The organism is Kaistella palustris DSM 21579 (genome assembly GCF_000422265.1).
Lineage (GTDB): Bacteria > Bacteroidota > Bacteroidia > Flavobacteriales > Weeksellaceae > Kaistella > Kaistella palustris.
Genome location: NZ_AULL01000017.1, coordinates 115,343 through 230,685 on the forward strand (window position 1 = coordinate 115,343; position 115,343 = coordinate 230,685).

At 42.7% G+C, this 115,343-nt stretch carries 112 protein-coding genes, 3 tRNA genes and 1 pseudogene (2 of these 116 running past the window's edge); 63 read left to right on the forward strand and 53 right to left on the reverse strand.

The window, feature by feature from the left end; translation table 11 throughout:
• Positions 1-23, forward strand: partial view of an AsmA family protein gene (locus H562_RS0107385; RefSeq protein WP_027376918.1) — the end only. It extends 2,647 nt beyond the left edge of the window; 23 of the gene's 2,670 nt are visible here — the last part of the coding sequence; the start codon falls outside the window, past its left edge; its stop codon occupies positions 21-23.
• Positions 24-45: 22 nt separating this feature from the next.
• Here H562_RS0107385 and H562_RS0107390 read toward each other — a convergent pair whose 3' ends face one another.
• The 6 genes from H562_RS0107390 to H562_RS0107415 all read right to left on the reverse strand — a co-directional run bounded on the left by H562_RS0107390 (position 46) and on the right by H562_RS0107415 (position 2,328).
• Positions 46-387: a hypothetical protein gene (locus H562_RS0107390; protein ID WP_027376919.1), complete on the reverse strand. Its 342-nt coding sequence runs from the start codon at positions 385-387 to the stop codon at positions 46-48.
• A 68-nt stretch (positions 388-455) separates the two neighbouring features.
• On the reverse strand, positions 456-1,052 hold the full coding sequence (locus H562_RS0107395; protein ID WP_027376920.1) for a DUF1989 domain-containing protein: 597 nt from the start codon (positions 1,050-1,052) through the stop codon (positions 456-458).
• A 3-nt stretch (positions 1,053-1,055) separates the two neighbouring features.
• Positions 1,056-1,727: a guanitoxin biosynthesis heme-dependent pre-guanitoxin N-hydroxylase GntA gene (gntA, locus tag H562_RS0107400; RefSeq protein ID WP_027376921.1), complete on the reverse strand. Its 672-nt coding sequence runs from the start codon at positions 1,725-1,727 to the stop codon at positions 1,056-1,058.
• Positions 1,728-2,035: 308 nt separating this feature from the next.
• Positions 2,036-2,119 (reverse strand) — tRNA-Leu (locus H562_RS0107405).
• A gap of 5 nt (positions 2,120-2,124) precedes the next feature.
• Positions 2,125-2,197: transfer RNA gene (locus H562_RS0107410), tRNA-Gly, on the reverse strand.
• 49 nt (positions 2,198-2,246) lie between these two features.
• Positions 2,247-2,328, reverse strand: a tRNA-Leu gene (locus tag H562_RS0107415).
• 156 nt (positions 2,329-2,484) lie between these two features.
• On the opposite strand from H562_RS0107415, the gene H562_RS0107420 reads away from it, so the two are divergent.
• The 8 genes from H562_RS0107420 to H562_RS14835 all read left to right on the forward strand — a co-directional run bounded on the left by H562_RS0107420 (position 2,485) and on the right by H562_RS14835 (position 8,751).
• Complete coding sequence (locus tag H562_RS0107420; protein WP_027376922.1) at positions 2,485-2,862, forward strand: DUF3127 domain-containing protein; 378 nt, start codon at positions 2,485-2,487, stop codon at positions 2,860-2,862.
• A 71-nt stretch (positions 2,863-2,933) separates the two neighbouring features.
• On the forward strand, positions 2,934-3,584 hold the full coding sequence (aat, locus tag H562_RS0107425) for a leucyl/phenylalanyl-tRNA--protein transferase (RefSeq protein WP_027376923.1): 651 nt from the start codon (positions 2,934-2,936) through the stop codon (positions 3,582-3,584).
• Entirely contained in the window at positions 3,574-4,482 is a 909-nt protein-coding gene (locus tag H562_RS0107430) for a DMT family transporter (protein ID WP_027376924.1), read from the forward strand. Before aat ends, H562_RS0107430 begins: the two co-directional genes overlap by 11 nt.
• A 97-nt stretch (positions 4,483-4,579) precedes the next feature.
• On the forward strand, positions 4,580-5,233 hold the full coding sequence (locus H562_RS0107435; protein WP_027376925.1) for a CBS domain-containing protein: 654 nt from the start codon (positions 4,580-4,582) through the stop codon (positions 5,231-5,233).
• Position 5,234: 1 nt separating this feature from the next.
• Positions 5,235-6,101 (forward strand): NAD kinase, encoded by an 867-nt coding sequence (locus H562_RS0107440; RefSeq protein WP_027376926.1) that lies wholly within the window; start codon positions 5,235-5,237, stop codon positions 6,099-6,101.
• Positions 6,102-6,169: 68 nt separating this feature from the next.
• Positions 6,170-7,240 (forward strand): class II fructose-bisphosphate aldolase, encoded by a 1,071-nt coding sequence (fbaA, locus tag H562_RS0107445; protein ID WP_027376927.1) that lies wholly within the window; start codon positions 6,170-6,172, stop codon positions 7,238-7,240.
• Between the two features lie 53 nt (positions 7,241-7,293).
• Complete coding sequence (gene accD / locus H562_RS0107450) at positions 7,294-8,142, forward strand: acetyl-CoA carboxylase, carboxyltransferase subunit beta (RefSeq protein ID WP_027376928.1); 849 nt, start codon at positions 7,294-7,296, stop codon at positions 8,140-8,142.
• Positions 8,143-8,193: 51 nt separating this feature from the next.
• Positions 8,194-8,751, forward strand: a complete 558-nt coding sequence (locus H562_RS14835; protein ID WP_051190440.1) for a DUF6973 domain-containing protein — start codon at positions 8,194-8,196, stop codon at positions 8,749-8,751.
• 6 nt (positions 8,752-8,757) lie between these two features.
• On the opposite strand, the gene H562_RS0107460 is transcribed toward H562_RS14835, so the two are convergent.
• Positions 8,758-9,999 carry a PQQ-dependent sugar dehydrogenase gene (locus tag H562_RS0107460; protein ID WP_027376929.1) on the reverse strand — a complete coding sequence of 414 codons (1,242 nt, stop codon included), beginning with the start codon at positions 9,997-9,999 and terminating at the stop codon, positions 8,758-8,760.
• Between the two features lie 128 nt (positions 10,000-10,127).
• Between H562_RS0107460 and H562_RS0107465 the strand changes: the two genes are divergently transcribed.
• From H562_RS0107465 to uvrB, 5 genes are all read left to right on the forward strand, one after another.
• Positions 10,128-10,496 (forward strand): BlaI/MecI/CopY family transcriptional regulator, encoded by a 369-nt coding sequence (locus H562_RS0107465; RefSeq protein WP_027376930.1) that lies wholly within the window; start codon positions 10,128-10,130, stop codon positions 10,494-10,496.
• A gap of 1 nt (position 10,497) precedes the next feature.
• Entirely contained in the window at positions 10,498-11,856 is a 1,359-nt protein-coding gene (locus H562_RS0107470; protein WP_027376931.1) for a M56 family metallopeptidase, read from the forward strand.
• Between the two features lie 16 nt (positions 11,857-11,872).
• On the forward strand, positions 11,873-12,694 hold the full coding sequence (locus tag H562_RS14840; protein WP_156831976.1) for a GLPGLI family protein: 822 nt from the start codon (positions 11,873-11,875) through the stop codon (positions 12,692-12,694).
• 223 nt (positions 12,695-12,917) lie between these two features.
• Positions 12,918-13,103: a hypothetical protein gene (locus H562_RS0107480; RefSeq protein WP_156831977.1), complete on the forward strand. Its 186-nt coding sequence runs from the start codon at positions 12,918-12,920 to the stop codon at positions 13,101-13,103.
• Positions 13,104-13,135: 32 nt separating this feature from the next.
• Positions 13,136-15,127 (forward strand): excinuclease ABC subunit UvrB, encoded by a 1,992-nt coding sequence (gene uvrB, locus H562_RS0107485; protein ID WP_027376933.1) that lies wholly within the window; start codon positions 13,136-13,138, stop codon positions 15,125-15,127.
• On the opposite strand, the gene H562_RS0107490 is transcribed toward uvrB, so the two are convergent.
• From H562_RS0107490 to H562_RS0107505, 4 genes are all read right to left on the reverse strand, one after another.
• On the reverse strand, positions 15,124-15,387 hold the full coding sequence (locus tag H562_RS0107490) for a DUF3820 family protein (RefSeq protein ID WP_034690929.1): 264 nt from the start codon (positions 15,385-15,387) through the stop codon (positions 15,124-15,126). The genes uvrB and H562_RS0107490 overlap by 4 nt on opposite strands.
• Before the next feature lie 5 nt (positions 15,388-15,392).
• On the reverse strand, positions 15,393-16,475 hold the full coding sequence (locus H562_RS0107495; protein WP_027376935.1) for an AI-2E family transporter: 1,083 nt from the start codon (positions 16,473-16,475) through the stop codon (positions 15,393-15,395).
• Between the two features lie 75 nt (positions 16,476-16,550).
• Positions 16,551-17,285: a hypothetical protein gene (locus H562_RS0107500; protein WP_027376936.1), complete on the reverse strand. Its 735-nt coding sequence runs from the start codon at positions 17,283-17,285 to the stop codon at positions 16,551-16,553.
• A 62-nt stretch (positions 17,286-17,347) separates the two neighbouring features.
• Positions 17,348-18,058, reverse strand: coding sequence for a hypothetical protein (locus tag H562_RS0107505; protein ID WP_027376937.1), 711 nt, complete (start codon positions 18,056-18,058; stop codon positions 17,348-17,350).
• Between the two features lie 95 nt (positions 18,059-18,153).
• Here H562_RS0107505 and H562_RS0107510 point away from each other — a divergent pair, with 95 nt between their 5' ends.
• The 3 genes from H562_RS0107510 to H562_RS0107520 all read left to right on the forward strand — a co-directional run bounded on the left by H562_RS0107510 (position 18,154) and on the right by H562_RS0107520 (position 22,363).
• On the forward strand, positions 18,154-19,128 hold the full coding sequence (locus H562_RS0107510; protein WP_394330171.1) for an aminodeoxychorismate synthase component I: 975 nt from the start codon (positions 18,154-18,156) through the stop codon (positions 19,126-19,128).
• Positions 19,112-19,738: an aminotransferase class IV gene (locus H562_RS0107515; protein WP_027376939.1), complete on the forward strand. Its 627-nt coding sequence runs from the start codon at positions 19,112-19,114 to the stop codon at positions 19,736-19,738. Before H562_RS0107510 ends, H562_RS0107515 begins: the two co-directional genes overlap by 17 nt.
• A 75-nt stretch (positions 19,739-19,813) precedes the next feature.
• Positions 19,814-22,363, forward strand: a complete 2,550-nt coding sequence (locus H562_RS0107520) for a DUF5686 family protein (protein ID WP_051190450.1) — start codon at positions 19,814-19,816, stop codon at positions 22,361-22,363.
• Here the strand turns inward: H562_RS0107520 and menD are convergent, their stop codons facing one another.
• Positions 22,364-24,025 carry a 2-succinyl-5-enolpyruvyl-6-hydroxy-3-cyclohexene-1-carboxylic-acid synthase gene (menD, locus tag H562_RS0107525; protein ID WP_027376941.1) on the reverse strand — a complete coding sequence of 554 codons (1,662 nt, stop codon included), beginning with the start codon at positions 24,023-24,025 and terminating at the stop codon, positions 22,364-22,366.
• A 270-nt stretch (positions 24,026-24,295) separates the two neighbouring features.
• On the opposite strand from menD, the gene H562_RS0107530 reads away from it, so the two are divergent.
• Positions 24,296-26,419, forward strand: a complete 2,124-nt coding sequence (locus tag H562_RS0107530) for an elongation factor G (protein WP_027376942.1) — start codon at positions 24,296-24,298, stop codon at positions 26,417-26,419.
• 223 nt (positions 26,420-26,642) lie between these two features.
• Here H562_RS0107530 and H562_RS0107535 read toward each other — a convergent pair whose 3' ends face one another.
• The 3 genes from H562_RS0107535 to miaE form a co-directional block, all read right to left on the reverse strand.
• Positions 26,643-28,019, reverse strand: a complete 1,377-nt coding sequence (locus H562_RS0107535) for a tryptophanase (RefSeq protein ID WP_027376943.1) — start codon at positions 28,017-28,019, stop codon at positions 26,643-26,645.
• Positions 28,020-28,104: 85 nt separating this feature from the next.
• Entirely contained in the window at positions 28,105-28,725 is a 621-nt protein-coding gene (locus H562_RS0107540; RefSeq protein WP_027376944.1) for a DUF502 domain-containing protein, read from the reverse strand.
• Between the two features lie 61 nt (positions 28,726-28,786).
• Positions 28,787-29,365 (reverse strand): tRNA-(ms[2]io[6]A)-hydroxylase, encoded by a 579-nt coding sequence (gene miaE / locus H562_RS0107545; protein ID WP_027376945.1) that lies wholly within the window; start codon positions 29,363-29,365, stop codon positions 28,787-28,789.
• 146 nt (positions 29,366-29,511) lie between these two features.
• On the opposite strand from miaE, the gene H562_RS0107550 reads away from it, so the two are divergent.
• Positions 29,512-29,757 (forward strand): hypothetical protein, encoded by a 246-nt coding sequence (locus H562_RS0107550; RefSeq protein ID WP_027376946.1) that lies wholly within the window; start codon positions 29,512-29,514, stop codon positions 29,755-29,757.
• Between the two features lie 15 nt (positions 29,758-29,772).
• Here the strand turns inward: H562_RS0107550 and H562_RS0107555 are convergent, their stop codons facing one another.
• Positions 29,773-30,915 (reverse strand): acyltransferase family protein, encoded by a 1,143-nt coding sequence (locus H562_RS0107555; RefSeq protein WP_027376947.1) that lies wholly within the window; start codon positions 30,913-30,915, stop codon positions 29,773-29,775.
• Between the two features lie 174 nt (positions 30,916-31,089).
• Here H562_RS0107555 and H562_RS0107560 point away from each other — a divergent pair, with 174 nt between their 5' ends.
• The 4 genes and pseudogenes from H562_RS0107560 (at position 31,090) to H562_RS0107575 (ending at position 34,134) form a co-directional block, all read left to right on the forward strand.
• Positions 31,090-31,566 (forward strand): DUF421 domain-containing protein, encoded by a 477-nt coding sequence (locus H562_RS0107560; protein ID WP_394330172.1) that lies wholly within the window; start codon positions 31,090-31,092, stop codon positions 31,564-31,566.
• 114 nt (positions 31,567-31,680) lie between these two features.
• A pseudogene (gene rplU, locus H562_RS0107565) lies at positions 31,681-32,028 on the forward strand (50S ribosomal protein L21); the annotation flags it as partial.
• An 86-nt stretch (positions 32,029-32,114) separates the two neighbouring features.
• A complete protein-coding gene (gene rpmA / locus H562_RS0107570) occupies positions 32,115-32,372 on the forward strand; it encodes a 50S ribosomal protein L27 (protein ID WP_027376950.1) in 258 nt (85 codons plus the stop codon).
• Positions 32,373-32,562: 190 nt separating this feature from the next.
• Positions 32,563-34,134: a M20/M25/M40 family metallo-hydrolase gene (locus tag H562_RS0107575; protein ID WP_027376951.1), complete on the forward strand. Its 1,572-nt coding sequence runs from the start codon at positions 32,563-32,565 to the stop codon at positions 34,132-34,134.
• Positions 34,135-34,363: 229 nt separating this feature from the next.
• Here the strand turns inward: H562_RS0107575 and thiL are convergent, their stop codons facing one another.
• Both thiL and H562_RS0107585 read right to left on the reverse strand, forming a co-directional pair.
• Positions 34,364-35,425 (reverse strand): thiamine-phosphate kinase, encoded by a 1,062-nt coding sequence (gene thiL, locus H562_RS0107580; protein ID WP_027376952.1) that lies wholly within the window; start codon positions 35,423-35,425, stop codon positions 34,364-34,366.
• Between the two features lie 59 nt (positions 35,426-35,484).
• The gene (locus tag H562_RS0107585) at positions 35,485-36,024 is read right to left on the reverse strand and encodes an acyl-CoA thioesterase (RefSeq protein WP_027376953.1); all 540 of its coding nucleotides are present in this window, start codon (positions 36,022-36,024) and stop codon (positions 35,485-35,487) included.
• Positions 36,025-36,137: 113 nt separating this feature from the next.
• On the opposite strand from H562_RS0107585, the gene H562_RS0107590 reads away from it, so the two are divergent.
• Both H562_RS0107590 and H562_RS0107595 read left to right on the forward strand, forming a co-directional pair.
• Entirely contained in the window at positions 36,138-37,355 is a 1,218-nt protein-coding gene (locus tag H562_RS0107590; protein ID WP_027376954.1) for a BaiN/RdsA family NAD(P)/FAD-dependent oxidoreductase, read from the forward strand.
• 56 nt (positions 37,356-37,411) lie between these two features.
• Positions 37,412-37,735, forward strand: coding sequence for a bacteriophage spanin2 family protein (locus tag H562_RS0107595; protein ID WP_027376955.1), 324 nt, complete (start codon positions 37,412-37,414; stop codon positions 37,733-37,735).
• 70 nt (positions 37,736-37,805) lie between these two features.
• On the opposite strand, the gene H562_RS0107600 is transcribed toward H562_RS0107595, so the two are convergent.
• The 7 genes from H562_RS0107600 to rsfS all read right to left on the reverse strand — a co-directional run bounded on the left by H562_RS0107600 (position 37,806) and on the right by rsfS (position 45,264).
• On the reverse strand, positions 37,806-39,935 hold the full coding sequence (locus H562_RS0107600; protein ID WP_233701982.1) for a cation:proton antiporter: 2,130 nt from the start codon (positions 39,933-39,935) through the stop codon (positions 37,806-37,808).
• A gap of 2 nt (positions 39,936-39,937) precedes the next feature.
• Positions 39,938-40,486, reverse strand: coding sequence for a hypothetical protein (locus H562_RS0107605; protein ID WP_027376957.1), 549 nt, complete (start codon positions 40,484-40,486; stop codon positions 39,938-39,940).
• 85 nt (positions 40,487-40,571) lie between these two features.
• Positions 40,572-41,225, reverse strand: coding sequence for a phosphatidylserine decarboxylase family protein (locus tag H562_RS0107610; protein ID WP_027376958.1), 654 nt, complete (start codon positions 41,223-41,225; stop codon positions 40,572-40,574).
• Positions 41,226-41,231: 6 nt separating this feature from the next.
• Positions 41,232-42,107 carry a phosphatidate cytidylyltransferase gene (locus H562_RS0107615; RefSeq protein WP_027376959.1) on the reverse strand — a complete coding sequence of 292 codons (876 nt, stop codon included), beginning with the start codon at positions 42,105-42,107 and terminating at the stop codon, positions 41,232-41,234.
• A 46-nt stretch (positions 42,108-42,153) separates the two neighbouring features.
• Positions 42,154-42,735 carry an LUD domain-containing protein gene (locus H562_RS0107620; protein WP_027376960.1) on the reverse strand — a complete coding sequence of 194 codons (582 nt, stop codon included), beginning with the start codon at positions 42,733-42,735 and terminating at the stop codon, positions 42,154-42,156.
• Between the two features lie 114 nt (positions 42,736-42,849).
• Positions 42,850-44,844, reverse strand: a complete 1,995-nt coding sequence (gene ftsH, locus H562_RS0107625) for an ATP-dependent zinc metalloprotease FtsH (RefSeq protein WP_027376961.1) — start codon at positions 44,842-44,844, stop codon at positions 42,850-42,852.
• Positions 44,845-44,895: 51 nt separating this feature from the next.
• Positions 44,896-45,264 carry a ribosome silencing factor gene (rsfS, locus tag H562_RS0107630; RefSeq protein WP_027376962.1) on the reverse strand — a complete coding sequence of 123 codons (369 nt, stop codon included), beginning with the start codon at positions 45,262-45,264 and terminating at the stop codon, positions 44,896-44,898.
• An 88-nt stretch (positions 45,265-45,352) separates the two neighbouring features.
• Between rsfS and H562_RS0107635 the strand changes: the two genes are divergently transcribed.
• Positions 45,353-46,069 (forward strand): biotin--[acetyl-CoA-carboxylase] ligase, encoded by a 717-nt coding sequence (locus H562_RS0107635; protein WP_027376963.1) that lies wholly within the window; start codon positions 45,353-45,355, stop codon positions 46,067-46,069.
• On the opposite strand, the gene H562_RS0107640 is transcribed toward H562_RS0107635, so the two are convergent.
• Genes H562_RS0107640 through H562_RS0107655 form a run of 4 tightly spaced genes read right to left on the reverse strand, consistent with a single transcriptional unit; the run spans position 46,063 to position 49,389 of the window.
• Positions 46,063-47,157, reverse strand: a complete 1,095-nt coding sequence (locus H562_RS0107640) for an LptF/LptG family permease (RefSeq protein WP_027376964.1) — start codon at positions 47,155-47,157, stop codon at positions 46,063-46,065. The two genes, H562_RS0107635 and H562_RS0107640, sit on opposite strands and share 7 nt — an antisense overlap.
• A gap of 15 nt (positions 47,158-47,172) precedes the next feature.
• A complete protein-coding gene (gene tgt, locus H562_RS0107645) occupies positions 47,173-48,306 on the reverse strand; it encodes a tRNA guanosine(34) transglycosylase Tgt (protein ID WP_027376965.1) in 1,134 nt (377 codons plus the stop codon).
• A gap of 4 nt (positions 48,307-48,310) precedes the next feature.
• The gene (locus H562_RS0107650) at positions 48,311-48,676 is read right to left on the reverse strand and encodes a DUF4296 domain-containing protein (RefSeq protein WP_027376966.1); all 366 of its coding nucleotides are present in this window, start codon (positions 48,674-48,676) and stop codon (positions 48,311-48,313) included.
• Complete coding sequence (locus H562_RS0107655; RefSeq protein ID WP_027376967.1) at positions 48,673-49,389, reverse strand: polyprenol monophosphomannose synthase; 717 nt, start codon at positions 49,387-49,389, stop codon at positions 48,673-48,675. Before H562_RS0107655 ends, H562_RS0107650 begins: the two co-directional genes overlap by 4 nt.
• A gap of 142 nt (positions 49,390-49,531) precedes the next feature.
• Between H562_RS0107655 and H562_RS0107660 the strand changes: the two genes are divergently transcribed.
• The 4 genes from H562_RS0107660 (at position 49,532) to H562_RS0107675 (ending at position 53,455) form a co-directional block, all read left to right on the forward strand.
• Complete coding sequence (locus H562_RS0107660) at positions 49,532-50,173, forward strand: DUF4271 domain-containing protein (RefSeq protein ID WP_233701983.1); 642 nt, start codon at positions 49,532-49,534, stop codon at positions 50,171-50,173.
• 14 nt (positions 50,174-50,187) lie between these two features.
• The gene (locus tag H562_RS0107665; protein ID WP_027376969.1) at positions 50,188-50,928 is read left to right on the forward strand and encodes a uroporphyrinogen-III synthase; all 741 of its coding nucleotides are present in this window, start codon (positions 50,188-50,190) and stop codon (positions 50,926-50,928) included.
• 129 nt (positions 50,929-51,057) lie between these two features.
• A complete protein-coding gene (locus tag H562_RS0107670) occupies positions 51,058-53,112 on the forward strand; it encodes a S9 family peptidase (protein WP_027376970.1) in 2,055 nt (684 codons plus the stop codon).
• Positions 53,102-53,455 (forward strand): hypothetical protein, encoded by a 354-nt coding sequence (locus H562_RS0107675; RefSeq protein ID WP_027376971.1) that lies wholly within the window; start codon positions 53,102-53,104, stop codon positions 53,453-53,455. The genes H562_RS0107670 and H562_RS0107675 overlap by 11 nt, the downstream gene beginning before the upstream one ends.
• Here H562_RS0107675 and H562_RS0107680 read toward each other — a convergent pair.
• A complete protein-coding gene (locus H562_RS0107680) occupies positions 53,452-53,958 on the reverse strand; it encodes an SRPBCC family protein (protein ID WP_027376972.1) in 507 nt (168 codons plus the stop codon). The genes H562_RS0107675 and H562_RS0107680 overlap by 4 nt on opposite strands.
• A gap of 189 nt (positions 53,959-54,147) precedes the next feature.
• Between H562_RS0107680 and H562_RS0107685 the strand changes: the two genes are divergently transcribed.
• Positions 54,148-55,689 carry a sensor histidine kinase gene (locus H562_RS0107685; protein ID WP_027376973.1) on the forward strand — a complete coding sequence of 514 codons (1,542 nt, stop codon included), beginning with the start codon at positions 54,148-54,150 and terminating at the stop codon, positions 55,687-55,689.
• A 98-nt stretch (positions 55,690-55,787) separates the two neighbouring features.
• Positions 55,788-56,474: a response regulator transcription factor gene (locus H562_RS0107690; protein WP_027376974.1), complete on the forward strand. Its 687-nt coding sequence runs from the start codon at positions 55,788-55,790 to the stop codon at positions 56,472-56,474.
• Positions 56,475-56,605: 131 nt separating this feature from the next.
• On the opposite strand, the gene H562_RS0107695 is transcribed toward H562_RS0107690, so the two are convergent.
• Positions 56,606-57,151 carry a hypothetical protein gene (locus H562_RS0107695; protein WP_027376975.1) on the reverse strand — a complete coding sequence of 182 codons (546 nt, stop codon included), beginning with the start codon at positions 57,149-57,151 and terminating at the stop codon, positions 56,606-56,608.
• Positions 57,152-57,336: 185 nt separating this feature from the next.
• On the opposite strand from H562_RS0107695, the gene H562_RS0107700 reads away from it, so the two are divergent.
• The 12 genes from H562_RS0107700 (at position 57,337) to ypfJ (ending at position 71,969) form a co-directional block, all read left to right on the forward strand.
• Positions 57,337-58,707, forward strand: coding sequence for a c-type cytochrome (locus H562_RS0107700; protein WP_027376976.1), 1,371 nt, complete (start codon positions 57,337-57,339; stop codon positions 58,705-58,707).
• A 21-nt stretch (positions 58,708-58,728) separates the two neighbouring features.
• Positions 58,729-61,800 carry a TAT-variant-translocated molybdopterin oxidoreductase gene (locus H562_RS0107705; RefSeq protein WP_027376977.1) on the forward strand — a complete coding sequence of 1,024 codons (3,072 nt, stop codon included), beginning with the start codon at positions 58,729-58,731 and terminating at the stop codon, positions 61,798-61,800.
• A gap of 18 nt (positions 61,801-61,818) precedes the next feature.
• The gene (nrfD, locus tag H562_RS0107710) at positions 61,819-63,216 is read left to right on the forward strand and encodes an NrfD/PsrC family molybdoenzyme membrane anchor subunit (protein ID WP_027376978.1); all 1,398 of its coding nucleotides are present in this window, start codon (positions 61,819-61,821) and stop codon (positions 63,214-63,216) included.
• Positions 63,203-63,724, forward strand: coding sequence for a DUF3341 domain-containing protein (locus H562_RS0107715; RefSeq protein WP_027376979.1), 522 nt, complete (start codon positions 63,203-63,205; stop codon positions 63,722-63,724). The genes nrfD and H562_RS0107715 overlap by 14 nt, the downstream gene beginning before the upstream one ends.
• The gene (locus tag H562_RS0107720) at positions 63,717-64,439 is read left to right on the forward strand and encodes a c-type cytochrome (protein ID WP_027376980.1); all 723 of its coding nucleotides are present in this window, start codon (positions 63,717-63,719) and stop codon (positions 64,437-64,439) included. Before H562_RS0107715 ends, H562_RS0107720 begins: the two co-directional genes overlap by 8 nt.
• Positions 64,440-64,452: 13 nt before the next feature.
• Positions 64,453-65,784 (forward strand): quinol:cytochrome C oxidoreductase, encoded by a 1,332-nt coding sequence (locus H562_RS0107725; protein ID WP_027376981.1) that lies wholly within the window; start codon positions 64,453-64,455, stop codon positions 65,782-65,784.
• Between the two features lie 76 nt (positions 65,785-65,860).
• Complete coding sequence (locus H562_RS0107730) at positions 65,861-67,024, forward strand: NTF2-like transpeptidase (protein ID WP_027376982.1); 1,164 nt, start codon at positions 65,861-65,863, stop codon at positions 67,022-67,024.
• 5 nt (positions 67,025-67,029) lie between these two features.
• On the forward strand, positions 67,030-67,566 hold the full coding sequence (locus H562_RS0107735) for an adenine phosphoribosyltransferase (protein WP_027376983.1): 537 nt from the start codon (positions 67,030-67,032) through the stop codon (positions 67,564-67,566).
• 136 nt (positions 67,567-67,702) lie between these two features.
• Positions 67,703-68,413, forward strand: a complete 711-nt coding sequence (locus H562_RS0107740; RefSeq protein WP_027376984.1) for a YfgM family protein — start codon at positions 67,703-67,705, stop codon at positions 68,411-68,413.
• A gap of 15 nt (positions 68,414-68,428) precedes the next feature.
• Entirely contained in the window at positions 68,429-68,911 is a 483-nt protein-coding gene (ribH, locus tag H562_RS0107745) for a 6,7-dimethyl-8-ribityllumazine synthase (protein ID WP_027376985.1), read from the forward strand.
• A gap of 90 nt (positions 68,912-69,001) precedes the next feature.
• Positions 69,002-71,080 (forward strand): LTA synthase family protein, encoded by a 2,079-nt coding sequence (locus H562_RS0107750; protein ID WP_027376986.1) that lies wholly within the window; start codon positions 69,002-69,004, stop codon positions 71,078-71,080.
• Between the two features lie 34 nt (positions 71,081-71,114).
• On the forward strand, positions 71,115-71,969 hold the full coding sequence (gene ypfJ, locus H562_RS0107755; protein ID WP_027376987.1) for a KPN_02809 family neutral zinc metallopeptidase: 855 nt from the start codon (positions 71,115-71,117) through the stop codon (positions 71,967-71,969).
• Positions 71,970-72,042: 73 nt separating this feature from the next.
• Here ypfJ and H562_RS14845 read toward each other — a convergent pair whose 3' ends face one another.
• From H562_RS14845 to H562_RS0107770, 3 genes are all read right to left on the reverse strand, one after another.
• Positions 72,043-72,285: a hypothetical protein gene (locus tag H562_RS14845; protein WP_027376988.1), complete on the reverse strand. Its 243-nt coding sequence runs from the start codon at positions 72,283-72,285 to the stop codon at positions 72,043-72,045.
• Between the two features lie 164 nt (positions 72,286-72,449).
• The gene (gene pruA, locus H562_RS0107765; protein WP_027376989.1) at positions 72,450-74,075 is read right to left on the reverse strand and encodes an L-glutamate gamma-semialdehyde dehydrogenase; all 1,626 of its coding nucleotides are present in this window, start codon (positions 74,073-74,075) and stop codon (positions 72,450-72,452) included.
• Between the two features lie 86 nt (positions 74,076-74,161).
• Positions 74,162-74,809 carry a metal-dependent transcriptional regulator gene (locus H562_RS0107770; RefSeq protein ID WP_027376990.1) on the reverse strand — a complete coding sequence of 216 codons (648 nt, stop codon included), beginning with the start codon at positions 74,807-74,809 and terminating at the stop codon, positions 74,162-74,164.
• Between the two features lie 227 nt (positions 74,810-75,036).
• Here H562_RS0107770 and H562_RS0107780 point away from each other — a divergent pair, with 227 nt between their 5' ends.
• Positions 75,037-76,068 (forward strand): threonine aldolase family protein, encoded by a 1,032-nt coding sequence (locus H562_RS0107780; RefSeq protein WP_027376991.1) that lies wholly within the window; start codon positions 75,037-75,039, stop codon positions 76,066-76,068.
• Between the two features lie 60 nt (positions 76,069-76,128).
• Here the strand turns inward: H562_RS0107780 and H562_RS0107785 are convergent, their stop codons facing one another.
• Both H562_RS0107785 and H562_RS0107790 read right to left on the reverse strand, forming a co-directional pair.
• Positions 76,129-76,935 (reverse strand): enoyl-ACP reductase FabI, encoded by an 807-nt coding sequence (locus tag H562_RS0107785; RefSeq protein ID WP_027376992.1) that lies wholly within the window; start codon positions 76,933-76,935, stop codon positions 76,129-76,131.
• Between the two features lie 104 nt (positions 76,936-77,039).
• A complete protein-coding gene (locus tag H562_RS0107790) occupies positions 77,040-77,306 on the reverse strand; it encodes a hypothetical protein (protein ID WP_027376993.1) in 267 nt (88 codons plus the stop codon).
• Between the two features lie 194 nt (positions 77,307-77,500).
• Between H562_RS0107790 and H562_RS0107795 the strand changes: the two genes are divergently transcribed.
• Entirely contained in the window at positions 77,501-78,070 is a 570-nt protein-coding gene (locus tag H562_RS0107795) for a DNA-3-methyladenine glycosylase I (RefSeq protein WP_027376994.1), read from the forward strand.
• Positions 78,071-78,119: 49 nt separating this feature from the next.
• On the opposite strand, the gene H562_RS0107800 is transcribed toward H562_RS0107795, so the two are convergent.
• A complete protein-coding gene (locus tag H562_RS0107800) occupies positions 78,120-78,974 on the reverse strand; it encodes a nucleoside phosphorylase (protein ID WP_027376995.1) in 855 nt (284 codons plus the stop codon).
• 90 nt (positions 78,975-79,064) lie between these two features.
• Positions 79,065-79,388 carry a translation initiation factor gene (locus H562_RS0107805; RefSeq protein ID WP_027376996.1) on the reverse strand — a complete coding sequence of 108 codons (324 nt, stop codon included), beginning with the start codon at positions 79,386-79,388 and terminating at the stop codon, positions 79,065-79,067.
• Positions 79,389-79,536: 148 nt separating this feature from the next.
• Between H562_RS0107805 and H562_RS0107810 the strand changes: the two genes are divergently transcribed.
• The 4 genes from H562_RS0107810 to H562_RS0107825 are packed head-to-tail and all read left to right on the forward strand — an operon-like array spanning position 79,537 to position 85,862.
• Entirely contained in the window at positions 79,537-79,980 is a 444-nt protein-coding gene (locus tag H562_RS0107810) for a hypothetical protein (RefSeq protein ID WP_027376997.1), read from the forward strand.
• A gap of 52 nt (positions 79,981-80,032) precedes the next feature.
• Positions 80,033-81,262 (forward strand): efflux RND transporter periplasmic adaptor subunit, encoded by a 1,230-nt coding sequence (locus tag H562_RS0107815; RefSeq protein WP_027376998.1) that lies wholly within the window; start codon positions 80,033-80,035, stop codon positions 81,260-81,262.
• 7 nt (positions 81,263-81,269) lie between these two features.
• Complete coding sequence (locus H562_RS0107820; protein ID WP_027376999.1) at positions 81,270-84,419, forward strand: efflux RND transporter permease subunit; 3,150 nt, start codon at positions 81,270-81,272, stop codon at positions 84,417-84,419.
• Positions 84,420-84,452: 33 nt separating this feature from the next.
• The gene (locus H562_RS0107825; RefSeq protein WP_027377000.1) at positions 84,453-85,862 is read left to right on the forward strand and encodes an efflux transporter outer membrane subunit; all 1,410 of its coding nucleotides are present in this window, start codon (positions 84,453-84,455) and stop codon (positions 85,860-85,862) included.
• A gap of 84 nt (positions 85,863-85,946) precedes the next feature.
• Here H562_RS0107825 and H562_RS0107830 read toward each other — a convergent pair whose 3' ends face one another.
• Complete coding sequence (locus H562_RS0107830; RefSeq protein ID WP_034690933.1) at positions 85,947-86,480, reverse strand: RNA methyltransferase; 534 nt, start codon at positions 86,478-86,480, stop codon at positions 85,947-85,949.
• 191 nt (positions 86,481-86,671) lie between these two features.
• On the opposite strand from H562_RS0107830, the gene H562_RS15555 reads away from it, so the two are divergent.
• Together H562_RS15555 and mutS are read left to right on the forward strand one after the other, a co-directional pair.
• Positions 86,672-88,228 carry a T9SS type A sorting domain-containing protein gene (locus tag H562_RS15555; protein WP_084466346.1) on the forward strand — a complete coding sequence of 519 codons (1,557 nt, stop codon included), beginning with the start codon at positions 86,672-86,674 and terminating at the stop codon, positions 88,226-88,228.
• 154 nt (positions 88,229-88,382) lie between these two features.
• On the forward strand, positions 88,383-90,962 hold the full coding sequence (gene mutS / locus H562_RS0107840) for a DNA mismatch repair protein MutS (protein WP_027377002.1): 2,580 nt from the start codon (positions 88,383-88,385) through the stop codon (positions 90,960-90,962).
• 18 nt (positions 90,963-90,980) lie between these two features.
• On the opposite strand, the gene H562_RS0107845 is transcribed toward mutS, so the two are convergent.
• The 3 genes from H562_RS0107845 to H562_RS0107855 all read right to left on the reverse strand — a co-directional run bounded on the left by H562_RS0107845 (position 90,981) and on the right by H562_RS0107855 (position 93,794).
• Positions 90,981-91,418 carry an energy transducer TonB gene (locus tag H562_RS0107845; RefSeq protein ID WP_027377003.1) on the reverse strand — a complete coding sequence of 146 codons (438 nt, stop codon included), beginning with the start codon at positions 91,416-91,418 and terminating at the stop codon, positions 90,981-90,983.
• A gap of 18 nt (positions 91,419-91,436) precedes the next feature.
• On the reverse strand, positions 91,437-93,275 hold the full coding sequence (locus H562_RS0107850; RefSeq protein ID WP_027377004.1) for an ABC transporter ATP-binding protein: 1,839 nt from the start codon (positions 93,273-93,275) through the stop codon (positions 91,437-91,439).
• A gap of 129 nt (positions 93,276-93,404) precedes the next feature.
• On the reverse strand, positions 93,405-93,794 hold the full coding sequence (locus tag H562_RS0107855; protein WP_027377005.1) for a DUF4293 family protein: 390 nt from the start codon (positions 93,792-93,794) through the stop codon (positions 93,405-93,407).
• Between the two features lie 154 nt (positions 93,795-93,948).
• On the opposite strand from H562_RS0107855, the gene rho reads away from it, so the two are divergent.
• Together rho and H562_RS0107865 are read left to right on the forward strand one after the other, a co-directional pair.
• The gene (rho, locus tag H562_RS0107860) at positions 93,949-95,859 is read left to right on the forward strand and encodes a transcription termination factor Rho (RefSeq protein WP_027377006.1); all 1,911 of its coding nucleotides are present in this window, start codon (positions 93,949-93,951) and stop codon (positions 95,857-95,859) included.
• A gap of 151 nt (positions 95,860-96,010) precedes the next feature.
• The gene (locus H562_RS0107865) at positions 96,011-96,607 is read left to right on the forward strand and encodes a superoxide dismutase (RefSeq protein WP_027377007.1); all 597 of its coding nucleotides are present in this window, start codon (positions 96,011-96,013) and stop codon (positions 96,605-96,607) included.
• A 52-nt stretch (positions 96,608-96,659) separates the two neighbouring features.
• Here H562_RS0107865 and H562_RS0107870 read toward each other — a convergent pair whose 3' ends face one another.
• Both H562_RS0107870 and H562_RS0107875 read right to left on the reverse strand, forming a co-directional pair.
• Positions 96,660-97,076 (reverse strand): DUF6146 family protein, encoded by a 417-nt coding sequence (locus tag H562_RS0107870; protein ID WP_027377008.1) that lies wholly within the window; start codon positions 97,074-97,076, stop codon positions 96,660-96,662.
• A gap of 75 nt (positions 97,077-97,151) precedes the next feature.
• Entirely contained in the window at positions 97,152-98,345 is a 1,194-nt protein-coding gene (locus H562_RS0107875) for an endonuclease/exonuclease/phosphatase family protein (protein WP_027377009.1), read from the reverse strand.
• 204 nt (positions 98,346-98,549) lie between these two features.
• On the opposite strand from H562_RS0107875, the gene H562_RS0107880 reads away from it, so the two are divergent.
• The 7 genes from H562_RS0107880 (at position 98,550) to H562_RS0107910 (ending at position 107,310) form a co-directional block, all read left to right on the forward strand.
• Positions 98,550-101,414 (forward strand): carboxypeptidase-like regulatory domain-containing protein, encoded by a 2,865-nt coding sequence (locus H562_RS0107880; protein ID WP_027377010.1) that lies wholly within the window; start codon positions 98,550-98,552, stop codon positions 101,412-101,414.
• 31 nt (positions 101,415-101,445) lie between these two features.
• Positions 101,446-102,867 carry a DUF5689 domain-containing protein gene (locus H562_RS0107885; RefSeq protein WP_027377011.1) on the forward strand — a complete coding sequence of 474 codons (1,422 nt, stop codon included), beginning with the start codon at positions 101,446-101,448 and terminating at the stop codon, positions 102,865-102,867.
• 172 nt (positions 102,868-103,039) lie between these two features.
• Complete coding sequence (locus H562_RS0107890) at positions 103,040-103,471, forward strand: RrF2 family transcriptional regulator (protein ID WP_027377012.1); 432 nt, start codon at positions 103,040-103,042, stop codon at positions 103,469-103,471.
• A gap of 57 nt (positions 103,472-103,528) precedes the next feature.
• Positions 103,529-104,737, forward strand: coding sequence for a DUF542 domain-containing protein (locus tag H562_RS0107895; protein ID WP_084466347.1), 1,209 nt, complete (start codon positions 103,529-103,531; stop codon positions 104,735-104,737).
• A gap of 150 nt (positions 104,738-104,887) precedes the next feature.
• Positions 104,888-105,721 carry a DUF2249 domain-containing protein gene (locus H562_RS0107900; RefSeq protein WP_027377014.1) on the forward strand — a complete coding sequence of 278 codons (834 nt, stop codon included), beginning with the start codon at positions 104,888-104,890 and terminating at the stop codon, positions 105,719-105,721.
• Positions 105,722-106,984 carry a hypothetical protein gene (locus H562_RS0107905; protein WP_027377015.1) on the forward strand — a complete coding sequence of 421 codons (1,263 nt, stop codon included), beginning with the start codon at positions 105,722-105,724 and terminating at the stop codon, positions 106,982-106,984.
• Positions 106,981-107,310: a metal-sulfur cluster assembly factor gene (locus H562_RS0107910; RefSeq protein ID WP_027377016.1), complete on the forward strand. Its 330-nt coding sequence runs from the start codon at positions 106,981-106,983 to the stop codon at positions 107,308-107,310. Before H562_RS0107905 ends, H562_RS0107910 begins: the two co-directional genes overlap by 4 nt.
• A 61-nt stretch (positions 107,311-107,371) precedes the next feature.
• Here H562_RS0107910 and H562_RS0107915 read toward each other — a convergent pair whose 3' ends face one another.
• The 5 genes from H562_RS0107915 to H562_RS0107935 all read right to left on the reverse strand — a co-directional run bounded on the left by H562_RS0107915 (position 107,372) and on the right by H562_RS0107935 (position 110,897).
• Entirely contained in the window at positions 107,372-107,842 is a 471-nt protein-coding gene (locus H562_RS0107915; protein ID WP_027377017.1) for a DUF6702 family protein, read from the reverse strand.
• Positions 107,843-107,883: 41 nt separating this feature from the next.
• Positions 107,884-108,642: an LOG family protein gene (locus tag H562_RS0107920; protein ID WP_084466349.1), complete on the reverse strand. Its 759-nt coding sequence runs from the start codon at positions 108,640-108,642 to the stop codon at positions 107,884-107,886.
• Position 108,643: 1 nt separating this feature from the next.
• Positions 108,644-109,357, reverse strand: coding sequence for a nucleotidyltransferase family protein (locus H562_RS0107925; RefSeq protein ID WP_027377019.1), 714 nt, complete (start codon positions 109,355-109,357; stop codon positions 108,644-108,646).
• 69 nt (positions 109,358-109,426) lie between these two features.
• A complete protein-coding gene (locus tag H562_RS0107930) occupies positions 109,427-109,837 on the reverse strand; it encodes a RapZ C-terminal domain-containing protein (protein ID WP_027377020.1) in 411 nt (136 codons plus the stop codon).
• A gap of 40 nt (positions 109,838-109,877) precedes the next feature.
• The gene (locus tag H562_RS0107935; RefSeq protein ID WP_027377021.1) at positions 109,878-110,897 is read right to left on the reverse strand and encodes an aminoglycoside phosphotransferase family protein; all 1,020 of its coding nucleotides are present in this window, start codon (positions 110,895-110,897) and stop codon (positions 109,878-109,880) included.
• Between the two features lie 29 nt (positions 110,898-110,926).
• On the opposite strand from H562_RS0107935, the gene xrtF reads away from it, so the two are divergent.
• Both xrtF and H562_RS0107945 read left to right on the forward strand, forming a co-directional pair.
• A complete protein-coding gene (gene xrtF / locus H562_RS0107940; protein ID WP_316928510.1) occupies positions 110,927-111,484 on the forward strand; it encodes an exosortase family protein XrtF in 558 nt (185 codons plus the stop codon).
• Positions 111,481-111,915: an exosortase F system-associated membrane protein gene (locus H562_RS0107945; RefSeq protein WP_027377023.1), complete on the forward strand. Its 435-nt coding sequence runs from the start codon at positions 111,481-111,483 to the stop codon at positions 111,913-111,915. The genes xrtF and H562_RS0107945 overlap by 4 nt, the downstream gene beginning before the upstream one ends.
• On the opposite strand, the gene H562_RS0107950 is transcribed toward H562_RS0107945, so the two are convergent.
• The 4 genes from H562_RS0107950 to H562_RS0107965 all read right to left on the reverse strand — a co-directional run.
• Positions 111,912-112,913: a cation diffusion facilitator family transporter gene (locus H562_RS0107950; protein ID WP_027377024.1), complete on the reverse strand. Its 1,002-nt coding sequence runs from the start codon at positions 112,911-112,913 to the stop codon at positions 111,912-111,914. The two genes, H562_RS0107945 and H562_RS0107950, sit on opposite strands and share 4 nt — an antisense overlap.
• Before the next feature lie 77 nt (positions 112,914-112,990).
• Complete coding sequence (locus tag H562_RS0107955) at positions 112,991-114,013, reverse strand: aspartate-semialdehyde dehydrogenase (protein ID WP_027377025.1); 1,023 nt, start codon at positions 114,011-114,013, stop codon at positions 112,991-112,993.
• A 34-nt stretch (positions 114,014-114,047) separates the two neighbouring features.
• Positions 114,048-114,485, reverse strand: coding sequence for a hypothetical protein (locus tag H562_RS0107960; protein WP_027377026.1), 438 nt, complete (start codon positions 114,483-114,485; stop codon positions 114,048-114,050).
• A 142-nt stretch (positions 114,486-114,627) separates the two neighbouring features.
• Positions 114,628-115,343, reverse strand: partial view of a TonB-dependent receptor gene (locus tag H562_RS0107965; RefSeq protein WP_027377027.1) — the 3' end only. The gene runs 2,596 nt beyond the window's last position; the window shows 716 of its 3,312 coding nt (coding positions 2,597-3,312); its start codon lies off the right edge, out of view; it ends in the stop codon at positions 114,628-114,630.

Consider the following 115,343-nt stretch of genomic DNA (forward strand, 5'->3'; position numbering starts at 1 on the left):
TCAAGAAAAAATCCGATTCGTAGCCAGAACCGGATTTATTTTTTCTTAATCAAAATTGAACTCATCCCTTTCAGCAATTGGGATTTTGCGCAGAAAATTATCGAATTCCTCACCGCTGTAGTTACTGTCGGCACCATAGGAATCCAGCAATGTCGAAAGTTCGCCGTCCTTGTCTTCCAACAGATAAAGTACGCTGTTGTCGTCGGGATTACTGTCACCTTCAAATCTGTAGGATTTTACGATGACAAGATCCTCGGGTTGGTAGGTTTTTTCGTCCTTCCCGAGCACCATTTTGTTATCCTCGTTCATGCAGATTTCTTTGGTAATTCCCCTTTTTGCCAAGGTATTGTAGACGAGTGAAAGCGGTTTTAAATTGTGACCTTCCATAATTTATTATTTTTGTGATAGTTAAATGTATTGTTTTTTAATTGAAAGCTGCTGACAATCAGTAATTATTAATGAAAACCATTGCCAATTTTATACTGAATGGGTTTGAAAGTGCCGCCGTTGCTGTCTTCTGCAGAACATGCGGTGAGGCAGACCACCAAATCCATTTGTGCTTCGAACTGAATATAATCGCCCGCTTTCGAAGTGGGCGGCAGCACAGATAATTTTCCCTGTTCATTAAACTGTACATTCATAAATATATTGAAGGCAGTCGGAATGTCATCAGTTTCAATACCAAAAGGCTGCAGATTTTTCGAAAGATTATCCAGGCAGCTCGGGTGGTAGCCCTCATAATTATACATGATCTCGAAAGTTTCTTTACTGCACGGTGCGAGCAGAAAATCGTTTCTGCCATTGGTGTCTTCCACTATTTTTGCCATCTTTCGGGAACGGTTACTCCAGAGGTAGTTTCCTTTTGTAAGTAAAATAGATTCCTCGAAATCCAGCGATTTACCCGAAGAAATTTTCTCGCCGAAATCATGCTCATTAAAAAGAACCATGTCACTTACCTGTCCGCCTTGTGGATCGCTGACGGTTAAAATCTCACCTTTTTTTAAAACGAAAGCTTTTCCTGTTTGTTTTTCGATAGTAATTGTATCGTTCATTTATTAACTGTTTTTGTGATGGAAAGGACATTTCCAGGAATTTTCCACTTCTCTGCCGCTGTATTGTTTGGTCTCCGAGTCCGTGCCGAAATCGCGCAGAACCGGGTTTATTTCGCCTTGTAAATCTTTATCGTTGGCGCGGATCGTGTCGCGAACTTTTTCGTAGGTGCCCATTTCGCGGAGTTTCTCGAACTGGGAATGCAGATTGAAAACCAGCGTCGGGAAGGGTGCCTGCCTGGCAATTCTGGAGCTTTTCGGATGGAGACCTACGACGTAGAAAGCACGTCCTTTTAAGCTGAAACTGAAGTTGGGATTTTCCGGATCGCGACTCACATTAGGGTCCCACTCGCAGTCGTCGATTTCGTGAAGCGTCTGCAGAGCCTGCCACAGATCTTCCTCAAAACTGAGTTCATCTTCATAATGATTGTTTGGGAACGCAGCGATGAATGACTGAAAACCTTTGGTTTCGAAATCATATTGTGCCACATATTCTCCCAGGTCAGTCATCAGCCGTTGCAGACTTTTCTCACGGTTAATGTCTTTGTATGCCTTCAGCGTGTATTTTTCTGTTTTGAAGAGGGCTTTTGCCATAATACACGGGTGGGTTTGGTTTAGAATAAAATCTTTATAGGCATTTTCGATTATTTCCGGTTTCCAGAGTGTAGCAGTATTCATAAATTTTTAATTTGTGTTATTGTTTAAAGTTTTATCACGTGTGCGACAGGTTTAAAATCCAGCTGAATCTTTAATTCGAACAGCGCAGAATGCCAATCAAAAACCTTGTTCAATTAATAAGTACTCTCAAAACCTTACAATTATGATACCATGAATCCAGCATTTTTGCCCGAAAACAATCAGAAAATGCCTGTAAAAGAAAATTAAAATTGAAAATTATCGAAGAAAAATGTCTGAAGAAAACAGACAGGGAAACCAAGTTAAAAACAAAAAACGCTGACAATCAAAAAGATTATCAGCGTTTAGAGTACCTCGGACGGGACTTGAACCCGTACATTCTTACGAATACAGGATTTTAAGTCCTGCGTGTCTACCAGTTCCACCACCAAGGCTTATGAGCGAAAAACGGGATTCGAACCCGCGACCCCGACCTTGGCAAGGTCGTGCTCTACCAGCTGAGCTATTTTCGCAATTATATTTTATAACAAAAAAATTAAAAAATATTTCTAAAAAGAAATGTGCGGATGGAGGGACTCGAACCCACACGCCTCACAGCACCAGATCCTAAGTCTGGCATGGCTACCAATTACATCACATCCGCTAATGAACACTGTTCTTTTTTGGTGAGTGCAAATATAAATACTTTTTCGTCACCACACCAATAAAATTTCAAATTTTTTAATATTTCTAAAAAATTAAATCGCGCACTTCTTTTTCTCTGTGTAATTTCTTACTTTTACACCATAACAAACGAATTATGGAATTACAGGGAACAATCAAAAAGATATCTGATATTCAGACTTTTGCAAGTGGTTTTCAAAAAAGAGAAATGGTACTTCTTACCGAAGAACAGTACCCACAACCTATTAATATCGAATTTTTGCAGGAGAAAGGCGACCTGCTCAATAATCTGAAAGAAGGCGATAAAGTGAAAGTAGCGATCAACATCCGTGGCCGCGAATGGACTTCACCCCAGGGTGAGGTTAAATATTTCAACTCGATCACCGGCTGGAGAATCGAAAGTATCGACAGTTCACCTAATTTTAATGAGCCTACGCAGGCAGCGCCTTCAGCCTCACAACCTGCTTCAGGTGGAAATGTTTTCGAAGAAGAAGATGATGACCTGCCTTTCTAAAAAATAAAATTTAGAAAACCTTTAAACCAAAAAATCCTGCTGACTGAAAAGCAGGATTTCCTTTTTATAAAATGGTTTTCCTAAATCCTGAAGAGTTATCCTTTCCCGACCCCGAATTCTGCCATTCGCCAGATGGACTCCTGGCGGCGGGTGGTGATCTGTCTGCCGACAGGCTGCAGTTTGCCTACGAATTGGGACTTTTTCCCTGGTACAATCCGGGCGAAGAAATTCTGTGGTGGTCGCCGGATCCGCGGTTCGTCCTTAATCCCGCAGATTTACGGGTTTCGAAATCCATGAAAAAGGTTTTGAGAGATGAGGTCTTTACCTTTACAGAAAACACCTGTTTCCGCAAAGTTATGGAAGCCTGTAAAGAAGTGTATCGAAAAGACCAGGACGGAACCTGGATCTCCGATGAGCTGATTGATTCGTTTGTGGAACTTCACCAGCGGTGCCTTGCGAAAAGTGTTGAAGTTTGGCAGAATGGGGAATTGGTCGGCGGTTTTTATGGCGTGCAGGTCGGCAGGGTATTTTGTGGCGAAAGTATGTTTGCCAAAGTAAGCAATGCCTCCAAGGCCGGTTTTATTTATTTTGTTAATGCCCATCGCGAAGATTTATCACTCATTGACTGCCAGATCTTTTCTGAACACCTGCAAAGCCTTGGTGCGACAATGATTTCTAAAAGCCTTTATTTAAAAATTTTAAAATCAAGAAATGAATCCTGAAAAAGAAAGATGGGTTTTACTGGTGGTGCTTTCCGTAATTTGGGGTTCCTCATTTATCCTTATAAAAAAGTCGCTGGAACATTTTAATCCTTATGAAGTGGGCGCGTTGCGCGTGCTGATTGCAGGCATTCTTCTTCTGCCGCTGGCGATTGTGAACATCAGGAAGTTCCCGAAACGCCATTTGAAATGGCTCATCATTGCAGCGGTGACCGGAAATTTTATCCCAATGTTCCTTTTTCCCATCGCAGAAACCAAAGTCAGCAGCAGTATTGCGGGTATCGTAAACTCCATGATGCCGATCTTTGTAATCATCTTCGGAGCGCTTTTCTGGAAATTTTCTACAAGCAAAAGGCAACTTACCGGCGTGGCGATCAGCTTTACCGGTGCGTGTATTCTGGCATTCTCGGGCGGGCCCGGCGGCGACCTGAAATTAATTCCTGTACTTCTGCTGCTGCTCGCGACGTTATGCTATGCTGTTTCTACCACCACGGTAAAAGCAAAACTGCATGAAATCCCGGCAAAGATCTTATCCGCCTTTGTATTTTCTTTTGTGTTGATTCTGCCCTCGCTGCTGGCGCTCGTTTTCTCGGGTTTCTTTACAAAGCTTGAGCCCAATCGTGATCTGTTCATAGGTTTGGGTTTTGTAAGTTTACTTTCGATATTCGGAACCGGTCTGGCGATGATGCTGAATTACAGGCTTCTGAATATTTCTACCCCGCTGTTTGCCTCCACGGTTACTTTATTAATGCCGGTTGTGGCAGTGATCTGGGGGATTTTAGATGGTGAAAAACTTACATTCATGCAGGGTGTGGGTGGGTGCATCATTCTGGCGGGACTTATCTTTCTGCGCGCGAAACCATTAGCAATAAAAGAGATACCGCAAAACACTGAGCTTTAGCATGGTCTGAAAAATAATTTTATACGAACTGGAGTTTACGGATTTATAACGGGATTAATTTGCTTTCTCTTTTTTAATAATTTCCTAAATTAGCCTCATGTTTATTAAAGATTACATCTCCAAAGACTTTCCCGCGTTTAATTCCGGTGACCTTATTGAAGAGGCCAATGACCTGGCAAAGGAATTCGGCTATTCGCATGTTTTTGTGAAGAAGAAAGGTATTTACCAGGGCGCACTGAGCCAGCCTTTTTTAGAGGAAAGTCCTGAAGGTACGCTTGCGAGCCTGGAGATGCATTACGAAAGATTTGCACTTTATGAAGACGGGAATATTCTGGATTCCATCAATCTGTTTAATACGTTCAGCGCCAATGTAATCCCTGTCATCACGAAAGCCGAAAAATATGTGGGCTACCTTTCCTGCGACGATATTTTCAGCGAGTTTTCAAAATATCCGCTCTTCTCTGAAGCCGGTGCCATTATGATTGTTCAGGTGACCGGTCATCACTATTCCTTTACAGAAATAGCGAAAATCGTAGAAACCAACAACGGCAGAATTTTTGGCTGTTATGTAAGTCTGATGACGGAGGATTATGTGCAGATCACGGTGAAAATGACCAGTGATAATTTAAGTTCGGTCGATGAAACTTTCCGCAGATATGGCTATACCGTAATTCATAAATATTACGACGACGAGAAAGATGAACTGTTGAAAGACCGTTTCGGTTTTTTTCAGAAATATATGGAAATTTAGCATGAAGGCAGCGATCTATTCCCAAAAAAGCGATCTGGATACATTTATGTACCTGAGCAAATTCGTTACAGAGCTCGAAAAACGAGGTGTGGAAGCGGTACTGCACGCGGAAATGGCCGAAGCGATGCAGTTTTCAAAACACTTTGACACTTTTGCCGGCAAGCAGGATCTGAAAGCGAAAAAGATTGATTTGTTTTTTACCTTTGGTGGCGACGGAACTATTGTTAACTCACTTCTTTTTGTGCAGGACCTTGAAATTCCGGTCGTGGGAGTTAATACGGGCCGGCTCGGTTTTCTGGCCAGTTTTACCAAAGACGAAATTTTTCTGGAACTCGACGATATCATTAAAGGAGAATTTAAGATCAGCCGCCGCTCTGTTATAGAAATCACCTCGCCCAGCAAATCGATGTTTTTTCCGTATGCACTGAATGATATCACCATTTCCCGCAAGGAGACCACGGCGATGATCACCGTAGATTCTTATATCGACGGCGAATTCCTGAATATTTTCTGGGGCGATGGCGTAATAATTTCTACACCCACGGGATCTACTGCGTATTCACTGAGTTGTGGCGGCCCCATCATTACACCTACCAACGCCAACTTTGTGATTACACCGATCGCACCGCATAACTTGAATGTGCGGCCGCTGATCGTGGATGATGATGTGGAGATTCGCCTGAAAGTGGAAAGCCGCGTGCCTCAATATTCACTCTCACTTGACTCACGGCTCATTCACATGGAAACCGACGTGGAAATTGTTCTGAGAAAAGCGCACTTTCAAATTCTTCTAGTGCATCCCAATAACCTCAGTTTTTACGAAACCATACGGCAAAAACTCCTTTGGGGCAAAGACAAAAGAAACTGATAAATTGGCATAAAATCCTTAACTTTACATTTCTAAAAAGAAACTAGAAATCCTTTAAATTTTACACTATGAGCAGACGTTTCCCGGCAGGTGTTGCCACAGGTCAAATGGTTACAGACATTTTTAATTTTGCGAAAGAAAACAATTTTGCTTTGCCTGCAGCCAACGTTATAGGTTCCAGCAACGTAAATGCAGTTTTGGAAACCGCTGCGAAACTAAATTCACCCGTCATCATTCAGTTTTCCAACGGCGGAGCCGCATTTAATGCGGGTAAAGGATTGGGTAACGAGGGTCAGCAGGCTTCCATTTTAGGAGCTGTCGCAGGTGCCAAACATATTCATACTTTAGCAGAAGCCTACGGCGCGACCGTAATTCTGCATACCGACCACTGTGCGAAAAAACTATTGCCCTGGATGGATGGTTTGATGGAGGCAAATGAAAAATTCTTTGCCGAAACCGGGAAATCGCTTTATTCCTCGCATATGCTTGATCTGTCCGAAGAGCCTATTGAAGAGAATCTTGATATTTCCTGCAAGTATTTTGAGAGAATGGCAAAAATGGGAATGACGCTGGAAATAGAACTTGGTGTCACCGGTGGTGAAGAAGATGGTGTGGATAATTCCGGAGTTGACTCTTCAAAACTTTATACCCAACCTGATGAAGTGGCTTACGCATACGAAAGATTAAATGCGATCTCGCCAAACTTTACAATTGCTGCAGCTTTCGGGAATGTACACGGCGTGTACAAACCGGGAAATGTAAAACTGACGCCTTCTATTCTTGATAATTCCCAGAAATACGTTCAGGAAAAGTTCGGCACTGCTGAAAAACCGGTGAACTTCGTCTTCCACGGTGGTTCCGGTTCTACGGTCGAAGAAATTCGCGAAGCGATCAGTTACGGTGCCATCAAAATGAATATCGATACGGATCTTCAGTTTGCCTATACCGAAGGAATCCGCGATTATATGGTGAATAAGCTCGACTATCTGAAAGGTCAGATCGGAAACCCAGATGGCGACGATAAACCAAACAAGAAATATTACGATCCGAGAGTTTGGGTAAGAAAAGGCGAAGAAACATTTTCTAGCAGACTTGTTCAGGCTTTCGAAGATCTAAACAATGTTAATACACTAAAATAATTCAAGACTTTAATCTAAAGTCAACAGGAATTTAAATCTGAAAATCTTAATCAATGGCATTTGACTGGTTCAAAAGAAAAACGCAGAATATCACCACTTCAACAGAGGATAAAAAAGACGTACCCAAAGGGCTTTGGCATCAGACGCCTACAGGTAAGATCATAGAGCATGAGGAACTTAAAGCCAATAACTATGTTTCGCCCGAAGACGGCTTCCACGTAAGGATCGGCAGCAAAGAGTTTTTCTCAATACTTTTCGATAATAATGAGTATACAGAACTCGATGCAAATGTAGAGAGTGTGGATATGCTGAATTTTAAAGACACCAAAAGCTACACCGACCGCTTAAAAGAGGTTTCTGCCAAAACAAAACTGAAAGATTCCATTCGCAATGCCGTGGGAAAAGTAAACGGTACAGACCTGTACGTTTCATGTATGGATTTCGCCTTCATTGGCGGATCGTTGGGTTCTGTGATGGGCGAGAAGATCCGTCGTGCTGTCGACTACTGTATTGAGCACAAACTCCCGTACATGATCATCTGCCAGTCGGGTGGCGCTCGAATGCAGGAAGCGACTTATTCGCTGATGCAGCTCGCCAAAGTACAGTCGAAGCTTGCACAGCTTTCAGACGCCGGCCTTTTATATATGGCCTATTTATGTGATCCTACTTTTGGTGGGATTACCGCGTCGTTTGCAATGACCGCTGATATTATTATGGCGGAACCCGGAGCGCTGATCGGATTTGCGGGTCCGCGTGTGATCCGCGAAACCATTGGTAAAGATTTGCCGGAAGGTTTTCAGACCTCGGAGTTTTTGCAGGAAAAAGGTTTTGTAGATTTCATCGTGAAAAGAACAGAAATGAAAGATAAAGTATCTAAAGCCGTGAACCTGCTGGTACACTAAAAAATACAGTTCGACTTTAAAAATCTCTCCTGCACAGGGGAGATTTTGCTTATGAAAAAAACCATTCTCATATTAATAAATACGCTGCGTACACTCACTTTTCCTAAGATTGTGCGCCTTCTGAAACTTATACTTCCGCACCCGCTTTTTGCGTTGATGGGCTTTTATGCAACGGTGAAGAGTTTTATGCTGGCCAAGAAACATTTTCCCAAAACAAATTCTACAGATGGCGTAGGCAATGCTTTCCGCCATGCATTGTGGACGTGCCTGATTACGATGTACTGTTCCAAAATCTCGTCACCGCAGAAATCGCTTCACTTTGCAAAACGCATGACTGATCTGCATGAGGAGCTTTTCCCAAACGAACCTTTGCAGACAAAAATGGATCTTCATAACAATGCAGTTGGACTTCAGCTTTACAAGGAAATGCTTCCGGGCACGCACCGCCAGTTTTTTGAAACCGGATTTTTCCTGGAAAAGCTTTTGGTAAAAGTGGAAACTGCGAAAATTCTTACTGATCCAAAGGGAGATTATAAAAATGACCTCATTTATTTGAAAGGTGAAGAAACTCCGCACTTCGGCAAGGCGGACACTCCACGGAAAAATTGATTATTCTTATTTTTTTGAGATTCGGTAGAGTTTGCCGCTGTCCGTAATACCATAGAGGTTACCGTCGCTGCCGTCGAGCACATCGCGGAAGCGTTCCTTTTGATCGGTTAGCAGCCATTCTTCACCAACCACTTTATTATCTTTAATGACAAGGCGGATGATCTTTTCGCCGCTTAAGCAACCCAGGAATAAGTTATTTTTCCACTCTTCCATATTTCCGGTATAAAACGTAATGCCACTCATTGATATCGAGGGGTCCCAATAATAAACAGGCTGCTCAGTTCCGGCTTTTTGCTGAATGCCGGCACCCACTTTTTTACCGCTGTATTCTAAACCGTATGTCACATCGCCCCAGCCATAATTTTTTCCGGGTTTGATAAGATTTACTTCGTCGCCGCCCATTGGTCCCATTTCGGCTTCCCATAACTGTCCTTTTTCATCCATTGCAAGGCCTTGCGGATTGCGGTGTCCGTAAGAATAAATTTCCGGTTTGTATTTTACATTATCCAGAAATGGATTTCCTGCGGCCGCTTTCCCCTCTTTGGTTATTTTAAGAACTTTCCCAAGGTAGGCCATCGTGTTTTGTGCTAAAGGTCTGGTCGCCAGGTCCGACCTTTCGCCGGTGCTTACAAAAAGATTTCCATCTTTATCGAAAACGAGGCGGCTGCCAAAATGTTTATCGCCGTCATAGGTTGGAGTTGCGCGGAAAATAACCTGCGGATTTTCAACTCGTTTTTCATCCTGTGAAAGTTTTCCTTTGCCAACTGCGGTGTGGTTTCCCCCTTCAACCGGTTCCGAAAAAGTCCAGTAGATCATGCGGTTATTACTGAAATCGGGATCCAGGGCAACATCCAGCAAGCCACCCTGCGCTTTGGTATCTACTTCCGGGAAGCCTTCAATTTTTTTCACGTCTTTACCATCTGCAGACAAAATGCTCATATAGCCGGCTTTCGCGGTAATCAGGAAACGTCCGTCGGGTAGATTGATGATTCCCCATGGTTTTTCTAATTTTTCATTAATGACATCGACCTGATACGCTGTTTTAGTGCGGGCGCCTTCTATCCGAGTTTGTCCTTCAAATGCCGGCTGATAGTCGGGGGAATGTTTTTTATTCATTTCTGGATTAGGAAGCTGGCCGCTCTGTGGAGCGGGAGTATTGTTTACAGTAGTTGTTTTGGTAGTGCCGTTGCATGAGGCAAGAATTGAAAGGACAGCTGCCGAAGTAATTGTGAGTATTGTTGATTTCATACCTGAACGTTTAAAATTTAACAATGAATAACAAAAAACGTTCCCCACAGTTTTAAAATAAATTATAAAATCGCTTGCACAGTTATAAATTAATTCTACATTTGTAGAACAGATTTATTATTTGTAGAATGAAAAAGAAACTTACGGAAGCGGAAAAAGCCATTATGGATATTTTGTGGGAAAACGAAACCGCTTTCATGAAAGATATCCTGCAGATTTTACCGGAACCGAAACCTGCGCCTACTACGGTGGCCACCTTGTTGAAACGTATGCAATCCAAAAACCTGGTGGGTTATAAAACCTTTGGCAATTCGCGCCAATATTTCGCAAAAGTAAATAAAGAGCGATATTTTAAGGATGAAATGAACAGTATGATCGACCGTTTCTTTAACAGCTCGGTAACGCAGTTCGCCTCGTTTTTTGCCAACAGTAAATCACTTTCGCAGCAACAACTGAAGGAGTTGCGCGAGATTATTGATAATCAGATAAAAGAATGATATGGGACTGATACTTTTAAAAATCATTATTTGCTCGGGACTCTTACTGGCTTTTTATTACGCCATTTTACAGCACGAGAAAAGCTTCAGGTTTAACCGCGCTTTTCTTTTGGGTGCACTCGTATTTTCGAACGCGGTACCGTTCCTGAGCATTCCGGTGCCCGCAAAATCGGCGGTGAAACCGCTGCTGGTCGTAGGCCAACCCATTTTATCTGCTGAAAAAGTCGCTGGGAGCCAAGAGGCAGCAGTTAACTGGGCGATGATTGTCCTGTTGGTGTATTTATGCATCTCTGCTTTTCTTTTAATGCGTTTTCTGCTTTCCTTACTTAAGATCCGTCTAATTAAAGGAAAACGACTCACTTTTCAGGGTGTAGAGGTGATTGTAACGGAGAAAGAATACATCCCGTTTTCTTTCTGTAACACTATGTTCATCAGCTCTAAATACTTGCATGATGAAACCGTCGATGAGGGAATATTTCTGCACGAGAAAGCACATATCCTGCAAAAGCACACCATTGATCTTCTCTTTATAGAGTTTCTGATCATTTTTTCATGGTTTAATCCTTTCCTGTTCTTATATAAAAAAGCGGTCGTTGCTAACCACGAATTTCTGGCGGATGACTTTGTGCTGCGAACTCATTTTGATATTCACCGATATCAGCAACTCATTTTAAGTGAACTGGAAAATTTACGGGCGCTAAAGCTGACGCATACTTTCTATTTTAATAACACTAAAAAACGATTTCTTATGATGACAACAAACAATTCCAGGTTTATTGGACTGAAAAAAGCGGGCTCGATTCCACTTGCCGTATTATTGTTACTGGCCTTTGCAAAACCACTGTCGGCACAAACCGAAATAAAAACGAAAAAGCCGGACGCGCCCGTAAAACAGGCCCTCGAAACCACACCTACCAACGCCCCGGTATTACAATCGGTTTCTTCGGAAAAACTACCAACTGACAGAAAGACTGTCAAAACCGATACGATCCGTAAACCTTCATTGCAAAAGGCAGTGGAGCCAGCGATCGCATCACCACCACCGCCACCATCGCGGTTTACCGGAATCTTACCTCAGTTTCCGGGCGGTATCAACGAATTTCGGACATTGATCGCGACCAATTTTAACACGACAGTGCTAACCGGTTTTAAAGGTTTACTAAGAACAACCGTTTTTGTAGATATTGACAGTGAAGGAAGAATGAGCAACATTCGCTCTGAAGGCGATAACGAAATTTTTAACCGTGAGGCTGAGCGCAGTTTAAATTCCATTAAAGATCAGCTCTGGACACCGGCGCAGGAAAAAGGTCGGGCAGTACCCTATGTGTTTAAACTGCCGCTGACCATGCAGTTTGAATAATCCCAAAAATCAGATCATGGAAAGAAGTTCACTACTTTTTTTGTTGCTCCTTACTATGTGCTTTTGCGCGGGCCAAAACCGAACTTTTGTGTATCAGCTCACGTACAAACCAGGTGTAAGCAAAGACAGTATTGCAAAAACCCTTTTTGTACTTGATATTGCCGGTCAGAAATCCCTCTTCAGGACTTTAGAAGAAAAACAATCGGATTCCAGCTTTATCGCAAACAAAAGTACCGCCTTTATGACGACCTCATTCGATGACAATTTGACGGTTGAAAAGGATCTGACGACGAAAACGAGCCGCAAATACATTACCAGTTTCAGCAAAATGTTTGGAATAAAGATCGACGAACCCCTGAAATGGAGGATTACAGACGAGACGAAAACAGTTATGGGAATGAAGATGCAGAAGGCCACTACCTCTTATGGCGGCAGAAAATGGGACGCGTGGTTCACACCCGAAATCCCGCTGCAGGACGGACCTTACGTGTTTAATGGTTTGCCCGGGCTTATTGCTGAAATTCGTGATGCAGAAGATGATTATCATTTCCTGCTGGTACAGATCAAAAATTCGGATGGTAAGCTGTATCTCCGCGAGAACGTTTTGCCGATTTCCTGGAAACAGTATGAAAAACTGGCCATGGATTATTACGCAGATCCAACCCGTGAGATCAACGGTAAAAATGCAGGAACCAATCCAATGTTTATGATCAAATGGTTTGATGACAGCGGCGTGGAATACGCGCCCAATTTTAAGGAAATGAACGATAACCGCCGACGGGTAATCCGCGAAAACAACAATCCCATCGAACTAAATCGCCGCTTAGATTACAAATGAAATTGATTTCAGGACTTATTTTGTATGTGCAATCTCCTGCACAACCTTTTCAGAGCATGCAAAATATACTACCCAGGAAAACTGCTACGATGCATATGTGTGCTTGGTCAACGACAGTCTGCAGTTAAGGTACCAATCCTACGGCGGTTTTAAATTTGCCACTGACCGCCGCGGTTTCAGGGGTATGCACCTAAGGAAAAAGCCGCATTTTAAAAATGTAATTGTGTTCGCTAAATCGAACGTATTAGGCGGCAATTATTACCTGCTGATAGGTAATGAAATTCGTGATCCGAATTATAATTTCAAAGACACTGTTGTCGCAAACCGAAAAATCACAATTGCTGTAAGCAAGGATATTAGCTATAAACCCAACATTGATTTTCTTCTGAATTTGAAACTGGACAAATAATTGCTGTGCTTAAATTTCCGTAAATTTGCAGCATGCAGTTCCAACTTCAATCAGAATATCAACCAACTGGCGATCAGCCACAAGCCATCGAAAAACTAAGCAAAGGTTTGGAGATCGGTGAGAAATATCAGACCCTGCTCGGTGTTACCGGCTCGGGAAAAACATTCACTATTGCGAATGTCGTTAATAAGGTGCAGAAACCTACATTGGTCCTGGCGCACAATAAAACTTTGGCCGCACAACTTTTCATGGAGTTCAAAGAATTTTTTCCTGATAATGCCGTGGAATATTTTGTGTCCTATTACGATTATTACCAGCCCGAAGCTTTCATCGCTTCCACAAACACTTATATCGAAAAGGATCTTTCAATTAATGAGGAAGTGGAAAAACTTCGGCTTTCGGCCACAGCAGCTTTACTTTCGGGCCGGCGCGACGTATTGATCGTAGCTTCCGTTTCCTGTATTTATGGTATCGGGAATCCTACAGAATTTCATAAGTCACTGATCTCCATTGAGAAAAACCAGAAAATGACGCGAACCAATCTTTTGCATTCTTTGGTAAACGCGCTGTATTCCAGGACACTGAATGAATTTCAGCGTGGTACATTTCGGGTGAAAGGTGATGTAGTAGATGTTTTTCCGGCCTACGCCGATAACGCCATCCGATTTCAGTTTTTTGGCGATGAAATAGAAACCATCCAAAGCTTCGATCCCGTTTCCGGCAATGTAATGGATGCTTTTGATGAGATTAAAATTTATCCGGCGAATTTATTTGTGACGTCCAAGGAAACCCAGCAAAACGCAATCCGCGAGATTCAGGACGATATGGTGAAACAAGTAGACTTCTTTAATGAAATCGAAAAACCTTTTGAAGCAAAACGCCTTCAGGAAAGAACTGAACTCGATCTGGAAATGATGAAGGAACTCGGTTACTGCAGCGGTATTGAAAATTACTCACGCTATTTCGACGGCAGGTTGCCCGGCTCACGGCCATTCTGCCTGTTAGATTATTTTCCTAAAGATTATTTAATGGTCATTGATGAAAGCCACGTGACCGTTCCTCAGGTACATGCCATGTACGGCGGCGACCGCAGCAGAAAAGAAGTTTTGGTAGAACACGGTTTCCGGCTTCCCGCGGCAATGGATAACCGGCCGCTGAAGTTTGAGGAATTTGAGGGAATACAGAATCAGGTCATTTATGTTTCGGCCACACCCGCGGATTATGAACTTGAAAAATCTGGCGGCGAATATATTGAGCAATTGGTACGGCCAACCGGACTCCTGGATCCTATTATTGAAATCCGTCCATCTTTAAATCAGATCGACGACCTCATCGAAGAAATCCAAAAACGTGCAGAACTCGATGAGCGTGTGCTGGTGACGACATTAACAAAAAAGATGGCCGAAGAACTCACCAAGTATTTTACAAAGTTTGGAATACGCACCCGATATATACATTCCGACGTGGAAACCCTGGACCGGATTCAGATCATGCAGGATCTGCGCGTTGGTTTATTTGATGTGCTGGTAGGCGTAAACTTACTTCGGGAAGGTCTGGATCTGCCGGAGGTTTCCCTTGTTGCCATACTCGATGCCGATAAGGAAGGTATGTTGCGTTCCCGACGTTCGATGATCCAGACTGTAGGTCGGGCTGCCCGAAACCTGAACGGCCGTGCGATCATGTACGCCGATAAAATGACCAAATCTATGCAGTCCACGATAGATGAGACAAATTACCGCCGGCAGAAGCAAATGGAATATAATGAAAAACACGGGATGGTACCAACGGCCTTAAATAAAAAGATCTCCGAGATCCTGGTGGGCCGCAGCAAAGATTTCCCCGATCCAAAATATACCCAGAAAGAAATTCTGCAAAAAGTTGCCGACCAGAAAAGCGGTTATACCGGTGCGGATATTGAAAAGATCATCAGCGAAAAGCAAAAAGCCATGGAAAGTGCGGCTAAAAACCTTGATTTTATAAAAGCTGCAAAACTGCGTGATGAAATTGCAGTGCTGAAAACCTAAAAACGGTACGTCTTGGTTTTAGGTTTCGGAGCGGTGACTTTTCCGCGCAGCGGCGTAAGAAGATCGATTAAACCATTCATTTTTATTTCATAGATCGTGGAAAGCTGCATGCCGAGTTTCCCCGCGGGCATTCCCTGTCGCTGGAACCATTCCAGATAATTGATTGGCAGATCCGCCAGAACGGTTCCTTTGTGTTTGCCAAAAGGCATCTCAACCCTGCATATTTCCCGGAGAATTTCCGGGTTTAAACCTTCAGTCATTATTTTCAAATAGATAAATCAATTTTTTCTTCAATTTCTTTCGGTTCCGGCAGGATGATCTCATTGTCATCTTCCGAGAACTCATCGCGGTATACCTGGATCAGCAAGACCGTAATCGAAACCAGGATCGGCCCGAAAATCAGACCTATGAATCCAAAAAGTTTGAGTCCCAGAATAATCCCGAAAACCGTGTTTAAAGGATGAATATTTTCGAGTCGCTTGAGCAGCGTAAACCGCAAAAGGTTATCGGTTAGTCCCACGACAATAAGCGAATAGGCCGCAAGACCGAGTGCGTTTCCGGTGTTTCCCTCTGCAATCATAAAAATACAGACGGGTATAAAAACAACGCCGGCTCCGATGATCGGAATCATGGAGGTGACTGCAGTAAGGGCAAAAAGCAAAACCGGACTGGGTGCGCCGAATATAAAATAACCGACCAATGCTACAAGGCCTTGTCCTACAGCCACAACCGGAATCCCAATCGCATTGGCAATCACCATCTTTCGGATCTTCTCGGCGAGAAGGGAAATGTTTGCTTTTTTTAATGGTGCCGAACTTCGCAGAAGTCTTTCAAAAAGCCGTGGTTTCTCCAGCATGAAATACAGGATAAAATACATCGACGTAACCACGGTGAGCGTATTAAAAGTAGAACTCAATGCTGTGGTGGAAAGCTGTCCTGCATTCTCCTTTAGCTTAGCGATATTATTTTTACTTAAGATATCGATGTGGATTTTCTGGTAAACGAAATCATGAATTTTATCGACGAAAATATTAAACTTGGCCATATACACATCGGCATTTCCCAACTTGTCCACCAGCAGGTCCGCGATCAGATATACCGGCAAAATAAGTACGATAAGCGTGGCGACGATCAGGAGAAGAGAGGCGGCCCAGGGTTTCCATTCTTTTTCTTCCTGCAGGTAGAAATTATATTTCCGTGTAATAATGTAGAGAGTTACCGCTCCTAAAATCGCCGGTATGAACATCGCAAGGTTAAAGAAGATAAGTCCGGCCAAAACCAAAATGAGGGCCAGCAAGAAAACCTGCTTTATCTTTACATCACTGATCTGTTGAAATCTGTTGGGCATACTTTTAATTTAAAAAAAACAACAGAATTTTCTGTTGTTTTCAAATTTACAATAAATTGGTGCACAAATATCCAATTAATTTGGGGTTGCAATAATTCGTGGTTTCCCCAGGAAAGCACAGTAAGTTGAGTACATTACAATAAGATAGAAAGGTATCGTGGCCAAAAGACCGATACCGCAAAGAATGATTCCGGCAGCACTTATAAGCCAACCCAAAACCGATGCGCCTAAAAATACGCCGTAGTTTTCCTTTGCAATATTAAAAGATTTGCTGAGTGCTTCTGAAAATGTAGCATTCTCAAACAAAAGCACCGGATATCCCAAAAGCAGTAAAGGAAGGACAAAAACACCTGGTAAAAAACACAGAGAAAAAGCGATTACCATGATGATGCCCGAGAATAGACTGTAAATAATGATGTTTAGTGTGTTTTGGCGGTAGCCGATAAAAAGATCATTAATATGAATGGTTTCCCTGCTGTTATATTTGTTTGCCATATAAATTAAGCCTACATATACAGGCGAAAATAAAAGCCCCACAAGTCCCGAAAGTCCATAGTAAGTGCCCATTCCGGGAATACCCCAAATGCTCATCATCGAGAAATCTCCGTCAGCAGTACGGATTTCCTCCGAAAGCGTTTCTGCATTAAAGCCTGAAACTGACTGAATTACAAGTGAAATCAGTAGGTATAAAACCATTGCAGCCAAACCGTAGAGAAATACACCTTTGTAGGTTTCGAAAGCGTGTGAAATGATCGCACCGGTCGACCTTTCAGGTCCCTGAGGTTGATCGAATTCTTGAAAAGCGTCCATAATTTAGTTTTTTAATGTTTCTCAAATATAAAATTTAAAAATGAAAACATAATCAACTGAAATTAAACTTCCTCCACTTCTTTATAAATGTTTTGGTAAAGCGCATAAATCATTGCATGCCAGAACGGAAAAGTAAGCAGAATGCCTACACCGAAAACTATAAATCCGCACATGCTGAAAAGTACCGCTACCAGTACACAGGCTACCACCGCTGGGAATTTTCTTTTTAAACCTGTGACCGTCAGTCGAATACCTTCAAATGTATTTACGTTCCTGAAATACAGCAGTGGAACCGAAAACAGCGTGACAAAGATCCAAACCACACCTAAGATCACCGTTGCATTCGCGTAAGTGAATATAATGATCCAGAAGAGGTAGAAGCCAAAAAATTTAAAAAAGTCCCAGCCACGGTATCCGGCAAAAAGATCATTGAATTCCGGTGCCTCGCCAAGATCTGCTTTCCGGTAAATCCGGTAAAGGCCCACATTTAATGGATTGAGGAAAGCGAGCAGAAAGAAGAAAGCCAGTCCGAAGTTACGTGTCTGCGGCAAGCGCGCAATTTCTTCCATTTTTTGATTGAAGGCGGCCATATCTGTCCGTACCAGATCGCTGTTTTTTGCAAATTCATCCCACAAACCGAAATACTGGAACAGATAAAAATATCCCACAAAGAACAGCGAAAAGTAAATTAAACTGTACACAGCCTGGTAGAGCAGCGTTTTACTCCAGTACGCAAATGCCGATTTCAGAATATGTTCCGTTCCCGTTTTCATGAACTCCTTATTTTCCATGGCGCAAAAATAAGCTTTTAGGAATTTAATTTCCGGCTTATTTTTACCGCAGCCTTTTCTGTATTTTTGTGCCGATGATTGCAGGTATTTCAAACCAGTTTCAGAAACTCGATGAACTTTCTCAGCAGAAAGTCCCATTCTTTTTTATGGTCGATTTTTTAATGGAAAACTGCAGGATTTTTACTGCAGACGAACTCCGCGATTCAGAAATTTTAATTCAGTTTCCCAACTTTTCAAATGTAGAGCCGACCATAGCCAACCAGCGCACGATCAACCTTAAATCCTTTCCCGAGTCTAAGGAAAGTTATGCGAAAGGTTTTCAGGTCGTGCAGAATAATCTGAAAGCCGGAAATTCCTACCTCGTCAACTATACGTGTAAAACGCAGATTGACATCAATTTAAGTTTAGAAGAAATTTTTCATCTTTCAAAAGCTAAATATAAAGTCCTCTGCAAGGATGAGTTTGTGTTTTTCTCTCCGGAAACTTTCATCGAAATCCGCGATCAGAAAATTTATACACACCCGATGAAAGGCACGATCGATGCGGCAGTTCCCAATGCAGCGGCGGTTCTTAAAAATGACATTAAGGAAAAAGCCGAACATTATACCGTGGTCGATCTGCTTCGGAATGATTTGAGCATGGTTGCCGATGAGGTGACCCTGGATGAATTTCAGCGCATTGATTATCTCCGGACGCAGCAGAAAAACCTCTACGCCATGAGTTCCGAAATTTCCGGAATATTGAAGCCGGAATTTCAGAATAAAATCGGAAGTATAATGAGCACGCTTCTTCCTGCAGGTTCCATTCTCGGTGCGCCAAAAAGCAGGACGCTCGACATTATTTTACAGGCCGAAAATTTCGCGCGCGGCTTCTACACCGGCGTTTGTGGCTGGTTTGACGGCAGCGGTCTGGACTCCTGTGTGATGATTCGTTTTATAGAAAAAGAAAATGGAAAGTTTTACTTTAAAAGCGGTGGCGGCATCACGCATTTGAGTAAATTAGCCGACGAATATCAAGAAATGAAAAACAAAATTTATGTCCCGATTCATTGAAAGCATTAAGGTAGAAGATCAGAAATTATTTCTTGCCGATTTGCACCAAAAGCGCATTAATGAGACTTTTGCTCATTTTGGTAAAGAAGGTTCGCTGGATCTGGCAAAAATTTATAAGAATCTGGAGCACGATGAAGATGGCCTTTTCAAGCTGAAAATCACATACAGCCTGGAAAAGGATTTCAGGGTTCAGCTGATCCCGTACGCGATTTCCGAGATCAACAAAATTTCTCTGGTCGAAAACAATACGTACGATTATTCATTTAAGTTCGAGGACCGGAAAGAATTCGAACGCATGAAGCAGAAAGCAAAAGCCGAGGAGATCATCATTGTAAAAAACAACCATATTACCGACACTTCTTATTCCAATATTCTTTTCAAAAAGGGTAAAGACTGGTTTACGCCAAATACGTTTCTGCTAAATGGTGTTCAGCGCCAACACCTCCTGAAAACGAAAAAAATAAAAGAAGCCGAAATTACGTTACAAACCCTGAAAGATTATTCGCATTTCCAGATCATCAATGCGATGAATGATTTTGATGATATGTTTATTTATCCGCTTTCAAAAATCACCAATCTCCCCGACCATACCGATTTTGCCGGCATTTAAAATACTGCCTGGCACTGCGTTGGTCTGTTTTTGGTTAATGAATATTTCCGCAAAAGGAATTTGCTGCAGACTCTCATGAAGATACAGAAATGGCCCCTGCGCCTGTTTTTCACATTTATAAAGATATTTGCTGGTTTACTTTTTAGTGTGAATCTTTTCGCACAAACCAGGATTTCGGGTTCTGTAACCGATTCAGAAACCCGCAGGCCGATTACCGGTGTAGAGATTTTCATTAATGGAAATGAAAAGCCGTCCCTTGTAACCGCAGATGCGCACTTTACAGTTGTCGCCGATTCTGGAATTTCCACCGCCACTTTCATCAGAAAAAATTATAAAACTGAAGTCCTCAATTTCGAGGATAAGAAGTTTGAAGATCTTGTGATCAAAATGCAGCCGGAAAATGTTGAAGATATCCAGGAAGTTATTCTGGCCGGCCGTACCAAAAAAAAATACAAAAACAAGAAGGAAAACCCTGCATACGCTATAATGCAGGAAGTCTGGAAACGCCGCAAAACCAACGGCCTGGCGAATTATAACGACTACCAGTACAAAGAATATGAGAAAATAGAGATCGGTCTGAATAATATCGACAGCGCCTTCATGAAAAAGAAGTTGTTCAATGATCTGGAGTTTATCTTCAACTATGCTGATTCGGCGAATTTTCAGAAAAAGCTCACGCTTCCTGTTTTTTTTAATGAAACCCTGTACAAAACGTACGGCCGCAATACACCACAGAAACAGGAAAACAAAATCATTCTTGCCAATAAATTCTCCGGTTTTAACAATAACGAACTCATTGCATCTACCGCGAAAAATCAGTTCAAAGAGGTAAACCTGTACGATAATACGGTTAATTTTTTTAATATTGGTTTTCCGAGCCCCGCTGCCACAGATGGTTTTGCGACATATGAATATGAAATTACTGACTCACTTTCGGTAAATGGCAGCGAATGTTTCAAGATCGCTTACTATCCAAAACGAAAGGAAGTTTTGACTTTTCAGGGGAATCTTTATATTTCAAAAGACACTTATAATATTGTAAAAGCCACGCTGAGGTCCACCAATAAGATCAATGTAAATTTTGTAAACGGAATTTATATGGAAATGGAATATGACTCACCCAATGACTCCATTTTCCTGCCGAAAAAAACCTACACCGAGTTCGAGATGTCCATCTTTAACAAGAAAAAAGATGCCAAAGGTGCGCTTTTCAAACGGACAGATATCTACAGTGATTATCGCTTCAACCAGAACTTTGCAGATGATCTGCTTACCGACCGCCAACAGACGCTAAGCGATACGAACCTTACAAGACCGGATGAATATTGGGAAAAAGAAAGAACCGAACCTTTAGCCGAGTCTGAAAAAAATGTGTACACCATGGTTTCGCAACTTGAGAAAGTGCCGAAATTCCAGCATATTGTTAAACTTGTGGAAGTGGTGGAATCCGGCTACATCAATGCCTGGCATGCAATTGATTTTGGCGATATCTGGTCTGTATACGGAAATAATGAAGTAGAAGGTGACCGGATACGGCTGGGTGCGCGCACCTATTTTTCGCCTAATGATATGTGGCGTGTGGAAGGATATACTGCTTACGGCTTCAAGGACCGGAAATTTAAATACGGGCTGGAAGGCCGGTATATGTTTAACCGTGATAACCGGGCGACAATCGGATTTGGCAGCAGGAACGACGTAATTCAGCTCGGTGCACAACTTACAAATGACGATGGAATTATGACCAGATCATTTGCCTCATCTTCGGTTTTTTCATCAGGCACCAATGCTTCACTAAGTTCGCTGAAACAAAATAATTTATTCTTTTCACTGGAACCGCTGAAGAATTTTGAAGTGCGCTCGGATATCTCCACGCAACAGATAAAATCCGCAAATCCTGAATTTTTTAATTTAGATTATTACAAAAACGGAATACTGAGATCCGAACTTACTGATTTTCATACCACTTTCAGCCTGATTGCGAAACCCGGCGCCAAATATTCGCAGTATGGTGTAGACCGGTATTCATTTACCACGCTGTCGCCCACATTTGTACTGAAATTTACCCATGGTTTCGAGAATGTTTTGAATGGCGATTTCGATTATAATAAACTGCAGTTCCTTTATTCACAACCCATTATTATGGGAAATTTCGGACGTACGGTCGTGAATTTCGAAGCGGGAAAGAACTTCAATACGGTCCCGCTGGCGCTGCAGAACATCATTCCCGGAAACCAGTCTTACAGTTTGATTCCCAATACTTTCGCGCTTTTAAAGTATTATGAATTTGTGGCAGATTCTTACACGACACTGCATCTTGAGCATCATTTTCAGGGGAAACTCCTCTCGTATATTCCTTTGATTAAAAAACTGAAGCTGCGCGAACTTGTGTATTTAAGAAGTGCGTACGGAACGCTGAGCGCAGCTTCGAAAAATATTAATTTTGAGAATCACCTGTATTCTGCACCGGATCAGCAGATCTACTATGAATACGGTTTCGGGTTCGAAAATATCGGTTTTGGCAATCTGAAGATCTTACGGATCGATTTCAACTGGCGCGGCAATTACCTCGATCATCCGGGCGTGTCGGAATTCGGGATAAAATTTGGCCTGCAGATGAATTTCTAGCTATTTCAGAAATTCAAAATAACCTTTCAGCACGGCCGCATTTTCAATTCCTGCCGTATCCACCTCCAGTATTTTCGGTTTAGTGTCTGTCTTAAAGAAATTATCCAGCACGCGGGCGAGCGTATCTTCTTCATCAACTTTTGTATAGCTGAAACCAAAATGTGCCGCCAGATGTTCAGCAGTCTTGTGGTGTTTGGTTAAAATAAACTCATCCAGCGCGTTGGTGGAATTTGGTCCTGGAATAATTTTGAAAATATCGCCGCCGCCATTATTAAAAACAATGATCCGCGTATATGGCGGAATGTAATTGTTCCACAGGCCGTTGATATCGTAAAAGAAACTCAGGTCTCCGGTTACCAAAAGTGTCTGTCCTTCATTCTTCATCGCAAAACCCATCGCCGTGGAGGTAGAGCCGTCGATGCCGCTGGTACCGCGGTTGCAGTACATCGTGTTTTTCCAGTCGAAAAGCTGGGCATATCGGATCGCCGACGAATTGCTGAAGTGGATTTTTATGTTTTCGGGAACTTTCTGGTTGAGCAACTCGAAGAATTTAAAATCCGAAAACTGGGTTTTCATGCAGTATTCTGTATGTTTAATGTCTTTCTTGTCACGCAGGACATCCCATAAATTGTAATAGGGCCGTGGTTCCAGATTCACCTGGCCGAGCAGTCTGTTAAAGAAAGTTTCGGGTTTGGTTTCTATCTTTTCCGTTAAGGCAAAAAAGGTGTCGGGTTGCCAGTGCTCATCGATATGCCAGTGATTTTTCGGATGTGCTTTGCGGAGAAATTGCTTGATTTTTTTTGACACCACATTTTGTCCCACCGTGATCAGCAGGTCCGGCGCGTAAAGCTGAAAATCTGCATCATCAAAATTGAAAATATAGCGGTCGATATGCGAAAAGAATTTCTCGTGTTTAATATTTGAAGTCGCTTCGGTGAGAATCACCACACTGTGGTTTTTCGCGAGCTGCCTAAGCTGCATTTCGAGTTCATCACTGTGGTCGCGCGTACCCACGAGGATCATTATCCTTTTTGAGAGATTCCAGTCTGCCACCAGATTCGACGGGAGGCTGTAACTTTTTTTCTGGATGGTCGTTTCGATCGGCGGAAAGACCGGCAGCTCCGAAACCAGTTCGTAGAGCGGTTCTGTTAATGGTATGTTGATATGTACCGGGCCCTGTTTTTCGAAACAGAGTTCCACAGCTTTTTTGATCAGCGCAAAGTTTTCCTCATCAGCATTTTCGTCGTCATCTTCCAAAAGCTGAAAGTCACCGTATGAATGTTGCTGGTAAAGATCTTTCTGGCGGATCGTCTGTCCATCAAAAATATCAACAAAAGAAGCAGGGCGGTCCGCCGTTAAAACCAAAAGCGGCACATTCTGATAAAAAGCTTCGGTAACTGCCGGATAATAATTAGCCGCCGCAGATCCGCTTGTACAGGTAACCGCGACCGCCTGTTTAAGACTTTTCGCCATTCCCAGACCTACAAATCCCGCACTTCTTTCATCAACAATACTGTAACAGTTGAACTCATCATTCTCGGAAAAGTGAATGGCGAGCGGTGCATTTCGAGAACCGGGCGAAATAATGATATTAAAAATGCCGTACTCCTTCAGGATATGAGCAAGAAACTGAATGCTTCGTTTCGCAGAAAATTGTTTCATATTGGGAATTGATTGCTGCAAATTTACTCATAATTAAATTTTCAGAACCGAAATCATTAATGGAGAAAAAACAGCAGCGACTTATTTTAAGTGCCTTTCTCCGTTGCCCAATTGTTGGCAGGTGGCAGCCGCTTTTGTAATTAATGCTAAATGTCATTTTAAATTCATGTAAATTTTCGGTGGTCCTTTGTTATCTTTCGTAACTTTATATGAATCAAATGTGCTGTATTCTGTATTCTCAGATTTCCGAAAATTATAAAACGCTATATTATGAGTACCAATACCAGAAACTTACGGAATGTAGTTTTACTCGGTCATTCAGACAGTGGTAAGACTACGCTCATAGAAACCATGCTTTACGAAGGAGGGGCGATCAACCGCCGGGGCAGCGTAGAGGGACAAAACATGGTGAGTGACCACACGGAAATCGAACATGAAAAGCGCAAAACGCTGTTTTCTCACCAAATGTTCGTCAACTGGCGAAACAACAAAATAAACATTATCGACACTCCCGGATTTGACGATTTCGTTGGCGAAGTCGTTTCCTCGTTAAAAGTGGCCGATACAGCACTCATTGTATTAAATGCTGCCAACGGTGTGGAAGTCGGCACCCAGATCGTTTGGGAATATGTAGAAAAATATCTTACTCCTACGATTTTTGTCATCAATCAGATGGATCATGCCAAAGCAGATTATGAAAAAACGCTGGAGCAGGCGAAGGAACGTTTCGGTTCCAAAGTGGTTCCCATTCAGTATCCATTAAACTCAGGGGGAAATTTTAATTCCATCATCGATGCATTAAGAATGGTAATGTATGTGTTCCCTGAAAATGGCGGGAAACCGGAGAAAAAGCCCATCCCTGAAAGTGAAATGGCAAGGGCCAATGAAATGCACAACGCCTTGGTAGAGATCGCCGCGGAGAATGAAGAAGGTCTGATGGAGAAGTATTTCGAGGAAGGAAATCTTTCGGAAGACGATCTGGCAAAAGGAATTACGATCGCTCTGGCAAAACAGCAGTTTTTCCCGGTCTTCGTCACAAGTGGTCTAAAAGACATGGGCAGCGGACGGCTGATGGGTTTCATTGATGATATTGCGCCATCGCCCGCAGAACGCCCGGCACGAAAACTCGAAAACGGTGAAGAAATTTCTTACGATCCCGCAGACAAAACCACGGTATTTATTTATAAAACACTCTCGGAGCCGCAGGTCGGAATGGTTTCTTATTTTAAAGTTTTAAGCGGGACATTGAAACCAGGTGATGAACTGATTAATGCTGATAATGGTGAAAATGAAAGACTCAGTCAACTTTTCATTACCGAAGGAAAGGACAGGATTCCTGTGACAGAACTGGTTGCCGGCGATTTGGGCGCGACAGTAAAGTTAAAATCCGGCCACTCCAACAATACATTAAATTCAAAAGGGCTGAACAGAAAAGTCCGGCCGATGGAATTTCCCGAAAGCCGTATTCGAAAAGCGGTTTCTGCCGGCTCCGCTGCCGATATGGAGAAACTGGTAACCGCATTGCACAAAATCGGGGAGGAAGATCCCACTTTACATGTGGAACAGTCTGCCGAACTTAAGCAGACTTTATTGCACGCTCAGGGCCAGCTTCATCTCGATCTTGTGAAACAAAGGCTGGAACGCGAGTTTGGTGTGAAAATGACTTTTGAAAATCCGAAGATTCCTTATCGGGAAACGATCACCGGCAAAGCTGACGCCGATTACCGCCACAAAAAGCAATCGGGCGGAGCAGGACAGTTCGCCGAGATCCATATGCGTGTTGAAAACTTTTACGATGGCATGGAAGAGCCAACCGGTGTAAATATTCGGCAGAAAGATATCGAAGAGCTGCCTTGGGGCGGTAAACTCGCATTTTACTGGTGTATTGTAGGTGGAGCAATTGATAACCGGTTTATCGGTGCAATCAAAAAAGGCATCATGCAGCAGATGAAAGAAGGTCCGCTCACCGGGTCGCACTGCCAGAACATTCGTGTTGCAGTGTACGAGGGTAAAATGCACAGCGTGGATTCCAACGATATTTCCTTTCAGCTTGCTGCCGCGGGCGCTTTCCGGGAAGGATTTCAGCGGGCGAAACCGCAACTCCTTGAGCCGGTGTACAGCGTAGAAATTCTTTGTCCGGATGCGGATACAGGCGACGTGATGGGCGACCTTCAAACCCGCCGCGCCATTATTTCTGGTATGGATTCCGAAGGCCATTATCAGAAAATTCTGGCTGAGGTTCCGCTCGCAGAAATGCACGATTACGGCTCCGCGCTTCGTTCCATCACCGGTGGCCGTGCAAAATTTACGATGAAGTTTTCTCAATATCAGTTGGTTCCCGGCAATGTACAGCAGGAACTTGTAAAAAGTCATGCCCACCTGGAGGAAGCTTAAGAAGAGCCACGGAAAAAGTCGAAAGAGCCAGCTTAGAACTGGAAATGATGATTAAAAAGAGACCCTGACTAAAGTTGGGGTTTTTGGGTGAAGATGGTGAAAACTATTTTTAATTGTACACAACGCTATAAATTTCAATTAGGCATTCGCCAAAAGGTCAGCAAAAACGCGTGACGATCAGCCTTCAGAAAAAAAATATCCGTCGGGCTGACGGATATTTTTGTTAGGCTTTCCCAAGTTGCACCGTGAAATGCCGTAAAATGTCCGGTTCCCACATGATAGAATATCCTTTTGTAATCTCGTTTCGCCGTTCGTAGACATTTTTCACGGCAGCCGCGATATAATCCATGTGATTGTTCGTGTACGTCCTGCGTGGAATGGCAAGCCGTACAAGCTCGAGTTTGGGATAGCGGTTTTCGCGCGTATCGGGATCACGGTCTGCAAGCAGGGTGCCGATTTCCACGGTGCGAATCCCGGCTTCCAGATAAATTTCATTGGCAAGAGTTTGTGCAGGAAACTCCGCGCGGGCGACCTGTGGCAGGAATTTCAGCGAATCAATAAATACGGCATGTCCGCCAATGGGTTTCTGCACCGGAATGCCGTATTCGATGAGTTTATTTCCCAGGTATTCAACCTGTGAAATACGGCTTTCGAGGTAAGGAAATTCTGTCGCTTCAGTCAGTCCCACCGCCAAAGCCGCCATATCGCGACCCGCCATACCACCGTAGGTGATAAAACCTTCGTAGATGATGGTAAAATTTGAAGCGGCACGGTAGATATTTTCATCATTCAGCGCGATGAAACCGCCGATATTTACAAGTCCGTCTTTTTTTGAACTCATGGTCATGCCGGCGCCGTAAGAAAAGACTTCTTTTGCAATCTCTTTGATGGTGCGGTTTTCCTGACCTTTTTCCCTTTGTTTTATGAAATACGCATTCTCTGCAAATCTGGCGGAATCAAAATAGATGGGAATTCCATAACGGTCGGAAAGTTCTTTTACGGCTCTGATATTTTCTATTGAAACAGGCTGTCCGCCGGAGGAATTGCAAGTAATAGTGATCAGGCAGAAAGGGATTTTTTCTTTGGGATAGGTTTTATAAACATCTTCCAGTTTTTGCAGATCAATATTTCCTTTGAAGGGGTGAAGGTTTTCTACATCGAAAGCCTCATCAATGGTACAGTCGACTGCGTGCGCTTTCCGGATCTCGATATGGCCTTTGGTCGTATCGAAATGGGAATTGCCGGGAACAATGTCGCCGTCTTTAACCAAAACCGAAAACAACACGTTTTCTGCCGCTCTTCCCTGATGTGTTGGCAGGAGATATTGGTAACCGGTAATATTTTTTACAGTATCGTGAAGGGCCTCAAAACTGCGGGAACCGGCATAACTCTCATCACCCGTCATCAGTGCGCCCCATTGCTGATCGCTCATAGCGCCGGTTCCGGAATCGGTAAGCAGATCAATGAACACCTGCGACGATTTTAAATTAAAAAGATTGTAATTTGCTTTTTGTAGCCATGATTCTCTTTCTGCACGGGTGGACTGGCGGATTTCTTCCACCATCTTTATTCTGAAAGGTTCAGCGTAAGGTAAATTCATTAGAATGAAAATTAAAGTTTAATAATTAAAAAAGAAGGTTTGCAAAACGATGAAGGTTCATCATTTATCTTTTAACTGTTAACTTTCATTCAGGCGCTTTGAAGACGTTATCGTCACTGTGAAAACCTGCTACGCCACCACTTACCGCAAATTTCATGGCCTGTGCGGCACTTACATTTTCGAGCACCACAATATTGGTGGCCAGTACAAAGACTACCCAGCCGGAAACCGCGTAGGAATGCGGCAGATAAACAGAAACATAATCGGGAAAACCGACAGATGAAAGATCACTCTGCGTAAGAAATCCGATGCGCCAAACGTCAGGTTCTGTGGCTGTTTTAATGAGAACGGGTTGGTTGAATTTTTTCTTGTCGCCCACGAAAGAAGTCATTACATCTTTCAGTGAGGTATAAATGAATTTTATACCCGGCGTATGCTCAAGTATATAATCGAAACTGTCGACAACCACGCGGCCGAGCAGAAATTTATTGCCTAAAAATCCGATCAGCGCAGTACCCAAAATCACGATGGCAAAAGTGATCCCCGGATACAGGCGTGCAGAAATCGCGGGAATGATATTATCGATACTGGAAACGATATACCAAATGATCCAGATGGTGAGCGCAAATGGTCCAATGATAAGCAAACCCTGAAAAAAAGATTTAGCCAAAAGGTTAAAGGACTGCTCAACGCGCTGTTTGTTCATCGGGAGTAAATGGATTTATAGCGGTAAAAATAGGGAAATTATGACTTGAATTTAAAAATAATCAACCGTGGATGCTTTCTTTTTTACCGTACGATTTTATGATCTCCGATTCATAGGTAAGCCATTCCTCCCACCGCTGGTTCACCTTTTCGGGATCGCCGAGTTTTCTGGCAAATCCGATAAACGCGGTATAATGATTGGCTTCAGAGATCATTAACTCCTTATAAAAGGTTTTAAGTTCTTCATCTTTAATGTTTTCGGTGAGCACTTTAAATCGTTCGCAGCTTCTTGCTTCGATCATTGCGGCAAACAGAAGCCGGTCTACAATATAATCTTCACGACTGCCCTGAACAATGAACTTGAAAAGCTGGCCTACATAATCATCCTTTCTTTCGCGGCCGAATTCATAACCGCGTTTTTTAATGATTTCGTGAACCTGCTGAAAGTGATCGAGCTCTTCACGTGCGATATTTAAAAGTTCGGTGATGATCCCGGGATATTCCGGCAGCATGGTAATCAGCGTGATGGCGTTGGTTGTGGCTTTCTGCTCACACCATGCGTGATCTGTTAGGATCTCTTCCAGATTACCTTCTGCAATGTTGGCCCAGCGGGGATCAGTGAGCAGTTTCAGTTTAAACATAGTCAGATTTTTTTGCACTGTAAATGTAGTGATATTCAGGAAAATCTACCGATCAATAATTACACTATATCTAAGCTTTGTAAATAATCATTGGGAATTGTGGCACAAAACTTGAAGTTATTCGATCAACATTAAAAATTTAAATTATGAATACTGCATTAGTAACAAAAAAAATGGAAAGCTTCGGGATCTTTATTCTTACTTTCTTTTTCAGCGTGATGGCTCTGGCCCAGGAAACTACAACTCCAAAAGTTGATGTCTCTACAACTTCAACCACAACTACAACTACAGAAGAATGGTACTCCAATCCGATTTTCTGGGTGATCGGCGCTCTGCTGCTCATCGTACTTATCGCAGTTGTGGCGAGAGGTAACAGAAACACAGCTGACTAAAAATGTAAAGAAACTTTATATGCCGCTTCCGGAAACTGAGGCGGTTTTTTTGCGCAATAATTCTAAAAATTTCCAGCCGAATGCATCCATTTTCTTTAAACCTGTGGCAATAAGAACAGCAAGTCCCACATTTAAAAGATAAATGAGAATCATCAGCAGCCACCATGGCATCTTACCCTGCAAAGGAACAACTGCAAAATAAACCAGTGAAGAACTGATTCCCTGCGCGAAATAAAAGAAAATCGCATTTTTACCGATATACGTGATAAGATTAGATTTGCTGATCTTCACTCTGTTATAAAGAACAAAAAGGGTGAGTAATGAAAAACTTGACCAGAAAATGTACAGTAATTTCGGTGGAAACTTGGCTTTATTCATCTTTAAAAATAATTCTTTCCCGAAATTCCAGAAGAGAAACAGAAGAATAAAAATCAAAATCCCATATAGAAACGGAATCCATTTTCCCGGTATTTTTTTACCTTTTAATTGATGCGCTAATAAGAAAATCCCCAGGTAAAATGCAACATAACCAACTTGTCCAGATGGGTAAGATTGTGGAGGAAAATCAAAAAACGGAAGCAAGTTGAGAAGTGGGTAAAGATTAAAAATTAAAGTCAAACCAAAACACAATCCTATAAACCAAGTAATGTGTTTTGAAAAAAACTTCAAAATTAAAACTCCAAAAACGGTCAGAATAAAATACACTTTTAAATACCAGAAACTTCCCATCACGACAGGAAAACTATCCGCGTTTGTATATTGATGAAGATACCAATTCCCAAGATTTTGCCATTGCGGAACATCAGAAATACTGGTCGGAACATATTTACTCCCGAAAGTCCCGTAGAAATTTTTCATCCACTCCAAACCGAAGAAATTCAGCCCGAAAACTTTGAAAAAATAATCCAGAAAGAACAGGAAGGTCACAAATATCATATAAGTGATCTGCAGTTTCAGCAGGCGGTACAGAGTTTTTTCTACATTGGCGCCGGAAGTGAGGCCACTTAAAGCGTAGAACAGCGGTACATCGATCAGCAGCGACAGGATCCGCACTTCGCCCGGCACATAATACTGCCCCGACCAATACGCCGTATGGATGAAGATGATGGAGAGTGTTGCAAATCCTTTCGCGAAATCTATATATAAATCTCTTTTCATAAATTAGTGAAAAATCAAATGTAGAAAAAATAAAGACTGCCCGCTTTTTAATTTTACCTAAAGGTTCTGTGTAAGCGTTATGTCTGAATTTTTTCTCTGCTGGCCTAAAATAAACCAATGGAATAAACTTTCTTTCAGGACTGGAGCGGTCTGTTACGAATTGCCGTCACCAGTATTTCGGCATATCTGATGCTGATTATAATGCTGCGTATTTCAGGAAAGCGAACACTCTCCAAGATGAATGCTTTCGATTTTATAGTCACCATCGCCCTGGGCTCTATGCTGAGTTCTGTGATATTAAATAAAGATACGCCACTGGCCGAAGGACTGCTGGCAATTGGTCTGCTCATTTTAATGCAGTATCTGTTTTCAATGTTATCCGTGCGGAGCACGAAATTTAAAGCGCTGATCAGCAATCCGCCAGTCGTATTATATTACCGCGGCCAATTTTTTGATGAAATTTTAAAGAAAGAAAGAATTGCTCAGTCGCAGATCAACCAATCCATTCGCGGCGCAGGTTTTGCTGATATTACGGCCATTGAGGCAATTGTGCTGGAATCTACAGGTGATTTATCCGTTATCAGCAAGGCGGACCAGGTGAAAAGGCGCAGCGCGCTGAGCGAAATTACAAACTTTCCGGCAGAAAAATAAGGTGCCATTTCCGTGCTTTCCATAAATACCATCTGAATTAAAAATATATTTGTGGATAACTCAATTTTATTTCTTACTTTTGCACCTCGAATTAACTAACAAAACTTATAAACAATGTTTGCAATTGTAGAAATAGCAGGGCTTCAATACAAAGTTGAGCAAGACCAAAAGTTGTTTGTAAACCGTTTGAAAGGCGATAAAGGAGGAAAGGTTTCTTTCGATAAAGTACTTTTAACTGTAAACGGTTCTACAACAATCGGCGCCCCAGCTGTAAGCGGTATCACTGTTGATGCCGAGATTTTAGATCACGTGAAAGCGGATAAAGTAATCATCTTCAAAAAGAAAAGAAGAAAAGGTTACGAGAAGAAAAACGGTCACAGACAATCGTTAACACAAATTCAGATCACCGGTATCACAGGATTTGACAATAAGAAAGAAGACAAAAAAGCAGCTCCAAAAGCGAAGAAAGCAGAAGCGCCAGCTGTAGAAACAACGAATACAGACAGCGAAACCGCTGAATAATTTAAACCAAAAAACCTTAAAATAAAATGGCACACAAGAAAGGAGTTGGTAGTTCCAAAAATGGTAGAGAGTCACATTCCAAAAGATTAGGAGTGAAGATTTTCGGAGGACAAGAGGCTATCGCCGGAAACATTATCGTAAGACAAAGAGGTACGCAGCACCACCCGGGCGAAAACGTGGGCATGGGTAAAGACCACACTTTGCACGCACTTGTTGACGGTAAAGTAGTTTTCAGAAAGAAACAGAACAACAGATCATTTGTATCTATTGAGCCAAACGCATAATTCAAAAAGCGTTTCTAAAATATGTAAATCCCAATCTTCACAGGTTGGGATTATTCTTGTTAAAGGCTTCGCGCAGCTATTCCCCTTTCAGCAAAAAACAGTCTGATAACGGCCAGTTCGGGAGTGTTCGATGTTTATAGTTTTTTACTTTGACTTTAATTATTATCTTTAAAAAAAATTGTGAATAACTATGAAGAAGCAGACTTTTTTCTCATTTTCAGTGTTGCTTTTGGCAACCCAACTTTCATTTACTTCCGCACAGACCAGACAGGAGGAAAAACTTGATCCTGTAATACAGAATTTTGTCAACGAAGTGTATAGCAATTCTCAGCTCGAGCCTATGGCACACGAACTTCTCGACGGTATTGGGCCACGGCTGATCGGCACGCCCGAAATGCTTGCCGCCAATAAATGGACCGCCGAAAAAATGCAGTCCTGGGGCATAGACGCGGAACTGCAGAAATTTGGAACCTGGAAAGGGTGGCAACGCGGAATTACGCATGTTGATATGGTGTACCCAAGAGTAAAAACTTTGGTTGCAACCCAATTGGCCTGGAGCCCGGCGACAAAAAAAGCCGTGGAAGCAGAGGTGATTACCCTTCCAAATGTTTCGTCGAAAGCCGGATTTGACCGTTGGCTTACTTCTGTAAAAGGTAAGATCGTTCTCATGGCACAGTATCAGCCACTCGGGCGGTCGGATGAGCAGGTTAAGGAATTCGCTACACCGGAACTTTACGAAAAACTAAAAGCTGAACGGCTGCAAGCGGGCAAAGACTTCCGCGAATATGTGAAAAACATTGGCTACGATAATAATTCTCTGCTGGAAGCAATTGAAAAAGCCGGTGCAGCAGGAATCGCAATTTCCAACTGGACAGGCATTATGGGCGCAAACAGAATTTTTGGAGCGAAAACAAGCAAAATTCCAATGTTTGATATCGAACTCGAAGATTACGGCATGCTGTACCGGTTAGCAGAAACCGGAAAAAAACCCCGGATTAAAGTAGACACTCAGTCCAAAATATTGCCGGAAACTGCTTCTTTCAATACAGTAGGGATAATCAAAGGCAAAGAAAAACCGAATGAATATGTAATTCTTTCCGCACATTTAGATTCCTGGGATGGTGCTCAGGGCGCGACCGATAACGGAACCGGTGTTCTTACCATGTTGGAGACCATGCGTATCTTAAAAAAATATTACCCGAACAATAAACGCACGATCATAGTTGGCCTTTGGGGCAGCGAGGAACAGGGGCTCAACGGCTCCAGAAGTTTTGTGGCCGATCATCCCGAAATCATTAAGGGCACGCAGGCAGTTTTTAATCAGGATAACGGGACCGGCCGCGTTGTAGATGTCAGCGGGCAGGGTTTTGTGCACTCCTATGATTATATCAGCAGATGGCTGAGTGCCGCACCAAGAACTGTTCGCGAGCAGATCAAAAGCACTTTTCCCGGGATGCCCGGAGGTGGTGGCTCGGATCACGCTTCGTTTGTAGCGGCTGGCGTACCCGGATTTTCACTGAGCTCTTTGAACTGGGGGTATTTTGGTTACACCTGGCATACGACGAAAGATACATATGACAAAATCGTTTTCGATGAGGTGAAAAACAACGTGATCCTCACGGCGACATTAGCATATATGGCTTCAGAAGATCCGGAATTTACCAACCGCGAAAAACGCGTAATGCCGACGGATGATAAAGGCGAAGTGGCAAAGTGGCCTGAATTGCGGGAACCAAAAAGAAGCAGCAAAGATTATAAATAGACGGCGATTTTAATTTGAAAACGGGATAGGAGCGGGCTTTAGCCCGCTTTTTTAGGTATGATGACCAGCTTTAGCCAAAAATTAGAAATCCTTGTTTGTAAAAAAAGCGACCCTATTTGTAGTCGCTTTAAAATTATTGTCCCTCATTATATGGGAGAATTTTCTAACTTATTGATAGTACATCAATTTTGTTTGTATGTCATGCTGAACCTGCCGAAGCATCTTTAATTTACTCTTTGTCTTTATTCAGAAAAGCATCCCAGCCCTGCGCGTTCAGCGCTACCAGTTCATTGCTGCCGCGCGCTACAAGATAGTTACCCTGATCCAAATCTACAGCATGACCAATAATACTGAAGTCAGGATGGTTTCGCATCTTTTCAAAATCTTGCGGTGCCACAGTAAACAGAAGTTCATAATCTTCGCCACCGCTCAGTGCACACGTCACCGGATTCAAATTAAGTTCCTCTGCCGTAGAAATCGTGAGCGAATCCATCGGGATCTTCTCCTCATAGATCCGGAAACCCACTTTGCTCTGGTCCGACAAATGCAGTGTTTCCGAAGACAGGCCGTCAGAAATATCAATCATGGAAGTCGGCTGAATATCGAGTTCTTTTAAAGTTTTCTTAATGTCGGTTCGGGCTTCAGGCTTTAGCTGTCTCTGCAGGATATAGTCGTAACCTTCCATTTCAGGCTGCATATTTGGATTGGCGAGATATACAGAATGTTCTCTCTCCAGAATTTGCAACCCAAGATATGCACCTCCAAGATCACCGGTCACTACAAGAAGGTCATTGGGTCTAGCCCCGCTTCTTTTAATGATGTCTTCCTTTTTCTCCATACCCACTGCGGTAATGCTTATAATTAATCCGGAAGTGGAACTGGTAGTGTCGCCGCCAACCAAATCTACATTATAATGTTTACAGGCAAGGGCAATACCTGCATAGATCTCCTCCAGTGCTTCTACCGGAAACCTGTTAGAAACTGCCACACCAACCAAAATCTGCGTAGGGGCGGCATTCATGGCTGCGATATCACTTAAATTGACGACGACTGCCTTATAGCCTAAATGTTTTAGTGGAACATAACCAAGGTTAAAGTGAACGCCTTCCGCAAGAATATCTGTGGAGAAGACAACCTGTTGACCTTCAGGATTCAAAACTGCTGCATCATCACCAATGGAAATTTCAGTCGAAGTATTTTCAGGCCGAAAGTTTTCGGTTAAGTGTTTGATCAGACCGAATTCGCCATAGGTTGATATCGGTGTTAGTTGGGGGTTTTTATCTTCGAGCATCGGTTTTTTTGTTTTTGATGGAATTCCGGGTTTTATGACAAATAATTTAGAAATTGCAGCTATTCAGCAGTTTTTTCATCCTTATCTTTTTTCCAGGTAAAGGTATTGCGTTTGTGAAAGGGTACTACATCTTTCGGTTTAAATGGCAGATCTTTTAAATCCTGCCGGGTAAGAAGCTTTACGTTCTCACTTTTAAATTCGGTCATTACCTCCAGGATATCATCCGGCGGCGTAGTCGATTTACGAAGCATGGTATCGATCCACACACCCGTGGCTTCTGCGGTGGCACAGTGCGTACCGTCGGGCATATAAAAATTGTGAACAAATCTGTAAATACTTGCATCTTCCGACATACCGGCAATTTCTGCAGTGACGTACACGGTCTGGTCCGGTAAGATCTCCTTGAAAAAGGAGTAGCGCTCATGTAAAATTACCGGTCCTATTCCCCAGCGGTTCAGCTCTTTAAGGCCCATTTTGTGCGTGTTCATAAATGCCATTCTGGTTTGCGCGCAATATTCTACATACGACGAGTTTGCGAGGTGACGGTTGGCATCGATGTCACTCCAGCGGACCTCGAATTTATAATGATATTCAGACATTTTTGTAAATTTTGAAGAGAACAAATTTACTCAATAAAGATGGTTCGGAAAAATCGTAATTTTGGGAGCGCTGTTAGAGCTCCGAGCTCTAACAGCGCTTAAAAAGTTAATCATTGAAAAAGAAAAAAATAATCATTATCGGCGGTGGTGCGGCAGGTTTTTTTTGCGCCGCAAATCTCGATGAATCCAAATTCGATGTGCTGATCCTGGAACAGAACTCCGATGTTCTGCAGAAGGTAAAAATTTCCGGTGGTGGCAGATGCAATGTTTCACATGCCTGTTTCGAGCCGCAGGAACTTGTACAGTTCTATCCGCGCGGAAATAAAGAGTTGCGCAGCGTGTTTCACAAATTTCAGAGCGGTGATACCATGGAATGGTTCGAAAAGAGACAGGTTCCATTAAAAATAGAAAGCGACAACCGTATTTTTCCCGAAAGTAATTCTTCGCAAACCATTATCGATACAATGGTTGATGAAGTGAAACATAAACAGTTTGAAGTAAGAACCCAAGCGGTAGTTCTTGACATTGAAAAACAAAATGATCATTATGTGGTGAAAACGGCATCCGGTTCTTACCATGCCGACTACATAGTGTATACTACAGGAAGTTCGCCAAAATCATTAAAAATGATCAGGCAGCTCGGTCATAATCTTGTAGAACCTGTGCCCTCCCTGTTTACTTTTAATATTAAAAATGATACGCTAAAAGATTTAATGGGAACCAGTTTTCCTTTTGCAGAAGTTTCTATTCCCAAATTAAAAACAAAGGAATCGGGGCCGATGCTCATCACCCACTGGGGACTTTCAGGTCCCGCGATTTTAAAAATTTCGGCCTGGGAAGCGCGCGAACTGGCGGAGCTAAAGTATCATTTCGAAATCGTGGTGAATTTTCCGGGAATACCACCGGATGAAGCTGAAGAAAAATTTAAAAAATTCAGGCAGGAGAATCCGAAAAAAAATATAGGCACATCGAAGATCTTTGAGATCACAACGAGATTTTGGCACCGTATCCTTACGCTTGCACAAGTGGAACTCAATAAAAATATCTCGTCGCTGTCCGCGAATGAACTGGAGCTGATCCTCGGATTTCTGTGCGCGAACAAAATGAAGGTTACCGGTAAATCCACTTACAAAGATGAGTTTGTTACCGCGGGCGGTGTGGAACTCAGGGAGATCAACTTTAAAAATATGTCTTCAAAAATTCTGGATAATTTTTACCTCGCCGGCGAAGTTTTAAATATTGATGCGGTTACCGGGGGCTTTAATTTTCAGGCTTGCTGGAGCGAGGCCTGGCTCATTGCGCAGGATCTGAATGCAAAAGAATTCTGGTGATCCACAAAGTTGCGGTCATAAATAATTTTGTTACATTTGAAATATAATTTCCCTCAATGAAAAGATCGTTTTCCCTCTTCATTTTATTCCTGTTATTTACCGCAACTGCCTGCCAGACAAGAGTGGTAAGCGCGCAAAAACCTTTGCAGCCCAATTCGCTGGAGCTCTATGAGAGATATACCATACAAACCAACGATGCCAAAGAATTTAAAGTTCAGGTTCTGAAACAGGATGCCGGGAAAATTTATGCCAAATCCAAAAGTGGTGAAGATGTCGTAATAAATAAGAGTGATGTACGCGAAGTAAAGAAACTGAACGTTCTGGCCTCTGTTGTGATCGGCCTGGCGGCTGTAGCAGCAGTGATTTTTGTACCTATATAGGTAAATCATAATTCAGGATAAAAGGAGCAACCAAAAACTGCTCCTTTTTTTATATTCTTATTTTATCATTTTATTTAAAGAGTTTCCGCACCATTTGCCCGATCTCGATAAAATCGCTGGTGTTGGAAATGTTTCGTGTATCCCTCTTGTACTCGGTTTCATTGCGGTTGCCGGGAAAAATAAGCAGGAAATTTTTTCCGCGTACATATTGATTCAGCAAATTCGGTATGTTTCGCATCTGTGGCAGATACGATGCCATGCTGCGCGTTGACATAAACAGGATCAGCGCGTCGTCATCTTTCATTTTTTCAAAAACCTTTGGTAGCTCATTCCAGTTATTAAAGATGATAAAAGCCGCATCAATATTCGATTTTTTACGGATCCGCTGAATCATGGCTATTGAGGTATCGTCGCCATAAAATTCGATTTTCGATCCTGTATTCCGGGCAATATTCCAAACCTTTAATAAGGAATGAAAAAAACGTGTTTCCTGGGAAGCATTTTTCGGAATGATGACAAAATATTTCTGGATCGTTGCAATAGGCTGCACCGCCTGATAAACCAATACATCTGCCTCCGTATTTTTCAGATAACCACTGTACAGATTATACACAAAACTTGCTGAAAAACCCTTCTCGTGATCGATGCCAATGATAAGATCAGTAATATTGTTCACTTTGATCTCATTGCTTACACCTTCTATAAGGTCTGCATCAAACCTGGTAAGTGGCGTGATAAGAACATCTGCAGAAGCTCCGATGTTAACTGCCTCGTGCAGAATTTTCTCAGCGTGCTTTTTTGACGAATCATTTTTTTCTTCATTAATGATGTTGAGGGCAAAAAGATTGTTAGCGCTGTTTTTTGATTTAAAGAGCAGCGCCAGATTGGTCATCGGTTCCACCGTATTTGGATGATTGAGCGCAAGTAAAATATTTTCGGTTTCCGGATTGGTATCGGCAATGGTATTTTCGTTTTCGGCCTTCACTATTTTTTCGCCGTTTTTCTGTGTTACGAAAGATGATATCGTACACGAAATAAGGATCAGCAAAATACTGCCGTTCAGCACACTTTCATCAAGTAAACGGATGGGCTCACCCGAATCTGTTTCGCCCAGAATAATGTTGTAGCCCACGATCACGGTAGCAAGTGTCGCTGCCGCGGAAGCTGAACTGAGCCCGAAAATGATTCCGCCCTCAGGTTTGGTATAGGAAAAGGATTTCTGCGTTGCGATTGAAGCGAGATATTTCCCGCCAATGGAAATGGTAATCATCAGAAAAGCCACTTTTATTGTTTCGAGATCTTTGAAAAACACCGTAAAATCAATCAGCATTCCGACGCTTATAAGAAAAAAGGGAATAAAGATCGCGTTTCCTACAAATTCCACCCTGTTCATTAATGATGAAGTGTGGGGAATAAGTTTATTCAGTGCAAGTCCGGCTAAGAACGCACCAATGATCGCTTCTACACCGGCAACTTCCGCGAGAAGCGCGGCCAGATAAATCATTACCAACACAAAAATATACTGTGATATCTTGTCATCTACTTTTTTAAAGAACCATCTGGCAATAATCGGAAAACCAAACAGAACAACTGCGGCAAACAGCACAATCCCCACCGAAAGCTGAGTCCAGAAAGCAGCATTAACTTCGCCGGTAGTCATGCCGACTACAATTGCCAGCACAAGAAGCGCAAGAATATCTGTAATAACCGTGCCGCCTACAGTCACATTTACCGCGCGGTTTTTTACCACTCCAAGTTTGCTCACGATAGGATAGGAGATCAGCGTATGCGATGAGAAAATACTCGCAAACAAAAAGGAAGTCAGCCAGTTATAATGAAGTATAAAATGCGCGGCCGAAATCCCGATCACAAAGGGTATGACAAAAGTGTAGCCGCCAAAACCGAGACTTTTCCATTTGTTTTTTTTGAACTCTGCAAGGTCGATCTCCAGACCGGCGAGAAACATGATGTACAGCAGACCTGTAGTTCCTGTCACCACAATGCTGCTGTCACGCGTCAGAACGTTAAAGCCGTTTGGTCCGATCACGGCACCGGCAATGATTAAACCCAGCAAATGCGGAACTTTGATCTTATTCAGTAAAAGTGGGGCAGACAGAATGATAATTAAAACCACCAGAAATTTCAGAACCGGATCTTCAAGAGGCAGTTCAAGATGAGATACTTTCAGGAGCATGAGCATAATCAGTTTTTAATTTTTTCCAGGTCCACCGAGAATTTGGCGACGCAGTTTTCGCGTTTCAGTTCGCGCACACCTTTGATGCGGCTGAGATTCGGATCGGTAATTTGCAGTGTGATTTCGGAACTGGCGGCGGTGCCGGCAGTTTCTTCCGATTTAAGTTTCAGTTCGGAGTCAGTCACCTTTCCGGTGTAGAATTTGTCGCCGCCACTTTTATTAGTGATGCGCACGCCGGTGGGCAGAATTTCCCAGATATCGTTTCTCAAATCACCAATCACATGCTCGGAGCAATCGGAATCGGTACAGATCATCTTGCCATTATATTTGCCCAAGATCATATCGGGGAGCTGCACGGCGCTTAATGTATCCGGAATGTTTTTAATGCTGTCGCGCATGGCTTTCAGGTCTTCATAATCCTGCTGTTTGGCAGCGAACTGCTGCTCACGGAGCAGGAGATTCTGCTCGCGCTGTTGCAGCTGATCTTCCTTTTCAGGGTTTTCGCAGGAGGCGAGGAAAAGTAAAGCGCACAGGAATATTAGAAGAGGAAATTTCATAGAACTATTTTTGATGTCCTTTAAAAATATAAAAAAAATCCCGGATTAAAAAATCCAGGTGAATTACAAATATTTGCGTACGCCGTTATTCGTTCATTCTCGCGATCACATCGATGCCGCCTTTTGTCTTGTCGCCGATCTTGCAGATGATCTGGGTGTCAACGGGTAAAAATACATCCATACGGGAACCGAATTTTATAAAACCGAATTCATGGCCCGCCTTGGCTGTATCACCTTCCATACACCTGAAGACAATTCTGCGCGCCACATATCCTGCAATCTGGCGAAAAACTACCTTGTGGTGCGTAAGGCTTTCTACGGCCACAGTAGTTCTTTCATTTAATGTAGATGATTTTTCGTGCCAGGCAACGAGATATTTTCCGGGATGGTATTTTTTGTAAAGCACATTTCCTGAAACAGGATACCTACAGATATGTACGTTCAGCGGAGACATAAAAATAGAGATCTGAATTGCCTTTTCATTTAAAAATTCGGACTCGAAAACTTCTTTGATCATCACCACTTTACCGTCAACCGGCGCGATCACATTTTCTGTATGGTCCTGTATATCACGCTTCGGAACGCGGAAAAACCAAAAAATTAATCCATAAATAATGAGAAGCGGAATAAGAACGATGAGCGCCCAGTCTCTGAAATAATTAATGGAAAGAAATGCGACCAAAGCAAACACAACACTTGCAACGATAATGGTTCCTTTGGATTCTTTATGTAATTTCATACGTTCCTAAATAAATTTTTCTAAAATAAAGTACAAATATACGACAGGCGCACAGATAATAAAACTGTCGAGTCGGTCTAATATTCCACCATGGCCGGGAATAACATTTCCGGAATCCTTCACGCCAAAGTTTCTTTTGAGCTGGCTTTCTACCAGATCGCCGAAAGGCGCAAACACCGAGACCAATAAGCCGACCATGATCCAGTTTCCACGCAGATCCGGAAAATATTTTTCGATAAAAAAACCTACGACCAATGTTAGAATGACACCTCCCGCAAAACCTTCCCAGGTTTTTTTTGGCGAGATCGTAGGCGCCATTTTATGTTTCCCGAAAAACTTACCGGTGAAAAAAGCAAAACTGTCGCTGCTCCATATCAGAACAAAAAGAAAGAAAACCTCCAAAGTAAAAGTATTTTCTACTGTAGAAAATTTCGGCAAACCCAACGCAAAACCGAACGGCAGAGCCGTATATATCACCGTGAAGATGAGTTTGCCGTTGTCGAAATAAAGTTCTTTTGAAAACCGGAATAGCGTGACCACCGCAATCACAATGAGTGAAAGGGCGAGAATTTCTGAAAGATTAAAGTCAAAATAAAAACCGTGGTTAAAGTATCTTTTAGAAAAACGGTAGAAAACGAGAACTATTAAAGGAAATACCACATATTTCTCCCAGCTTTTCGGATCGAACTTCATCATCCTGGTGCATTCCCAGGCGCCCATAAACAGAAAAAAAGTGATCATCCCGTAAAACAGCTGATTTTGCATCACCAATCCCGGGAAAACGGAATTGAGAAATTGGGAACCCAGTGGTGTAGTACACAGAATTACGACAATTCCATAAAGCGCACCTCCGAAAATACGCTGAACTAAATTTTTATCCAAGTTTTTTGTGATTAGAAGTTAGGGATCAGACTCGCAGAAAAATCAATTAATCCTCGAGCAAAAGTAAGAAAAGTTTTGTGTTGTCTTTGTTGGGCGTATCTAATTTAGAATTGCTCCCGCTGATGGAAGTCAGATTGCGGATATTGCCGTTGCGTTTGATCTTGCTCATGGCATCATTCAGATTAGTAACGATCTGGGAAACATTAGCCATGATGATGATTTTTTGCGGCAGCCGCGAAGAGTGGTAATGCAGAATATTGTTGTATGACAGCATAATTCTGCCATCGTAGGCGATCAGATATTCGCAGGTGATGAATGCGCAGTCGTTGAAGAGTTCCAGTTCCTTTGTGTAGGGAACTTTTACCACATCCAGGAAGTTTTTTAAATCGGCATCCCAGCAGAAAACAGATTTTATATCCTCAATTTTGAAAATATGATTAAGTGTCTGCAAAGCTTCGGCTTCGTCGGCGCAATAGTTAAAAAATCCGCCGGAATGCGTGAAAAGCTGTGCAAACTTATAATCCAGATCGGCATTCTTCAGTTGGTCACCGAGTTTTACCAGATCCTGGCCTTCATCCTCTTCAGGCTGATTTAAGATTTTTCCGACAAGTTTTTTGAATAGACTCAATTGCTTTGGGTTATGCGATTACTCTTACAAAAGTAGAAAATAATTATGTATATAATGGATTTAATAAAAAAATCCTGATAATTTGCATAAAAATTAAATTATCAGGATGTTTTTTTAGAGTTGGGTGTTAGACTCCGGCGCGATAATATCTTCTGGATTTTCAGGAGTTTCTGCATGCGTGTTGGAGACCGGATGTTCCGTGAGTTCAGGATCCCAGGCTCTTACACCGAAAACTTCTTCCAGATCCTCGCGGAAGATAACTTCTTTCTCCAGCAGTTTCGTTGCCAGTGCGTCGAGTTTGTCTTTATTGGTCGAGAGAATATGCAAGGCGCGTTGATATTGCGCTTCGATTATTTTTGAAATCTCCTCGTCGATCATTTTCGCAGTTTGATCAGAATAGGGTTTTCCAAAACTGTATTCTGACTGGCCGGAACTGTCGTAATAAGATATGTTCCCGATTTTGTCATTAAGACCGTAAATGGTTACCATGGCCTGAGCCTGCTTGGTCACCCTTTCGAGATCCGAAAGCGCGCCCGTGGATATATTTCCAAAGATGGTTTGCTCAGCCGCTCTTCCGCCCAGGGTTGCACAAATTTCATCATACATCTGTTCGGTGGTAGTGAGCTGTCTTTCTTCAGGAAGATACCATGCTGCACCCAAGGAGCGGCCTCTCGGTACAATGGTCACTTTAAGCAAAGGCGCTGCATGTTCTACCAGCCAGCTGATCGTAGCGTGACCTGCTTCATGGTAAGCAACTCTTCTTTTTTCTGAAGGTTTAATGGCTTTGTTTTTCTTTTCGAGACCGCCAATGATCCGGTCAACCGCGTCAAGAAAATCCTGTTTTTCCACAGCTTCATGGCTGTTTCTTGCAGCAATCAGCGCAGCTTCGTTACAGACATTCGCAATATCGGCACCGCTGAAACCCGGCGTCTGTTTCGCCAGGAACTCCCTGTCGATATTGTCTGCCAGTTTTATTTTCGCAAGATGAACATCAAATATTTCTTTTCTTTCGTGGAGTTCCGGCAGGTCGACATAAATTGAGCGGTCAAAACGCCCGGCGCGCATCAAAGCTTTATCGAGGATATCTGCTCTGTTTGTCGCTGCCAGAATGATGACATTGGTATCGGTACCGAAACCGTCCATTTCTGTTAACAGTTGGTTCAATGTATTTTCCCTTTCATCATTACCGCCGGTAAAATTTCCTTTACCACGCGCTCTACCGATTGCATCGATCTCATCAATAAAAATTATCGCGGGAGATTTCAGCTTTGCCTGGGCGAAAAGATCCCGCACTCTGGAGGCTCCCACACCTACAAACATCTCTACGAAGTCTGAGCCGGATAGTGAGAAGAAAGGAACTTTAGCTTCGCCGGCAACGGCTTTGGCCAAAAGTGTTTTCCCTGTTCCCGGAGGTCCTACGAGCAGGACTCCTTTGGGGATTTTACCGCCGAGTTTGGTGTATTTATCTGAATTTTTCAGGAAATCTACTACTTCCTGCACTTCTTCTTTGGCACCTTCCAGGCCGGCAACATCTTTGAAGGTAACCTGCACTTTTTCTTTTTCGTCGAAGAGTTTTGCGCGTGATTTACCGATGGAAAAGATCTGGCCGCCGGGACCACCGCCGCCGCCGCCCATCATCTTGCGGAAAATCACGAAATAGAAGAGCGCCATAATTCCGATCCAGAAAAGCGCGGTAAACAGCAGTTCCGTCATTGGGTTTTTGCCCACGCCGTAATCTTTTTTAGTGGCTATAGCCGGGTTCTCCTGTTTGATCTTGTCGAACTTTTCCAGGAAAAGCTGCAGATCGCCGAAGCTTAAGTTATAATCGGGCTGTGGCTTAAAATTAAACGAATCGAAGGGACCTTTTTCTTTTGGCTTCTGTTTCGCAGCCATTTCATCTTTTGCTGCTTTAGTTAAGAAAACATCAGCCTTTTCGGTGTCTTTATATATAAGAACGTTCTGTACTTTCCCCTGCTGCATGAGTTCATAGAAGCCCTCTTCATCCAGCGTGTTGGTGTCGCCACTGCCACTCATATTCGAGAAGAAGAACAGGAAAACCACCACGATCATGATTGGGAAAAACCAGTTAAAACCTTTATTGTTATTCATTATTATTATTTATAAAAATTTTGACGAAAAACTTTTCCCGTCAAATTTATGTCAGTTTAAATTTTCTATTTTGGTGATTTTGGCATCGCCCCAAAGTTCTTCGATTTCGTAGAATCCGCGGGTTTCTTTTTGGAAAACGTGAACCACGACAGATACGTAATCCAAAAGCACCCAAAGGTTATTTTCATTCCCTTCTACATGCCACGGACGATCCTGTAATTCGTTCCGGACTTTTTTCTGGATGTTCCCGGAAATTGCGGAAACCTGTGTATTTGAATTTCCACTGCAGATGATAAACGTTTCTGCGACGGAATTTTCGATGGTTGACAAATCAAAAATAAGTATATCTTCCCCTTTAGTATCTTGTATCGCTTCTACGATCTTATCGATAAGTAACTGCTTTTCTGTAGTTTTATTCATTAAAATTTTTGTATAATCTGCAAATTTATTGTTTTTTTATTTAATTTATTCCCAATTTAGCGCACACAAGTCTTAAAGTTTGCCTAAAATGTTCCCACTTATTTATCTGAAAGAATGCACCTCCACAAATGACGAGATCCTGCATTTTCTCTCAGCTTCCGAATCTGAATTTTGTGCCGTATACACCTTTAACCAAAAAAAAGGAAAGGGACAGTACGGTAATTCCTGGCAGTCTCCGGAAGGTTTAAATCTTGCTTTCACCTTTGCAGTGCGTTCAGAGGTCATTAAATTACCATCTCATTTATTCAATTTTCATACCGCTGCCGCAGTGGCTGATTTTCTTGACAGAATGACCCAACAACGCTGCGAGATCAAGTGGCCAAACGATCTCATTCTGAAAGGAAAAAAAATCGCAGGTCTTCTTCTTGAGAAAAAAAATGTAGGCGGATTTTCTTACTTTATTGTAGGAATTGGAATTAATATCCTGCAAAATGATTTCAAAGACCTGCCTAAAGGCGGTTCATTATTGACTCAGACAGGTGTCCGGTTTGAACCGGAGGATATAGCGCGCCGGCTGCATTCTTACTTGCAGGGATTTATTCTAAAGGAAATTTCGGGCTCCGAAGTTTTAAAAAACCTCAATAACCATCTTTTCCGCAAGGATGTGATTTCAGTTTTTGAAATTAGTGATGTGCGACAAAATGGCATTATAAAAAAGGTAGATGCCGAAGGTTTCCTCTGGGTGGATTTGGAAAACGATGGTCTGCAGAAATTTTATCACAAAGAAATTGAACTTCTTTACTGATTGGCTCTTTTAAAATAAAGGTAAAATGCGACCGGGCCGAAAATAAGGTTTGGCAGCCACATGGCGAAAAGCGGACTGAGCGTTTTGTTCGCAGAAACCACTTTTAAAACTTCAAAGGAAAAAACGAAAACGAACGCCAGTGCAATACCCAACGCCAGATTTAAACCCAAACCACCGCGTTTTTTTTGTGATGACAGCGAAAGTCCCAGGAAGGTGAGGATGATCACCGAAACCGGCATTGAGGTGCGCTGATGCAGTTCATTCAGATAATTGTTAAGGTCGGCATTTCCCTTTTCCTTTTCCTGATTGATGAAGTTAATGAGATCTGGTGTGGTTTTGTTTTGACCCAGCAACACATCGGGAAACAGCTCTTCGGGCGGGTGACCGAAACGCTTGTTCATGATACTGCCGTTGGTGAGTTTCTCGGTATCATTTTTATTGATGGTTTTTTCCAGATAATTGTTCAGCACAAACTGCTGTTTTTCTTTTTCCCAGTAAAAATCGGTGGCGTTGATCTGGTGCAGAAGTTTGCGCTTGTCATCATATTTCTGATAGATAAAGCCCGAACCGCGTTTGTCTTTTTTATTGTAACTTTTAATGAATATATACTCGGTTTTCGAAAGTTGTGTGGAAACTTCGGAATTGCCAGTGAACTCTTCACGGTTTACTGCGCTGTACGTATAAGGTTCGAGCTCGTTTTTCTTGATATTCGCCAGCGGCAGAACATAGTGATTTAACAGAAGCGCGATGACTGCGATAAACGTTGAAGTAATAAGGTAAGGTCTTGCAAACCGGTGAAAGCTCGCGCCCGAACTGATGATGGCCACGATCTCTGTATTATTGGCAATTCTCGAGGTGAAAAAGATAACCGAAATAAAAACCAGGATGGACATGAAGGTAATGACCAGGTTGATGATCCAGTAAGGGTAGAAATTAACCAGGAATTCGCTCACTGTAAATCCGTTCGACTCAATTCGGGGAGCTTTTGCCTGAACATCGATCACGAGTACAATAATAGTTAACAGCCCAAGCATAAACCCGAAAGTCCCGAGGTATTTTTTGATGATGTATAAATCTATTATTTTCATTTAGACGTCTTTGGTTTACAGTCTTTGTTTCAGCACAGGAATAACCGAATCTTTCCATTCGTAAAAATCACCGGCTTCAATATGCATTCTCGCCACGCGCACCAGTTCCAGATAAAACGCCAGGTTATGAACAGAGGCGATCTGCTTGGAGAGGTATTCTTTAGCCACGAACAAATGGCGCACATACGCTTTGGAATAGGCTGAATCTACAAAGCTTGTTCCCAATTCATCCAAAGGAGAAAAATCGTTTTTCCACTTTTCGTTTTTCATGTTCATCACGCCGTTCCAGGTAAAAAGCATGGCATTTCTTGCATTTCTGGTCGGCAACACACAATCCATCATGTCGATTCCCAGACCTATACTTTCCAGGATATTCCACGGAGTTCCTACGCCCATTAAATAGCGGGGTTTATCCAGCGGCAGAATATCAGTTACAATGTCTGTGATTCTGTACATTTCTTCTTCGGGTTCACCTACAGAAAGTCCACCAATTGCGTTTCCGTCGGCACCCTGCTCAGAAATAAATTCCGCAGAAATTTTCCGCAGGTCGGAATAAGTAGAACCCTGAACAATAGGAAAGAGGTGTTGGCGGTGACCGTAGATCTCCGCGTTTTCGTTTGTCCATTTAATGCATCTTTTTAACCAGCGGTGCGTCATTTCCATCGAGTCTTTGGCCAGATTATATTCACATGGATAAGGCGTGCATTCATCAAAAGCCATAAAAATATCTGCACCGATCTGCCGCTGTATTTCCATGGATCTTTCAGGCGAGATAAAGTGTGTGCTTCCGTCGATGTGGGATTTGAATTTCACCCCTTCTTCATTCAGCTTTCTGGATTTTGATAAAGAAAAGACCTGATAACCGCCCGAATCTGTGAGGATAGGCAGGTCCCAGTTCATGAATTTATGTAAACCGCCCGCAGCCTGCATGATATCCATTGTAGGCCGAAGATTTAAATGATAGGTATTTCCTAAAATGATCTGAGCTTTAATGTCATCTTTCAGTTCGCGCTGGTGTACCGTTTTTACCGAAGCTACCGTACCCACGGGCATGAAGATCGGTGTTTGTATAGTTCCGTGGTCTGTAGTGATGATTCCGGTTCGTGCTTTACCGGTTGATTTTGAGTTGATTTCGAAAAATGGAGACATAATTTTATCGTGCAAACGTGGGTACGTTCTGGTTTTCTTTAAGTTTTTTCTCGATGTATGCTTTGGCTGCAGGATCTTTATCTAAAATAATCTTCTGCGCGTCAGTAAGAATCGCATCTAGCTCGCCGGATGCGGTATAATATTTATAACTTTCTGTAAAATCCGTTGGACTTACTTTTTTCTGTTTCAGGACTGTTCGTGTGGCGTTTTCAATATTCGTATTGGGAATGTAATTATTGATCTGGTCGTTCAGGGCAAACTGCGCAACAAGTTCGGACATGGTTTTTTTCGGAACCAGATTTTTCGGTGGATCAATCAGTTCCGTGCAGCTCATTAATAATGAAAGAATAAGAAACAAATACTTTTTCATAGTTTGCCAAGCAGTGATTTCCATTTCAAATTTAAAACACCGAAAACGGCTTCGTGTATGATGCCGCCATTCATCTTACTTTCGCCAAGTTCGCGGTTTGTGAAAACAATAGGAACTTCTACAATCTTAAAACCTTTCCTGAAAGCGCGGAATTTCATTTCGATCTGAAATCCGTAGCCTTTCAGTTTTATATTGTCGAGGCCAATCTCTTCGAGCACTTTTCTTTTGAAGCAGACAAATCCCGCCGTTGTGTCGTGAATGGGAATTCCCAGGATCGCGCGCACATAGCGTGAGGCGAAATAGGAAAGTAAAACTCTGCCCATCGGCCAGTTCACCACATTCACGCCTTTGGAGTAGCGCGAACCGATCGCCATATCTGCATTTTGGCAGGCTTCATAGAGTTTGTTCAGATCTTTTGGATTGTGAGAAAAATCCGCATCCATCTCAAATATATAACCGTAATTCTGGTTTAATGCCCATTTAAAACCGTGTATATATGCCTGTCCCAAACCGTCTTTCACTTTGCGGATGTTCAGGAACAAACGCTGTGGGTAGAAATTCTGGAGGTTTTTTACAATTTCTGAAGTGCCGTCCGGCGAAGAATCATCGACAATAAGGATGTCGAAATCCTGGTCCAAAGAAAATACGGTGGAAATAATATTTGCAATATTTTCTTTTTCGTTATACGTTGGTATGATGACGAGTTTCTTCATCTGTGAAATTAAGTGGCAAAGATAAACTTTTCCCACATTAATCAGACTTCATAATAAAGCTGCGAAGTGCGATGCTGCCAATTATTTACGATATCGCAAATCATATTACAATTTTATGCGTATTTTTGCAAAAAATATCAATTTGGTAAGAATCACACAGCAAAATGATTGGGTAATTTATATTATTACCGGCTGCATTTTCCTTTACATTTTTATGTTGGTTTCGCTGCAGCGCGATTCTTCTTTCCGGGAGTTTCTGATGCAGAAGTTTCCTGATTCCACCAATAACTTCCTGAGCTGGCTTATCATTGGGCTGGTTTTTACGCTTGTTTTCTCCACCTTTGTTTCGCAGTCTGTCCCTTTGGTTCCCAGGCAAATAACCGATGTACAGCTTTTCGGTTATCAGCTGAATAAGTTTGGTTTTTCTTTTCTGGCAGTTGCCGCGTTTTATCTTCTTAAAAATGCGCTGACTTATTTGTTTTTCGCCGGAACCGGTGCCTTGAAAAAGTGGGAAAAATTTTACTTTTCAGCCTCTAAACTCTACTTTGTTTTTTCAGTTGTTTTAATGGCTTTATGTATATTTAAATACTTCTATAATTTCTCTGCCACCGAAATGTTCGGTTATTATCTCGCAGGTATTTCGGCGGTATTTTTATTCAAGTTAATCTTCTATATTTTGCATCCTGCCGACATTTTGCCGCCAAAATGGTATTATAAAATTTTGTATATTTGCACCCTCCAAATAGTACCTGTACTGGTACTGTGGAGACTATTGTTTTTCTAAAAATAATGATGAAAATGAAAATCAAATCTATCCTGGTTTCGCAACCGGCTCCCAACGAATCATCGCCTTATCTGGAGATGGCACGAAAGGAAAAAATAAAAATCGATTTTAAACCCTTCATTCATGTTGAGGGTGTAGATGCCAAGGAACTCCGGACTCAAAAAATCGATCTTTCCCAGTTTACAGGTATAATTTTCACCAGCAAAAATGCGGTTGATCATTATTTCCGGCTGGCCGAGGAAATGCGTTTTGCAGTTCCCGATTCCATGCGTTATATCTGCCAGTCAGAGGCTGTTGCAAACTATCTGCAGAAACATATTATTTACCGAAAAAGAAAAATTTCTTTTGGTGAGAAAACATTCTCTGATCTGTTGCCGCTTTTCAAGAAATTCCCTTCAGAAAAATATCTGTTACCGGCAGCCGATGTATTAAGTCCCGATATTCAGAAGGTTCTGGAAACCGTGTCCATCGATTGGACCAGAGCCACAATGTACCGTACGGTTTGCAGTGATCTGAGCGATGTAAAAGTTGATGATTATGATATGCTGGTATTTTTCAGTCCGCAGGGAATCCGCTCGCTGGGCCAGAATTTTGCCGACTTCAAGCAGGACGGAACCAAAATCGCGGTATTTGGAACGACCACAGAGCAGGCTGCAATTGATGCCGGACTGCGGGTTGATGTAATGGCTCCAAGTAAGGAAACACCCTCGATGACTTTGGCTATCGAGAAATATATCAGAAATCTGGAGAAATAAAACTTTGGCACACAGTTTCATAAAACCGTCTTTCTCCCCGGAAAAGATGGTTTTATTTTTTAATTACTTTACTTTTGCCGCTTCCTGACCAATGTGGGAGCCGGTTCTTATAAATCACTTCGAAAAAAAATGAAAATTCCTCAGGCAAAAAAAGAAGAAACAATTCTTGAAACTCACGGCGATAAGCGACTCGACGCGTATTTCTGGATGCGGGAGCGCGAAAACCCCGAAGTCACAAAATACCTGGAGGAAGAAAACGCCTACTGCGACTTTGTAATGCGTGATACCGAAACCTTTCAGGAAGAACTTTTTGAGGAGATGAAGGCGCGATATAAAGAAGACGATGAAAGTCTGCCTTATTTTTTTAATGAATACTGGTATATCGTACGCTTCGAAACAGGAAAGGAATATCCCATCTTCAGCCGGAAATTTGCGACTCTGGAAAATGACGAAGAAATCCTTCTTGACGTAAATACACTTGCCGAAGGGCAGAAATTTTTCGAAGTGGGCAGTGTCGCGGTGTCGCCAAACAACAGGCTCATGAGTTATTCTGCCGACAACATCGGGCGCAGGATCTATACATTGAAATTCAGGAATCTGGAGAGCGGTGAACTTTTGCAGGACCAGATCCCCAATACCACGGGTAAAGCGGTCTGGGCCAATGACAATGAACATATTTTCTATATCCGGAAAGATGAAAGTCTGCGCGCTTTCCAGGTATACATGCATCAGTTGGGAACGGATTCTTCACAGGACGTCCTGGTTTTCCATGAGGAAGATGAAACCTTCGATGTCAATGTATTTAAAACAAAATCTTTAGAATACATTTTCATTGCCAGCTCAAGTACCAATTCCGACGAGCACAGATTTATACCTTCCGACAATGTTCTGGCGCCCTGGAAAATCATCCAGCCAAGGACTGATGATCTGGAATATGCGGTAGAACATTATCAGAATGATTTTTACATTATTACAAATGCAGATGAGGCCACGAATTTTAAAATCGTAAAAACGCCTGTTGCCACACCGGGAATTGAATATTGGGAAGAGCTGATCCCACACCGGGAAGAAACACTTCTGGAAGGTTTTGAAATTTTTAATAATTACCTGGTTCTCGAAGAACGTACCGAAGGTTTGCTACAGATCAAGGTCATTGATAATATACAGCAAACAGCCCATTATCTGCAGTTCGCAGATCCGACCTATACTGCGTACATCGGTTTGAATCTGGAATTTAATACAGATAAGCTGCGCTACGGCTATACATCGCTTACAAAACCCAACTCCACGCTGGAGTACGATATGTCTGCCGGAACGACCACTGTGTTGAAACAGCAGGAGGTTTTAGGTGGTCATTTTTCGCCGGAAAATTATATTTCCGAACGGATCTGGGCGCCCTCGCGCGATGGTAAAACAAAGGTCTGCATTTCGCTGGTTTACCATAAAGAGACGCCGCTGTCGGCGGAAACGCCATTACTGTTATATGGTTATGGAAGTTACGGCCACACGGTGGACGCGAGTTTTTCGAATGCGAGACTTTCGTTGCTGGACCGTGGTTTCATATATGCCATTGCCCATATACGTGGCGGCGAATATCTTGGACGCGAGTGGTACGAACAAGGCAGAATGTTGCAAAAGAAAAATACATTTTTCGATTTTATCGATGCGGCTAAACATCTGGTGGCTGAAAATTATACGTCCGAAAAACGTCTGTATGCTATGGGCGGTAGCGCAGGTGGCCTTTTAGTGGGCGCGGTAGCTAATATGGCACCAGAACTTTTCAACGGAATTGTGGCACAGGTACCGTTTGTGGATGTGGTGACTACAATGCTCGATGAAACTATTCCGCTTACGACGGGGGAATTTGATGAGTGGGGAAATCCCAAATTCAGGAAATATTACAATTATATGAAATCGTATTCGCCTTACGATAATGTAGAAGCAAAAAATTACCCTAATATTTTGATTACAACCGGTTTGCACGATTCTCAGGTGCAGTATTGGGAACCTGCAAAATGGACGGCCAAACTTCGGGAACTGAAGACCGATGACAATCTGTTACTCTTTAAAACAGATATGGCTTCCGGACACGGCGGCGCGAGCGGTAGATTTGAGTCCCTGAAAGAAGACGCACTGGAATATGCCTTTTTAATGAAACTAGAAAATAAAATTGATGGAGAATAAATCCGAATCCGAACTTTGGGCACAGGTTGAAGCATTTTTCGTTGAAAACTTCGACACTGAAAAACATCCGCAGATCGACACACTTCTTTTTCTGATCGGCGTGCAGGAACTGGGCAGCGGCCAGCAAAAATATACCAAAGATGATAAGCTTAATATACTGCACATTGCCGTCTGCAGGCTTTTACAACCTTTCGGGTACTACGAGTTTTCGCATTATGACGATGATGGATATCCGCATTTCAGCGAAGTTGAAAAACTCCCCGAGCTGAAACCTAATGAACAGCAGATACTGATGAAGAAAGCGATCATTCAGTATTTTATGGATGAAAACTTATTTTCTTAGTTCGTTAATGGGTTCTTTGGCAAAAAGATTTCGTGTAACTGCCGGAGCCCAATTTTAAAACCACCTTCGAAGCCCATCTCCAGGAGCTTCTGCATTTCGGTTTCATTCTGGAAGTGAATGTTGAAGGTCACTTTTGTTCCCTGCTGCACTCCGGTAAAGCCGACCAGCCATTTCCGCTCCGACATATTTTTATCAACAAGTCCATCTACGTCACAGAAATAATCGGTTCGGTCAAAACTTCTGTTCGTGGTGATCTCATGAAATTTTGCACCTGCAAAATGCTTTTCACCGGCAGGACTTACCATGGCATACCGCCAAACACCACCTTCACGGAATTCGAGTTCCTGGGTTTCGCAATGCCACGGTTTTGGCCCCCACCACTGATCCAGCTTTTCACGCTCGGAGAAATAGGCCCACACATTGGCAACTTCTGCCGGAAAAACGGTTCTTACATAAATGCTTGCGGCATCGTTGTCGGTATTAAAAATTATTTCAAAATCCATTGTACTCTTTTAAACAAATGTAGAAGTTTATTCTTAAAAACTTCGTGCTGCCGCATATTTTAAGTACAGATTTAAATTTAATGTGTTAAATGAAAAGGTTTTAAGAAATTATATACAATATTATATATCTTTTTTTGTTGTAATAATGTTAATATGAGTAATTTTAACATTTCAAAATCTTATTTTTAAATGAACAACAGGTTTATTCCTTTCATATCCGTATTGATGACGATTTCGATGATCGTGTTCGTGACGCTGCAGCTGTACTGGATCAAGGAATTGTATTCGGCTCTGAATCAGGATTTTTCAAATAAAGTATATTCGGCGCTGGAATCTTCGGCAATGAAAACGCAGCAGCTTGAGGTAGACAAATATTTAAACCAATATTACAAGAACTTTGCAAGAAACGTGGTGGACAGCAGCAATCAGCCGACACAGACTTACATACAGCAAAGTTCCGATTCCGGCACCAAAAACACGATCACCTTTCAGAAAAGCATCGTCGAGAATAAAAATATACCAATTTCACCCGCCGGTGATTCGCTGAAACTAACGAAACTCTATACCGACGAGGGGATTTTAAAAATAAAAAAACAGGAAATCACCTCGGAACCTCTAACTGCGCAGCTGAGCAAGGACATCAATAACAATACCTATGCGCTGCGGGAATTTGCCAAGCTAAGTGCCTCCAGCCTGCCTGTAGAAAAGCGTGTCGACAGAAAAACCCTCGATTCTATTCTTTCCAAAGAACTGCGGCTCAACGGGGTAAATACAGGTTTCAGTTTTGCGGTGATGGATAATAAGAACGCCATTACAAATGTGGTGAAAGGAACATTTGCCGCGGAAAAAGATGATAACGATTATACGTATCCGCTGTTCACCGACAGTAAAGACCGGACTTTATACACATTGGCGGTGGTTTTTCCTACAAAGCGCTATTCACTTGTAAAGAACAGTATGCTGTTGGGCACGCTCATGTCGTTGCTTACGATTCTTGGTATTTACATCATTTCCATTAAATATATGATGCGGCAGAAAAAGATCGCGGATGTAAAGACGGATTTCATTAATAATATGTCACACGAATTCAAGACGCCACTTGCTACAATCTCGGTGGCTACCGATTCCCTGGCCAATGATAAGATCGCAACAAATCCCGAGAAGGTAAAATATTACTCCGGTTTGATCAAGCAAGAAAATCTGCGGATGAAAAAGCAGGTAGAAAACGTGCTGAACATGTCGAAACTTGAGCGTAATGAAGTGAAACTTTTCCTGAAGGAAACAGATGTGAGAGCGCTGATCAAGGAAATCACAGAATCATTTGGCCTGATCGTGGCGCAACGGAACGGAACGCTGACTCAGGAATTCAATACAGAAAGATATAATTTCAAGATTGATGAGTTTCATATCTCCAACGCAATTGTAAATCTTCTTGATAATGCCAATAAATACTCGCCGGAGGCGCCGCAGATCAAAGTGAGTACAAGGAATGAAGGAAACTGGTATGTTATTGAGATCTCCGACAAAGGCATTGGCATGGAAACCGACAACAGAACACGCATCTTCGAAAAGTTCTTCCGCGAGGAAACAGGAAACATTCATAATGTAAAAGGCCAGGGACTTGGGCTTTCTTATGTGAAGAAAATCATCGAGCTGCACAAAGGTCTGGTAATCGTAGAATCTCAAAAAGGAAAGGGCAGCATCTTCACCATTAAATTACCGATGAGCTGAGGTTTAAAGGATGACTGACTGGTGATGATTGATATTTAGCGTATAAGCGGAGAACCATTAATAACAGAAAAACAGAAATAAATTATAAATCAAAAGCTATGAGCAACAGAATCTTATTAGTAGAAGACGACCAGAGTTTTGGCGCTGTGTTAAAAGATTATTTAACCATAAATAATTTTGAGGTGAACCTTGCAACCGATGGTGAGCAGGGTTTAAAGGAGTTTACAGAAAACGAATTCGATATCTGTATCTTCGATGTGATGATGCCGAAAAAAGACGGTTTCAGTCTGGCTGAAGATGTAAAAAGAATTGATAAAAATACGCCGATTATTTTCCTTACCGCACGGAATATGCGTGAGGATATACTGAAAGGTTACCAGCTTGGCGCCGATGATTATATCACCAAACCATTTGATACAGAGCTTTTACTGTACAAGATCAAGGCGATCCTGCAGCGCAGTGCGGTACTGGAAGATGAGGAGCAGGAGCAGTTCAAGATCAGCAATATTTATTTTGACTCTATGCTGCGCCAGCTGAAAGTGGGCGATACAGAATATAAACTTTCGCCTAAGGAAAATGAACTGCTGAAACTGCTTTGCATGCACCGCAACGATTTTATGCCGCGTGACCTGGCGCTGAGAAAGATATGGAAAAAGGAAAATTATTTTACGGCCCGAAGCATGGATGTATATATCGCGAAGCTCCGAAAACTGTTGAAAGAAGATCCGGGTTTGGAGATCATCAACGTACACGGCGAGGGATTCCGCCTGTTGGTAAAGAATTAAACTGCCTGGGATTAAAATAAGGTTACCGGCAATTTTGAAAGGTCCCAATCTGAAAATGTTCCTTTTCAAATGTTCAGCAAAGCAAAAAGCTCCGAATTTTCGGAGCTTTTACTGTTTTGCTTTATAATTTATTATTTCGCTTCTACGCAGAAAACGCGGTACTGGACAGGTATTGCTGATTTGAAATAGCTTTTCACTTTCGCGAGGTCCGGTGCGATACTTTGTTTGCTGACGTAACTGCCGGCCATTACTTTATAGTTCGGCCGCAGGGAAGCATCGATCTCTACTTTCATGTTGGGGAATCTTCTGCGGAAATACATACCGACTTCCCGTGCTTCTTCATTGCTTTTTACCACCGCCAGCTGAATCTTATAGCCCATGATACGTGGATTCCTTCTGCAGATCTCCGCGCGGGAGAGTTCTTTTTCAGGAACCACTATTTTGGGCGCGTTGTTTCGGGAGGAATGCTCATCGCTGTCCCACGATTTACCGGAACCGCTTTCGTAAGATATAGCGCATTTATCTTCAATACCGCTGAGCAGTTCATCTACTTTTTTATCCATCATCATGGTGAGCGGTGTGCCGGAAATGGTATCGTTTTTCACAACGGTCTGGGCCACAGTTTCATTAATAATAAATAAAGACAACAGGGAAAATATTTTCAGCAGATATTTCATCAATTTTTAATTTGAGCAAATTTATAACAAATAAAAATTATACCAACAGCAGTTATTTAGAACAGTTACAAATTAAGCCAATTCAGGGAATGCACATTTGATCTACTCTTAATTTTCTGTTAAAAGTCTTATTTTTGCGAAGTTGAAAGTAAACGAGTACAATTTACTAACCCAAGATTTTATAAATGATTAGTTGGAGAAAGCATTACAAAAGGAGTCTTCTTGCAATAGTATTATTGCTCACGACCAGTGCTTCTATTTACGCTCAAGGCGATGCGAAGAACGGTGAAAAGCTCTTTAAGCAAAACTGTGCAGCCTGCCACGCATTAGACAAACAGCTTGTTGGTCCTGCGCTGGGTGGTGTAGTGGATAAAGTAAAAAAAGAGGCGAATCTGGATACGGATTGGCTTCATAAGTGGATCAAAGACAATAAATCCCTGCGTGCCTCTGGCGATAAGTATGCGAACGAGATTTTCGAAAAGTTCAACAAGGTTGAAATGACACCGTTTCCGAATCTTTCAGATAAGGACATCGATGACATTTTAGAGTATACTACAAATCCGCCGGCAGCGGAGCCAGCACCAGATGCGGCCGGAGCGGCTGCAGCACCGGATCCAAATTCAATCGGTGCGATTGAGGCAGCTCAGCGCGAATCGATGAATTCGAAAATCATTTTAATTTCACTGCTTGCAATTGGTGGCCTCCTCGTGTGGTTGCTTCTGAAACTGCGTCAGTTAGTTAAGCTTCAGCAGTCCGATGAACTTGCAGGTTTACAGCAGACAAGAGCTCGTTCGTTCGGAGAAATTTATGCCAAGTATCATTATATTGGTAAAGGTTTACTTGTTGTTCTCGGTATTTTTGCCGCTTACGGAATATGGAACTGGCTGATGTGGATCGGTGTATACAAAGGGTATAAGCCTGAGCAGCCCATTTACTTCTCGCACCGTATACACGCAGGCGAAAACAAGATCGACTGTCAGCTTTGTCACTCTTCTGCGAAATATGGCAAAGTCTCGGAAATCCCTTCAATGAATGTCTGTATGAACTGTCACCGTAATATTTCCGAGTACAACGGTAAATATATGGAGCCAGGAAAAGACAAAGCCTTCTACGACGGAGAAATCCAGAAGATCTACGCAGCAACCGGCTGGGATCCGGCAAGTCAGCAGTATACCGGGAAAACCCAGGCTGTACAGTGGACCAGAATTCACAATATGCCCGACTTCGTTTACTTCAATCACGCGCAGCACGTGGTAGCGGGTGAAACTGCAATCATCAACTCTTTTAACCAGAAAAACCCTGATGCCAAAATAGACGTGGTTTGTAAAGCATGTCACGGCCAGATCGATACCATGAACGTGGTGCAAATGGCTAATGATTTCACAATGGGCTGGTGTATAGAATGTCACCGAACTACAGAAGTTGATATGACCAACGGTTATAATAAAGAGTATTTTAAAAATCTGCACGAGAAACTGAAAAAACAGTACGGCTCCGGAACCAAGGTTACCGTAGCGTCTATCGGAGGATTGGAATGTGGTAAATGTCACTATTAATAATAAAAATTAGAAGTATCAATGGCTTCAAATAAAATAAAATTCAGAAGTATTCACGAACTGCAGGATCCGGGCTTAAACGCTAAGCTTGCGCAAATCGAATTTCAGGATGAGATTCCGGTGGATAATACCCAGGTAAAAAAGACAACGGGTGAAGCCGGAAGTTCCCGCAGGGATTTCCTGAAGTTACTGGGATTCTCTACAGCTGCGGTTACACTTGCTGCCTGCGAGGCACCCGTTGTTAAAACGATTCCTTACGTCGTAAAACCGCATGAGATCATCCCTGGAATTCCCAACTATTATGCATCAACTTATTTTGATGGTTTCGACTTTGCAAGTGTATTAGTTAAAACCAGAGAGGGCAGACCAATTAAAATTGAACCCAATCCGCTTGCCGGAGACTTTGGTAAAACTAATGCCAGAGCACAGGCTTCAGTACTTTCTCTGTATGATAACGATAAAGTAAAGCAGCCGAAACTTAACGGGAAAGATGAAACTTTCGATAAGGTTGATGATTTCGTGATCAAAGGCATTAACGATGCCCAGAATTTTGGTAAGAAAATCGTGGTGCTGTCGCATTCATTTGCCTCACCAACCTTTAAAAAATTATTTGGAGATTTCAAGACAAAATATCCGACCGCAGAACTTGTAACGTATGATGCCGTTCCTTGTGCAGCAGCTTTAGATGCAGCTCAGGAAGTTTTTGGGCAGCGCGCCTTGCCGGTTTATGACCTTGCAAATACACAGCTCGTGGTTTCCTTCCAGGCAGATTTCCTGGGTGATTTTAATGGTGCTTCGCTCGAAACATCTTATGCCGCAGCCAGAAAACCAGGACCTGATATGTTAAGGCATATCCAGATCGAATCCAATATGTCGCTGACCGGGGCTAATGCTGATACAAGAGTGCAGTTGAAGCCAAGCGCAGTGAATAAGGTTTTGGTCGAAGTTTACAACGGATTAAATGGTGGCGCAACCAGCAAGGAGGCGGGCGCTATTGTAAAAGAACTTCAGGCAAAAGGCAGCAAAGCCGTTGTTTTTGCAGAAGGGTCTAAAGGTGCGCATGTTTTGGCACACCTAATCAATCAGAAATTAGCCTCAAATGCCTTTACAGGAAAAGCAAACTTCCTGAAAGAGTTTGATGGCGCACGATATCAGGAATTCCTGGGTTGGATGAATTCCGGGCAGGTTGGCGTTTTGATCGCTAACAATGTGAACCCGATCTATTCCAGCAACAAAGGGGAAGCCTTCCGCAAAGCTTTGGAGAAAGTGACCTGCGTGGTGGCAGTTTCCGACAAGAAAAACGAAATGTACAAAGCGGCGAAAGCTGTAATTCCGGTGGCCAACTGGCTGGAATCGTGGGGCGATATGACTCCGCAAACCGGAATGTACACGCTGATGCAGCCGACGATCCAAAAGATCTACAAATCAAGACAGCTTGAAGATTCATTGCTAGTCTGGATGAATGGCAAAAATGATCCTGCGAATAACTATTACGATTATTTGAAAGCCAATGCAGCCACATTGACCGGTGGAACACCTTTCAATAAAGCCCTTTACAACGGGGTGGTTTCCGGAGGAAATACAGCTACACTGTCTTACGCCGGCGGAAACGCACAACAGGCCGTGACCGAACTTGGTAATTTCAAAGGATCCGATCTGGAATTGGTATTGTTTACCAATACTGCAATCGGTGACGGGACACAGGCAAATAATCCATGGCTGCAGGAATTACCGGATCCCATTACAAGACTTACCTGGGACAATTATCTTACAGTTTCGCCAAAAGATGCTGAAAAATTAGGTCTTGAGAACGATCTCAACGGAAGAATGCAGTTGGGAGGTTCTATTGTAAATGTTACGGTGAACGGGGTTACTTTAAAAGAAGTGCCTGTATATATTCAGCCGGGACAGGCAGAAGGTTCTGTAGGTCTTGCGCTCGGTTACGGTAAAAAAGATTCCGGAAAAGTAGCAGCTACAGGTATCAATGCATATCCTCTGTTTGACGGGATCAATTTGGCGGTAGCCAACGTGAAAGTTGAAAAAACCGGTGGTGATCACGAGTTTGCGGGAATTCAGCTTCAGAACACTTTAATGGGCCGTTACGAGATTGCCCGTGAAGTTCCACTGGATACTTTCCTTAACGTAAAATTTGATGATGAGAAATTAGGTTGGAATAAACCTTTGGAATATCATACCCTGGGAGGTGCGATGCCTGCTGGGAAAATAGACCTTTGGGATGCTTTTGATGATACCGATGGTCCACACTTCAACCTTTCTGTTGACCTGAACTCATGTACCGGTTGCGGTGCCTGTGTAATCGCGTGTCAGGCAGAAAACAACGTTCCTGTTGTAGGTAAAGCGGAAGTTAGAATGTCCAGAGATATGTTCTGGCTGCGTATTGACCGTTACTACACCTCGGAAATGCCGGAGGAGTATGACAAGGACAGAGATGGTAAACTATCTCAGGAAGAAGCTGTTGCAGGCGGCCTGAATGTTCCGTCAATGTACGATATCCTCATTAAGCCAAATGCGAGTCCGGATGTGATCTTCCAGCCGGTGATGTGTCAGCACTGTAACCACGCGCCTTGTGAAACTGTGTGTCCGGTGGCAGCTACATCTCACGGTAAGCAGGGCCAGAACCAAATGGCATACAACAGATGTATCGGTACAAGATATTGTGCGAACAACTGCCCGTATAAAGTAAGACGCTTCAACTGGTTCACTTATAATCTTAATGATAAATTCGACTTTAATCAAAATAATGATTTAGGAAGAATGGTTTTAAATCCTGATGTTGTTGTAAGAACAAGAGGGGTGATGGAGAAATGTTCGCTTTGTATTCAAATGACACAGAACACGATTCTGGAAGCTAAGAAAGAAGGCAGAGTTGTAAAAGACGGCGAATTTTCTACAGCTTGTGTGAATGCTTGTTCTACAGGATCACTGAAATTTGGTGATATGAATGACAAGAATTCAGAAGTGAGAGCACTTTTCAGCGACAGCAGAAGATATACTTTACTTGAGGAAATTGGTACAAAACCAAACGTTTTCTATCATACGAAAGTGCGGAACAGAAAAGAAAATAATGTTTAAATAATAAATAGGTAAAAAATGTCAGGACATTACGAAGCTCCGATTAGGACACCTTTAATAATTGGTCATAAGACTTATCACGATATTTCAAATGATATCGCAAGACCTATTGAGGAACGGGCAGGGAAATTATGGTGGGTAGCCTTTTGGATAGCATTGGCATTATTCATTTATGGATTCGGCTGTATTGCATACACCATCGGAACCGGTATCGGTGCCTGGGGACTCAACAGAACCAACAACTGGGGCTGGGATATTACCAACTTTGTTTGGTGGGTGGGTATCGGTCACGCCGGAACACTGATCTCTGCGGTACTCTTGTTATTTAGACAAAGATGGAGAATGTCTGTAAACCGTTCCGCCGAAGCCATGACGATCTTTGCGGTAGTTCAGGCAGCTATTTTCCCTGTAATCCACATGGGTAGAGTTTGGGTAGGATACTGGGTTTTCCCTTTACCAAACCAGTTCGGTTCACTTTGGACAAACTTTAACTCACCGTTGCTTTGGGACGTATTTGCGATTTCAACTTATTTCTCCGTTTCCAGTGTATTCTGGTTTATGGGATTGATTCCGGATTTTGCAATGATCCGCGACCGCGCAAAAACGCCTTGGACAAAAAGAATTTATACCTTCCTTTCTTTCGGTTGGGGTGGTAAGGCAAAACACTGGCAACGTTTCGAAGAATTATCTTTGGTATTAGCAGGTTTGGCTACACCACTTGTATTCTCGGTGCACACCACGGTATCCTTTGACTTTGCCACGTCGGTGATCAAAGGGTGGCACTCTACGATCTATCCGCCATACTTTGTGGCAGGAGCGATCTTCTCAGGATTTGCAATGGTACAAACGCTTCTTTTGGTTGCCAGAAAAGTATGTCATTTAGAAGATTATATTACCATGTATCATATCGAGATCATGAATATCGTAATTATCGTGACCGGTGGTATGGTAACTGTAGCTTATGCAACAGAATATTTCATCGGTTGGTATTCCGGCTCAAGATTCGAGGATTTCACCTACCTTTCACCAGGTGCTGCAACCGGTCCTTACTGGTGGGCATTCTGGGCGCTGATCACATGTAACCTTATTATTCCAGCCCTGTTCTGGTTCAAGAAAATAAGAACAAATATTGTTGCTACCTTTATTATCGCTTTGGTGATTAATATCGGGATGTGGTTTGAGCGGTTCGATATCATCGTGATCAATATTTCCCGCGATTATCTGCCAAGTTCATGGACCATGTTCGTGCCTACCATTATTGATGTGGGTGTGTTCCTTGGAACTATTGGATTTTTTGGAGTACTGTTTTTACTGTATGCAAGAACCTTCCCGGTTATTGCACAGGCAGAACTCAAGACTATTTTGAAAATATCAGGTGAAACTTATAAAGCAAAAGAAGAAGATGAGCACCACTAAAAAAGTATTTGGTATTTATGCCGACGATGACGATTTGTTAAACGGTGTACACGCTTTTAATGACAAAGGAATTGCGATCAACGAAGTATATACTCCGTTTCCGGTCCATGGTCTGGATAAGGCTTTAGGTTTACGCAAAACCCGGATCTCCGATGCTGCTTTTATTTATGCAGTATATGGTTTGACCATCGGTATCCTGGTTACGTGGTATACCATGAACCATGACTGGCCACAGAACATTGGTGGTAAGCCTTCGTTTGACTGGGGACACAATATGCCGGCGTTCGTCGTGCCTATGTTCGAGTTAATGGTTTTCTGTGCAGCCCACATGATGTCGCTTACATTTCTGGCAAGAAACAAGATGTATCCCGGCTGTCCACCACAAAACCCGGATCCCAGAACTACAGATGATAAGTTTATGATGGAGTTTGTTACCGATAATTTGGATGCTGTAAAACAGATACTGATCGATACCGGCGTTGAAGAAATAACTGTAAAAGATGCTTAAAATGAAAGATAATATTATAAAAATTACCGCAGTTTTAGGGTTTGCAGCATTTTCCCTGAGTTCTTGCAGCAAAGGAAATCCACCTTTGGTTTATTTTCCGGATATGTATTTCCCTGTGGCTTACGATCCATTGATGAAAGCTGAAGATGCATACAGTAACCACGACAATCAAATACCTGCTTTTGTTAAACTCAACGGTGCCACAGGATTAGGTCCGGTGAACGGTACTGTATCACAGAATAAAGACGGTATTGCAGATGAAGCGATGAATTCCGGAATGAAACCTGATCAGTATAATGCTGGTTACGACGAATCCAAACTTATCGTAAATTCCCCACTTGCCGCTGCGAATGAGAAAAAAGATATCGAACACGGTAAAAAAGTTTTTAACCAAACCTGCGCTGCCTGCCACGGAACAGCGGGCGACGGTCAGGGACCAATCGTTGTAAGCGGCGCTTATGCGGGAGTTCCTAACTACAAAGACAGAGATATTACCATTGGTTCTGTACACTATGTAATTACACACGGACGAAACTCAATGGGGTCCTACGCTGGTCAACTTACGCCTGGTGACAGATGGAGAGTTGCACTTTATGTAATGAGCGCATTCAAAGGTGGTACTGTTCCGGCCGCAGCAACCCCGGCAACAGCAACGCCCGCAGATTCTACCGCAAGTACCGCTGTAGCAAGTGTATCGACGAGTCCTAAAAAATAAAAAGAAATAAAAAATGTATAGTTTTTCACCTAAATTAAGATTATATTCAATCATATTTATCGTTTTGGGATTGGTTCTTTTTGGAGCTGGCTACTTTATGAATCACGGAATCGATGATGCCCGGATTGAACATATGATGGAGTCGGTACATGCAGGCGGAAATCACGCGCCTTCAAACTCCAGCGAGTTGGTAGGACCGCAGGATCACGCCGCTCACTTAGAGCATGCCAAAATGCAGGTACATAATCAGCCTTTGGCAACCCTTCATACGATTTCCGTATTTTTATTTGCTTTGAGCTGCTGTGCATTATTTTTCTACAGTATTCAAAACGCATCCCACGCCGGCTGGTCTATCATCATTTTAAGAGTGATGGAAGCTGTGGCCTCCTTTATTCCGTGGGCCGGTGGAATGATCATTATTCTTACCGTATTAAATGTGACCCATCAGGGACACCTTTTCCACTGGATGGATCCCGAACTTACAACACCCGGCAACGCTAACTTTGATCCCATCCTTTTCGAAAAGAAACGATTTTTAAATATTCCTTTCTACGTTTTCAGAACACTCGTATACGTGTTGGGAGCTTCTTTCTTCGCCTGGAAACTTAAATCATTATCCAGGAAAGTTGACGAAACGAAGAGTAGAGAAGTTTACGCAAAATACTACAGCTGGAGTGTAGGTTATATTGCCTTTTTCGGTTTTTGTTCCGCAGCATGGGCTTGGGACTGGTTGATGTCTATCGATCCGCACTGGTACTCTACCATGTATATCTGGTATGCGATGGTAAGTACTTTAGCTGCTTCGATTGCAGCGATTATGCTCATTAGCGTTTACTTGAAGAAAAAGGGCTTTCTCCCTCAGTTCAATGACAACCACCTGCACGATCTTGGAGTGTTTTTATTCGCTTCGACTATGCTCTGGACATACACCTGGTTTGCACAGTTTATGTTATACTGGTATGCAAACGTGCCGGAAGAAGTAAACTATTTCTTCGGTCGCTTTGAATATTACGGTTGGGTTTTCTGGATCATACTTCTGCTGAACTTCCTTATTCCTTTAACGGTTATGGTAAGTTCAAGTATCAAAAGAAACTATACAGTAATGTGTACAATGGCAGTTGTGATACTGATAGGACAGTGGTTTGTTTACTATAATATGGTAATGCCGGGTACGGTTGGGCCATACTGGGAAACTCCGGAAGTGCTGCTTCTTACGGTAGGTTCTGTTTTATTTGGCGTTGGGTCATTCCTCCTGGTTGTACTCACCGCTCTCTCCAAACTGAAACTAATTCCTGTGGGGAATCCATTCCTTCACGAATCAAAAATATACGAGTATCCTTTCTAAACGACCGTATATTCTTTTATATCCAGATCCCGGCGTATGTCGGGATTTTTGTTAAATTTGTATAAACCTCCTGATTATGAAACGACTTCTGTTGCTATTTCTTCTGGGCTTTCTTGTGATCTCCTGCCGGAAAGATAAGGTAGATGCCACCACAACCAAGAGCTTGCAGTCAAGTATCAACGATATGGCCGCAGGTCTCAGCACGCTTCAACAGGTAAAGTTTAATGAGGCACTGTATATCTTAAAGACTTTCGCAGTAGAAGGTGAGGGTGATTACAGTGAATTAAAGGCTTTGGGCAAACTTATCAATGGAATGAAAGTTCCGCAGATTTTCGCCCTTGCAGATCAGACCGCCCAAAAGAATGGTATTGAGTGGTCAAGTACCGGTCCGCCTTCCTTGGGAGAAATGAATATCTTTGGTCGCGATCTCGCTACGGAATCTGATCCCAATGATATTTCGGCCAGTTCATTGGCACTCACCACAACGCCGGTCGCTGTCGACAGTGTGCTGGGTCCCAAATCTTTGCAGATCGTTCCGCGTCTGCTTGATGCTGGCGGAAAGCCTATCGATTTTTCAGGTGCTGCTTTGGAGGCTGTACTCGAAGTTTTCAGCAATGGAAACCGGATCCTGACTTCGAAAAATTTAATGCAGAACAATAACTTCAAAGGCTTCAGTCTGCGATTTGCGTCATTGCCAGCACAAAAAATTACAGATAACAGGATTGATATCACTGTATCGGTAAAAACTACCAAGAAAACTTTTAAAATGTCGAAGATCGGCGTTCCTGTTAATCCAAAAGGTCTTTTGATGCCCGCCGGAAATCCTACTGATAATCCCGCAGAAACTGTTCCGGTTACACCGGATATGGATGCCGACCTCTCAGTTCCCGATGTAGCAGCAGCACCCACACAGCCCGTGGCCAGCGGAGACCCCAAAAATACGGTAACAAAATTCCTGAATAATCTGAACGCCCAGAATCTGAAAGGCGCCTACGATACTGCAGATAACCAGAATTGGGGTTCCTATGAGACTTTCTCTAATCCCACATCCGGATTTGGTGCAGTAAAGAATGTGACTGTTAAAAACCTGACTACAAGCTCTGCTACCGCAACCGCTGCCAGCGTAAATGCCACCTATGATGTCACCGACAAGTCCGGAAAAACCACCGCACTGCAGGTTACATTCGGGCTTAAGAATGTAAACGGACAATGGAAAATATCCAGTTACAAAATCAATTAAAAGTAATGACAAACCCAGACCTGCTCGTTAAACTGCAGAATACCATTCAGAACGTGCCGGATTTCCCACAACCCGGAATCCAGTTCAAAGATATCACACCTATTTTCCTTAACCCAAAACTCTATGAAGAGGTTATAAAAGACCTGGCAGATTTCAGTCGCGGTAAAATTGATGCGGTGTGCGGAATAGAAAGCCGCGGATATCTTTTCGGCATTGCCATCGCAGTTGTCCTGGAGGTTCCTTTTATTCTCATCCGGAAAAAAGGAAAACTGCCGCCTCCTTTCATTGGCGAAAAATACGATCTGGAATACGGCACCGCAGAAATTGAAATGCGGACCGGCCAGCTGAACACAGGAGCAAGAGTGTTGATCCACGATGATCTTTTGGCAACGGGTGGCACAACCGAAGCTGCAGCAAGGCTGGTTCAGAAACAGGGCGGGATTGTGGCGCAGTTTAGTTTTCTGATCGGTTTAAAGGATCTTGGCGGTGAAAAAAGACTGGAGCAGTTCGGTGCGCCGGTACATAAAATACTGGAATATTAAAATCATAACGTACCCGCCGAAATGCAGTTATATTTAATGGCTTTGCGCGCTATTTTCAAGGCAAATGTTTTTTAAAGCTTAATTTTGTAAATCGTTCGGAAACAGTTAAATTTGCACTTCAATTTTTATTAAAACTATGGCAAAGAATAAATTGCACGCGCGCAGAAAAGAAATGGAAGGAAAGGAAACTGTAGAGGTTTTCAAAGATCTGGACAGAAGCGCTCTGGATACCGAAAGGTTTGTTGAGAAACACGCAAAAACACTGATCATCGTTTTCGGTGCCCTGGTGCTGGCAGTTTTAGCATATTTTGCCTACAAACAGTTTTATGTAGCGCCGAGAAATGAGGAGGCAACGCTGAGTTACCTCGCTGCACAGAAAAACCTGGCAGATGGCAAAGATGATCTGGCTTTAGGCGGTAAAACTGCAGCTAATCCCGGTTATTTAGGAACGTACAAAGATTATTCAGATACCGCTGTCGGAAAACTTTCCGCATATAACGCAGGTTTGCTGAAGTTTAAAGAAGGAAAATACCAGGAAGCGTACGATCTTTTAGACGATTTTTCTTCGGATAATAAAGTTTTAATGGCACTGAAATATGGCGCAATGGCAGATTGCCAGTCCAATCTTAATAAGAATGACGATGCACTTTCACTTCTCGATAAAGCGACTTCAGCTTCCGATGATCCGTATACTTCTTACTACTTTACAAGAAAAGCCGGATTGATGTCTTTAGCAATGAAGAAAAATGCAGAAGCAAAGAAATATTTCTCCTCAATCGAAGAAAAATTTGCGGATTACGACAACGGCATGTCCGATGCTTATATCGAAATGGTAAAATACTATTAATTAAAAAAATATAAAATGGCAACTGTAAATCTTTCGGATTACAAACCATTACAACTTAATGATGCCGGTTCTTTTAGAATTGGCATTGTTGTTTCTGAATGGAATGATTTTGTAACTTACAATCTGCGCGACGGTGCTGTAGAGGTTTTAAAGGCTGAAGGCGTGGATCCGGAAAATATAAAGATCTTCAAAGTTCCCGGTGCTTTCGAGCTTAATTATGCCTCAATGCAGCTGTGCAAAGAAGGTGTCTTCGATGCGGTAATCGCAATTGGCTGCGTGATCCGTGGTGAAACACCACATTTTGACTATGTTTGTTCCGCGGTTGCACAGGGAATTAAAGACTGTAACATCCTGACCGATGTGCCCACCATATTTTGCCTGCTGACGGATGATACCAAAGAACAGTCGGTGGCAAGGAGCGGTGGTATTCACGGTAACAAAGGTGTGGAGGCCGCGGCTACCGCACTTCAGATGATTAATTTCAAAAAGAATCTCTAGGAAAAGAAAGGTAATATTGGTTTTGCAAATCTGTAACTTTTAGCAATATTCGGATTTCTGAGGTCATTTTACAAACTAATTGCTTACAAAATGGATATCAAAAAACTAAAACCTTTTTTATGCCTCGGAATTTTCTACGTGGCTGTTTCGCTGATCCTTCGGATTATCTTCTTTTTACATCCGATCACTACGGCAACTTTTGGCTTTTCCGAAATTCTGAAAATCATTTTTATAGGAATCATTACCGATGTTTTTGTGTTCATTTTAGCAAGCACTTTCCTGGCACTCTATTTTCTATTCCTCTCGAATTCCAAATACAACAAACCTTACGGATATATAATTTTTGGGTTGTTGGTGCTGGCCTTTATCTATACTGCGTTTGTCCCGAGCAATATATTCAGGCAGTACGGCGGCGCATTTCCCGAGGTTGCAATGTCATTTATCGGCCTCAAGATGCTTTTTTTCGGCTTAATGCTGTTTTTACCCGCACAGCGAATTAAAATCCGTAATGTTCTGTATTTCATTACTTTGTTCCTGTACGTATTGCTGATTATTTTTAATGCCGTAAGTGAATATTTTTTCTGGAATGAATTCGGTGTGCGTTACAATTTTATCGCCGTCGATTATTTGATCTACACCAATGAAGTCATTGGAAACATCATGGAAAGTTATCCGGTCATTCCCCTCTTCTCCGGAATTCTTGCCTTAACTCTACTGGTTACCTGGCTTATTTTTAAGAAGACAAAAAACGAACTTTTAACACTACCAAACTTTAAGCAGAAACTTATTCTGCTCGGCACTTTCCTTTTCCTTTTCGGTCTCAGTTTGATCATCGTACCCAAGCTTGATTCTTTAAAATCCGAAAATACTTTTTCCGAACAGATCCAGGCTAATGGTTTGCCGAAATTTTATCACGCCTTTACACATAACGAACTCGATTTTTTTCAGTTTTATCCCACTGTGACACAGTCTGCGGCGGAACAGAATTTCCTGAAGCAGTTTCAGCCGCCAGCGCTCACCAGAAAGATAGCACCCGCGGCACCTGAACTCAAAAAGAATGTGGTTCTGATTTCCATTGAAAGTCTTTCCGCAGAATTTCTGGAGCATTACGGCAACACACAGAAGATTACGCCTTTCCTCGACAGTTTGGCGGATAAATCGCTGCTGTTTACCAATCTGTATGCCACTGGAAACAGAACAGTGCGAGGACTGGAAGCTTTGACGCTGTGTATCCCGCCCACTGCGGGCGAAAGCCTCATCAAAAGGGAACAGAACAAAAATAAATTCACCACCGGAAGTGTTTTTAAATCCAAAGGTTACGATGTGAAGTTTCTGTATGGCGGATACAGCTACTTCGATAATATGGAAGATTTTTACAAAGGAAATGGCTACGATATTGTAGACCGAAACAATTTTAAACCCGAAGAAATTTCTTTTGCAAACGTGTGGGGCGTTGCCGATGAAGATATGGCGAAAAAAGCCATCCAGGTGATGAATGCCGAAGCAAAGGCGGGAAAACCTTTCTTTCACCATTGGATGACCGTGTCCAATCACCGGCCGTTTACTTATCCCGAAGGAAGAATAGACATTCCCGGCGATGCCAAATCCCGTGAAGGCGGCGTGAAATATACCGATTATTCGCTGCGCAAATTTTTCAGTCTGGCCAAGAAGCAGCCTTGGTATAAGAATACGGTTTTTGTAATTATTTCGGATCACTGCGCCTCCAGCGCCGGCAAAACGAAACTGCCGATGGATAAGTACCGAATACCGGCCATGATTTTTTCCGAAGGGTTTGTGCAGCCGCAACAGTTTAATCAGTTGATGTCACAAATTGATGTTATGCCCACTTTATTCGGACTGCTTAATTTTTCCTATGAATCTAAATTCTTGGGTCAGGATGTCTTTACTGAAAATTTCACTCCCAAAGCCTATGTCGCAACCTACCAGGATCTTGGGCTGATTAAAGATGAACATTTAACTGTGATTTCTCCTACACGGAAAGTAAAACAATATGAACTCGTACAGCAAAAATCGGATCTCCCCGAAAACTTCCGGATTTATTACGATGAGAAACCCGTAACTGCGCCGGTGCAAACCTTAGTCAATGACTGTATTTCTGTGTATCAGGCAACAAGTTTTTGGCTGAAGGAACACATGCTTAACAAATAAATTTTTTTGTAATTTTAGAAGTAAATTAGATATTATGAAATGGACAAACGATAGAAGCGGAAATGTGGAGGACAGGCGAGGCTCCGGAGGCGGCGGAGGTCTAATGGTCGGCGGCGGCCTCGGAACACTGATTATTGCGGCAATCGTATTTTTTCTTGGTGGTGATCCTTCAGCCATTCTTTCTTCCGGCGGAAACGCCGGTCCCCAAACTGAACAGCGAGATCTGACGAAAGATGAACTTCAGGTGAAAGAATTTGTATCTATGGTGACTGCAGAAACTGAAAAAACCTGGGGAAAAATTTTTCAGGAAAACGGTATGCAGTACGATCCACCGAAAGTGGTGATGTTCGAAAGTGTAACCCAGTCCGGTTGTGGAACCGCGCAGGCCGCTATGGGACCTTTTTACTGCCCTGCTGACCAGACCGTGTATATGGATATGAGTTTCTTTCAGGAACTGCAGCAAAGGTTTGGCGCGAAAGTTACCGAATTTTCTATCGCCTATGTCATGGCACACGAGATCGGTCATCATGTGCAGACACTTTTGGGAACCACCCAGAAAGTCGATCAGCTGCGTGCAAGTGGGAGATATTCTGAAGCAGATATGAACCGGGTTTCGGTTGCCACAGAATTGCAGGCTGATTTTTATGCCGGAGTCTGGGCAAAACAGACCGATAACCGCGAACATATTTTGGAGCCGGGTGATATTGAGTCCGCAATCTCGGCAGCTGAAGCAGTTGGCGATGATAACATCCAGAAACGCTCGCAGGGTTACGTAAACCAGGAAGGATTTACGCACGGCAGTTCTGCGCAGAGAAGAGATTGGTTTATGAAAGGTTATAATACCGGCGACATCCGCCAGGGAGATACATTTAATGCCTTGCTTAAATAAAATCGGTTTCTATTGAATACAAAAAACCGTATCTGTTGGGATACGGGTTTTTTTTGCTTTTATTTAAAAATTTCTAGCCTTGGTTGGATGTGTCTCCATAAGATGTTTTCATGTCTTCAGCTTTGTTCTGAACCTGTGAAACAACATCATTTGCTTTGGATTTTAAATCACTACCAAATTTGTTGAAGTTATCTTTTGCTGTATTTACTTTGTCCTTTACAGCTTGTTTTTCTTCAGGAGTAGAATTTTTATACTTCCACCATGCTAATGCTCCCAGTCCTAATAATGCAAGAAGCCCGTTTTTTTTAGTGCCCATAATATTAATGTTTTAAGTTTTAAAAATATAATTTGATACACATGTGATTGTAAAAAGTGTGCCACGATTTCTGCATAAAGTATAAAATTTTGTTAAATGCTGAGTATTCAGGGAAACAAAAAACTCTGCCCGGGGACAGAGTTTTATTTAAAATCAGGATTTCATTAACCCAGATAAGGATACTTATAATCTTTAGGCGAAACAAAGGTTTCTTTGATGCTTCTTACAGAAACCCACCGCATAAGATTCATTTTTGAACCTGCTTTGTCGTTTGTTCCTGATGCTCTGGCACCGCCGAACGGTTGCTGTCCTACCACCGCTCCGGTTGGTTTGTCATTAATGTAGAAATTTCCCGAAGCATTTTCCAGTGCTTTATAAGCTTCTGCGATTGCATAACGGTCCTGCGCGAAAACGGCACCCGTTAACGAGTAAGGTGACGTTTGATCAACGAGTTTTAAAGTCTCGCTCCATTTTTCATCTTCGTAAACATAAACCGTAAGAATCGGTCCAAAGATCTCTTCACAAAGTGATTCGTAATTTGGATTTGTGGTGAGAATAACGGTAGGTTCCACGAACCATCCCCTCGAATCATCGCATTTACCGCCCATAATTACAGAGGAATCTGCGGATTTTTCCGCTCTTTCAATATATCCTTTACATTTATCGAAAGAACCCTGGCTGATCACCGCATTGATGAAGTTCGAAGGATCTTCCGGACTGCCCATTTTTACCGTTTTCAGTTGGGCTTCCATTGTCTCTTTTACTTTTGGCCAAAGTGATTTTGGAACGTATGCACGGGAAGCTGCGGAACATTTCTGTCCCTGATATTCGAATGCACCGCGTACAAGACCTGTTGCAACAGCATCTACATTGGCGGAAGAATGCACTACCACAAAATCTTTTCCACCGGTTTCACCTACAATTCTTGGATACGTTTTAAATTTGTGAATATTGTTGCCGATCATTTTCCACATTCCCTGGAATACAGAAGTAGAACCTGTAAAGTGAAGTCCCGCAAAATCCGGGTGTGCCATTACTTTTTCAGCAGTTTCTTTGCCATCAGTAAAAATCATATTGATGACTCCCGCAGGTAAACCGGCTTCGGTTAAAATATCCATAATTACTTTTGCTGCAAGAATCTGTTTGTCGGAAGGTTTCCAGACCACCACATTGCCCATCATTGCCATACATGTCGGCAAATTCCCGGCGATAGCCGTAAAGTTGAACGGTGTTACTGCAAAGCAGAAACCTTCGAGTGGGCGGTATTCTGTTCTGTTCCAGATTCCTTCATCTGAAACCGGTTGTTCACTGTACATTTCCGTCATGAATTCTACGTTAAAACGAAGGAAATCAATAAACTCACAAGCTGAATCGATTTCGGCCTGATGTACATTTTTACTCTGTCCGATCATAGTTGCCGCATTTAAACGGTCTCTGTACGGACCTGCGAGAAGATCAGCAGCTTTCAGAAAAATTGCTGCACGCTGTTCCCAACCAAGGTTATTCCAGTTTTCCTTTGCCTCCAAAGCTGTATTGATGGCGCTATCAACATCCTGCATGGTTCCTTTATAATAAAAACCAAAATCGTGCTGGTGATCCTGTGGGGAAACAAGACGGACTTTTTCACTGCTCTGTACCTCCTTACCATTGATGATCATTGGGATTTCTGCTTTTTCTTTCCACATGGCCTTATATGTGGCAAGAAGTGATTTTACCTCCGCAGAGCCGGGTGCATAACTTCTCACGGGTTCGTTGACCGCCATAGGAACTTGCGATATTGCTTTTGACATATTTTTACTTTTTATTGAATTTTTTGTGAATGTTACAAAGTTACGCCAATTTGCGGTTAACTACCAAAAGTCAGCACGCCAGCAAATTATGCTTTTACAAGGATTCGGTCGCACACGATCTGGCTCAGAACCGTGGAGTCACCGTTGAGCAAAACCGTCATGGAATGATCGTAATTTTCAATTTCCAGAATTTCTATTTCCTGGCCCAGCTCCAGTTTTTTAGAATTCAGGTAGCTTAGGAAATCATCGTCCGAAACCGTCACTGCGGCGAAAGTAACCTTATCGCCCACCTTGCAGCTGCTGAGTTTTAGCAGATCACGTGCGATGATATTTCCGTCTTTGTCGGGAATTGGTTCGCCATGGGGATCGGTCTTCGGATAATTTAAAATCTCATCCATCTTATCGAAAAATATTTCCGACTGTATATGTTCTACCTGTTCGGCGATTTCGTGTACATTTTCCCAACCGAAATTCATCGTCTGCACCAGAAACATTTCCGTAAGCCGGTGTTTGCGCACCACCAGTGCCGACTGCTTGATGCCGGAAGCGGTTATTTTCAGCGGTTTATAACTTTCGTAAATCACCCATTTCTTTTCCGCAAATTTCTTCATCATATTGTTAACACTCGGCATCTTCACGTTAAGGAATTTGCTCATTTCGTTAATGGTGACCGTTTGCTCGTCATTGATCAGGTGGAAAATGGCTTTCAGGTAATTCTCTTCAGTAAGTGAGATTTACGTTGATACAAATCTAACATTTTTCTGATGACTAAAAAACCCACAGGAATGTGGGTTTGAGTTTACTATAAAAAATCTTTAATATGAAGAGACTTACCAAAAAAGCGATGATCATTTTTTTGATCTGTTTCCTCTACAAAATTCGGAAAAGCCGCACTTTTCAAACAGGTTAAATCCACGTATTTTGCAGCGTGCTTTCACGTTTTTTTTATTATTTTTATCTGATGAAATTTTCCTTTAAAAATGATTATTCAGAGGGTTGTCACCCGCGGATCCTGGAAGCTCTTTTTTCAACCAATCTAAGTCAGCAGGGCGGTTATGGACTAGATGACTACTGCCAAAATGCTGAAATATCAATACAGGAGAAAATTAATAATCCTGCAGCCAAAGTTTTTTTCCTTTCCGGCGGAACGCAGGCCAATCTAACGGTGATCGCTGCTTTTTTGCGCCCGCACGAAAGTGTAGTTTCTGCCCAGACCGGCCATATTTTCACCAATGAAACAGGCGCAATTGAGGCGACCGGTCATAAAGTTCACGCAGTACAGTCTGCAGACGGCAAAATAAAGCCGCAGCAGATTCAGGAAATTCTGGATGCACACCGTAATGTCCCGCATCAGTTGAAACAGAAACTGGTATATATTTCAAATTCCACTGAACTCGGCACCATTTATTCCCGGACTGAGCTTAAAAATTTATCTGCTTTCTGCAAAGAAAATGATCTTTACCTTTTTATGGACGGTGCACGGCTCAGTCAGGCATTAGCCGCAGAAACCAATGATATTACGCTTCAGGATCTCGGTCAGCTTACGGATGCTTTTTACTGGGGTGCCACCAAAAACGGCGCGTTGCTCGGTGAAGCTATCATCATTAATAATAAGGAACTTCAAGGGGATTTCGGTTTTCATTTAAAACAAAAAGGAGCGTTGCTCGCGAAAGGCAGATTGCTCGGGATCCAGTTTCAGGAATTGCTTCATAACGACCTTTACTTGAGTTTGGCAAAACATGCCAATGTACAGGCGATGAAAATAAAAGAAGCTTTCAGCAAAAAGGGTTACGATTTCCTGACCGAAACTTTCACCAATCAGATTTTCCCGGTTTTGAAACATTCGGAAATTGAAAAACTTGCGGAAAACTTCGATTTCTATGTCTGGAAAAATATTGATGATGATTCCGCCGCCATTCGAATCATTACGTCCTGGGCAACAGCTGCTGAAGTTACAGATCTTTTTATTCAGAAGATCAATTCCTTAAAATAGGTCATAAAAAAACGCCCTACTGCAAAGTAAGGCGAAGCTGTCTTTTTAATAAACGGAAGTTTAATCTTCAAACTTATCGACGATTTTCTGTGAAACTCCGGTTTTGCTGAAACCACCGTCGTGGAAGAGATTCTGCATGGTTACTTTTTTCGTAAGATCAGAGAACATGCTTACACAGTAATTGGCACAGTCCAGTGCGTCTGCATTTCCGAGCGGCGACATGTCATCGGCAAAGTTGAAAAAGCCGCTGATTCCCTTTACACCCGCACCTGCTTTCGTCATCACCGGCGATTGAGAAATGGTATTTACCCGAACTTTGCGCTCGCCCCAATAATAGCCGAAACTTCTGGCGATACTTTCCAGGTAAGATTTATTATCTGCCATATCGCTGTAATTTGGGAAAGTCCTTTGTGCCGCGATATAGGTGAGCGCCAAGATAGAACCCCATTCGTTCATTATGTTCTTGTCCCAGGCGGTCTTCATTACTTTGTGGAAAGATACGGAAGATACGTCCCAGCCTTTTTCCAGGAAATCGTAATTCAGTTCGGTGTAGCTTTTTCCTTTTCTGATGTTTACCGACATACCGATTGAGTGCAGTATGAAATCAATTTTCCCAAACTTTTCTTCCGCATGCGCAAAAAGTTTTTCCAGATCTTCCATTGAAGTGGCGTCAGCAGGAATAACATCTGAACCTGTCTTCTTTGCAAGTTCATCAATTTCACCCATTCTCATAGCGATTGGCGCGTTCGAAAGTATAAATTCAGCACCTTCTTCATGACATCTTTCTGCCACTTTCCATGCGATTGACTGATCATTTAGCGCACCGAAAATAATTCCTTTCTTGCCTTTTAGTAATCCGTAGGACATAATAATAGTTGTTTAATTAGACAAATGTAAAATTTTTATTGCTGAAAGCATAACAAAAGGGAACCAATTTCTTGATTCCCCTCATAACTATATGAAACTTAGAATTAGTTCGTCGCTTTGCGAACTTCCGCTTTTGCGTCTTCTGACCAGTCTTTGGTCTGTTCCCATGCATCAGATACCGCATCTTTGGTATCTTCCCAGGCATCGGATACATTGTCTTTCGCTCTTTCCATCCAACCTTCAGCGGTTGGCGTTGCATTTCTGTCTCTTTCTTCGCGGATGTAATCCTTAGCTCTGTCGGCATAATCGTTTACTGTCCACTTTGTTTTATCTACCGCTCTTTCAGCGTCGTTATAATCCTGTCTGTCCATAATAATATTATTTTAGTTAGTAATTAATGAAAAATTTAATTTGATATTACTTAAGATACAATATCTATTCCTAAATAATTTAAGATTATGTTAAAGTTTTCGTAAAGGTTTCCCAATTATTTTTTTAATGTAGCAATGTCACTTTTATTAAAATTTTGAATCACTTTATGTAAATTTGATGAGAATTTACAATAATGAAAAAGATCCGCTGCGGCTGGTGCGAGAAAAGTGACCTCTACCGAACTTATCACGATGAGGAATGGGGCAAACCGGTTTACGACGATGATACGATTTTCGAGTTTCTTGTGCTGGAAAGTTTTCAGGCAGGACTCTCCTGGCTTACGATACTAAATAAGAGAGACAATTTCCGCAGGGCATTCGATGATTTTAATTATAAAAAAATCGCCGTATATTCTCCTGAAAAGGTTTCTCAACTGATGGATGACCCGGGAATTGTGCGAAACCGCCTCAAAGTTCTGGCAACCATTAACAATGCCCAAAAATTCATGGCTGTACAGAAGGAGTTCGGTACATTCGCAAAATATATTTGGGAATTTGTAGGCGGCAAACCCATCATTAACCATCCAAAAGAATTAGCTGACGTTCCTGCAACAACGATAATCTCGGATGCTCTCGCGAAAGATTTAAAGAAGCGTAGTTTCAAGTTTCTGGGTTCCACCGTAATTTATGCGCATATGCAGGCCACCGGAATGGTCGATGATCACCTGGAAAACTGCTTTTGCAAAAGTCCCGCGGACGTATAAAAAAATACGCTCCATTTCTGAGGCGTATTTGTACAATATCGCGGAATTCTTATTTAATGATTCGGTCCAGCACCCATTTGATCAGGTTTTTTTCAGAGGCTGCGTGATCGGCAGAAAATTCACCGCGCCGTCTGTTCGCAATAACTGAATTTACCGTAATTGCTTTGTGGCCCAGCAATTTCGAAAGGCCATAAATTGCCGAGGTCTCCATTTCGAAATTTGAAACGCCAAGTTCATTCAGTGTTTCCAAAAATTGATCGTCAATTGCTTTCAAACGCAACTGTCGCCCCTGTGGCGCATAGAAACCGGGGAAGGTCGCAGTGTTTCCGTGGTATTTTGCATCTTTATAATAATCGGCAATATCTGCTGCCCAATCAGAAAAATAGAGCATAGGTTTAATTTTCTCATACGGGAATTTCGCCATGAAATTGCGGGAAAATTCGTTTTCGAAACTGTAGTCTGAGTAAAAATGAAGCAAACCGTCTAGGCCGACCACATTTTGTGTCACCAGCATATTGTCAACTTCAACCTCAGGATTTACGCTGCCGCAGGTTCCCATGCGGAACAATTCCAGAGCGGTATGATCTTTTTTAAATTCCTTTTCTTTCAGGTCGATATTAACCAGCGCATCCAGCTCATTCATTACAATGTCGATATTTTCGGTACCTATGCCGGTAGACATTACCGTAATCCTTTCACCGCGAAGTGTTCCCGTATGGGTATAAAATTCGCGTTTATTTTTTTTAATGTCGATCTTATCGAAGAACTGCGAAACCTTGGGAACTCTGTCGGGATCGCCCACAAGAATAATTTTTTCTGCAATATCTTCGGGCAGAAGGTTTAGGTGGTACACACTGCCGTCTGCGTTCAGAACAAGTTCAGAGGCTGCTAATTTATTGATCATAATCGTATATTTTTAAAATTAAAAAACCCTCTCAAAAGAGGGACCTTAAAGTTACGCAGAAATTTTCTGCCGCTCAAGTTTTTCCAGTGTTTATCCGCCCACACGCTTTGTTTTATAGCCCATATCCTGCAGGATCTTCATGATGCGGTCGCGGTTGTCTCCCTGTATGATGATCACCCCATCTTTCTCGGAACCACCAATGCCTAGCGTGGTTTTTATTTTCTTTGAAATGTTTTTAAGGTCGTCAGCAGAGCCTTCAAAACCTTCGACAAGCGTTACAGGTTTGCCGTGCCGCCCTTTTTTTTCAAATTTACAGATGAGCGGATCCTTTTGCACAAATATTTCCTGCGGCATTTCGAAATCCTGCTCTTCATGGTCAGGAAACATATTTTTAAGTTGATCTCTTAAATCCATCATACAAAAATACAGAAATAAAATTCTGATGAAAGCGGAAGATTTTTAAGTCGCTGATGATATGCAAATCATAAAATAATCATAAAAAATAATTATGGTTCGTTTAGTTCCGAACTAAGCCGTACTTTTGTCTGTTCAAAATTTAAGGATGGAATTCGATAAGGACATTTTCCGGGAAATGGTGAAATTTTATGGTGAGGCGTATCATTTGCCGCCGCTTGCCGCAAAAATTTACGCCTATTTAATTTTTGATTTCGACCGGAACGGTGTTTCTTTTGAAGAGTTCGTTGAGATCTTTGCAGCGAGTAAAAGCTCGGTTTCCTCCAATCTTAATCTGCTGCTGAACCTCGACATCATTAAAGATTTTACGAAGATCGATGAAAGAAAACGTTTTTTTGTGATGAATGAAAATTACATGAAAATCCGTTTTCGGGAAATCATCGATAAAATGGAAAAGGAACTTTCGATCCTTAATAAACTCAGTAATTACCGTAATTCGACAGATGCAACGGCGGTGCGGAAATTCCAGACTTATCAGGCACTCTTTCAAAAAAACATCGACAATATTCAGGAAATGCTGGATCAGGTTTGAGTTTTCTGTGTTAATGACTTTAAAAAAAAATAGAAACGTAAAAATATAATCCATGAGAAATAAGATGATTCTCTTAGCGCTGTCACTGCTTTCGGTCGCAGCCTGCAAAGACAAAGACGCGAAACCGGCGCAAGGTCCAAAAGTGGTTTCTACCGTAGCTGTGGAAAACCGCGACGTGACCGGTTACATGACTTTCCCTGCGAGTATTGAAGGTCGTGTGAATAATGAAGTCCGTGCCAAAATGCAGGGATATATTACGCAGGTTTTGGTTGATGAAGGTCAGTTTGTTTCAAAGGGCCAACCGCTTTTCCGGCTGGAGACCAATGCTTTGAACCAGTCTGCTTCTGCCGCAAAAGCAGGTGTAGGCGCGGCACGTTCTAATGTGGCAGCTTCGGAAGCCAATGTAAAAGCAGCGCAGTCGGCAGTAAATGCAGCACAGGTTGAAGTAAATAAACTGCGCCCACTCGTGGAAAAAAATATCATCAGCAATGTGCAGCTTCAGACTGCGCAGGCAAATCTTGCGCGTGCGCAGGCACAGGTTTCGCAGGCAATTGCGGCAAAACAGCAGGCCAGCGCCGGCGTGGCGGAGGCGCAGGCTAATTTTCAGGGTGTGCAGGCAAACATCGATTATTCCATTATTCGCGCGCCGATCTCCGGCGTGATCGGTAAAATAAATTTCCGGAACGGGAGTCTTGTGGGACCGGGTGATCCAATGCCTATTTCCACTGTTTCCGATACCAGCGAGCTGTACGCCTATTTCTCGATGAACGAAAAAGAGTATCTCGATTTCCTTAAAAATGCCAAAGGTGCAACCGTGCCTGAAAAGTTACGGAACATGCCGCAGGTAGAACTTCTGCTCGCCAATAATGAGGTTTACAAAGAAAAAGGAACTATAAAAACCGTGACCGGCCAGATCGATCCGGAAACAGGAAGCATTCAGTTCAGAGTATCTTTCCCCAATCCCGATAAACTGCTGAGCAACGGAAACAGCGGACGGGTCAGGCTTCCCGTGAAGTATGACAATGCACTGGTTCTGCCGGAAAGTGCCACTTATGAACAGCAAGGCTTGGTCTACATCTATAAAGTTAAAAAGGATACCGCAACAAGTGCCGTGATTAATGTGCTGGACCGCGTGAATAATATGGTGATCATAAAAGATGGCGCTGCCAAAGGTGAAGTGGTGGTTGCAGAAGGAGTCGGAGCCATCAAATCCGGTTCTCCCGTGAAACCGCAGCCGAAAGACTTTGATGAGATCGTAAATGCAATAAAACCCATTTTCTAAAAAACCCATGGTTAAAAAATTTATAAACAGACCGGTATTATCCACCGTAGTTTCCATTCTGATCGTTATTCTGGGAATTCTGGGACTTATATCGCTGCCTGTTACTCAGTATCCTGATATTGCACCACCTACGGTGAGAATCTCAGCAAATTATACCGGAGCCAACGCGCAAACGGTGATGAACAGCGTAATTATTCCAATTGAAGAACAGGTGAACGGTGTGGAAGGAATGGATTATATATCCTCTTCTGCAGGTAACAACGGTTCGGCTTCCATTCAGATATTCTTCAAGCAGGGAATAGACCCGGATATTGCGGCCGTAACTGTGCAGAACCAGGTTCAGCGCGCGATTCCGCTTTTACCGTCCGAGGTTACCCGTTCCGGAGTTACTGTAAATAAGCAGCAGACCAGCGCACTGATGTATCTTACGTTTTATACCAGCAATCCACATTTAGATGAAACCTGGCTGCAGAATTATATGAACATCAATATTATTCCTGCCCTTAAAAGGGTAAATGGAGTAGGCGATGCAATGTCGTTTGGCGGCAAGAACTATTCGATGAGAATTTGGCTGGATCCCGCGAAAATGGCGGCATATGGTCTGGAACCTTCAGAAGTTTCTGCTGCGATTAATGATCAGTCACGGGAAGCTGCCGCCGGCGCGCTGGGCGAAAACAGCGGAAGTTCTTTTCAATATATAATTACTTACAAAGGAAAATATAACGAAGTCGACCAGTTCGAAAATATTATTCTGCGCGCAATGGGCAACGGTGAATTCCTTCGTTTAAAAGATGTGGCAGAAATTAAGCTCGATTCGCAGTCGTATGCCGGAGTTGGCGAAAATAACGGCCGCCGTGCGATCAGTATGGGGATCTTTCAGACGCCCGGCTCCAATGCGCAGGAAATTATTACCAACATAAAGACCTTGCTAAAGGAACAGGAAAAATCATTTCCGCAAGGAATCGGTTACAGTGTAAACTTTGATACCAATGAGTTTCTGGAAGCTTCGGTTTCCAAAGTAATTACCACTTTGCTCGAGGCTTTCGTGCTGGTGTTCCTGGTGGTTTTTCTTTTTTTACAGGATTTCCGCTCTACACTTATTCCCGCAATTGCGGTGCCGGTATCGATTATCGGTACATTTTTCTTTCTGAATTTACTCGGCTATTCCATTAACCTGCTTACACTTTTCGCGCTTGTACTGGCGATCGGTATCGTTGTGGATGATGCGATTGTGGTGGTAGAAGCCGTGCATGCAAAAATGGAACACGGCATAACCGATGCGCGCAAAGCCACGGTAGAAGCAATGGATGAAATCACCGGTGCCATCATCTCAATTACCTTGGTAATGGCTGCCGTGTTTATCCCGGTTACTTTCTTAACCGGTCCGACCGGTGTTTTCTATCAGCAGTTTGGGGTGACATTAATTATTGCGATCCTTATCTCGGCGGTAAATGCACTTACACTGAGTCCGGTACTCTGTTCACTTTCCCTGAAGCCGCCTGCGCACCACAGCAAAGAGTACGCAGAAATGAATTTTTTGCAGAAATTCTTCAGTAAATTCAATGCAGGTTTCACGGCGACAACCAGACGTTACGGGCATTCATTCGCTTATCTTATCCGTCATAAATGGGTGACGCTTCTGATATTTGCAGCTGGAGGTGTGACTTTTTGGTGGGCAAATTCTACCATGCCCACAGGATTTATTCCTAAAGAAGACCGTGGAATATTATTTACCGATGTACAGCTGCCACCAGGTGCCTCCATGGAACGGACCTACAATGTTTTAAAAGACCTGCAGGCAGAAGCCCGAAAAATTCCGGGTGTACAGAATGTAAGTTTTACAGCCAGCCGTGGATTTATGTCCGGTCAGGGGTCCAACGTGGGCCAGGCATTCATCAAACTCGATCCTTTTAAAGAAAGAGGTAAAGCCGGTGATCAGTCGATAGATGATATTACTAAAAAACTCTTTGGCTTAACGGGCAAATATCCCGATGCCAAAATCGTATTCTTTTCTCCGCCAAGTGTTCCCGGATTTGGAACGAGCGACGGTTTCTCTGCGGTTTTACTGGATAAATCAGGCGGCGACATTAATGAATTAAATAAAGTCACCCAAAGTTTTATTGGTGAACTGATGAAGCGACCGGAAATCCAGTTTGCCTCTACCTCATTTAATACCAATTATCCCCAGTTCCAGATGGTTGTGAATGTGCCGCGCGCTGAAGAAAGCGGCGTGACACTAAACAGTATTCTGAGTACGATGCAGGGATATATCGGGGGAATCTATTCCTCAGATTTCACCAAATACGGAAAACAGTTCCGCGTGATGATTCAGGCGCTGCCGGAAGACAGAACTTCACCAGAAAGTCTCAACTCCATTTACGTAAGGACGGCAAACGGTACCATGGCGCCCATTTCACAATTCGTGACGCTTGAGAAAAGTTTTGGACCGCAATCACTGGAACGCTATAATCTGTTTACATCTGTGGGGATCAGTGGCTCCAGCAACCCGGGTTTTTCTACCGGTGATGCGATCAAAGCAGTGCAGCAGGTCGCAGCAGATAATTTGCCGGCAAACTACGATGTAGAATTCACCGGACTTTCAAAAGAAGAAATGAAAGCAGGATCTCAGACGTATGTCGTATTTCTGCTGAGTTTCATTTTCGTGTACTTTATCCTGTCGGCACAGTATGAAAGTTATTTGCTGCCCTTCTCCGTGATTTTATCGCTGCCACTTGGTGTGGTTGGTGCTTTCTTTGGTCAGAGGATCTTTGGGCTGGAGAACAATATTTATTTCCAGATCGCCATCATCATGCTCATCGGGCTTCTTGCAAAGAATGGAATTCTGATTGTGGAATTTGCGCTGCAGCGGCGACATCACGGCGAATCAATTGCCATGTCTGCCATCAATGCGGCAAAAGCAAGACTACGTCCGATACTGATGACCTCCTTTGCGTTTATCTTCGGAATGGTGCCTTTGGTTTTTGCAAGCGGCATAGGCTCTGTCGGTAACCGTTCCATTGGGACCGGCGCGGCCGCCGGTTTGCTTATCGGTACTTTCTTCGGGCTCATCGCGATTCCTGTTCTGTATGTGATCTTCCAGTCGCTGCAGGAAAAAGTATCTCCTTTAAAGGAAAAAGAAATTAACCTCTCAGAATAAACCGGACAGATAATTTTTTTGAAAATGAGAACAATGAAAAAACATTTCACCATAAAAACAGCGTTGGCGATATTCGCAGTCTTCATACTGTCTTCCTGCATGACGCGTGCAAAATATGAAAGACCGCAAGACGTCGTTGATGAAAATCTTTTCCGTACCGATCTTTTGCCGAAAGACTCTTTGAGTCTTGCCACAGTTTCCTGGCGGGACATATTTACAGATCCAATTCTGCAAAAACATATCGCCACAGCTTTGGATAATAACCTCGATGTTCGTGTCGCCCTACAAAACATTACGGCCGCAGATTCTTATCTGAAACAGAGTAAAGCTGCTTATCTGCCTACACTTTCAGCGGGACCCAATTACACTTTCCAGACTCAGTCGCTGAATACACAGGCCGGCCAGCTTATGAACTCACGCAAATACAGTGATCAGTTCGATGTTTCTGCAAATTTGGGTTGGGAGGCCGACATTTGGGGGAGGCTGCGCGCTCAGGAAAAAGCCGAATATGCAAATTACCTGGGTACGGTGGCTGCACATCAGGCGGTGAAAAGTGATCTTGTTGCCGCAGTTGCTTCAGCTTATTATCAACTTCTGACTTTTGATGACCAAAAAAGGATCATTAATGAAACCATTGCTTTGCGAAGAAAAAACCTCGAGACTACATCGGCGCTTAAAGATGCGGGAACACTCACAGAGGTTGCGGTAAAGCAAAGTGAAGCGTTGGTCTACAATGCAGAATCTCTGCTTATAAATATCGATGTGCAGATTGCCCTGCTCGAAAATACGATGAGTCTGCTGCTTGGCGAGCCTTCGCACTCAATCGCACGCAGTACAATCGATGCGCAGAAAATGCCGGTAAATCTCGCCCTTGGTTATCCTGCGAACCTGCTTGCCAACCGACCGGATGTGAAAGCCGCAGAATACCGTCTGATGAATGCCTTTGAGCTGACGAATGCGGCAAAAGCCAATTTCTATCCGACTTTACGCTTAACGGGCAGTGGCGGAATTACTTCCGGCGATTTCGATAATCTGTTCAGTGCAAATTCACTTTTTGCTAATGTAGTCGCGGGGTTGGCACAGCCGATCCTTAACAGGCGGCAAATCAGGACACAGTATGAAGTGAGTCTGGCGAATAAGGAAATCGCCTACCTGAACTTCCGAAAATCTGTACTTACGGCAGGAAAAGAAGTATCCGACGCTTTGAAGATCTATCAGGCGCAGGACACATTTATTAATCTGAAGAAAAAAGAGGAGGAAGCTTACCGAAACTCGGTCGAATATTCTCAGGAACTTGTAAATTACGGGTTGGCCAACTATCTGGAAGTGATCAATGCAAGTGTAAATCAGCTCAATGCCGAACTCAATATCTCAAACGCGGAATATTCGAAACTTGATGCCGGCGTAGAACTGTACCGTGCGCTTGGCGGCGGCTGGAGATAGAGGTTATATGAATTAAGCGAATTTTTAAAACCAATAAACAAAAGATAAATCGCGAGAAGTTTTGCCTTTCACTTGCCACGTAATTTATAGTGATTTAAAGAATTCCCACATCACAATTCCGCCGCATACCGAAACATTCAGTGAATGTTTTGTGCCCAGCTGCGGGATTTCTAGAAACGCATCGTACATAGTCAGCGGTTCTTCGCTAAGACCCTCGACTTCATTTCCGAGAACAACAGCGTATTTTTCATTTTTACTGATGGAATAAGTGCTGATGCTCCCGGAAGTGGTGGTCTGTTCGATCCCGATGACTTTAAAATTCTCCTTTTTTAAATTTAAAAGCGCTTCACTGATGTCTTTTTCGTAAATCCAGTCTACACTTTCGGTGGCACCCAAAGCGGCTTTGTGAATTTCGCGGTGCGGCGGCTGAGGTGTAATTCCGCACAGGACCACTTTTTCGATTAAGAAAGCATCTGCCGTTCTGAAAATGGCACCCACATTATGCATGCTCCGCACATTATCTAAAACCACAACAAGCGGTGTTTTTTCTTTTTGCTTAAAGGTTTCGACATCGATACGGCCTAATTCTTCGAGTTTCAGTTTCTTGGTGGATGACATTTTCGTATTTTGATACAAAAATAATTCTTGAACGCGAAGAACACTAATAATTTATCTGGATTAATAAAAAAGACTTTTATTTGATTTTTCGAAATCTAATTTAATAATGTTATTATGATACTTTATTTTCTATTTTCCTTTGTTTATATATATATATATATATATATATTTGTTTTACTTGAATTCCCGCTATGAAAAAAATATTTCTACTTTTTACCTTGATTTCATCTTTTCTGATGGTTGCACAAACAGCACCTTCCATTCAATGGCAAAAATCGCTTGGTGGAACTAGTCGCGATACAGCTAAGTCAATTCTGCAGACTTTAGACGGTGGTTATATTCTTGCAGGATATTCTCAGTCGAATGATGGAGATGTTAGCGGGAATCATGGTGGTTGGGACTATTGGATTGTTAAACTCGACCAAAGTGGTAATGTCCAGTGGCAAAAATCGCTCGGTGGTGGCCAGTCCGACTACGCGCAGTCTGTTCAACAATCAGCTGACGGGGGTTATATAGTAGTTGGTTATTCTGAGTCAAATGACGGTGATGTAAGTGGAAATCACGGTGATTACGATTATTGGATCGTGAAGCTCGACAGTAGTGGAAACATTCAATGGCAAAAATCGCTTGGCGGCAGTTATGAGGATTTCGCTAAATCCGTTCAGCAAACCGCAGATGGCGGTTATATAGTGGGTGGATATTCACAGTCAAATGATGGCGATATTACTGGCCATTACGGCAATTATGATTATTGGATCGTGAAGCTCGATAGCAGCGGTAATATACAGTGGCAGAAATCGCTGGGCGGAACTGGCGAAGATCGAGCAAATTCAGTACGACAAACAACAGATGGTGGTTATATTATCGGCGGATATTCTCGGTCCGTTGACGGTAATGTCAGTGGGAATCACGGTGATTACGATTATTGGGTTGTAAAGCTTAACAGCATTGGTAACGTCCAATGGCAGAAATCTTTTGGCGGAAGCAGTATTGATATTGCTACTTCAGTTCAGCAAACTACAGACAGCGGCTATATCATTGCAGGATATTCTTCTTCAACTGACGGTGATGTGAGTGGACATCACGGAAATGGGGGTGTTTATCCTGATTATTGGATCGTAAAGATTGACAGCAATGGTACTATCCAATGGGAGAAATCTCTCGGCGGAATGTTTGGAGATTTTGCTTACGCCATTCGACAGACAAACGATGGCGGGTATATTGTAGCCGGTGAATCATGGTCTAGTGATGGCGATGTGAGTGGACATAAGGGAAGTACATCTTCTTCTGACTATTGGATTGTTAAGCTTAACAGCATCGGTAATATCCAGTGGGAAAAGTCACTCGGTGGATATGATAATGATATAGCCAGCTGCATTCAGCAAACTGCGGACGACGGTTATATTGTTGTGGGAGAGTCGATTTCAGATGATGGTGATGTCAGCGGACACCATGGATCAACAGTTTATAATGATGTATGGGTAGTAAAACTCACTGCGGAAGGTTTGGCAACAGATGAAACAAATATTACCAAAATCAATATTTACCCAAATCCTGTAAAAGATATTCTCAATTTTTCAGAAGAAGTTTTGAACGTAAAAATTACGGATGTTTCCGGAAAAACGGTAAAACAAATTTCGGCGAAAGGAAAATCGATAGATATTTCTGGCCTTACAAAAGGCGTTTACATTATCTCTGCAACTACAAAAGCTGGAGAAACCGTAAATAAAAAAATTGTGAAAGAGTAGAGTAATCCCAAATATGCATTTTTAAAAAACCTCAGAACTTTATAAATTCTGAGGTTTTTTTATGGCAAAAACAAAATTTTTCTTTTTTACTCAAGGGGAATCTTTACTCTCTAAAAACAGTATTTTTGTAAAAACTTATTCAATAAATCCAAATATGGCAAAGAAAGAAACTCCTTTAATGACGCAGTACAACACCATCAAGGCGAAATATCCGGATGCGCTATTGCTGTTTCGTGTAGGCGATTTCTACGAAACTTTTGGAAGCGACGCCGTGCGGACTTCGCAGATTTTGGGAATAGTGCTGACTAAAAGAGCGAATGGTGAAGGGCATATCGAACTCGCAGGGTTTCCGCATCATTCGATCGATTCTTATTTGCCTAAACTCGTGCGTGCAGGTCTGCGTGTAGCAATTTGCGACCAGCTCGAAGATCCCAAATCCGTGAAAGGAATTGTAAAACGCGGCGTGACCGAACTCGTAACTCCCGGCGTTACTTTTAATGAGCAGGTGCTTACATCGAAGCAGAATAATTTCCTGCTTTCCATTCACAAAGAAAAAGAAAAATACGGGATTGCCCTGGTAGATGTTTCTACAGGCGAATTCCTGACCGCTGAAGGCAATCTGGAAAAACTACTGCATATTGTAGGGACTTTTGAGCCGAGCGAGATCATCTATCAGCGCCTGACTGAGCTTCCCACACAACTCAAGAACAGGAATTCATTTAAACTCGAAGACTGGGCTTTTCAGTATAATTACGCCTACGAAAAACTCACAAACCATTTCAAAACGCAGTCGCTGAAAGGTTTCGGTATTGAAGATCTGACTCTTGGAATCACCGCGGCCGGAGCGATTTTCGCGTATCTGGTAGAAGATACACACCACGCGCTTTTGCAGCATATCTCAAAAATTCAACTGATCCCGCAGGACGATTATCTGATGATGGATCACTTTACGCTGCGGAATTTAGAGATCGTTTGCCCAAGTCATCCCAGAGGGAAATCGCTGCTCGATATCATCGATAAAACCTCTACGCCAATGGGCGGAAGATTGCTGCGGCGAAGGCTGATCCTGCCTTTAAAATCAGTGAGTGAGATCAACAGAAGACTTGATCTGATCGAATTCTTTAATAAAAATGAAAATCTGAAGTATGAAATCCTGCAGCTGCTGAAATCGATTTCGGATCTCGACCGTCTGCTGGGGAAACTTGCCTCAGAAAAAATTTGCCCGAAAGAAGTGGGTTATCTGCGGCAGAGTTTCGGCAGCATCCAAAAAATTAAAGAACTCCTGCATCCACATGCTGAGGTTTTGGCGTGGCTTTCACCTTTGGCAAATATCAGCGATCTCATTGGTTATTTAAATAATTACCTGAATGACGACCTGCCTGTAAATATTGCCAAAGGCTCCGTCATAAAAACGGGTATTTCCGAAGAGCTCGATCATTTGCGCGGCCTTCAGAACAAAGGAAAAAACTTTCTGGATGAAATGTGCGAACGCGAGATCAAACGCACCGGAATCTCCAGCCTGAAAATCAGCTTTAATAATGTATTCGGCTACTTTATCGAGGTTCGGAATACGCATAAAGATAAAGTTCCCGGGGACTGGATCCGCAAGCAAACGCTCGTCAACGCCGAAAGGTACATTACCGAAGAACTGAAGGAATACGAAGAACAGATCCTGGGCGCCGAGGAAAAGATCTCGCGGATCGAGCATCAGCTCTACCGCAAAGTCTGCGAAAATATCATGATCTACCTGGATCAGATCCAGGAAAATTCCGGGATAATTGCCGAACTCGACTGTGCGGTTGGCCTTTCGGAACTTGCTGTTACCGAGAGTTATACCAAACCCGTTTTAAACGATTCTTTCGAGATCAATTTAAAGGAGGGCCGGCATCCGATCATCGAAAATGCCTTGCCTTTGGGCGAAAAATACATTCCGAACGATTTGTTTTTGTCTAAAGACACCCAGCAGATCATCATGGTGACAGGACCGAATATGGCCGGAAAATCCGCGATTTTAAGACAGACTGCCATTATCTGTTTGATGGCGCAGATCGGCAGTTTTGTGCCGGCAAAACATGCTGAGATCGGAATTTTAGATAAAATTTTTACGAGAGTTGGCGCTTCAGATAATATTTCTTCCGGCGAGTCGACATTTATGGTGGAGATGAATGAAGCAGCTAATATCCTGAACAATATTTCCGAGCGCAGTTTGATTCTCCTTGATGAGATCGGCCGCGGAACTTCTACCTACGACGGGGTTTCGATCGCCTGGGCAATTGCGGAATATCTGCACCAACATCCCACGCAGGCGAAAACGCTCTTTGCCACGCATTATCATGAACTGAACGAAATGACGGTAAATTTTGAGAGGATCAAGAATTTTCACGTGTCCATTCAGGAGCATAAAGGAAATATCATTTTTCTGCGGAAGTTAGTTTCCGGCGGCAGTGAACACAGTTTCGGGATCCATGTCGCGAAACTTGCGGGAATGCCTTCCACCGTGGTAAACAGGGCAAATGAGATCTTAAAAACTTTAGAAAAAAGCCGTTCCCAAAGCGGTTCGAAAAAATCTGCCAAAGCAATTACCGATGAAAGTTTGCAGTTGTCTTTCTTTCAGTTAGACGATCCTGTTCTGGAAAATATTCGTGAAGAATTATTGAAAATCGACGTTAATACATTGACGCCAATCGAAGCTTTAATGAAGCTGAATTCGATTAAAAAAATGATCGGACGTTAGGTAGAACAGATGCATTCATCAGCTAAACTCGATTGATAAAGACATCGTAAAAAGAAAACGTGTCGGTTCACCATTCACCACAGCAGGCGTCCAGGTTTCCTTCACTTTTTTCAAAGCTTTCTCCAGCCGTTCGGAATAGCGGATGTCGCCCATTGCAAGTATATTAGTTAGTTTACCATCTTTCTCGATAATGAAATAAACCCTGGTCTTCATTTTCCTCAGATTATCGGGGTTCAGATTAAACGTATCTATTTTATTCATCAGCGTGGTTCTGAAAGCATTGATGCCACCGGGAAATTCGGGCAGGACATCTGCCCGCACAGCCACCTCGGAAAGGTCCATCTTGGTTTTCAGATAGGAATAATTTGGAACCTTGGTAACGTCGGTTACGGGAAGAACCGTCTGACCGAATGCAACAAGACCCACAAAAAGTAAAACGAAAGTAAAGTATCTCATATAATTCTACCAAAAATGTTAACCAAAATTCTGCAGATCGACCAGTTTTCTATACACGCCGTTGCTTGAAAAGAGTTCGTGGTGTGTGCCCTGTTCCACGATCTCACCGCGCTCCATGACCACGATCCAGTCGGCTTTCTGAATGGTCGACAGCCGGTGCGCGATCACGAGCGAAGTCCTGTTTTCCATCATTTTCTCCAAAGCTTCCTGTACAAATCTTTCGCTTTCGGTATCGAGTGCCGAAGTAGCTTCATCCAGGATCATGACCGGCGGGTTCTTTAAAACTGCGCGGGCAATTGACACTCTTTGCTTTTGGCCACCCGAGAGTTTATTGCCGTCATCACCTATATTGGTATAATATTTTTCGGGCAGGCCTTCTATAAACTGGTGTGCATTGGCGATTTTTGCGGCATTGATGACTTCTTCTTCGGTGGCGTCGGGTTTTCCCATCAGGATGTTGTTGAACACGGAATCATTAAACAAAACAGATTCCTGTGTCACCATACCTAAGAGATTGCGGTAGTCCGTCACCTTTAAATTTTTAATGTTGACGCCATCAACCAGAATTTCACCTTCAGAAACGTCGTAAAACCTGGCGAGCAGGTTCGCGATGGTGGTTTTTCCGGAACCCGACTGCCCTACCAGAGCAATGGTTTTTCCTTTGGCAATTGTAAGGTTGAAATTCTTTAAGATCACATTGTCTTTATCGTAGAAAAAACCGATATCCTTAAATTCAATCGCCGATTTCAATGTAGAGATTGGGATCGGATTTGCGATCTCATCAATCTTCAGGTCATAATCCAGCACTTCGGAAACTCGGTCCAAACTCGCCATGCCGCCCTGGATATTCGAAATGGCACTTGATAATTTTTTCGCGGGATCCAGAATCTGAAAAAACATACCGATAAACACGAGAAATGTTTCAGGTTCCATGGTGCGTTCGTTCAGGATCTGTACACCCGCAAACCAGGTAATGATCAGGATCGTGACCGAACCCATGAATTCGCTCATCGGGGAGGCGAGTTCGCGGCGGCGGCTCATGCCGATCGCATATTTCTGCCAGTTGTCTGTGGTGGTGTTGAACCGGTTTTTCAGGATTTTATCGGCATTAAATATTTTAATGACTTTGCTGGATTTCAGGGTTTCATCAACCAGAGAAAAAAGATTTCCCAATTCTTCCTGCGCAGCGGTCGCCTGTCTTTTCAGGCTTTTGCCCACCCACGAGATCAGGCCGCCCATTACCGGAAAAACCAAAAGGGAAAATAAGGTGAGTTTTGGCGACAGTATAAATAAGGTGATCAGCGAGGTGATGATCATAAACGGTGAGTTGATGATATCCACTAAACTGCCCATAATGCCTGCTTCAACACCGCCGATGTCATTGGAAATCCGCGACATCATATCGCCTTTTCTTTTTTCTGTAAAGAATGAAACCGGAAGTTTCAGGAATTTGTCATACATCGCGGTACGGAGGTCCTTGGTAATTCCTACACGGTAATTCACCAAAAGATAAGCACCCAAATAACGGAAGAGATTCCGCAGCAAAAAAGCCGCAGCAGTAATCGCGCACAGAATGGCCAGAATCTTTACGGCACCGTGGTCTTCGATGGATTTTTGAATGGTGTAGTAAACCCAGTCTTTTGCATACCCAAAAAAGTCGACCAGTCGGCCCGAATTTACCGGCGCTTTCGATGTATCCACTTTCTCGACCGTACCGAACATTAATCCCAGAATCGGCAACATGGTGGCTACGGAAAAAATATTAAGCACAGAATACATTATATTGCAGAATATGCTGGCAAAAAGGTATTTCTGATGTGGTTTTGCAAAATGGAATATTCTTTGGAATGGTTTCATTAAAGGAAATTAAGGTGCGAAATTACGGAATTTTGAATTTGCATTTTTCTTAATGTAAATTTCCGATATAAATAAAAACAGCCCCAAAAAACTCAGGGCTGTCTCACTCAAAAAAAAATCGTTGTACGTTTAGCGGAGTCTGTCTACAGATTTTACGAGCCTGTCGTCTTTTCTGATGTACATATTTGCAATCAGCAAACCAACTACAGAAATCAACGGGAAAATCGGCTCAATACCTTTCTCAGGAAAATCAATTCCTCCAGGTAAAGTGAGTAACCAGTACGCCAGTAAACCGAGCAACAAAGCGTTTATAATCATGCTGATGTTGTTCAGCAGAATTTGTCTCTTTCTTTCCTTATAACTCAAGATGCTCAGGAAACCCAGTAATACGAGCGCTACACACGAAACTGAAATAAAAGGCACCGGTCCGAACAGTGAAAAATCCTGCCCGGTGATGAACAGAAAAACCGCACCCAGGAGCGACAAAAATATCCAAACTGTCTGTATTCGCTGTAACATGTTGAGTATATGAAGTGCAAAAATAGCAATAATTTTTTGCATTTTTAGAAAATTAGTGTAGATTTGCAGCACTAACGATCTGAAAACAGAAAAGTCGCCTGACTTATCTTATTTACTTTCAACTACTTATTATAATACTTTTACATAACGACATATGTTCAATCTTGAAACGTTACGGTCAAAATCCGCTGAGGATTTGGCTAAAATAACAAAAGATTTCGGCGTTAAACTGGCTAAAAACAGTACAGAAAATGACAAGATCTTTGCAATTCTGGATTTCCAGGCCTCGAATACGAAAGTTGCAAAAGACTATTACAACGCCACTGAAACTACTATGAATACAGAAGAACAGGCAGCACCAGCTCCCAAAAAAGCAGCGCCCAAAAAAGCAGCGCCAAAAAAGAAAGCCGAAAAGCCTGTAGAAAATGCAGCGGAAAATGCACCATCTCAAGCAGAAGCTAAAGCTGATGGGCCCGTGAAAGACGCCGCGGCAACCGCCTCCGAAGATGTGCAGAAACCTGCTCAGACCGGTGAGCGGAAAAGAAAGCAGCGAACTTCTGCGCCCAAACAAACAGCTGAAACCGCAGAAACTGCACAAAATACCGACACTGCAACCGTTTCTGAACCAGTGGTAAAAGCGAAGGAAGAAAACGGAGCGCCTGCCGGAAATTCGAACAACAGCCAGCGACATAGCAACCACAAGCAAACAGAGGTGCAGGAAACCGGCAACGGTAATCCACATCATACGCAGAATGGCGGCGGAAACCCAAACAATGGTCAAAACGGCAACGGGAACCAAAATGGGAATGGCCACCAAAACGGAAATACTTCACAGAATAAGCCGAACCACCAGAATCACCCCAACCAGAATAAAGGACAGCACAAAAACCAGAATAAAAATCAGCAGAATTCCGACACACAGGAAGACTCGCAGAAAAAAGATTTTAACTTCGACGGCTTGGTAACGATCGAAGGTGTGCTCGAAATTCTTCCGGATAATTACGGATTCCTGCGCTCACCTGATTTTTCTTACATCTCTTCGCCGGATGATGTGTATGTTTCTACGAACCAGATCCGCAATTACGGTCTGAAAACCGGTGATGCCGTGAAAGGTATCGTGCGTTTACCGAAAGAAGGCGAGAAATATTTTTCATTATTAAAGCCCACTGAAGTCAACGGCCGCGATCTTGAGTTTATCAAAGACCGCGTGTCATTCGAATTCCTGACGCCACTTTTCCCCGAAGAAAAATTTAACCTTACCGGCAAGCATTCCACCATTTCGACAAGAATAGTGGATCTGTTCACACCGATCGGAAAAGGTCAGCGCGCCATGATCGTTGCGCAGCCGAAAACCGGTAAAACCATGCTGCTGAAGGATATTGCAAACTCAATTTCTGCCAATCATCCCGAAGCTTATATGATGATCCTTCTCATCGACGAAAGACCGGAAGAGGTGACCGACATGGAAAGAAGCGTGAATGCAGAAGTTATTGCATCAACCTTTGATGAACCTGCAGATAAACACGTAAAAGTGGCAAATCTGGTTCTTTCTAAAGCGCAAAGGATGGTAGAATGCGGTCACGATGTCGTTATTTTACTGGATTCCATAACGCGATTGGCGAGAGCTTACAATACCGTGACACCGGCTTCCGGAAAAATTCTTTCAGGTGGAGTTGATGCCAACGCGCTTCACAAACCGAAAAGATTTTTTGGTGCGGCGAGAAATATTGAAGGCGGCGGCTCATTAACCATAATCGCAACAGCCTTAATTGACACGGGTTCTAAAATGGATGAAGTAATCTTTGAGGAATTTAAAGGAACGGGGAATATGGAACTTCAGCTCGACCGGAAAATAGCAAACAAAAGAATTTATCCCGCGATTGATCTTGTTTCATCAAGTACCAGAAGAGATGATCTGCTTTTAGACGAGACTACGCAACAAAGAATGTGGATCCTGAGAAAATATCTCGCAGACATGAATCCTGTTGAAGCAATGGAATTTGTAAACAAAAGCATTAAAAATACTTTGAACAACGAAGAGTTTTTAATGTCGATGAACCGCTAACCTAAGCTTTAATCTAAAAATGAAACCGTTCAGCAATGAGCGGTTTTTTGCTTTTGTCAATGTTAAAGATTTATTAAAGTAGTAGGCGATCTTTGTAATTGCTCTAAATAATGAGTAAATTTGAGATATAACAAAATAAAATCAAAATATTATGGCATTCGAATTACCTAAATTAGGTTATGCATACGATGCACTGGAACCTACCATTGATGCTAAAACAATGGAAATTCACTACACAAAACACCATCAGGGTTATGTGGATAATTTAAATAAAGCAGTTGCCGGAACAGATCTTGAAAATAAGTCTATAGAAGAAGTCTGCAAAACGGGAACCGATAAAGCGGCAGTTAGAAATAACGGCGGCGGGCACTATAATCACTCACTTTTCTGGGAGATACTTACACCTGGCGGTAGTAAAGACCCTGTGGGAAATGTAAAAGCAGCTCTAGAAAATTACGGTGGTTTCGACAAATTTAAAGAGGAATTTTCCAACGCTGCCAAAACAAGATTTGGTTCAGGCTGGGCCTGGCTATGTAAGAAAGACGATGGTTCGGTTACTGTTTGCTCTACACCAAACCAGGATAATCCATTGATGCCGGTGGCGGATTGCCAGGGAACTCCACTTTTGGGGCTTGATGTCTGGGAACATGCTTATTACCTAAACTACCAGAACAGAAGACCGGATTATGTTTCCGCTTTCTTTGATATCATCAACTGGGATAAAGTGGAAGAGCGATTTAACAGGTAAGATCTTAAAAAAAATATAAAAAGGTTCAGAAAGTTTCTGGACCTTTTTATTTTTAGCGGATGTCGGTGGCACTTAAACCTTTCAGCCGCAGACCATATTTCCAGTTTACATAAGCAAAGACCTGGTAGAGCTTATATTCGAATTTCAAACCGTAGTTTTCCTGCGGATCGTAAGAAATCGAAGATTCTATAATATTCGGATATCTTCCGGAAAAATAATAGGAGTTCCATTCAGTGACGAGAAAAGTGTTCTTACTTTTCAGATAAGTTTCGGAGTACATATTCATAGGTTTTGCCACAGCGTTGAGGAAATAGTCATACTGCGAATCCAGGACCTGCAGATCCCACTCGCCCTCGTCATTTTTTGCCGGTGCAATTTCTGCGTGAGGTTGGTTTGGATCTACCCTTTTTTGGCTCACACAACCTGCAAGCAGCAAAGGTAAAATTATAAAAGTGAGTATTTTTTTCATCTTGATATTTTGAAATTCATATCAAAAATAAAACCGAAACTATTTCAGCTTCGGTTTTACTTTGTTAATCTTTTTCTATTTTACTTCCCGCTGCAAAACTACAAAGGCAGGGAAGTGGTCACTGAAGCCGCCGGTAAACTTATCGCCGCTCCAGGAGCGAAGCGGGTAACCTTTCCAGTTGCCTTCGCGCGTAATGAGATAAGGTGGCGCGAAGATTTCTGTTTTATAGATCGAGTAATCCTTGCCTACTTTATCTGAAAGCACATTTCCTGAAACAATGATCTGGTCGAACAGATTCGGTGCGTCCTGATATGCAAGCGACGCGACACCTTTTTTAAACAGCGGATACATCAGGTTTAAATAAGGAGTTTCCGGACTCAGATCTTTCGGATCGCCAACTGCTTTCAAATAGTTCTTTAAACTTGAACTGATCGGATCATCATTAAAATCACCCATGGCAAAAAGCTTGGTCGAAGGATCTTTCAGGCGGATACTGTCCATCTGCTGCTTTAAAACTACAGCCGCCGCATTTCTTTTTGGTACAGAAGCCGCTTCACCACCACTTCGGGAGGGCCAGTGGTTCATGAAAAAAGCAACTTTCTCGTTGTCCAGGAAACCGGTCACAACTACAATGTCACGCGAATAGGTGCGTTTATCGCCGTTATAGATTTTAATTTCTTTTTTTAAAGAATTCGTGGGTGTAAATCTTCTTTTCTGATAGATGATCGCTACATCGATGCCACGTGCATCATAAGAATTATAGTGTATGATGCCGTAGTCGTATTTCGCCAGCACCGGTTCTTTGATGAGGTCTTCGATTACCTGTCTGTTTTCAACTTCGATCAGACCTACGATCGCCGGTGCGGTATTGGTATATTTAGCACCCATTTCAGAAATTACTCTGGCCACATTTGCAAGCTTGGTCTTGTAGTTTTTTGAATTCCAGTTTTTGGGACTGTTCACGGTGAAGTCATCGGAAAGGAATTGTTTACGGACTACTTTTTTACCTTTCAGTAAGTTGTCGCTCCACTCGCCGCGGTAATCTTCTGTTGTTTCCAAATATTTGAGTGAATCCAGCGGTACGCTGCGGTGGAAAGCGGGATTGCTTATATCCTTGGTCCCGTCGATATAATCTGCGGATGCAATGGTATCCCATAAATTCTCCACATTCATAAAGCCGATCGTAGCGACTTTGCGAAGTTGACCCTGCTGTTGTGCGAAGGTAAAACCGAACAGGAGAAGGAGTACAAAACTGACTATTTTTTTCATTTTTTAAACGGTATAATATTTAAGAATACAAATCTACTAATAAAATATTATGGTAAAGCTATTTTTGGTTAGACCTAATAGTTATCAGTTCACCCCGAGAAAACTGTTAAAAACATGTAAAGTATTATTATATTGTTTAAATTTGCGCTTATTAGTTTACTGAATTCACTTATAATTCAAAAAGCAAAAAAATAAATTATCAACATGATTAAAAAGCTATCTTTAATCTCTTTGTTTACGCTGCTTCCAGCTTCTTTTTACTTTGCGCAGACCACGGTTTATGCATACTTAAAAGATGCCAACGGAAATCCGGTCGAAAGCGCCGAGATAGATTTGAAAAGTTCCGGTTCCGGGGTGAAAGCCGATAAGATCGGATACTTCCAGTTCGTTGACCTGCAAACCGGTCATTACCAAATCGTTATTTCCAAGCCTAATTTCGAAACCAAGGTGATGGAGTTTGACGTAACCGAAGAGAAGAAAAAAGATTTGGGCGTGATCACGCTTTATTCCACTTTAACAGGTGCAGATCAGGGTCTTGCAATTATTGAAAGCAGTGGCGACGAAGAGAATTCCAGCCAGGCAAGTACAGTAGGGCTTTTGCAGTCTTCTCAGGATGTGTTCAGCAGAATTGCAGCGTATGACCTGGGAGCTTACTGGTTCCGCCCAAGAGGAATCGACGGCAGAACCGGAGAAACCATGATGAATGGCGTTTCTATGGTCAAAGGTGACAACGGAAACGTAGACTTCAGCAATTGGGGAGGCTTAAATGAAATTACGCGCTACCCGGAAATTTCCGCGAACCACGCACCTTCAGAATATGCGTTTGGTGGAGCAAGTTCCGTAATTTATAAAAATACCAATGCCAGCGATTACCGAAAAGGTTTTCAGGCCACTTATTCACTGACCAACCGGAATTACCGTAACAGAGCATCCCTGCGATACAGCTCAGGAATGAACAAGAACGGTTGGGCGTTCACCGCAATGGGTGCCAGAAGATGGGCCCAGGAAGGCATCAATGAAGGCACATTCTATGATGCATACGGTGCATTTTTAGGAATTGAAAAGAAAATAAATGATGCGCACACCGTGACTTTGAACGCGTTTGCCGCACCTTACAGAAGATCAACATCCAGTCCAAGTACGCAGGAAGTTTATGATTACAGAGGTGTTCATTACAATTCCTATTGGGGTTGGCAGGATGGTGAAAAGCGCAGCGAAAGAGTTCGTGCAGGGTTCCAGCCTATTTTCCAGCTTCAGGATTTCTGGAAGATCAATAAAAAATCAAGCCTCCGTACAGCGGTATCTTACCAGTTCGGAAAAGATAAAAGTGCGAGACTCGACTGGCAAAATGTGCCCAATCCATCGCCAACATATTACAGATATCTGCCAAGTTATTTCGACTCCCTGGATCCCAATGCTTCGCTTCCTGTAGGCGACGGCGAGACACCGACTACACTGCAGCAGGCTTACGCCACTTCGCTGGCAGGTTGGCAAAGCGGTGATCCGGAAATTACGCAGATCAACTGGGATGCTTTGTACCGAAGAAATATGGCGCAACCCACCGCAGATTATTACGGAGCTACCGGCAAACGCGCACTTTATTTTCAGGTTAATGATGTAAGCGATGATAAGATCTTCAATGCAGGAACGCATTATACCTACAGCTTCAATGATACCAGCAGATTTCTGCTAAACGTATCTTACCAAAACTACAAATCCGAGTTGTACCGTGAAGTGAAAGATCTTCTGGGTGCAGATTTCGCTTTGAACCGCGATCCGTTTGCAGCCACCAATCAACCGGGAAAAAGTGGTCTTTATAATGAAGGTGAAACCGATGTGGCTAAAAGGGTAGGTGATAAGATCAATTACGATTACGCATTTTCTCGTCAGGAAGTTAAGGTAAACCCTGGTTTCAAATTCCAGACCGGTAAATTTGATGTATTTGTGTCAGGTTTGGCGGGTTATTCCACTTCAAACAGAGAGGGTTATTTTAAACATTACCTTTATGAAGATTCTTACGGAAAAAGTCCAAATTACGATTTCTGGAATTTTGGTCTGAAAGGTCAGGTTATTTATAAAGTAGATGGCAGAAACTTCCTGGTATATAATGGTGCCTATTTCAATCAGGCTCCTTTTCTGGAAGATCTCTTCATCAATCCAAGAGTTAATTCCTCAACCGCGCCGAATATTACCAGTGCAATCATCAATGCAAATGATCTGAGCTACGTGGTCAGCAGTCCATTCTTTAAAATAAGATTAACTGGATATTTAGTCGATACTCAGAATGACACCAATGTACAGCGTTTCTTTGCTGATGGTATCCAGATCGCGACCGCCGGTGCCGATGGAGAAGTCGGTAATGTGCAGAGTGCTTTTGTTACGCAGGTCATGTCGAATGTCGACAAAAGAAATATGGGTGGTGAACTTGGTGTAGACGTAAAAATACTTCCGACTTTATCACTTCAGGGTCTGGCAAGTTACGGTCAGTTTACTTACAGAAATGATCCGAATGTATATTTTGCCTCTGATGCCAGCGGAACGTTTGCCGACGGAAAATCTTATCTTGATTTTGGTAAAGCATATCTGAAAAATTACAGACAGGGTGGTACGCCGCAACAGGGTTACTCCTTAGGTTTCCGTTACAATTCACCGAAATACTGGTGGTTTGGAGCGAACTGGAATTATCTTGATGACAACTTCCTGGATCCATCTGCATTGCTGCGATCTGAGAGGTTTATTCAAAATCCTGTAACCGGAACCCCGTACGCAGGTGTTACTGAAGCTGAATTAAGAAACGTTTTACAGCCCACACGTTTGCCGTCAGCTTATTTCCTTAACGCCAACGTAGGGAAATCATGGAGACTTGGGGCTTACTATGTGTTGGTTACCGCTTCTGTAAATAATATTTTAGACAATACCAAGTATATCACCGGAGGTTTCGAGCAGACAAGACGTGTAACTTTCCCGGGTTATATTGAAGAGAACAGCAGAGAGTTTTCCCTTTTCGGACCGAAATACTGGTACACGCAGGGCAGATCCTATTTCGTAAACCTTCAGGTTAGATTTTAGTAAATAAATAAGAATTTTAAAAAATAATATAATGAATTTCAGAAAATATTTTAAAACTGCTTGTGTAATTGCGATTTCTGCTTTTACGGTAAGCTCTTGTGTAGATAAGGACGAGTGGGATACGCCGCCTATCAACTGCAACAATAAGTTCGATGCACCGAATATTACGATGGCAGATTTCAAAGCCTTGGCGCCATCAACACCTGGATACGTTTTGATTACTGATGATAAAATCTTCGACGGTTATATTATCTCTTCCGACGAAAATGGTAATTTCTACAAAACCATTTCCTTCCAGGACAAACCGGAAAATCCAACCGCAGGTTTGCAGATGGAAGTTGACAGAGCAAGTAATTATGCAGACTTCCCTGTCGGAACTCACATTAGAATCAATGCGAAAGGTCTACGTTTGGGTCTTGATCGCGGTACTGTAAAAATCGGTTCTGTAGATCCTCAGTATGCGATCGGTAGAATTCCGGGGGTGCTATTCTCCAGATATATCTCAGCAGTTTGTGACGGTAATACCATGGAGATCGCAACCATTAAACCAACTGAATTGCCAAACCTGTCTTCTGCAATGCAGAAAAAGTATATCAATACTTTGGTTAAAGTTCCGAATGTTCAGTTTAACATTTCTGAACTGTACCCTACCAACAAACCGTACATCGATTATCTTGCTGGTGCCGGTGTAGATACCAACAGAGGTATTGAAGATGCTTTCGGTGGAACAACGGTTCTTAGAAGCTCAGGATTTGCGTCTTACGGTTCCACACTTTTACCAAAAGGCACAGGGGATCTTACCTTTGTAGTAAGCTATTATACCACTAAAACACCGGTAACTTATCTGCCGGCTGATTTCCAAATGCTGATCAGAGGTCTTGCTGACGTGAACATTCCGCCAACAGGAACAAGATTCGATCCAACGCCACCAAAAGGAGGTACGGCTATTACTTATCCTGCAACACTTTTGGAAACCTTCGAAGGTTATACAGGAAATCTTCTGGATACTTTCCCGCCATACATCAATGATCCGATCCTTGGAAACAGATACTGGCAGATGAAGACCTTCAGCAATAACAATTACATTGAACTAAGTGCGAACGCCGGAACTGGTCCTTATGAGACATTCTTCATCGTTCCTGTAACCTTCACTCCGGGTAAAGCGCTGAGCTTTAATGTGAATGTCGGTTATTACAACGGTGCTGCGCTTAAGGTGTATACTTCTACAGATTATACGCCACTGGGTGATGTAACAGCTGCAACATTAACGGATATTACCTCCAGCTTCACCATTCCGACAACTCCTGCGTCAGGATACGGAGTTTTGGCGCCAGCCGGCAGTTATACTATTCCGTCCACGCTTTCAGGAAAAGGTTATGTAATGTTCAAATATGCCGGTGTTGGTGGCGGTATCACCACCACTATTCAGCTGGATAAGATCGCGTTACAGTAGACCCGTATCTTTTACTTAATAATTCCGCCTCTGCAAAGGGGCGGTTTTTTTGTTGTTAATGTTTTCAGGTAATGCAGACCAAAATTTATTAATTAAAATCCCGAAATTAATTAGGACTAATTTGTCCGATTTACGAATATTAGTTACCTTTGTCGAAGAGAAATCAAGAATTATGTTATCAAAAACCTGCGAATATGCCTTGCGCGCGATGATCTATATTGCACAGAACTCGAAGGATGGGAGTATGATCAACATCAAGGAAGTAGCTGCGCAGATCAATTCCCCTGAACTTTTTATAGCCAAGATCCTTCAGAACCTGAGCCGACAAAACTTTTTACAGTCATCCAAGGGCAGATATGGCGGATTTTATATTTCCGATAAGGAAGCCGAAACTTCACTCGCAGATATAATTACCGCAATCGATGGTGACAAAATGTTCGAAGGTTGCGGTTTGGGACTATCATCCTGCTCAGATGCGAATCCGTGTCCTATACACAATACTTATAAGGAAGCACGCCACCAGTTGCAGCAGATCTACGGAGAAACTACGCTCAGCCAGTTCCGGGAAGCCGGTAATCTGGAAACACTTCTTTTAAAACGTTAATAAACTTGCAAAAAGAATCTCTTTAATATAATATCTATACTTTAAAACTTCATAAAAATGGCAACAATAGAAAAACTGGTCGTATCCACCATCGAACCGCGGTTGAAACATCCTACAGTATTTAAATATTTTGACGCACTGCAGCCGGGCGAAGAATTCGTGATTGAAAACGATCATGATCCGAAGCCTTTATACTACGAAATTATCGCCGAGCGCGGCGCAATTTTCACCTGGGAATATCTGGAAAAAGGTCCCGAGACATTCCTGGTTCGCATTAAAAAAAATCCCGAAGAAAATGAAACAGAGGAAATCGAACGGTTAAATGTAACTGTAATCGAGCCTCGCCTGAAACACCCAACTATATTCAAATATTTCGATGCCTTAAAACCCGGACAAAGTTTCATTATCGAAAACGACCACGATCCAAAACCGCTCTATTACGAACTGATCGGCGAGCGCGGCAATATCTTCACCTGGGAATATCTGCAGCAGGGACCTGAACTTTTTGTGGTGAAGATCTCTAAAAACCCGGCCACTCAAACGGGTGAAGAAACCATTGGTGCGATTGCCGCCAAAGACATCCGTAAAGCGGAACTTTTAAAATCCAAAGGGATCGATTTCAGCTGTGGGGGCGATAAAACCGTGAAGGAAGCAAGTGAGGCAGCCGGAATGTCAGAAGCTGAACTCCGCGCCGAATTGCAGCACGCGGTGAAAACTACACTGTCACCAAGTTTTGATTACGATAAATGGGATCTGGATTTTCTTGCAGATTTCATTGTCAATACACACCACCGTTATATTAAGGATAACGCAGAAAATCTCAACGATCTCGCCATAAAAGTAGCCGAGCATCACAGCGCTAACCATCCGGAACTGAACAGACTGTCGACAGTGACCTATCATTTTTTGCAGGATCTTGTAGATCATATTATGCGTGAAGAGGAATTTTTCTTTCCCGCCATCAAACAGATGGTTGCCAAAAGAAATAATCCCGCGCTGGAAACCGAATATCAACCTGGTATTATGGCGGAACCGATAAGTATCCTGAAAAAAGAACATGAGATCGCGGGTGATGACCTTTCCTTTTTCCGGAAGCTTACCAATGATTACGCGCTTCCGGCTGATGCCTGTAATTCCTACCGCTACCTTTTTGAAAAAATGAAAGAATTTGAAAGTGATCTGCAGACGCATCTTCACCTGGAAAATAATCTGCTGTTCGCGAAGGCGCTTGAACTGGATGCGGAATTGGCGAAAACTGTTTCATAGGAATTCAGTATTTTAAAACTGCATTAGATTTTATTAATTTTTTAACTGCAAGAGCGGCTGTAAACAATTTTTGTTTAATGTTTCTGACAAACGTAAATCCCGCTGCTTTTGTGGTTTTTAATAATCCTTTTTTACTGAGGAATGATTACTATGGAAAATATATCCGCTCAAACCAAGATTTCAGCACTGATCAAGGCCAATCCGAAAAGTGTAGATGCAATTGCGTCGTTAGCCAAACCGCTGGAAAAACTGAAGAATCCCATCCTGCGGAAGATTATGGCCTCGCGGGTCACAATCGCCGAAGCTGCAAAAATGGGCGGCACCACGATAGACGAGTTTAAGCGCGTCCTGCTTCCACTTGGCTTCAGGTTTGATGATACTTTTGCACCGGCAGATGATTCCGCGCATGAACCTCAGCCGGATTGGTTAAAAAATGCATCGGAGAAAGATATTGATTTCTACGATGTGCGGCCGATCATCGATAACGGTGCAGATCCATTAAAGGAAATCCTGGGGCGTTTCAAAACGGTTGAACCCGGCAAAATCCTCTGCATCATCAATAATTTTGTGCCCACACCGCTGATCCATCTTTTAAAACAGGAAAAAGCCGACGCGTCTTTTGTTGAAACCATTAATGAAAAAGAATTCCGCACCTATTTCCTCAAAAAAGAAAAAGAAAGTGCGCCGTCTTCCGTAACTGCAGACGAAAAACTGCATATGGATTCTACAGAGGCTTTTCAAGAGATCTGCGACAAATTTCCAAAGGATAAAACTAAAGTGATCGATGTCCGTGCGCTGGAAATGCCGGGACCAATGCACACTATTCTGGCTGAACTCGAAGAACTTCCCGACGGGCACGCTCTTTTCATTTACCATAAAAGAGTTCCGGTTTTTCTTTTAGAGGAACTCACCGACAAAAATTACGAAGTTCACATCAACAGCAAAGACGAAAACGAGGTGAAAATGCTCATCTATAAAAAATAAATGGCACAGATCAATATTGGTAAAGCCCCCGGAAACCGCGCTGTACTTCCTTTTTACGCTACAGGAGCGGTGATGTTTTTTGTGCTCTGCGCACTTTTGTTCATTTATCCCGACACTTTTATGCGGCATTATTTTACGCCTCATCTGCTGGCTATTGTACATATTGCGGCACTTGGCTGGGGTACGATGATTATTTTCGGTGCGGCACACCAACTTTTGCCGGTCATCTGCGAACAGGACCTTTACAGTGAGAAAATGGCGGCTTTCACCTGGTATACGCTCACACTCGGCATGATCCTGCTGGTGACCAATTTCTGGAAACTCACCGTCGGCTGGCTGATGATTTCCGGCGGCGCTCTTGTCGTGATCTCCGCAGTTCTGTATTTATTTAATGTGCTGAAGACTACGCGTGTCTGTGCAAACTATTCGGTACAGAAACTTTTTATCATTTCTTCCGCGCTGTGGCTTTTGTTTACAGTAACCGTGGGTTTGCTGCTCGCCATTAACCTAAAGTTTTCGTTCTTCAAACAGAGTCATCTGGAAATTCTGAAGCTTCACGCACACGCAGGACTTGCAGGTTGGTTTCTGCAGCTTATTACCGGTGTAAGTTCGAAACTTGTTCCCATGTTCCTGCTTGGCAAATCGAAGAAGGATTTTCTGCTGAAGTGGGCATTTATAATCCAGAATACCGGGCTTGTTCTTTTCCTTGCAGATGGTTATTTTATTGGCGTCAGTGCGCGGGCTTTGATCTACGCGGCCATTGTTTTAACCGGCGTTATTTTCTGGCTGCTTTATCTCTTCGACACCTTTAAGAACCGTCTTCGCAAAAAAGTGGAGATTCTGATGAAACATGCTTTTCTGTCGTTTGCCGCGCTTGTACTTTCAATTTTATTGCTGCCTGCGGTTTACTTTTCTACAGGTTACCGCTGGACAATGCTTTACGGGAGTCTTCTGTTCATGGGTTGGATCACAAGTCTGATTTTGGGCAAAACCTTTAAAACACTTCCGTTCATCATCTGGAATGACAATTATAAAAATCTTTCGGGAAAAGTAAAAGTGCCGTTGCCCAAACATCTTTATAATGAAAAACTTACCGTTTGGCAGTTTAGGCTGTTCATTGCGGCGTTTCTTGTATTTGCGCTGGGCATCATCATTCAGCAGCTTGTAATCATCCGGTTGGGTGCACTTTTATGGTGTGTGGTGGCGACACTCTACAACATCAATGTCTTTAAATTAATCTTCCATAAAAATAGAACGTCATGATACTTGATCCTACCGACGAAAATTACGATAAAATAAACCGTGCAGAAACAGCGCTGTATGAAGTTATAGATCCTGAACTGATGGTTAACATTGTGGATTTGGGTTTGGTTTACGATGTGGAGATTCCCGCCGCAAACCGGATCAAAGTCACCATGACCCTCACCACACCACACTGTCCGATGGGCGAAGCCATTCAGACCGGCGTAACCAACGCACTCGAAAAAGAGTTCCCGGGATATGAAGTGGAAATCAATCTGACCTTTGAGCCCGCCTGGAACTACGATATGGTTTCCGCGGAAGGTATGCTGCAACTCAACGGCGGCTGATCATTTTACAAAAAAAACCGTCACCTTATTCAGATGACGGAGTAATATTGTATAAGTTCAGTTAAAAACTCACTTCGTTTACCTCTTTGCCGCGCTGGAAATTCATTGTTTTCTGATTTCCCTTGTACGCAATATTCACCAGATTAAACTGTTTCGGAAAGGTACTGAGCATGATTGTATTTTTAATTTTAATGGTGCTCACGTTTGTAACGCCACCTGCCTCAAAATACACCCAAACTGATTCGCCGTTTACCTGACTTCCCGTGAAGGTGAGTGTCTTAGGACTTCCGTTTACATACAGATCAAAATTGTTGTTCACATATTTTTTAACTTCTGCTTCAAAACTTGCGGTATTTGGGTTTATCTTAATGGCGTCTGAAATATGTGCGGTATTCATTTTGGTGGTAAACTTCAGTATTTTACTGCCCTCTACATAATCAACTTTCGTCATTGATGAATAAAATTCTGCCGAAGCAAAACTCATCAGAATCATCAAAACGAAAAATCCCGAACACTGTAAAAACTTTTTCATTACTTTAAATTGTGTCATGTTAATCTCAAATATGGTGCCAATCAGAAGTTTACGTTTACCGTGTATTTATCGTAAAAAGCTTTAATATGGGCCACTGCATCTTCGGCGGTATCCACTACGCGGTAGAGGTTAAGATCCGCCTCGGCGATCATGCCGTTCTCGAGTAGAGTAGCCTTGAACCAATCCAGCAAGCCACCCCAGAATTTTGAACCCACCAGTACGATCGGGAATTTGCCGATCTTATTGGTTTGTATGAGCGTGATCGCTTCCATAAGTTCATCTAAAGTTCCGAAACCGCCCGGCATCACCACAAAACCCTGCGAGTATTTTACAAACATTACCTTGCGCACGAAAAAATAATCGAAATCCATATTAAAACCTTTGTCAATATACGGATTAAAATGCTGCTCAAACGGCAGTTCTATATTCAGGCCGATTGATTTTCCGCCGCCCTCGCGGGCACCTTTATTTCCTGCCTCCATAATTCCGGGGCCGCCTCCGGTAATTACTCCAAAGCCGATATCGGTAATCTGTTTGGCAATATCCACCGCGAGTTGGTAATACGGATCTTCGGGTTTTAATCTCGCAGAACCGAAAATCGAAACGCAGGGACCGATCTTTGCCAGCTTTTCGTAACCGTCTACAAATTCGGCCATGATTTTAAAAACCATCCAGCTGTCTTTGGTAATGGTTTCGTCCCAGGTTTTTTCGCTGAAGGATCGCTGGATTTTCTGGTCTATTTCAAAGGAGGGTCCGGCCGCCGCTTTGGTTGTTCCTTTGCCTCTGTTTATTTTACTCATTTTATTTAAATATTTTTTCGGCTGCCAATACCGATTCCGGCTTTCCGACATCGATGAGGTTTGCCTGATGTTCATAGCCGTGGATTTCTTCGGTATGCATAAGGTCCAGATATTGTTCCATGATCGAAAACTTACCCTTTCTTTTTATTTTATTGAATATCATTGGGTTAATGCAGTGTATACCACTGAAAGCCAAAGGTTTAAATCCTTTGTTAAACTCGGCAAGTCTCTGCTCACCGCTTTCCACATTCAGCCAGCCACGCAAGATCATGTCACTGTTAAACAAGAGTTTGCGGGAGCTTTTACGGTCAGAAACGGCTAAGGTCGCAAAGTCATTTTTCGTTTGATGATATTCGATGAAACCATTCAGGTCAAGATCTGTTAGAATGTCCGCATTCAGGATCAGAAAATCCTCGCCATGATCCAGGAACTGTCTTGCAAAAACCAGTCCGCCGCCGGTTTCCAGAAGCGCGTCTTTTTCGTCGGAGATTTCGATTTTACTGCCGAAATTATTGTTTTCCTTTAGAAAAGATACGATCTGCCCGCCGAAATGATGCACATTAATCACAAAATCATTGATGCCATAGCGCTGCAGATATTTTATATTCCTTTCGAGCAGCGGCACACCATTTACCACCGCCAGCGCTTTTGGGTGGTGATCAGTAAAGGGTTTCAGTCGGGTGCCTTTACCGGCAGCGAATATAAGTGCTTTCATAAAATGTTTTTACCGTCCGGAGAAACTGAGCGCGTACTGCATCTGAGTTTCAATTTCAATCATGGAATATCAGTTATCATTAAGTTGCGGCTGCTCATCATGGTGAAGGCTGACCTCGGTCTGGGGATATTTCTTTTTGATGAACTCAGCAGTTTTTTCAGCGCAGTATACTGAGCGGTGCTGGCCACCTGTACAGCCGAAGTTGATCTGCAGATGTTCAAAACCACGACCAAGATAATTTTCGATGTTAATGGAAACGAGATCTTTAACTAAACCGAAAAACTTCGGCATATCGGTCTGGGTTTCTAAAAATTCCTGTACGTCGGCATCGCGGCCGGTCTGCTGTTTGTATTCTTCGAGTCTTCCGGGGTTTAAAATACCGCGGCAGTCAAAAGCAAAGCCACCACCGTTGCCTGTTTCGTCTTTCGGAATGCCGCCCTTTTTGTAGGAAAAACTGTGTATGTCTATTTTTAATGTCATTTTATTTTATTTAACCGGAATTTAGGTGAGCAGCTTTCAATTAACCGTTTAGTATTTCCTTTATTTTAATTCCGGTTTGTTCTGTATTTAGTTCAGATATTATTTTTTGCAACTCGGGAAATTCCCTCATTTCATCCCATGAGTTGGAGAAGTTATAGAGATTTGTAATTCCCTGATTCAGGCTTTTGCGAAAATGTGCTTTTTTCTGTACAAGACCGCGAAAGCCGTACGCTCCCAAAACCTGCATGTAGCGGATAAGTTGCAGCGGTTTCAGAGAATTCTGGAGATCAGTTACGGTTACGTCATCTTTCCAGAATGAAAAATAATAACTAAGCATTTCGTTGCGGAAATCCCCGGGGAAATTGGCTTTTGCCTGAAAGAGGAAGGAGACTACGTCGTACATCAGCGGGCCGCGCATCGCTGCCTGATAATCAATAAAGTAAACTTCGTCACTGTCGTTCACCATAATGTTTCTCGCCTGAAAGTCCCGCAGTATCAAACTCTGAGGCTTCAGGTTTTCAAGCCGTGACACAATCTTTTTGAATTCCTGCAGCAAGGTGGATTTGTGATAGGGAATTTCAAGTACATCGGCGATAAAACTTTTAAAATAAAAAAGATCATTCGTGATCGGAAGTTCATCATAGCTTTCGTACTCGAAAGTATAAGAATAATCTACATTTGTTAAAGTGCGGGACTGCAGCAGATAGAGTTTTTCCAGCACAGATTTTACCAGGGCGCGGGTGCGTTCAGTTAAACCTTCGCGGTCAATTATTTCTGAAAGGGTTTGGTCACCCAGATGCTGCTGAATATAGAATTTCCGGTCAGGTGCGATTGCAAGGATTTGCGGTGTATTTAACTGAAGCCGTGAAAAGAGTTCCGAAAAGTAAAAGAAACTTTCATTTTCCGCCAGATTTTCATTTGCCGTGATCACGTATTTTATGCCTGCACTTTGAGCCACAAAATTCTGCCTGGAGGAACCGCTTTGGGCTAATGCAAAGAATTGCTGTGCTGTGCTGCCGGTAAATTCTTCGAGAAAAAGTTGTGCGTCGTCCTGCGTCATAGGTCTACAAATATACTGAAAATAGAATTTTGGAAAGCGCTATATTTGTTCCGATGTTTACCGATTTCAAACCTGTATTTAAGATCCTGCTGCGTTTCGTCCTCATTTATGTGGTGCTGGTCCTGGCGTATCAGTTTTACCTGAATGAATTTGCGAATTCGGGGCTCGATCCGGTCTCGACCTGGGTGATGAGACAAAGCGTCTATTTACAGAATGTTTTTGGATATCCCTCGGAAATGGTGCCCGGCAAACCCGAACAGGAAACGACCTGGTTTTTTGTGAGTGGCAAATATGTATCGCGCATGGTGGAAGGTTGCAATGTAATTTCTGTAGCCATACTTTTCCTTTCTTTTATTTTCGCTTTTTACGAAGGTGCGAAAACATTCCTTTTCGCAGCGGTAGGTTTGCTGGCACTGCATGTGATGAATGTGCTGCGAATTGTAGGTTTGAATGTTCTTTTGGTGGAAACGCCTCAATATTCCAAAATCGGTCACGACTATCTTTTTCCCGCCATCATTTACGGAAGCGTTGTCGCTCTCTGGCTGATCTGGATTCAGTATTTTGCACTTAAAAAAGTGGAGAAGTGAAAGTGCTGAATTGGGTTATCGTAGCCTTGGGAATTTTCGGACTGATCTCCGTCCGGATGCTGGAAAGTAAAATTTTCTATGATCCTTTTCTGGAGTTTTTTCATATCGCTGATAAGAACGCACATTTTCCGGACTTCTACTGGCTGCCTTTGATTGGGAATTATACTTTCCGTTTCGCGCTTAATCTTTTATTTTCTGCAGTCATTGTTCATTTTATTTTCAAAAATAAAAGGTGGACGGTTCAGGCTGTAGTTTTACTGGCGATCGTCTTTGCGATCACATTTCCGGTTTATCTGTACTGTATTCATACAAAATTCGAGATCGGATATTTATTCTCCTTTTATATGCGGCGCTTTGTGATTCAACCGTTAACGCTGCTTCTGATCATTCCTCTTTTTTATTACCGAAAAAAGCAACTGCCGCGGGTTTAAGTGTTCACATCGTGCTTGTTGTGCTGCGAAATTGTTTTCTCATTCCACTCTATTTTTTTTACAAAAGGCCTTTCGCGTACCGGGCATTCCCAAAGTTCACAGATCTCGCAGGAGGTCGGTTTACAGTCATCCATATGAAAATTAAATTCGATGGTCCTGTCCGTATCTTCAGCAATAAGTTGGTAGACTTTTTCCATTTCCTCGTGGGCGGTGCGCAGTTCGTAATACCAGGGAAGCGTAATATGCGCATCGATATGAAGTCCGCTGCCGTGTCGCTGTATCCGCATGTTGTGAATGTCCATCCATTCCGGTTGTCGGTTTTCATTAAGAAATTTCGCGAGGCTGGAGAGCATGTCAACATCAGCCTCATCCATAATACCACTTAGGGCCTTGCGGATGATCTTATAACCGACGAACATAATATATGAACCGAAAAGCATCGCTACCACAGCATCGATCCAGTAGAGTTTTGTAAAGTAAACGAGCACCAGACTTACGACAACGCCGATGGTGGTAAAAGTGTCGCTCTGCAAATGTCTGCCTGAACTTTGAAGGACAAGTGAGTTTTCTTTAATTCCTTTTTTATAGGAAATATGACCGAGTAGATAATTGATACCACCGGTCACGGCAATGATAAGTATGCCCCAGTCCAGCTTCTGCGGAATGTTTCCCTGTAAAAGTGAATTAAATGACTGTACAATGATCACTATTCCGGCAAAAATGATGAGCGCGCCCTCGATGCCCGAGGTTACAAACTCCACTTTGCCGTGGCCGTACGGATGTTCGCGGTCTTTCGGTTTCGCCGCCAGGAAAAGCGAATATAAACCCATGAAAGCCGCAATGATGTTTACAATACTTTCCATAGCGTCGGAAAGCACGGCATCTGAACCTGTAAAATGCCAGGCGATTAATTTCGCCACAAAAAGCGCAATGCCGATAACGGCCACGCTACGCTGGAAGGCAAAACTATTGTTTGTGGAATGATCTTTTACGGGCATCTGAAGTTTTATTTATTGATCTAAAATTGTTTGAATTGTCTATCATCAAAAATGCTCACATTTCTGTGAGCATTCATTTAAACCAGTTTGTTTGCAAGGAGATACTCCGCAATCTGCACCGCGTTGGTCGCGGCACCTTTCCTGAGGTTATCTGCCACGATCCACATGTTCAGTGTATTGGGCTGTGAACGGTCCCTACGGATCCTGCCGACAAATACTTCATCTTTTCCCTCTGCGTAGAGCGGCATTGGGTAAATTCGGTTTTTCACATCATCTAATACGGTCACACCGGGTGTTTGCGAAAGTACTTCGCGAATTTCATCCAGGTCGAAATCATTTTCAAATTCCACATTTACACTTTCAGAATGGCCGCCCTGGACCGGCACGCGCACTGCAGTGGCCGAGATCTGAAAGGAATGGTCACCGAGGATCTTTTTCGGCTCGGTCATTAATTTTATTTCTTCTTTGGTATAATCGTCATCAGAAAAATCATCACACTGAGGTAAGGCATTTTTAAATATATCGTATGGATACACTTTTTCCTTTTTATCTTTTCCTTCGAAAGAGTTTCGGTTCTGTACCGAATCTTCAATCTCAGTGTCAAGCTGATCCACCGCATTCTTGCCTGTGCCGGTAACCGACTGGTAGGTCGATACGATCACGCGCTTTAAATTATACTTTTTATGAAGCGGATGCAGAACCATGACAAGCTGAATGGTGGAACAGTTTGGATTTGCGATAATCTTATCTTCTGGGCTTAATGTGGTTGCATTGATTTCCGGAACCACAAGTTTTTTATCGGTTTCCATGCGCCAGGCAGAAGAATTATCGATCACGGTGGTACCGACAGCGGCAAACTGTGGTGCAAATTCCAGCGAAGTTTTTCCGCCGGCCGAGAACAGTGCGATATCCGGTTTTGCCGCGATCGCACTTTTCATGGAAACGACCTTATAAGGAGTTCCTTTAAAAAGCACCGTTTTTCCCACCGATTTTTCCGAAGCCACAGGAAGTAATTCCGTAAGCGGGAAATTCCGTTCTTCCAAAACCTTCAGCATAATTTGACCTACCATGCCGGTAGCGCCAACCACAGCTACTTTCATTCTTAATTATCTTTAAAAAAAAATTATTATTGATCTACGCACCGAAAAGTCTGTGCCACTGGAATGCCCACAACATCAAGGCTAATGCTATAACCGCGATGATTACCCAACTCATTCTGATCTTATCGCTTGTTTTGAACTTTTTATTTAAAACCGTCAGCAAAACTGCAGCGATGATCATAGACACGGGATGTTCCACATAAGTATTACGGGAAACAGAATCCTTCATCAGTGTACCTGCAGCCAATGCCGCCTTGAAACCCGGAGAAAAGAAAAACAACATAACCAAACCAATAAGTGCCTGAGTATGAAAGAAAATCATGGTGAACAAAGTTGATTTTCTTAATAGTTTCGAGATCCTGCCCGAATAGCCGAACATTGTAATCAAAAGCGCTACAGTGAAAACTGCCGATGAAAGCAAAATTAAGTAGGCGAACCCACGGTGTGCCTGAAGCATGATGTTGAAATCCATAATTTAATTTTTGTTTAAAGGCAAAGATAAATAAATACTGTGTATAAGCCAGCGTATAAACTGTACTTCGCCGCCTGATGCCATTAAAAAAAACTGCCTTACAAAATGAATTGTAAGGCAGCTGTATAAATGCACGTGACCGTTAGAAAGAATATTTAAATCCTAACATTGCGCTCCATGTCGTAAATCTGTTACTTGCCGGTCTGTAAGGTGCAGTTACAAGATCTGCACCGGAACGAAGCATTGTAAAGGCTGGGTCCGGAGAAAGGTTTCCGGATCTTCCCAGCACTGCTGCTCCGTAAGAACTTACAGTGTTGTCCTGGATTCCCCATTCAGAGTTCAGCAGGTTACCAAAGTTTAAGATATCTAAACTGATGGCAACTTTATCTCCTTTCTGAACCATATCTGTAAATATGTTCTGTGAAATTCTTACATCTACACGGTTTAACCATGGTAAAAGGAACTCGTTACGTGGCAGGATCTGACCTCTGTATTTTTCCAGACCGTTGTCTGCAATGAACTTGTTAAATGCCGCATCCTGTTGAGCTGCTGTAAACAGAACTGTATTTCCGCTTTTGATGTCGGCGAATTTAGTCACCTCACCAGCTTTAGGGATATACATCAGGTCATTGGCAATACCATCACCATTCACGTCATTGGAATAGTAGTAGGAGAATCTTCCCTGATTTGCTCCTGTATAATACACACCGATCGTCGTGTTCTTAATGTTATAGCTCACATTTGCTACAATTCTGTGTGGGATAGAGAAAGCAGAGATGCTCAGGTCCTGCTGGTTTGGCGAATCCACCGTTGGCGAGGCCTGCCATGCTGAACTTGCACTTGATCCTGCATTGGCAG

What these genes read in the sequence shown, in the direction of transcription:
- H562_RS0107885 (WP_027377011.1), top strand. Translation starts at nt 101,446, where the DNA reads ATGAATTTCAGAAAATATTTTAAAACTGCTTGTGTAATTGCGATTTCT.
- gntA (WP_027376921.1), bottom strand. Translation starts at nt 1,727, where the DNA reads ATGAATACTGCTACACTCTGGAAACCGGAAATAATCGAAAATGCCTAT.
- H562_RS0107920 (WP_084466349.1), bottom strand. Translation starts at nt 108,642, where the DNA reads ATGAGTAAAATAAACAGAGGCAAAGGAACAACCAAAGCGGCGGCCGGA.
- mutS (WP_027377002.1), top strand. Translation starts at nt 88,383, where the DNA reads ATGGCAAAGAAAGAAACTCCTTTAATGACGCAGTACAACACCATCAAG.
- H562_RS0107910 (WP_027377016.1), top strand. Translation starts at nt 106,981, where the DNA reads ATGATACTTGATCCTACCGACGAAAATTACGATAAAATAAACCGTGCA.
- H562_RS0107390 (WP_027376919.1), bottom strand. Translation starts at nt 387, where the DNA reads ATGGAAGGTCACAATTTAAAACCGCTTTCACTCGTCTACAATACCTTG.
- H562_RS0107805 (WP_027376996.1), bottom strand. Translation starts at nt 79,388, where the DNA reads ATGGATTTAAGAGATCAACTTAAAAATATGTTTCCTGACCATGAAGAG.
- H562_RS15555 (WP_084466346.1), top strand. Translation starts at nt 86,672, where the DNA reads ATGAAAAAAATATTTCTACTTTTTACCTTGATTTCATCTTTTCTGATG.
- H562_RS0107430 (WP_027376924.1), top strand. Translation starts at nt 3,574, where the DNA reads ATGAATCCTGAAAAAGAAAGATGGGTTTTACTGGTGGTGCTTTCCGTA.
- H562_RS0107540 (WP_027376944.1), bottom strand. Translation starts at nt 28,725, where the DNA reads ATGAACAAACAGCGCGTTGAGCAGTCCTTTAACCTTTTGGCTAAATCT.
- H562_RS0107500 (WP_027376936.1), bottom strand. Translation starts at nt 17,285, where the DNA reads ATGGACGCTTTTCAAGAATTCGATCAACCTCAGGGACCTGAAAGGTCG.
- H562_RS0107915 (WP_027377017.1), bottom strand. Translation starts at nt 107,842, where the DNA reads ATGAAAAAGTTTTTACAGTGTTCGGGATTTTTCGTTTTGATGATTCTG.
- H562_RS0107635 (WP_027376963.1), top strand. Translation starts at nt 45,353, where the DNA reads ATGTTCCCACTTATTTATCTGAAAGAATGCACCTCCACAAATGACGAG.
- H562_RS0107670 (WP_027376970.1), top strand. Translation starts at nt 51,058, where the DNA reads ATGAAAATTCCTCAGGCAAAAAAAGAAGAAACAATTCTTGAAACTCAC.
- H562_RS0107600 (WP_233701982.1), bottom strand. Translation starts at nt 39,935, where the DNA reads ATGCTCATGCTCCTGAAAGTATCTCATCTTGAACTGCCTCTTGAAGAT.
- ribH (WP_027376985.1), top strand. Translation starts at nt 68,429, where the DNA reads ATGGCAACTGTAAATCTTTCGGATTACAAACCATTACAACTTAATGAT.
- H562_RS0107575 (WP_027376951.1), top strand. Translation starts at nt 32,563, where the DNA reads ATGAAGAAGCAGACTTTTTTCTCATTTTCAGTGTTGCTTTTGGCAACC.
- H562_RS0107780 (WP_027376991.1), top strand. Translation starts at nt 75,037, where the DNA reads ATGAAATTTTCCTTTAAAAATGATTATTCAGAGGGTTGTCACCCGCGG.
- H562_RS14845 (WP_027376988.1), bottom strand. Translation starts at nt 72,285, where the DNA reads ATGGGCACTAAAAAAAACGGGCTTCTTGCATTATTAGGACTGGGAGCA.
- H562_RS0107890 (WP_027377012.1), top strand. Translation starts at nt 103,040, where the DNA reads ATGTTATCAAAAACCTGCGAATATGCCTTGCGCGCGATGATCTATATT.
- fbaA (WP_027376927.1), top strand. Translation starts at nt 6,170, where the DNA reads ATGAGCAGACGTTTCCCGGCAGGTGTTGCCACAGGTCAAATGGTTACA.
- uvrB (WP_027376933.1), top strand. Translation starts at nt 13,136, where the DNA reads ATGCAGTTCCAACTTCAATCAGAATATCAACCAACTGGCGATCAGCCA.
- H562_RS0107490 (WP_034690929.1), bottom strand. Translation starts at nt 15,387, where the DNA reads ATGACTGAAGGTTTAAACCCGGAAATTCTCCGGGAAATATGCAGGGTT.
- H562_RS0107715 (WP_027376979.1), top strand. Translation starts at nt 63,203, where the DNA reads ATGAGCACCACTAAAAAAGTATTTGGTATTTATGCCGACGATGACGAT.
- H562_RS0107555 (WP_027376947.1), bottom strand. Translation starts at nt 30,915, where the DNA reads ATGAAAAGAGATTTATATATAGATTTCGCGAAAGGATTTGCAACACTC.
- H562_RS0107465 (WP_027376930.1), top strand. Translation starts at nt 10,128, where the DNA reads ATGAAAAAGAAACTTACGGAAGCGGAAAAAGCCATTATGGATATTTTG.
- H562_RS0107515 (WP_027376939.1), top strand. Translation starts at nt 19,112, where the DNA reads ATGTCCCGATTCATTGAAAGCATTAAGGTAGAAGATCAGAAATTATTT.
- H562_RS0107730 (WP_027376982.1), top strand. Translation starts at nt 65,861, where the DNA reads ATGAAACGACTTCTGTTGCTATTTCTTCTGGGCTTTCTTGTGATCTCC.
- H562_RS0107720 (WP_027376980.1), top strand. Translation starts at nt 63,717, where the DNA reads ATGCTTAAAATGAAAGATAATATTATAAAAATTACCGCAGTTTTAGGG.
- H562_RS0107650 (WP_027376966.1), bottom strand. Translation starts at nt 48,676, where the DNA reads ATGAAAAAGTATTTGTTTCTTATTCTTTCATTATTAATGAGCTGCACG.
- H562_RS0107960 (WP_027377026.1), bottom strand. Translation starts at nt 114,485, where the DNA reads ATGGATTTCAACATCATGCTTCAGGCACACCGTGGGTTCGCCTACTTA.
- H562_RS0107460 (WP_027376929.1), bottom strand. Translation starts at nt 9,999, where the DNA reads ATGAAATCAACAATACTCACAATTACTTCGGCAGCTGTCCTTTCAATT.
- H562_RS0107750 (WP_027376986.1), top strand. Translation starts at nt 69,002, where the DNA reads ATGGATATCAAAAAACTAAAACCTTTTTTATGCCTCGGAATTTTCTAC.
- H562_RS0107535 (WP_027376943.1), bottom strand. Translation starts at nt 28,019, where the DNA reads ATGAATTTACCTTACGCTGAACCTTTCAGAATAAAGATGGTGGAAGAA.
- rsfS (WP_027376962.1), bottom strand. Translation starts at nt 45,264, where the DNA reads ATGAATAAAACTACAGAAAAGCAGTTACTTATCGATAAGATCGTAGAA.
- H562_RS0107865 (WP_027377007.1), top strand. Translation starts at nt 96,011, where the DNA reads ATGGCATTCGAATTACCTAAATTAGGTTATGCATACGATGCACTGGAA.
- H562_RS0107675 (WP_027376971.1), top strand. Translation starts at nt 53,102, where the DNA reads ATGGAGAATAAATCCGAATCCGAACTTTGGGCACAGGTTGAAGCATTT.
- H562_RS0107815 (WP_027376998.1), top strand. Translation starts at nt 80,033, where the DNA reads ATGAGAAATAAGATGATTCTCTTAGCGCTGTCACTGCTTTCGGTCGCA.
- H562_RS0107725 (WP_027376981.1), top strand. Translation starts at nt 64,453, where the DNA reads ATGTATAGTTTTTCACCTAAATTAAGATTATATTCAATCATATTTATC.
- H562_RS0107855 (WP_027377005.1), bottom strand. Translation starts at nt 93,794, where the DNA reads ATGTTACAGCGAATACAGACAGTTTGGATATTTTTGTCGCTCCTGGGT.
- rpmA (WP_027376950.1), top strand. Translation starts at nt 32,115, where the DNA reads ATGGCACACAAGAAAGGAGTTGGTAGTTCCAAAAATGGTAGAGAGTCA.
- H562_RS0107605 (WP_027376957.1), bottom strand. Translation starts at nt 40,486, where the DNA reads ATGAAATTTCCTCTTCTAATATTCCTGTGCGCTTTACTTTTCCTCGCC.
- H562_RS0107845 (WP_027377003.1), bottom strand. Translation starts at nt 91,418, where the DNA reads ATGAGATACTTTACTTTCGTTTTACTTTTTGTGGGTCTTGTTGCATTC.
- H562_RS0107665 (WP_027376969.1), top strand. Translation starts at nt 50,188, where the DNA reads ATGAAAATCAAATCTATCCTGGTTTCGCAACCGGCTCCCAACGAATCA.
- pruA (WP_027376989.1), bottom strand. Translation starts at nt 74,075, where the DNA reads ATGTCAAAAGCAATATCGCAAGTTCCTATGGCGGTCAACGAACCCGTG.
- H562_RS0107705 (WP_027376977.1), top strand. Translation starts at nt 58,729, where the DNA reads ATGGCTTCAAATAAAATAAAATTCAGAAGTATTCACGAACTGCAGGAT.
- H562_RS0107395 (WP_027376920.1), bottom strand. Translation starts at nt 1,052, where the DNA reads ATGAACGATACAATTACTATCGAAAAACAAACAGGAAAAGCTTTCGTT.
- nrfD (WP_027376978.1), top strand. Translation starts at nt 61,819, where the DNA reads ATGTCAGGACATTACGAAGCTCCGATTAGGACACCTTTAATAATTGGT.
- H562_RS0107905 (WP_027377015.1), top strand. Translation starts at nt 105,722, where the DNA reads ATGGCACAGATCAATATTGGTAAAGCCCCCGGAAACCGCGCTGTACTT.
- rho (WP_027377006.1), top strand. Translation starts at nt 93,949, where the DNA reads ATGTTCAATCTTGAAACGTTACGGTCAAAATCCGCTGAGGATTTGGCT.
- H562_RS0107695 (WP_027376975.1), bottom strand. Translation starts at nt 57,151, where the DNA reads ATGAAATATCTGCTGAAAATATTTTCCCTGTTGTCTTTATTTATTATT.
- H562_RS0107900 (WP_027377014.1), top strand. Translation starts at nt 104,888, where the DNA reads ATGGAAAATATATCCGCTCAAACCAAGATTTCAGCACTGATCAAGGCC.
- H562_RS0107830 (WP_034690933.1), bottom strand. Translation starts at nt 86,480, where the DNA reads ATGTCATCCACCAAGAAACTGAAACTCGAAGAATTAGGCCGTATCGAT.
- H562_RS0107820 (WP_027376999.1), top strand. Translation starts at nt 81,270, where the DNA reads ATGGTTAAAAAATTTATAAACAGACCGGTATTATCCACCGTAGTTTCC.
- H562_RS0107790 (WP_027376993.1), bottom strand. Translation starts at nt 77,306, where the DNA reads ATGGACAGACAGGATTATAACGACGCTGAAAGAGCGGTAGATAAAACA.
- accD (WP_027376928.1), top strand. Translation starts at nt 7,294, where the DNA reads ATGGCATTTGACTGGTTCAAAAGAAAAACGCAGAATATCACCACTTCA.
- miaE (WP_027376945.1), bottom strand. Translation starts at nt 29,365, where the DNA reads ATGTTTAAACTGAAACTGCTCACTGATCCCCGCTGGGCCAACATTGCA.
- H562_RS0107795 (WP_027376994.1), top strand. Translation starts at nt 77,501, where the DNA reads ATGAAAAAGATCCGCTGCGGCTGGTGCGAGAAAAGTGACCTCTACCGA.
- H562_RS0107850 (WP_027377004.1), bottom strand. Translation starts at nt 93,275, where the DNA reads ATGAAACCATTCCAAAGAATATTCCATTTTGCAAAACCACATCAGAAA.
- H562_RS0107685 (WP_027376973.1), top strand. Translation starts at nt 54,148, where the DNA reads ATGAACAACAGGTTTATTCCTTTCATATCCGTATTGATGACGATTTCG.
- H562_RS0107470 (WP_027376931.1), top strand. Translation starts at nt 10,498, where the DNA reads ATGGGACTGATACTTTTAAAAATCATTATTTGCTCGGGACTCTTACTG.
- H562_RS0107595 (WP_027376955.1), top strand. Translation starts at nt 37,412, where the DNA reads ATGAAAAGATCGTTTTCCCTCTTCATTTTATTCCTGTTATTTACCGCA.
- H562_RS0107585 (WP_027376953.1), bottom strand. Translation starts at nt 36,024, where the DNA reads ATGTCTGAATATCATTATAAATTCGAGGTCCGCTGGAGTGACATCGAT.
- H562_RS14835 (WP_051190440.1), top strand. Translation starts at nt 8,194, where the DNA reads ATGAAAAAAACCATTCTCATATTAATAAATACGCTGCGTACACTCACT.
- H562_RS0107495 (WP_027376935.1), bottom strand. Translation starts at nt 16,475, where the DNA reads ATGCCCAACAGATTTCAACAGATCAGTGATGTAAAGATAAAGCAGGTT.
- H562_RS0107530 (WP_027376942.1), top strand. Translation starts at nt 24,296, where the DNA reads ATGAGTACCAATACCAGAAACTTACGGAATGTAGTTTTACTCGGTCAT.
- H562_RS0107420 (WP_027376922.1), top strand. Translation starts at nt 2,485, where the DNA reads ATGGAATTACAGGGAACAATCAAAAAGATATCTGATATTCAGACTTTT.
- H562_RS0107690 (WP_027376974.1), top strand. Translation starts at nt 55,788, where the DNA reads ATGAGCAACAGAATCTTATTAGTAGAAGACGACCAGAGTTTTGGCGCT.
- thiL (WP_027376952.1), bottom strand. Translation starts at nt 35,425, where the DNA reads ATGCTCGAAGATAAAAACCCCCAACTAACACCGATATCAACCTATGGC.
- H562_RS0107875 (WP_027377009.1), bottom strand. Translation starts at nt 98,345, where the DNA reads ATGAAAAAAATAGTCAGTTTTGTACTCCTTCTCCTGTTCGGTTTTACC.
- H562_RS0107925 (WP_027377019.1), bottom strand. Translation starts at nt 109,357, where the DNA reads ATGAAAGCACTTATATTCGCTGCCGGTAAAGGCACCCGACTGAAACCC.
- H562_RS0107550 (WP_027376946.1), top strand. Translation starts at nt 29,512, where the DNA reads ATGAATACTGCATTAGTAACAAAAAAAATGGAAAGCTTCGGGATCTTT.
- H562_RS0107870 (WP_027377008.1), bottom strand. Translation starts at nt 97,076, where the DNA reads ATGAAAAAAATACTCACTTTTATAATTTTACCTTTGCTGCTTGCAGGT.
- H562_RS0107935 (WP_027377021.1), bottom strand. Translation starts at nt 110,897, where the DNA reads ATGACGCAGGACGACGCACAACTTTTTCTCGAAGAATTTACCGGCAGC.
- H562_RS0107895 (WP_084466347.1), top strand. Translation starts at nt 103,529, where the DNA reads ATGGCAACAATAGAAAAACTGGTCGTATCCACCATCGAACCGCGGTTG.
- H562_RS0107735 (WP_027376983.1), top strand. Translation starts at nt 67,030, where the DNA reads ATGACAAACCCAGACCTGCTCGTTAAACTGCAGAATACCATTCAGAAC.
- ypfJ (WP_027376987.1), top strand. Translation starts at nt 71,115, where the DNA reads ATGAAATGGACAAACGATAGAAGCGGAAATGTGGAGGACAGGCGAGGC.
- H562_RS0107610 (WP_027376958.1), bottom strand. Translation starts at nt 41,225, where the DNA reads ATGAAATTACATAAAGAATCCAAAGGAACCATTATCGTTGCAAGTGTT.
- H562_RS0107640 (WP_027376964.1), bottom strand. Translation starts at nt 47,157, where the DNA reads ATGAAAATAATAGATTTATACATCATCAAAAAATACCTCGGGACTTTC.
- H562_RS14840 (WP_156831976.1), top strand. Translation starts at nt 11,873, where the DNA reads ATGGAAAGAAGTTCACTACTTTTTTTGTTGCTCCTTACTATGTGCTTT.
- H562_RS0107435 (WP_027376925.1), top strand. Translation starts at nt 4,580, where the DNA reads ATGTTTATTAAAGATTACATCTCCAAAGACTTTCCCGCGTTTAATTCC.
- H562_RS0107955 (WP_027377025.1), bottom strand. Translation starts at nt 114,013, where the DNA reads ATGAAAGTAGCTGTGGTTGGCGCTACCGGCATGGTAGGTCAAATTATG.
- ftsH (WP_027376961.1), bottom strand. Translation starts at nt 44,844, where the DNA reads ATGAATAACAATAAAGGTTTTAACTGGTTTTTCCCAATCATGATCGTG.
- tgt (WP_027376965.1), bottom strand. Translation starts at nt 48,306, where the DNA reads ATGTCTCCATTTTTCGAAATCAACTCAAAATCAACCGGTAAAGCACGA.
- H562_RS0107520 (WP_051190450.1), top strand. Translation starts at nt 19,814, where the DNA reads ATGAAGATACAGAAATGGCCCCTGCGCCTGTTTTTCACATTTATAAAG.
- H562_RS0107505 (WP_027376937.1), bottom strand. Translation starts at nt 18,058, where the DNA reads ATGAAAACGGGAACGGAACATATTCTGAAATCGGCATTTGCGTACTGG.
- H562_RS0107785 (WP_027376992.1), bottom strand. Translation starts at nt 76,935, where the DNA reads ATGTCCTACGGATTACTAAAAGGCAAGAAAGGAATTATTTTCGGTGCG.
- H562_RS0107680 (WP_027376972.1), bottom strand. Translation starts at nt 53,958, where the DNA reads ATGGATTTTGAAATAATTTTTAATACCGACAACGATGCCGCAAGCATT.
- H562_RS0107700 (WP_027376976.1), top strand. Translation starts at nt 57,337, where the DNA reads ATGATTAGTTGGAGAAAGCATTACAAAAGGAGTCTTCTTGCAATAGTA.
- H562_RS0107800 (WP_027376995.1), bottom strand. Translation starts at nt 78,974, where the DNA reads ATGATCAATAAATTAGCAGCCTCTGAACTTGTTCTGAACGCAGACGGC.
- H562_RS0107740 (WP_027376984.1), top strand. Translation starts at nt 67,703, where the DNA reads ATGGCAAAGAATAAATTGCACGCGCGCAGAAAAGAAATGGAAGGAAAG.
- H562_RS0107880 (WP_027377010.1), top strand. Translation starts at nt 98,550, where the DNA reads ATGATTAAAAAGCTATCTTTAATCTCTTTGTTTACGCTGCTTCCAGCT.
- H562_RS0107810 (WP_027376997.1), top strand. Translation starts at nt 79,537, where the DNA reads ATGGAATTCGATAAGGACATTTTCCGGGAAATGGTGAAATTTTATGGT.
- H562_RS0107930 (WP_027377020.1), bottom strand. Translation starts at nt 109,837, where the DNA reads ATGACATTAAAAATAGACATACACAGTTTTTCCTACAAAAAGGGCGGC.
- H562_RS0107655 (WP_027376967.1), bottom strand. Translation starts at nt 49,389, where the DNA reads ATGAAGAAACTCGTCATCATACCAACGTATAACGAAAAAGAAAATATT.
- H562_RS0107950 (WP_027377024.1), bottom strand. Translation starts at nt 112,913, where the DNA reads ATGCCCGTAAAAGATCATTCCACAAACAATAGTTTTGCCTTCCAGCGT.
- aat (WP_027376923.1), top strand. Translation starts at nt 2,934, where the DNA reads ATGGTTTTCCTAAATCCTGAAGAGTTATCCTTTCCCGACCCCGAATTC.
- H562_RS0107825 (WP_027377000.1), top strand. Translation starts at nt 84,453, where the DNA reads ATGAAAAAACATTTCACCATAAAAACAGCGTTGGCGATATTCGCAGTC.
- H562_RS0107440 (WP_027376926.1), top strand. Translation starts at nt 5,235, where the DNA reads ATGAAGGCAGCGATCTATTCCCAAAAAAGCGATCTGGATACATTTATG.
- menD (WP_027376941.1), bottom strand. Translation starts at nt 24,025, where the DNA reads ATGAAACAATTTTCTGCGAAACGAAGCATTCAGTTTCTTGCTCATATC.